The 103,864-nt window shown below is 55.7% G+C and carries 100 protein-coding genes and 1 pseudogene; 40 read left to right on the top strand and 61 right to left on the bottom strand.

The features are described from left to right. Positions 1-50 precede the first annotated feature (50 nt). From ABNS66_RS07710 to ABNS66_RS07700, 3 genes are read right to left on the bottom strand one after another with little or no spacing between them, the layout of a single operon-like run. Positions 51-500 (bottom strand): nuclear transport factor 2 family protein, encoded by a 450-nt coding sequence (locus ABNS66_RS07710; protein WP_286838142.1) that lies wholly within the window; start codon positions 498-500, stop codon positions 51-53. Beyond that, positions 501-1,088 carry a pyridoxamine 5'-phosphate oxidase family protein gene (locus ABNS66_RS07705; RefSeq protein WP_286695337.1) on the bottom strand — a complete coding sequence of 196 codons (588 nt, stop codon included), beginning with the start codon at positions 1,086-1,088 and terminating at the stop codon, positions 501-503. It lies immediately after the preceding gene. 60 nt (positions 1,089-1,148) lie between these two features. Continuing rightward, positions 1,149-1,703 (bottom strand): peroxidase-related enzyme, encoded by a 555-nt coding sequence (locus ABNS66_RS07700; RefSeq protein WP_286695336.1) that lies wholly within the window; start codon positions 1,701-1,703, stop codon positions 1,149-1,151. Positions 1,704-1,847: 144 nt separating this feature from the next. Between ABNS66_RS07700 and ABNS66_RS07695 the strand changes: the two genes are divergently transcribed. After that, the gene (locus tag ABNS66_RS07695; RefSeq protein ID WP_286695335.1) at positions 1,848-2,756 is read left to right on the top strand and encodes a LysR substrate-binding domain-containing protein; all 909 of its coding nucleotides are present in this window, start codon (positions 1,848-1,850) and stop codon (positions 2,754-2,756) included. Here the strand turns inward: ABNS66_RS07695 and ABNS66_RS07690 are convergent. The 24 genes from ABNS66_RS07690 to rpmH form a co-directional block, all read right to left on the bottom strand. Further along, positions 2,753-3,658, bottom strand: a complete 906-nt coding sequence (locus ABNS66_RS07690; protein ID WP_286695334.1) for a DMT family transporter — start codon at positions 3,656-3,658, stop codon at positions 2,753-2,755. The genes ABNS66_RS07695 and ABNS66_RS07690 overlap by 4 nt on opposite strands. Positions 3,659-3,674: 16 nt before the next feature. Further along, positions 3,675-4,400, bottom strand: a complete 726-nt coding sequence (locus ABNS66_RS07685) for a pseudouridine synthase (RefSeq protein ID WP_286838145.1) — start codon at positions 4,398-4,400, stop codon at positions 3,675-3,677. Between the two features lie 215 nt (positions 4,401-4,615). Then, positions 4,616-5,902: a hypothetical protein gene (locus ABNS66_RS07680; RefSeq protein WP_286695332.1), complete on the bottom strand. Its 1,287-nt coding sequence runs from the start codon at positions 5,900-5,902 to the stop codon at positions 4,616-4,618. 914 nt (positions 5,903-6,816) lie between these two features. Then, positions 6,817-7,242, bottom strand: coding sequence for a F0F1 ATP synthase subunit epsilon (locus ABNS66_RS07675; RefSeq protein ID WP_204994937.1), 426 nt, complete (start codon positions 7,240-7,242; stop codon positions 6,817-6,819). Between the two features lie 39 nt (positions 7,243-7,281). Continuing rightward, positions 7,282-8,679 (bottom strand): F0F1 ATP synthase subunit beta, encoded by a 1,398-nt coding sequence (atpD, locus tag ABNS66_RS07670; protein ID WP_027873457.1) that lies wholly within the window; start codon positions 8,677-8,679, stop codon positions 7,282-7,284. A gap of 54 nt (positions 8,680-8,733) precedes the next feature. Beyond that, the gene (gene atpG / locus ABNS66_RS07665; protein WP_027873456.1) at positions 8,734-9,600 is read right to left on the bottom strand and encodes a F0F1 ATP synthase subunit gamma; all 867 of its coding nucleotides are present in this window, start codon (positions 9,598-9,600) and stop codon (positions 8,734-8,736) included. Between the two features lie 52 nt (positions 9,601-9,652). Then, the gene (gene atpA / locus ABNS66_RS07660; RefSeq protein WP_286695331.1) at positions 9,653-11,197 is read right to left on the bottom strand and encodes a F0F1 ATP synthase subunit alpha; all 1,545 of its coding nucleotides are present in this window, start codon (positions 11,195-11,197) and stop codon (positions 9,653-9,655) included. 32 nt (positions 11,198-11,229) lie between these two features. Then, positions 11,230-11,766, bottom strand: coding sequence for a F0F1 ATP synthase subunit delta (locus ABNS66_RS07655; RefSeq protein ID WP_027873454.1), 537 nt, complete (start codon positions 11,764-11,766; stop codon positions 11,230-11,232). Positions 11,767-11,777: 11 nt separating this feature from the next. Continuing rightward, positions 11,778-12,248, bottom strand: a complete 471-nt coding sequence (locus ABNS66_RS07650) for a F0F1 ATP synthase subunit B (protein ID WP_286837332.1) — start codon at positions 12,246-12,248, stop codon at positions 11,778-11,780. Between the two features lie 56 nt (positions 12,249-12,304). Then, positions 12,305-12,544: a F0F1 ATP synthase subunit C gene (gene atpE, locus ABNS66_RS07645; protein WP_022958922.1), complete on the bottom strand. Its 240-nt coding sequence runs from the start codon at positions 12,542-12,544 to the stop codon at positions 12,305-12,307. A gap of 55 nt (positions 12,545-12,599) precedes the next feature. Further along, positions 12,600-13,538 carry a F0F1 ATP synthase subunit A gene (gene atpB / locus ABNS66_RS07640; RefSeq protein ID WP_204994933.1) on the bottom strand — a complete coding sequence of 313 codons (939 nt, stop codon included), beginning with the start codon at positions 13,536-13,538 and terminating at the stop codon, positions 12,600-12,602. Between the two features lie 35 nt (positions 13,539-13,573). Further along, on the bottom strand, positions 13,574-13,984 hold the full coding sequence (locus ABNS66_RS07635) for an ATP synthase subunit I (protein ID WP_204994932.1): 411 nt from the start codon (positions 13,982-13,984) through the stop codon (positions 13,574-13,576). Between the two features lie 233 nt (positions 13,985-14,217). After that, on the bottom strand, positions 14,218-15,138 hold the full coding sequence (locus tag ABNS66_RS07630; RefSeq protein ID WP_286837334.1) for a ParB/RepB/Spo0J family partition protein: 921 nt from the start codon (positions 15,136-15,138) through the stop codon (positions 14,218-14,220). After that, on the bottom strand, positions 15,131-15,955 hold the full coding sequence (locus ABNS66_RS07625; protein WP_204994930.1) for a ParA family protein: 825 nt from the start codon (positions 15,953-15,955) through the stop codon (positions 15,131-15,133). Before ABNS66_RS07625 ends, ABNS66_RS07630 begins: the two co-directional genes overlap by 8 nt. A gap of 10 nt (positions 15,956-15,965) precedes the next feature. After that, entirely contained in the window at positions 15,966-16,622 is a 657-nt protein-coding gene (rsmG, locus tag ABNS66_RS07620; protein WP_204994929.1) for a 16S rRNA (guanine(527)-N(7))-methyltransferase RsmG, read from the bottom strand. A gap of 1 nt (position 16,623) precedes the next feature. After that, a complete protein-coding gene (gene mnmG, locus ABNS66_RS07615; protein ID WP_286837337.1) occupies positions 16,624-18,513 on the bottom strand; it encodes a tRNA uridine-5-carboxymethylaminomethyl(34) synthesis enzyme MnmG in 1,890 nt (629 codons plus the stop codon). A gap of 416 nt (positions 18,514-18,929) precedes the next feature. Further along, positions 18,930-20,792 (bottom strand): ATP-binding protein, encoded by a 1,863-nt coding sequence (locus ABNS66_RS07610; RefSeq protein ID WP_286837339.1) that lies wholly within the window; start codon positions 20,790-20,792, stop codon positions 18,930-18,932. Continuing rightward, positions 20,793-21,677, bottom strand: coding sequence for a hypothetical protein (locus ABNS66_RS07605; RefSeq protein ID WP_286837340.1), 885 nt, complete (start codon positions 21,675-21,677; stop codon positions 20,793-20,795). 33 nt (positions 21,678-21,710) lie between these two features. Then, positions 21,711-23,678 carry a TonB-dependent receptor gene (locus tag ABNS66_RS07600; RefSeq protein WP_286837341.1) on the bottom strand — a complete coding sequence of 656 codons (1,968 nt, stop codon included), beginning with the start codon at positions 23,676-23,678 and terminating at the stop codon, positions 21,711-21,713. Between the two features lie 112 nt (positions 23,679-23,790). Then, complete coding sequence (gene mnmE, locus ABNS66_RS07595; protein ID WP_286695323.1) at positions 23,791-25,146, bottom strand: tRNA uridine-5-carboxymethylaminomethyl(34) synthesis GTPase MnmE; 1,356 nt, start codon at positions 25,144-25,146, stop codon at positions 23,791-23,793. A 3-nt stretch (positions 25,147-25,149) separates the two neighbouring features. Next, complete coding sequence (yidC, locus tag ABNS66_RS07590; protein WP_286695322.1) at positions 25,150-26,838, bottom strand: membrane protein insertase YidC; 1,689 nt, start codon at positions 26,836-26,838, stop codon at positions 25,150-25,152. Then, positions 26,835-27,095 (bottom strand): membrane protein insertion efficiency factor YidD, encoded by a 261-nt coding sequence (yidD, locus tag ABNS66_RS07585; RefSeq protein ID WP_286837344.1) that lies wholly within the window; start codon positions 27,093-27,095, stop codon positions 26,835-26,837. The genes yidC and yidD overlap by 4 nt, the downstream gene beginning before the upstream one ends. A 3-nt stretch (positions 27,096-27,098) precedes the next feature. After that, the gene (gene rnpA / locus ABNS66_RS07580) at positions 27,099-27,476 is read right to left on the bottom strand and encodes a ribonuclease P protein component (protein WP_027873444.1); all 378 of its coding nucleotides are present in this window, start codon (positions 27,474-27,476) and stop codon (positions 27,099-27,101) included. Between the two features lie 31 nt (positions 27,477-27,507). Continuing rightward, entirely contained in the window at positions 27,508-27,642 is a 135-nt protein-coding gene (gene rpmH, locus ABNS66_RS07575) for a 50S ribosomal protein L34 (protein ID WP_084497939.1), read from the bottom strand. Positions 27,643-28,124: 482 nt separating this feature from the next. Here rpmH and dnaA point away from each other — a divergent pair, with 482 nt between their 5' ends. From dnaA to gyrB, 4 genes are all read left to right on the top strand, one after another. Continuing rightward, entirely contained in the window at positions 28,125-29,603 is a 1,479-nt protein-coding gene (gene dnaA / locus ABNS66_RS07570; RefSeq protein WP_286837346.1) for a chromosomal replication initiator protein DnaA, read from the top strand. A gap of 92 nt (positions 29,604-29,695) precedes the next feature. Continuing rightward, positions 29,696-30,808 (top strand): DNA polymerase III subunit beta, encoded by a 1,113-nt coding sequence (dnaN, locus tag ABNS66_RS07565; protein ID WP_286695320.1) that lies wholly within the window; start codon positions 29,696-29,698, stop codon positions 30,806-30,808. Positions 30,809-30,915: 107 nt separating this feature from the next. Beyond that, positions 30,916-32,055 carry a DNA replication/repair protein RecF gene (gene recF, locus ABNS66_RS07560; RefSeq protein WP_286837348.1) on the top strand — a complete coding sequence of 380 codons (1,140 nt, stop codon included), beginning with the start codon at positions 30,916-30,918 and terminating at the stop codon, positions 32,053-32,055. Positions 32,056-32,137: 82 nt separating this feature from the next. Further along, a complete protein-coding gene (gene gyrB, locus ABNS66_RS07555; RefSeq protein WP_286837350.1) occupies positions 32,138-34,558 on the top strand; it encodes a DNA topoisomerase (ATP-hydrolyzing) subunit B in 2,421 nt (806 codons plus the stop codon). Between the two features lie 65 nt (positions 34,559-34,623). On the opposite strand, the gene ABNS66_RS07550 is transcribed toward gyrB, so the two are convergent. From ABNS66_RS07550 to glyQ, 3 genes are read right to left on the bottom strand one after another with little or no spacing between them, the layout of a single operon-like run. Next, entirely contained in the window at positions 34,624-35,349 is a 726-nt protein-coding gene (locus ABNS66_RS07550; RefSeq protein ID WP_286837352.1) for a lysophospholipid acyltransferase family protein, read from the bottom strand. 27 nt (positions 35,350-35,376) lie between these two features. Further along, positions 35,377-37,461 (bottom strand): glycine--tRNA ligase subunit beta, encoded by a 2,085-nt coding sequence (gene glyS, locus ABNS66_RS07545; RefSeq protein WP_286837354.1) that lies wholly within the window; start codon positions 37,459-37,461, stop codon positions 35,377-35,379. Next, entirely contained in the window at positions 37,461-38,411 is a 951-nt protein-coding gene (glyQ, locus tag ABNS66_RS07540; protein ID WP_286837356.1) for a glycine--tRNA ligase subunit alpha, read from the bottom strand. The genes glyS and glyQ overlap by 1 nt, the downstream gene beginning before the upstream one ends. A gap of 141 nt (positions 38,412-38,552) precedes the next feature. Here glyQ and djlA point away from each other — a divergent pair, with 141 nt between their 5' ends. Continuing rightward, entirely contained in the window at positions 38,553-39,353 is an 801-nt protein-coding gene (gene djlA, locus ABNS66_RS07535) for a co-chaperone DjlA (protein WP_286837358.1), read from the top strand. Between the two features lie 75 nt (positions 39,354-39,428). Continuing rightward, positions 39,429-42,200: a hypothetical protein gene (locus tag ABNS66_RS07530; RefSeq protein WP_286837361.1), complete on the top strand. Its 2,772-nt coding sequence runs from the start codon at positions 39,429-39,431 to the stop codon at positions 42,198-42,200. Between the two features lie 58 nt (positions 42,201-42,258). On the opposite strand, the gene ABNS66_RS07525 is transcribed toward ABNS66_RS07530, so the two are convergent. Next, on the bottom strand, positions 42,259-44,139 hold the full coding sequence (locus ABNS66_RS07525) for a bifunctional diguanylate cyclase/phosphodiesterase (RefSeq protein WP_286695313.1): 1,881 nt from the start codon (positions 44,137-44,139) through the stop codon (positions 42,259-42,261). 159 nt (positions 44,140-44,298) lie between these two features. Here ABNS66_RS07525 and ABNS66_RS07520 point away from each other — a divergent pair, with 159 nt between their 5' ends. Beyond that, positions 44,299-46,731 (top strand): penicillin acylase family protein, encoded by a 2,433-nt coding sequence (locus ABNS66_RS07520; RefSeq protein WP_286837363.1) that lies wholly within the window; start codon positions 44,299-44,301, stop codon positions 46,729-46,731. Here ABNS66_RS07520 and ABNS66_RS07515 read toward each other — a convergent pair. From ABNS66_RS07515 to def, 6 genes are all read right to left on the bottom strand, one after another. Beyond that, complete coding sequence (locus tag ABNS66_RS07515) at positions 46,721-47,296, bottom strand: class I SAM-dependent methyltransferase (protein ID WP_348655296.1); 576 nt, start codon at positions 47,294-47,296, stop codon at positions 46,721-46,723. The two genes, ABNS66_RS07520 and ABNS66_RS07515, sit on opposite strands and share 11 nt — an antisense overlap. Further along, positions 47,296-48,744: a TrkH family potassium uptake protein gene (locus ABNS66_RS07510; RefSeq protein WP_204994909.1), complete on the bottom strand. Its 1,449-nt coding sequence runs from the start codon at positions 48,742-48,744 to the stop codon at positions 47,296-47,298. Before ABNS66_RS07510 ends, ABNS66_RS07515 begins: the two co-directional genes overlap by 1 nt. Positions 48,745-48,756: 12 nt before the next feature. Then, on the bottom strand, positions 48,757-50,130 hold the full coding sequence (trkA, locus tag ABNS66_RS07505; protein WP_204994908.1) for a Trk system potassium transporter TrkA: 1,374 nt from the start codon (positions 50,128-50,130) through the stop codon (positions 48,757-48,759). 66 nt (positions 50,131-50,196) lie between these two features. Further along, positions 50,197-51,501 (bottom strand): 16S rRNA (cytosine(967)-C(5))-methyltransferase RsmB, encoded by a 1,305-nt coding sequence (gene rsmB, locus ABNS66_RS07500; RefSeq protein ID WP_348655295.1) that lies wholly within the window; start codon positions 51,499-51,501, stop codon positions 50,197-50,199. Then, complete coding sequence (fmt, locus tag ABNS66_RS07495; protein ID WP_286839948.1) at positions 51,498-52,451, bottom strand: methionyl-tRNA formyltransferase; 954 nt, start codon at positions 52,449-52,451, stop codon at positions 51,498-51,500. The genes rsmB and fmt overlap by 4 nt, the downstream gene beginning before the upstream one ends. A 9-nt stretch (positions 52,452-52,460) precedes the next feature. After that, a complete protein-coding gene (def, locus tag ABNS66_RS07490; RefSeq protein ID WP_286839950.1) occupies positions 52,461-52,967 on the bottom strand; it encodes a peptide deformylase in 507 nt (168 codons plus the stop codon). A gap of 237 nt (positions 52,968-53,204) precedes the next feature. Between def and ABNS66_RS07485 the strand changes: the two genes are divergently transcribed. The 6 genes from ABNS66_RS07485 (at position 53,205) to ABNS66_RS07460 (ending at position 58,804) form a co-directional block, all read left to right on the top strand. Further along, positions 53,205-54,230, top strand: a complete 1,026-nt coding sequence (locus ABNS66_RS07485) for a LysM domain-containing protein (RefSeq protein ID WP_286695308.1) — start codon at positions 53,205-53,207, stop codon at positions 54,228-54,230. A 56-nt stretch (positions 54,231-54,286) separates the two neighbouring features. Continuing rightward, positions 54,287-55,399, top strand: coding sequence for a DNA-processing protein DprA (gene dprA / locus ABNS66_RS07480; RefSeq protein WP_286839953.1), 1,113 nt, complete (start codon positions 54,287-54,289; stop codon positions 55,397-55,399). A 93-nt stretch (positions 55,400-55,492) separates the two neighbouring features. Further along, on the top strand, positions 55,493-56,059 hold the full coding sequence (locus tag ABNS66_RS07475; protein WP_286839954.1) for a Sua5/YciO/YrdC/YwlC family protein: 567 nt from the start codon (positions 55,493-55,495) through the stop codon (positions 56,057-56,059). A 9-nt stretch (positions 56,060-56,068) separates the two neighbouring features. Beyond that, positions 56,069-56,968: an oxygen-dependent coproporphyrinogen oxidase gene (hemF, locus tag ABNS66_RS07470; RefSeq protein WP_286839956.1), complete on the top strand. Its 900-nt coding sequence runs from the start codon at positions 56,069-56,071 to the stop codon at positions 56,966-56,968. A gap of 2 nt (positions 56,969-56,970) precedes the next feature. Continuing rightward, complete coding sequence (gene aroE / locus ABNS66_RS07465) at positions 56,971-57,804, top strand: shikimate dehydrogenase (RefSeq protein ID WP_204995031.1); 834 nt, start codon at positions 56,971-56,973, stop codon at positions 57,802-57,804. 25 nt (positions 57,805-57,829) lie between these two features. Further along, positions 57,830-58,804, top strand: a complete 975-nt coding sequence (locus ABNS66_RS07460; RefSeq protein WP_286839958.1) for a calcium/sodium antiporter — start codon at positions 57,830-57,832, stop codon at positions 58,802-58,804. Here the strand turns inward: ABNS66_RS07460 and ABNS66_RS07455 are convergent. Further along, entirely contained in the window at positions 58,772-59,350 is a 579-nt protein-coding gene (locus ABNS66_RS07455; protein ID WP_204994899.1) for a gamma carbonic anhydrase family protein, read from the bottom strand. The two genes, ABNS66_RS07460 and ABNS66_RS07455, sit on opposite strands and share 33 nt — an antisense overlap. A gap of 140 nt (positions 59,351-59,490) precedes the next feature. Here ABNS66_RS07455 and ABNS66_RS07450 point away from each other — a divergent pair, with 140 nt between their 5' ends. From ABNS66_RS07450 to ABNS66_RS07440, 3 genes are all read left to right on the top strand, one after another. Next, a complete protein-coding gene (locus ABNS66_RS07450; protein ID WP_286839961.1) occupies positions 59,491-61,545 on the top strand; it encodes a M3 family metallopeptidase in 2,055 nt (684 codons plus the stop codon). Next, positions 61,529-61,816 carry a YheV family putative zinc ribbon protein gene (locus ABNS66_RS07445; protein ID WP_027873422.1) on the top strand — a complete coding sequence of 96 codons (288 nt, stop codon included), beginning with the start codon at positions 61,529-61,531 and terminating at the stop codon, positions 61,814-61,816. Before ABNS66_RS07450 ends, ABNS66_RS07445 begins: the two co-directional genes overlap by 17 nt. A 100-nt stretch (positions 61,817-61,916) precedes the next feature. Continuing rightward, positions 61,917-62,303, top strand: coding sequence for an STAS/SEC14 domain-containing protein (locus ABNS66_RS07440; protein ID WP_161624243.1), 387 nt, complete (start codon positions 61,917-61,919; stop codon positions 62,301-62,303). A gap of 12 nt (positions 62,304-62,315) precedes the next feature. On the opposite strand, the gene ABNS66_RS07435 is transcribed toward ABNS66_RS07440, so the two are convergent. From ABNS66_RS07435 to ABNS66_RS07410, 6 genes are all read right to left on the bottom strand, one after another. Further along, on the bottom strand, positions 62,316-62,735 hold the full coding sequence (locus ABNS66_RS07435) for a CBS domain-containing protein (RefSeq protein WP_286695301.1): 420 nt from the start codon (positions 62,733-62,735) through the stop codon (positions 62,316-62,318). A gap of 26 nt (positions 62,736-62,761) precedes the next feature. Continuing rightward, positions 62,762-63,985, bottom strand: a complete 1,224-nt coding sequence (locus tag ABNS66_RS07430) for a saccharopine dehydrogenase NADP-binding domain-containing protein (RefSeq protein WP_286839964.1) — start codon at positions 63,983-63,985, stop codon at positions 62,762-62,764. A 182-nt stretch (positions 63,986-64,167) separates the two neighbouring features. Continuing rightward, positions 64,168-64,338: a hypothetical protein gene (locus ABNS66_RS07425; protein ID WP_154653844.1), complete on the bottom strand. Its 171-nt coding sequence runs from the start codon at positions 64,336-64,338 to the stop codon at positions 64,168-64,170. Beyond that, positions 64,335-64,748: a CBS domain-containing protein gene (locus ABNS66_RS07420; protein WP_286839967.1), complete on the bottom strand. Its 414-nt coding sequence runs from the start codon at positions 64,746-64,748 to the stop codon at positions 64,335-64,337. The genes ABNS66_RS07425 and ABNS66_RS07420 overlap by 4 nt, the downstream gene beginning before the upstream one ends. 91 nt (positions 64,749-64,839) lie before the next feature. Then, the gene (locus ABNS66_RS07415; RefSeq protein WP_286839970.1) at positions 64,840-65,697 is read right to left on the bottom strand and encodes a pirin family protein; all 858 of its coding nucleotides are present in this window, start codon (positions 65,695-65,697) and stop codon (positions 64,840-64,842) included. Positions 65,698-65,718: 21 nt separating this feature from the next. Further along, a complete protein-coding gene (locus tag ABNS66_RS07410) occupies positions 65,719-66,321 on the bottom strand; it encodes an NAD(P)H-dependent oxidoreductase (RefSeq protein ID WP_286839973.1) in 603 nt (200 codons plus the stop codon). A gap of 112 nt (positions 66,322-66,433) precedes the next feature. Here ABNS66_RS07410 and ABNS66_RS07405 point away from each other — a divergent pair, with 112 nt between their 5' ends. Next, complete coding sequence (locus ABNS66_RS07405; RefSeq protein ID WP_286839976.1) at positions 66,434-67,342, top strand: LysR family transcriptional regulator; 909 nt, start codon at positions 66,434-66,436, stop codon at positions 67,340-67,342. Positions 67,343-67,349: 7 nt separating this feature from the next. On the opposite strand, the gene ABNS66_RS07400 is transcribed toward ABNS66_RS07405, so the two are convergent. Together ABNS66_RS07400 and ABNS66_RS07395 are read right to left on the bottom strand one after the other, a co-directional pair. Beyond that, positions 67,350-67,664, bottom strand: a complete 315-nt coding sequence (locus ABNS66_RS07400) for a hypothetical protein (RefSeq protein WP_286695296.1) — start codon at positions 67,662-67,664, stop codon at positions 67,350-67,352. Between the two features lie 157 nt (positions 67,665-67,821). Next, complete coding sequence (locus ABNS66_RS07395; protein WP_286839981.1) at positions 67,822-69,168, bottom strand: MATE family efflux transporter; 1,347 nt, start codon at positions 69,166-69,168, stop codon at positions 67,822-67,824. A gap of 465 nt (positions 69,169-69,633) precedes the next feature. Here ABNS66_RS07395 and coxB point away from each other — a divergent pair, with 465 nt between their 5' ends. From coxB to ABNS66_RS07375, 4 genes are read left to right on the top strand one after another with little or no spacing between them, the layout of a single operon-like run. After that, positions 69,634-70,797 carry a cytochrome c oxidase subunit II gene (gene coxB, locus ABNS66_RS07390; RefSeq protein ID WP_204994890.1) on the top strand — a complete coding sequence of 388 codons (1,164 nt, stop codon included), beginning with the start codon at positions 69,634-69,636 and terminating at the stop codon, positions 70,795-70,797. A gap of 11 nt (positions 70,798-70,808) precedes the next feature. Further along, a complete protein-coding gene (gene ctaD / locus ABNS66_RS07385) occupies positions 70,809-72,365 on the top strand; it encodes a cytochrome c oxidase subunit I (protein ID WP_027873389.1) in 1,557 nt (518 codons plus the stop codon). A 14-nt stretch (positions 72,366-72,379) separates the two neighbouring features. Continuing rightward, positions 72,380-72,946: a cytochrome c oxidase assembly protein gene (locus ABNS66_RS07380; protein WP_027873388.1), complete on the top strand. Its 567-nt coding sequence runs from the start codon at positions 72,380-72,382 to the stop codon at positions 72,944-72,946. A gap of 39 nt (positions 72,947-72,985) precedes the next feature. Beyond that, positions 72,986-73,966, top strand: a complete 981-nt coding sequence (locus ABNS66_RS07375; RefSeq protein ID WP_204994889.1) for a cytochrome c oxidase subunit 3 — start codon at positions 72,986-72,988, stop codon at positions 73,964-73,966. Between the two features lie 84 nt (positions 73,967-74,050). On the opposite strand, the gene ABNS66_RS07370 is transcribed toward ABNS66_RS07375, so the two are convergent. Beyond that, entirely contained in the window at positions 74,051-74,293 is a 243-nt protein-coding gene (locus tag ABNS66_RS07370; protein WP_027873386.1) for a DUF2909 domain-containing protein, read from the bottom strand. A 50-nt stretch (positions 74,294-74,343) separates the two neighbouring features. On the opposite strand from ABNS66_RS07370, the gene ABNS66_RS07365 reads away from it, so the two are divergent. The 5 genes from ABNS66_RS07365 to ABNS66_RS07345 are packed head-to-tail and all read left to right on the top strand — an operon-like array spanning position 74,344 to position 78,382. Then, complete coding sequence (locus ABNS66_RS07365) at positions 74,344-75,087, top strand: SURF1 family protein (RefSeq protein ID WP_286839985.1); 744 nt, start codon at positions 74,344-74,346, stop codon at positions 75,085-75,087. Beyond that, positions 75,084-75,701, top strand: coding sequence for a hypothetical protein (locus ABNS66_RS07360; protein WP_204994887.1), 618 nt, complete (start codon positions 75,084-75,086; stop codon positions 75,699-75,701). The genes ABNS66_RS07365 and ABNS66_RS07360 overlap by 4 nt, the downstream gene beginning before the upstream one ends. A 41-nt stretch (positions 75,702-75,742) precedes the next feature. Then, a complete protein-coding gene (locus ABNS66_RS07355) occupies positions 75,743-76,792 on the top strand; it encodes a COX15/CtaA family protein (RefSeq protein ID WP_204994886.1) in 1,050 nt (349 codons plus the stop codon). Beyond that, entirely contained in the window at positions 76,789-77,727 is a 939-nt protein-coding gene (gene cyoE, locus ABNS66_RS07350; RefSeq protein WP_027873383.1) for a heme o synthase, read from the top strand. Before ABNS66_RS07355 ends, cyoE begins: the two co-directional genes overlap by 4 nt. After that, positions 77,720-78,382 (top strand): SCO family protein, encoded by a 663-nt coding sequence (locus tag ABNS66_RS07345; protein WP_204994885.1) that lies wholly within the window; start codon positions 77,720-77,722, stop codon positions 78,380-78,382. Before cyoE ends, ABNS66_RS07345 begins: the two co-directional genes overlap by 8 nt. Positions 78,383-78,425: 43 nt before the next feature. Here ABNS66_RS07345 and ABNS66_RS07340 read toward each other — a convergent pair whose 3' ends face one another. From ABNS66_RS07340 to ABNS66_RS07330, 3 genes are read right to left on the bottom strand one after another with little or no spacing between them, the layout of a single operon-like run. Then, positions 78,426-79,217 carry a metal ABC transporter permease gene (locus ABNS66_RS07340; RefSeq protein WP_027873381.1) on the bottom strand — a complete coding sequence of 264 codons (792 nt, stop codon included), beginning with the start codon at positions 79,215-79,217 and terminating at the stop codon, positions 78,426-78,428. Continuing rightward, positions 79,210-79,977, bottom strand: coding sequence for a zinc ABC transporter ATP-binding protein ZnuC (gene znuC, locus ABNS66_RS07335; protein ID WP_286839989.1), 768 nt, complete (start codon positions 79,975-79,977; stop codon positions 79,210-79,212). Before znuC ends, ABNS66_RS07340 begins: the two co-directional genes overlap by 8 nt. Beyond that, positions 79,970-80,461 carry a Fur family transcriptional regulator gene (locus tag ABNS66_RS07330; protein WP_204994883.1) on the bottom strand — a complete coding sequence of 164 codons (492 nt, stop codon included), beginning with the start codon at positions 80,459-80,461 and terminating at the stop codon, positions 79,970-79,972. Before ABNS66_RS07330 ends, znuC begins: the two co-directional genes overlap by 8 nt. A 152-nt stretch (positions 80,462-80,613) precedes the next feature. Here ABNS66_RS07330 and ABNS66_RS07325 point away from each other — a divergent pair, with 152 nt between their 5' ends. Continuing rightward, positions 80,614-81,384: a zinc ABC transporter substrate-binding protein gene (locus ABNS66_RS07325; protein ID WP_348655294.1), complete on the top strand. Its 771-nt coding sequence runs from the start codon at positions 80,614-80,616 to the stop codon at positions 81,382-81,384. A 3-nt stretch (positions 81,385-81,387) separates the two neighbouring features. Here ABNS66_RS07325 and ABNS66_RS07320 read toward each other — a convergent pair whose 3' ends face one another. Continuing rightward, complete coding sequence (locus ABNS66_RS07320; protein ID WP_204994881.1) at positions 81,388-81,657, bottom strand: hypothetical protein; 270 nt, start codon at positions 81,655-81,657, stop codon at positions 81,388-81,390. Positions 81,658-81,914: 257 nt separating this feature from the next. Here ABNS66_RS07320 and polA point away from each other — a divergent pair, with 257 nt between their 5' ends. Next, positions 81,915-84,650, top strand: a complete 2,736-nt coding sequence (gene polA / locus ABNS66_RS07315; protein ID WP_286839995.1) for a DNA polymerase I — start codon at positions 81,915-81,917, stop codon at positions 84,648-84,650. A 9-nt stretch (positions 84,651-84,659) separates the two neighbouring features. Here the strand turns inward: polA and yihA are convergent, their stop codons facing one another. Beyond that, on the bottom strand, positions 84,660-85,310 hold the full coding sequence (gene yihA, locus ABNS66_RS07310; RefSeq protein ID WP_286695287.1) for a ribosome biogenesis GTP-binding protein YihA/YsxC: 651 nt from the start codon (positions 85,308-85,310) through the stop codon (positions 84,660-84,662). A gap of 162 nt (positions 85,311-85,472) precedes the next feature. Here yihA and ABNS66_RS07305 point away from each other — a divergent pair, with 162 nt between their 5' ends. The 4 genes from ABNS66_RS07305 to ABNS66_RS07290 all read left to right on the top strand — a co-directional run bounded on the left by ABNS66_RS07305 (position 85,473) and on the right by ABNS66_RS07290 (position 88,338). Next, entirely contained in the window at positions 85,473-85,769 is a 297-nt protein-coding gene (locus ABNS66_RS07305) for a c-type cytochrome (protein ID WP_027873375.1), read from the top strand. A gap of 38 nt (positions 85,770-85,807) precedes the next feature. Then, complete coding sequence (locus ABNS66_RS07300) at positions 85,808-86,434, top strand: cytochrome c4 (RefSeq protein WP_286839998.1); 627 nt, start codon at positions 85,808-85,810, stop codon at positions 86,432-86,434. Positions 86,435-86,580: 146 nt separating this feature from the next. Continuing rightward, positions 86,581-87,288, top strand: coding sequence for a thiol:disulfide interchange protein DsbA/DsbL (locus ABNS66_RS07295; protein ID WP_286840000.1), 708 nt, complete (start codon positions 86,581-86,583; stop codon positions 87,286-87,288). A 144-nt stretch (positions 87,289-87,432) separates the two neighbouring features. Beyond that, a complete protein-coding gene (locus tag ABNS66_RS07290; protein ID WP_286840003.1) occupies positions 87,433-88,338 on the top strand; it encodes a DMT family transporter in 906 nt (301 codons plus the stop codon). Positions 88,339-88,347: 9 nt separating this feature from the next. Here ABNS66_RS07290 and ABNS66_RS07285 read toward each other — a convergent pair whose 3' ends face one another. After that, positions 88,348-89,235 carry an AraC family transcriptional regulator gene (locus tag ABNS66_RS07285; protein ID WP_286840006.1) on the bottom strand — a complete coding sequence of 296 codons (888 nt, stop codon included), beginning with the start codon at positions 89,233-89,235 and terminating at the stop codon, positions 88,348-88,350. Between the two features lie 156 nt (positions 89,236-89,391). On the opposite strand from ABNS66_RS07285, the gene ABNS66_RS07280 reads away from it, so the two are divergent. Beyond that, a complete protein-coding gene (locus ABNS66_RS07280; RefSeq protein ID WP_286695283.1) occupies positions 89,392-90,540 on the top strand; it encodes an iron-containing alcohol dehydrogenase in 1,149 nt (382 codons plus the stop codon). Between the two features lie 13 nt (positions 90,541-90,553). Here the strand turns inward: ABNS66_RS07280 and ABNS66_RS07275 are convergent, their stop codons facing one another. From ABNS66_RS07275 to ABNS66_RS07245, 7 genes are all read right to left on the bottom strand, one after another. After that, positions 90,554-91,693 carry an alpha-L-glutamate ligase-like protein gene (locus ABNS66_RS07275; RefSeq protein ID WP_286840009.1) on the bottom strand — a complete coding sequence of 380 codons (1,140 nt, stop codon included), beginning with the start codon at positions 91,691-91,693 and terminating at the stop codon, positions 90,554-90,556. Then, positions 91,690-93,225: an inactive transglutaminase family protein gene (locus tag ABNS66_RS07270; protein ID WP_204994873.1), complete on the bottom strand. Its 1,536-nt coding sequence runs from the start codon at positions 93,223-93,225 to the stop codon at positions 91,690-91,692. The genes ABNS66_RS07275 and ABNS66_RS07270 overlap by 4 nt, the downstream gene beginning before the upstream one ends. Then, positions 93,222-93,800, bottom strand: a complete 579-nt coding sequence (locus ABNS66_RS07265) for a RimK/LysX family protein (protein WP_204994872.1) — start codon at positions 93,798-93,800, stop codon at positions 93,222-93,224. Before ABNS66_RS07265 ends, ABNS66_RS07270 begins: the two co-directional genes overlap by 4 nt. 104 nt (positions 93,801-93,904) lie before the next feature. Beyond that, complete coding sequence (gene phrB / locus ABNS66_RS07260) at positions 93,905-95,275, bottom strand: deoxyribodipyrimidine photo-lyase (protein ID WP_286840012.1); 1,371 nt, start codon at positions 95,273-95,275, stop codon at positions 93,905-93,907. Next, positions 95,272-96,231 carry a DUF523 and DUF1722 domain-containing protein gene (locus ABNS66_RS07255; RefSeq protein ID WP_286695280.1) on the bottom strand — a complete coding sequence of 320 codons (960 nt, stop codon included), beginning with the start codon at positions 96,229-96,231 and terminating at the stop codon, positions 95,272-95,274. The genes phrB and ABNS66_RS07255 overlap by 4 nt, the downstream gene beginning before the upstream one ends. Positions 96,232-96,312: 81 nt before the next feature. Further along, complete coding sequence (locus ABNS66_RS07250) at positions 96,313-96,693, bottom strand: c-type cytochrome (RefSeq protein WP_348655297.1); 381 nt, start codon at positions 96,691-96,693, stop codon at positions 96,313-96,315. After that, complete coding sequence (locus ABNS66_RS07245) at positions 96,659-97,180, bottom strand: MarR family transcriptional regulator (protein ID WP_036255765.1); 522 nt, start codon at positions 97,178-97,180, stop codon at positions 96,659-96,661. The genes ABNS66_RS07250 and ABNS66_RS07245 overlap by 35 nt, the downstream gene beginning before the upstream one ends. A gap of 231 nt (positions 97,181-97,411) precedes the next feature. Between ABNS66_RS07245 and ectA the strand changes: the two genes are divergently transcribed. The 6 genes from ectA to ABNS66_RS07215 all read left to right on the top strand — a co-directional run bounded on the left by ectA (position 97,412) and on the right by ABNS66_RS07215 (position 103,565). Continuing rightward, positions 97,412-97,948, top strand: coding sequence for a diaminobutyrate acetyltransferase (gene ectA, locus ABNS66_RS07240; RefSeq protein WP_286695278.1), 537 nt, complete (start codon positions 97,412-97,414; stop codon positions 97,946-97,948). Between the two features lie 38 nt (positions 97,949-97,986). Continuing rightward, complete coding sequence (gene ectB / locus ABNS66_RS07235) at positions 97,987-99,258, top strand: diaminobutyrate--2-oxoglutarate transaminase (RefSeq protein ID WP_204994868.1); 1,272 nt, start codon at positions 97,987-97,989, stop codon at positions 99,256-99,258. A gap of 91 nt (positions 99,259-99,349) precedes the next feature. Then, positions 99,350-99,733 (top strand): ectoine synthase, encoded by a 384-nt coding sequence (locus ABNS66_RS07230; protein ID WP_204994867.1) that lies wholly within the window; start codon positions 99,350-99,352, stop codon positions 99,731-99,733. A gap of 53 nt (positions 99,734-99,786) precedes the next feature. Next, positions 99,787-101,226 (top strand): aspartate kinase, encoded by a 1,440-nt coding sequence (locus tag ABNS66_RS07225; RefSeq protein WP_204994866.1) that lies wholly within the window; start codon positions 99,787-99,789, stop codon positions 101,224-101,226. Further along, positions 101,214-102,104 carry a tetratricopeptide repeat protein gene (locus tag ABNS66_RS07220; RefSeq protein ID WP_204994865.1) on the top strand — a complete coding sequence of 297 codons (891 nt, stop codon included), beginning with the start codon at positions 101,214-101,216 and terminating at the stop codon, positions 102,102-102,104. Before ABNS66_RS07225 ends, ABNS66_RS07220 begins: the two co-directional genes overlap by 13 nt. 36 nt (positions 102,105-102,140) lie before the next feature. Further along, a complete protein-coding gene (locus tag ABNS66_RS07215) occupies positions 102,141-103,565 on the top strand; it encodes a sodium/proline symporter (protein ID WP_286840020.1) in 1,425 nt (474 codons plus the stop codon). Between the two features lie 20 nt (positions 103,566-103,585). On the opposite strand, the pseudogene ABNS66_RS07210 reads toward ABNS66_RS07215, so the two are convergent. Then, positions 103,586-103,864, bottom strand: a pseudogene (locus ABNS66_RS07210) (sulfite exporter TauE/SafE family protein); the annotation flags it as partial.

The following is a 103,864-nucleotide window of genomic DNA, read 5'->3' as shown; positions in this document are numbered from 1 at the left end:
TAACTTTTGGATAATCTCATCGGGGCTGTGGTACTAACTCTGGGGAAAGGTCAGCGGTCGGCCTCGCTAATCGCCATGTCGTTAATGCTGGCGTGGCGGTAGGCCATTAGGCCGCGCTCGTCGAATTGCCAGTTTTCATTGCCGTAGGATCGATACCACTGACCGCCGTCGTCGCGCCATTCGTAGGCAAAGCGCACGGCAATGCGGTTGCCGCTGTGGGCCCACACTTCTTTAATCAGACGATATTCCTGCTCGCGCTGCCACTTGTTGGCTAAGAACGCGATGATTTCTGCGCGGCCCACCGGAAAGTCAGCGCGGTTTCGCCATTGAGAATCTTCGGTGTAGGCCTGCGCGATGGCTTCGGGGTTACGGCTGTTCCAGGCATCTTCTGCCTTGCGGGTTTTCACTACCGCTTCTTCGTAGCTAAACGGGGGTAGCGGTGGGCGAGTATTGGGGTCGGTCATCATCATTTCCTTGTGCTTGGCTATTAGGATTGGCATTTACTGTTGGTTGGGGTCTACGCCGAGTTCGCGCAAGCGCTGCTCGACCATGCGATCAATATCCGCGTCGGTATAACGAGGGGTAATGTGCTGGGGGCAGTTCCAGTCGAAGGCGGCAATGTGTATCAGCACGCCGCGCTCAATGCGGGCGCGGTAGTTCGGGTCCAGCAAGGCCTGTAAGCGCGCATCATCTGGGTCGACAAACTCCAGCCGCCCCGCCACTTTCAGGCGGCGGCGGTTTGGGTAGTCCATCAAAAACAGCGACACGCGATTATTGCTCTGCACGTTGCCAGCACTAATGTATTGGCGATTGCCACGGTAGTCGGCAAAGCCCAGCGTCGCCGCGTCCAACACTTTGATAAACCCTTGTGGGCCGCCGCGATGCTGCACATAGGGCCAGCCCGACTCGCTAACGCTGGCCATATACAGGCTGTCGCGCTGACGAATAAATTGCGCCTCCTTGTCGCTGAGCAAATAGTTGTAGTCCTCGCCCTGCTCCATTCGCGCATAAGTGTCGCGGCTGCGGCCCTGGCTTTGCAGTGCTTTGGCGGCGGGGCTAAACATTAGCTTGGCGTAGCGGTGTCCCATGGCTCTGTCTCCGGTGGCCCCTTGCCCTCGACTGCCAAGGGGCCGTGGCTGGATAAACGCTTAGGCAGCGCCTCGGCTCAGGCTCAGTTCTACCGTGGGGAAGTCGATCTCCACCTCGCTGGCCTTGCCGATGAAGTTGGTCAGAATATTCATGCCAACGTGGGTGATAATCTCCACCACCTCCGCGTCGCTGTAGCCCGCACTGTGCAGCTCGGCGATCTCGGCGGCGGTGACACTGCCACTGTGTTCAACCAGCGTATTGGCAAACTTCACCGCCACCGCGGCTTTGGCATCCTGGCTGCCACCGGCGCGATTGGCGGCAATTTCGTCGCCGTTCAAACCGGCCTTGCGACCAATGGCCGTGTGCGCCGACACGCAGTACTGGCAGGCATTTTGTTGGGCCACCGCCAGAGCGATGCGCTCGCGAGTAGCCGGCGACAACTCACCCTCACCGGCAATACCGTGCAGGCCGAGAAAGGCGCGCAGCGCCGCTGGGGAATTGGCAAAGATTTTCAGAAAATTTGGCACCATGCCCAGCTTTTGTTGAATCGCATCGAGCAACTCCTGCTGCTCGGCACTGGCGTTGTCATGGTCGATAATAGGTAAACGGCTCATCGTGGCATCCTCAAGTAAGTGGTTTGGTGCAGCTACCGCCGTAACTGCCCGACACCGCTACCTTGCCGAATTTCACATAGAAGAAGAATACGCGTACATTGCAATTCATTATTACTTTAATCGGAATAATGGCGCGCAAGACTTATGGACAAATTTCACTTGCTTAAGGTGTATGTGGCCGTTGCCGAGGCCGAGGGTTTTGCCGCCGCCGCGCGGCGTTTGGAGCTGTCGCCCCCCGCCGTTACCCGCGCCATTGCCGCACTTGAAGATAACCTGGGCGTAAAGCTGTTGCAGCGCAGCACCCGCTACGTGCGCACGACCGATATCGGCAGGCGTTATCTGGACGATGCCAAACGGATTCTTGCCGAGCTGGAGGCCGCCGACCACACCGCAAGCGGGATCAACACCGAACCCCAGGGCCAGCTCACCGTCACCGCGCCCGTACTGTTTGGGCGGCGCTTTATTACGCCCAGTATTGTTCGTTACCTGGAGCGCTATCCCAAAACCACGGTAAATGCCGTGTTTCTCGACCGCGTGGTTAACCTGCTGGAAGAAGGGATTGATGTCGGTATACGCATTGGCGAGCTGCCGGATTCGTCGCTGCGCGGCCGCAAAGTCGGCAGCGTGCGCATGGTGGTCTGCGCCTCGCCGGACTACTTGCAGCACTGTGGTCGCCCACAACGCCCGGACGACTTGCGCAAGCACAGCTTGATCGCCTCACTGGCGGTTGGCGAAAACCAGCACTGGCACTTTCAATCGCCGGACAAAGCCCATGCGCAACAGCGCATTGCTATTGCACCGCGACTCACGGTCACAACGAATGATGCCGCCGTTGAAGCGGCCGTGAATGGTTTGGGGATTACCCGCGTGTTGTCCTACCAAGTGGCCGACGAGGTCGCGGCAGGCAAGCTGGAAATACTGATGGAAGACTATCAACCAGCCGCCAAACCGATCACCATTCTCCACCGGGAAGATCGCAATCCCGCGGTAAAGGTTCGCGCCTTTATTGATATGTTATCTGATAAACTTGCAGGCCATTCGGCACTGCATTAACGCGCCCGACCGTGTTTTCGTAGCGGCTGTAAGGCAATGATATTTCCGGCCAGCATTAATGTACCGCCCAATAGTATTGCCCAGTCGAACGCCTCGGCGTAGAGCACCACACCCAATAGCGCGATCAATGGCAAACGCAAAAAGTCCAGCGTGACCACCACACTTACCTCGGCATAGTGCATGGCCTTACTCATGCAAAAATGTGCCGACAAGGCCATAAGGCCTATCAGCAATAGCCACACCCACTGCTCGGAGTAAGGCCACTGCCAGTGGGCAATCGACAGTGCAAAACCAATGGGTAACTGCACCAAACACATATAAAAAACAATCGTGAACGGCGAGTCGGCACCGCCGAGTGCTTTCGTGCAGGTGTGAGAAACGGCGTAGCCAATGGCGGCTGCCAACACAATAAGCGATGCGCTATCGACAATGCTGTAGCCCGGCTGAACAATCGCCAACACACCCAGCAGGCCCATGACTATCGCTATTAATTTTCGGCGCGTTATCGCCTCGTTTAAGGCAACGGCGGCAATCAGCATCGTCCAAAACGGCACGGTAAATTCCAGCGCAAACACTTCGGCCAATGGCAGCAAGCCAATGCCGACAAACCAACCGTACTGGCCGCCAAAGTGAAAAACATTGCGCAGCACATGCAAGCCCGGGCGCTGACTGCGCAGCCGCAGCGCTGATGACTCTACTCGGTTTGAGCGGGACAACCTGGCCACCAGCATAATCAGTAACAAACACAGCAAACCGATAGCGCTGCGAAAGAACAGTTGCTGGTGTACGGCAATTTCGCCGCTCAGCTCACGCGCCGATATCGCCATTGTGCTGAACGACGCCAAGGCGCCAGCCATCCAAGCTGCCGCGCGAGGTGTTTGTTGATGATGAAGTGCGTCCACTGCCGTCTTAGCGTCCTTACGTTGGCGGGGCAGTATATCGCGCTATTGCCGCAAGCTCTTCCTTACTCAACAAGCGGCTTTCACCCAGGGCTAAGTCCGCCAAGGCTACCGGCCCCACCGACTCGCGATGCAGCGCTAACACCTCGTTATCAAAAGCGCCGAACATCCGCTTCACCTGGTGGTACTTACCCTCGGTAAGCGTTAGGCGCGCCGTGGTGGCCGACAAAATCTGCAACTGCGCGGGCTGGGTGGTAATGCCCTCATAGGAAAAATAAACACCGCGCTGAAAGGCATCGATATAATCCTGGGAGAGCGGCGTGGCCACCTCCACCCAATACACCTTGGCGAGCTTCGTTTCCGGCAAACTGATACGCCGCGACCATCCACCGTCATTGCTAAGCAACACCAAACCGGTGGTATTAAAATCCAAGCGACCGACAATATGCAGCTCCGTCTTGCGAGGATGATCCAGCACATCAATCACCGTGCGGTGAGCATCATCCTTCGTTGCGCTCACCACCCCCCTGGGCTTATTTAAGGCAATGTACAAAGGTGTGTCCGCTTGCAAACACAGCCCGTCCACCTCAATACGACTAAAGCGATCAATACGTTGGTTAATCGACTGAGCCAGCTCCCCATCCACCACAATGCGCCCCTGCGCCAATAACAGCCGAGTATCCGACATTGCGAACGCGGTATGCTGGCGGATGAAACGGTCAAGGCGAGTCGTGTTGGCAGTCATGCGCGTATTGTTGCGGGTAGATGGGATTGACTACACGCGACTATAAGAGTCGCGCGAATGTAGACTGTTAAACTTACTGGAATGAGATAGGCGGTGCTAAAAACTTCACCCTGTTTAAGCGTACAGAAACTGTTCGACATTAACGCCGCCATCATGCGCGACTTTGTAGTGGAGGCGAAGCCGCAATAAAAAGGGTGTCGCCGTGCCTGGCTTTGTTAGCCAACTGGCGGATACAGCCTAGGTCTAGCGAGAACATACGTAGCAAACAGAGAATCTTTAAATCGATAATACCGCTCACGAACTTTCTCAAGCTCTGAGCCATAGTCATCAGCCACTAAATGACCAACAAACTGACTCGCATTATCAACTTCATCCTCTAAGGCGATTTTGTAGGCATCAGTGGTCCAACACTCGCCATCCTCTCCTCTGACTTGTGCAAGAGCGCGGAGGACTGACTCCCTTTGGCGTGATGAGCCGACAGCCTTTTTGTAACGGCCTTCTAGAACTGGGTCAGCACCCCGCTCAGCTATCGATTTCAATGTCTCCTGAACCGCAGCACGATCAATGACTTTAACGCCCTTTTGGTAGGCTGAGCGAAACGCGTACTTACCTATCAGATGGACCATATAAGGATGGCCTTGTGCGAGGGAAACCAGTATATCAGTAGCCTCATCGTCGAAGGTAATAAAGCCGTCTATCTCATTCTCCGCAATCCGAATTATTTCTCGTAGTTCTTCAGGCTGCATTGGATGAACACGAATAATACTGCCAGAAAATAGCCTATCAACGGACTCATGCTCTTTCATCAGGTTTTGGATATCTTGAGCTACTCCGACCAAACAGAATTTGGCTTTTGGTACATTGGTAGCCAGTGATTTCATGAATCCGGCCATACCCGATGGATCGTTAATCTGATCAAATTCATCTACGATAATAAACAAGCCGTCTTTAGCTATTCCTTCTTCAACAATTGCATGGCAAACGTTTGTGAAAACGGTATCGATAGAGTGGTTGTTGACCGCTGGCCTAGACTCTTGCTCGGTAGCCTTTTCACCACCGAGTTTCGCCTCGATGCCAAATAACTTCGCACCTATTTCGGGCGCATAAGAAACAACTTCTTTTTTTGCTCCAGGAATATCGTATATCCAGTCGCCCAGACAATTAGACGTTGTTAAGAGACGTTCGAGCAAATCCCCAAAATCTGTTACGCGGTTGCCACATGCAAAATACACCGGCAAGAAGTCTAAAGGTCTATCATGGTTAATTCCTAAGTGATCTAGGAGGCCATCGTCACCAGAGGCTGCAATCTCTAACTGGCGAGATAAAGAAGTTTTACCTACGCCACGGTTCCCAACAATGGCAATGTTAACTCCGTCACCTAGGAGCCCATAATATCCATCTTCCACCTCCATTTTACGCCCAGCAAATCGAACGACGGCAGTTACTTCTTTAGCTGGCTGAAAAGCATTTTCAACTTCAGACAATGATGGCTTGTCTACCATTCTGATCTCCTTGGCTAACATTTGCATATCGCGCACCCTCGTTTAGCTAAAACATGAGTATCGCTTTAGCTCTCTAACTAATTAGGAAAAAGTCTTTTTTTTCGGCGCTTTTTCGCTGAAAAAGTGAGCATGCGCGTTGATTCAAATAACGAGGGGGTCTCATAATTTTGCCTGCATATCCTTATGTGGCTGTTTTATTTATTCTTTCTTTTTGCGCCCAAGATTAACGCACACTCCTTTGCTGACTTCAGCTTAATTTACTAGCCTAAGGATGTATAGCTTGTGTAATACACTGTCTTTGGCACGGGCTAAACCTCCCCTTCAGCACTGCCGAGCACGGCGCTGACTAAGCGGAATAGAGCGAGAACTGTTTGAGCCGATAGGCGAGTTCCGCAGCGACCGCTTGGGCAGGGCCGCGCGCAGGGGATCGGCGGCGGTCAGCCGACGACAGTGATGCGGGGCGCCCCTTTTTACTCGGCATTGCATGCCTCGCCCTTCGGGTCGCCGACGAGCGGCGCTCAATGCGGAAAACGCATTGTCTTTGCCCCCTTTCTCTTTGGGCAAGCAAAGAGAAAGGGGGTCGCCCAGCAGGGCGAAATCAAAGCCATCAGCGTCTGGGGGAATGAATGTTTCAACGGTCCATCAGACAACGTCTTCGCGGTTAACAGCGTGCCCCGCGACCGTAGGGAGTGCTTTGGGTAAACCGCTCCTACAAGTAACCCTGGTTCGTAGCTGGATTGGTCGCGCTCAGGCCCGCTCCTACAACCACTATGATGGTAGGCAGCGCTAAAGCACTCCTACATTGATGCGGACATGTTGTTTGAAAGGAAGGGAATTATTGAGTTGGTAGGGCTTTTTTCCAGGCATAAAAAAAGGCGGCCTAAGCCGCCTTTTTCTGCAATTCCCGGTGGGAATTACTTGCCCATCGCCTTGCGAATTTGCTGCAGGGTACGCAGCTGTGCAGTGGCTGCTGCCAGTTGAGCCGCGGCGCGCGAGTAGTCTACGTCGGCGCTTTGGTTCAGCATGGCTTGCTGAGCTTGCTTTTGTGCTTCCAGGGCTGCGGCTTCGTCGAGGTCGTCGGCACGCAATGCTGTGTCGGCAAGAATGCTCACAACATTGGGCTGGACTTCGAGGTAGCCACCGGAGACGTAGTAAACCTGCTCTTCGCCGTTGTCCAGTACGAGGCGTACGGGGCCGGGCTCGAGCGAGGTTAACAGCGGGGCGTGACCGTAGGTCACACCCAGGTCACCCTGAATGCCATTGGCAACGATCAGCTTGGCGCGGCCGGAGAAGATTTCTTCTTCGGCACTTACGATGTCGCAATGTATTGTCATAGCCATATCTTCAGCCTCTTAGGCGTGAAGCCCGCTTGCGCGGACTTACAGTTTCGACGCTTTCTCGATTGCTTCTTCGATGGTACCAACCATGTAGAAAGCCTGCTCTGGCAGGTGATCGTAGTCACCGTTCAGAATGCCTTTGAAGCTGGCGATGGTGTCTTTCAGAGACACGTACTTACCGGGGCTGCCGGTGAAGATTTCGGCAACGTGGAAAGGCTGTGACAGGAAGCGCTCGATTTTACGTGCGCGCTCTACGGTCATTTTGTCTTCTTCAGACAGCTCGTCCATACCCAGGATGGCGATGATGTCTTTCAGCTCTTTGTAGCGCTGAAGTACAGTCTGTACACCGCGGGCTACTTCGTAGTGCTCTTGACCAACCAGCAGTGGGTCGAGCTGACGTGAAGTAGAGTCCAGTGGGTCTACCGCTGGGTAGATACCTTTTGCTGCGATGTCACGGCTAAGTACTACCGTTGAATCCAAGTGAGCAAAGGTGGTTGCTGGCGAGGGGTCAGTCAAGTCATCCGCCGGTACGTATACCGCCTGGATAGAAGTGATAGAGCCGGTTTTGGTTGAGGTGATACGTTCCTGAAGAACACCCATCTCTTCCGCCAGTGTGGGCTGGTAACCTACCGCTGAAGGCATACGACCCAGCAGTGCTGATACTTCGGTACCGGCCAGTGTGTAACGATAGATGTTGTCGACGAACAACAGTACGTCACGACCTTCGTCACGGAATTTTTCAGCCATGGTCAGACCAGTCAGTGCTACACGCAGGCGGTTGCCCGGTGGCTCATTCATCTGGCCGTATACCATCGCTACTTTTGATTTCGCGAATTCTTCAACGTTTACAACGCCGGCTTCCTGCATTTCGTGGTAGAAGTCGTTACCCTCACGAGTACGCTCACCAACACCTGCGAATACAGACAGACCGCTGTGCTCGGTTGCGATGTTGTTGATCAGTTCCATCATGTTTACGGTTTTACCAACACCGGCACCACCGAACAGACCAACTTTACCACCCTTGGCAAACGGGCAAACCAGGTCGATAACCTTGATGCCGGTTTCCAGCAGGTCAGAAGACGCTGCAAGCTCTTCGTACTTCGGTGCAGCGCGGTGGATTTCCATGCGCTCTTTTTCACCGATGGGACCACATTCGTCGATGGGGTTACCCAGTACGTCCATGATGCGACCGAGTGTTTCGGTGCCCACGGGTACTTTGATTTTTTCTTTGGTGTTGTCGACATCCAGTCCGCGACGCAGGCCTTCAGAAGAACCCAACGCGATCGCGCGAACCACGCCATCACCCAATTGCTGTTGTACTTCCAGCGTCAGGCCGCTGTCAGTCACTTTCAGTGCATCATAAACCTGTGGCACAGAATCGCGCGGAAACTCCACGTCGATAACGGCGCCGATGACTTGTACGATACGTCCGCTACTCATGTTAGGTTCCTCTTAAAAACCTTAAAAATTTCAAAATCCGTTGCCGGTATCGTGTTATGACGATACCGCTGCAGCACCGCCAACAATCTCTGACAGCTCTTGCGTAATGGCTGCCTGACGGGCTTTGTTGTATACCAGTTGCAGACCGTCGATGATTTCGCCAGCGTTGTCGGTAGCGCTCTTCATCGCGATCATCCGGGCAGCTTGTTCACATGCTCCGTTTTCAACCACTGTTTGGTATACCTGTGACTCAACGTAGCGAGTCAGCAGACCTTCCAGCAGTTCTTCTGGAGTGGGCTCGTAAATGTAGTCCCAGTGATGTTTCAAGCTGTCGTCTTGTTCTGCTTCCAGTGGCAGCAGTTGGCGAACAAACGGCGTTTGAGTCATGGTGTTGATAAACTCATTGCCCACCAGGTAAAGACGATCAATCCGGCCTTCGCTATAGGCGTCCAGCATGGTTTTAACAGAGCCGATCAGGTCGCTAACGCTGGGCGCTTCGCCCATGTCGCGCACTGATGCAACAATGTTGCCGCCAAAGCTGTTGAAGAAGCCCGCTGCTTTGCCACCAATCAGGCAAAGATCAACGTCGACGTTTTTGTTGGACCAGCTTTGCATTTCTTTAATAGCTTGCTTGAACAGGTTGGTGTTCAGGCCGCCACACAGACCGCGGTCTGTAGAAACGATAACAAAGCCAACGCGCTTAACGTCGCGCTCTTCCATATATTGATGACGGTATTCCGGATTTGCATTGGCGATATGCCCAACCACTGCGCGCATACGCTGCGCGTAGGGCTTACCCACTTCCATGCGATCTTGAGCTTTACGCATTTTACTCGCCGCAACCATTTCCATGGCGCTAGTGATTTTTTGCGTGCTCTTGATGCTGGAGATCTGGGTGCGTATTTCTTTTGCACCTGCCATGATTAAAAATCCTCAAGCAGTAAAGCGCTCCCGGGAGAGCGCTTTATCCGTCTTACCAAGTCTGTGTTGACTTGAACTTTTCGACCAGTTCTTTGAACTTGCCTTCCAGCTCGTCATTCCAGCTGCCGGTGTCGTTGATCTGCTTCATCACGTCGCCGTATTCAGCGTGTGCGTAAGCCAGGATCGCCGCTTCGAAGTCCAGTACCTTGCTAACATCAACGTCTTTCAGGTGACCTTCGTTCGCGCAGTACAGTGACAGAGCCATGTCGGCAATGCTCATTGGGCTGTATTGCTTCTGCTTCATCAGCTCGGTTACGCGCTCACCTTGCTCAAGCTGAGCTTTGGTTGCGTCGTCGAGGTCAGAAGCAAACTGGGAGAAGGCCGCCAGTTCGCGGTACTGAGCCAGTGCGGTACGAATACCACCGGACAGTTTCTTGATTACTTTTGTCTGCGCTGCACCACCAACACGCGATACCGAGATACCGGCGTTCATTGACGGACGAATACCGGCGTTGAACATGTCGGTTTCGAGGAAGATCTGACCGTCGGTGATCGAGATTACGTTGGTCGGTACGAAGGCAGAAACGTCACCAGCCTGGGTTTCGATAACAGGCAGTGCGGTCAATGAACCTGTTTTGCCTTTTACTTCACCGTTGGTGAATTTTTCTACGTACTCTTCAGAAACTCGTGCAGCACGCTCCAACAGACGCGAGTGGAGGTAGAATACGTCACCGGGGTAGGCTTCACGGCCTGGCGGACGACGCAGCAGCAGCGAGATTTGGCGGTAAGCCCAGGCTTGCTTGGTCAGGTCATCGTAGATGATCAGCGCGTCTTCACCGCGGTCGCGGTAGTATTCGCCGATAGTACAGCCGGTGAACGGTGCGATGAACTGCATAGAAGCAGGATCAGACGCGGTCGCGGCTACAACAACGGTGTGGTCCATTGCGCCGTGTTCTTCCAGTTTGCGCACAACGGCGGCAATAGAAGAGGCCTTCTGGCCAACAGCGACGTAGACACACTTAATGCCTGAGTCTTTCTGGTTGATGATGGCGTCAACAGCGATGGCTGTTTTACCGATCTGGCGGTCACCGATGATCAGCTCACGCTGGCCACGGCCGATGGGTACCATGGAGTCAACGGCTTTCAGACCGATTTGCACGGGCTGGTCAACCGACTTACGCCAGATTACACCGGGAGCAACTTTTTCAACTGCGTCGGTGAGTTTGGCGTCGATGGGACCTTTACCGTCGATGGGGTTACCCAGTGCGTCGATAACGCGACCCTGAAGCTCGGGGCCTACGGGTACTTCCAGGATACGGCCGGTACATTTACAAGTTTGGCCTTCGGCGATGTCAAAGTAGTCACCCAGGACTACCGCGCCGACTGAATCGCGCTCGAGGTTAAGTGCCATACCGAAATGGCCACCTTCGAATTCGATCATTTCACCGTACATCACATCGGTCAGGCCGTGGATACGTACGATACCGTCTGATACCGAGACGATAGTGCCCTCGTTTTGGGCTTCAGCGGTCACATCTAATTTTTCGATGCGCTGCTTGATAATATCGCTAATCTCGGAGGGGTTCAGTTGCTGCATGCTCTGTTCCTCAATCCTATTCTCTTAAACGCTCAGGAATTTACTGCTTCAGCGAGTTTCGCTAAGCGACCGCGCACCGAGCCATCTATAACCAGGTCGCCGGTGCGAACCACAACGCCGCCCAACAGGCTGCGATCTTCGTGGCTGCTTACCTTCACCTGGCGTTGCAGTTTTTTGCTCAAAACGTCGGCAAGACGTTGCTCGGATTCTGAGTCCAGCGCGAAGGCTGTCGTCAGCTCGACGTCCACGGATTTCTCCTGGACGGCTTTGTGCGCGTCAAACAATTCGCTGATTAACGGCAGTAATGCCAAGCGCTTGTTTTCTGCGAGAATCCTGATGAAATTTTCACCGCCGGCATTGAGTGCATCGCCGCAGACGTCGATAAATTTCTGCGCTTGCTGCTCGCTGGTGATGGCCGGAGAAGACAGCAGCTTGGCTACCGCTTCCTGGCTGGCGACAGCGGCTGCCGTTGCCAGCATTTGTGACCACTCACCTAATGCCGAAGAAGCCAGGGCGTGCTCGAAAGCCGCCTTGGCGTAGGGTCTAGCCATTGTGCTCAATTCAGCCATGTCAACCTCGCTTACAGGCCTGCGGCCAGCTTGTCGACCATGTCTTTATGAACAGACTCATCGATAGACGCTTCCAGTACTTTTTCAGCACCTGCCAATGCCAGTTTCGCCACCTGTGAACGCAGTGCTTCTTTCGCACGGTTCATTTCCTGCTCTACTTCGGCTTGGGCTGCTGCTTTCAGGCGATCGCCTTCAGTACGTGCAGACTCTTTCGCTTCATCAATAATTTGATTGGCGCGCTTGTTGGCAGCATCAATGATGGAAGCCGCTTCCGCTTTGGCTTCGCGAAGCTGCTTGGCAGCTTTTTCCTGAGCAAGCTCAAGATCGCGACCCGCGCGGTCTGCGGCATCAAGACCGTCAGCAATCTGCTTTTCACGCTCTTCCATTGCCTTGCGGATAGCGCCCCACACAAATGCGTGGCAGAACCATACGAAGAACAGGAAGGTGATCGATTGTCCAATCAGTGTGAGATTAATATTCACGCCGATACCTCTGCTATATCAAGTTGCTGAACGTGTCGTATTCCGAATGCGTGCAATTAAGCGGGCAGGCCGGGAACAACAACGAACAGAACGTACATAGCGATACCAACACCGATCATGGGAACGGCGTCGAGCAGACCAGCGATCAGGAACATTTTACCTTGCAGCATTGGCGCCAGTTCAGGCTGACGAGCAGAGCCTTCCAGCAGTTTACCGCCCAGTAGTGCGAAACCAATCGCAGTACCCAGTGCGCCAAAACCGATCATCAGTGAAACAGCAATCAGAGCCAAACCCATGGTAGTTCTCCTACATTTTAAGTTAAGAAAAGTTTAGTTAGTTAAAGCAAATACCTTAGTGGAACTGGTCTTCTTCTTCGATCTGGTGCGCCGTTGCCATGTAGACAATGGTCAGTACCATGAAGACGAAGGCCTGCAGTGTAATAACAAGGATGTGGAAAACTGCCCACGCCCACTGCAACACACCTGCAAAGAGTCCCAGAATCAGTCCGGCGCCGAACATTGTGGCGATCAGAATGAAAATCATCTCACCGGCGTACATGTTACCGAACAGTCGCAGACCGAGTGAGATCGGCTTGGAGATCCACGAGATCGCCTCAAGCGCGAAGTTGATCGGCACCAGGAACACGTTCACGTACCACTTGGGGTGGTGGAACGGGTGCAGAGTGAGTTCTTTTACAAAGCCCATAAAGCCTTTTTTAGCGATGGTGAAGTAAACCATCAGGCCGAAAATGGTGAAGCCCATGCCCAAGGTGATGTTGGGGTCAGTCGTGGGAACCACTTTGAAGTAGAAGTGCGGGTCGCCGCTGATCAATGCAGCAAGCTGTGGAATCCAGTCGACGGGCACAAGGTCCATCGCGTTCATCAGGAAGATCCACATGAAAATAGTCAGTGCCATTGGCGCGATCATGGCATTTTTGTGGTGGAAACCGTCTTTAACTGTTTGGTCGATAAAGCCGATAACCATTTCGACGGCATTTTGTGCGCCGCGGGGAATGCCACTGTGAGCGCGCTTGGCGATGCGGGCAAAAAACAACAGGAACAAAAAGCCCAGACCAATTGACCACAACATGGAGTCAACGTGGATAGCCATGAAACCCATGTCCGCCGCTTCCTGGCCGCTGTGTGCCAGCGTCCAAGTATCTGCCGCCAGCACTTCGTGCACGTGGCCTTCGCTATCAAGGCGCTCGTAGCCAGCGGGAAGCTTGCCATAGGTGAGATTGGTTAAATGGTGCTGGATATATCCAACAGTCGACTGCGATTCAGCTGCCATATGTCACTCTCATTGCAAAACTTAGAAACTGTGTTTTACCTTGCGCCGGGGTTTCTCAACACGGCCACCAGCAAGGTGTTTAAAAGCATACCCACCAGGTATGCCGAAAATACGGCGACGGCAGAGAGGGGTCTGACCATTGCGAACGTGGCGGCAAACAGCCCAACCGTCGCAATAAATTTGCCCGCTTCTGCCCGGTAGAATGATTGATTTACCTCGCGCGCGTATGCCGCGCCGGCGTACTTAAAAACCTGGCGCGCAAAATAGGCATTGGGTAAAACGGAAATCAGCCCACCGATTAACAGGGATTTTGCTACCACCCCGTTAATTGAATATGTAAACCCGCTTGCGACAAGCAGCACGATGCATTGCAGGCCATAAATTTTTAGCAGTGGGGGTTTGACGGTGGCTAGCGCAGTTTTCTGCTGCCGCTGTGTTGCTGTCATTGCCCTGTTTACCTGCCGCTGCAACGCATTTTTCGCTTGTCCAAAAAGCGGGGCGAATTATAGGTGGTCATTGGCTAAGGATCAACCGATTTACCATTTATGCGACCAAAGTCTGCAATAAGCACAATTCGCAATTCGTTAACAATATCAGGAATTTAGCAGCACAATTCGCGGGGTTATTTTACCTGGCTACCAGATGGGGTAGCACCGCTACATTGTTGCCACCAAATAAGCTATTTCATATGGCTTAGAATTCCGTCCAATTCGTCCAGGCTGCTGTATTTTATTGTGAGTTTTCCGCGGCCTTTGGCGCCGTGCTGAATTTGCACAGGGGAGCCGAGTTTTTCGGACAGACTGTCTTGTAATTGTTTGATGTCGGGGTCGATGCGCGTGCTGGATTTGGCGGGGCTTTTGGCCTCGTCAACCAAGCGTCGCACCAGGGCTTCGGTCTGGCGCACCGATAAACCGCGGCTGACGACAGTAGCAGCGGCGCTGCTCTGCTGCTCGGCGGGCAGGCCCAGCAGGGCGCGACCGTGGCCCATTTCAATATCGCCATTTTCCAGCAGGGTTTGCACGTCGTCGCGCAGCCCGGTGAGGCGCAGCAGGTTGGTGATGGTGGTGCGCGATTTGCCCACTAAACCGGCAATTTCAGCGTGGGTGAGTTCAAATTCTTGTTGCAGGCGAACCAGCGCCAAGGCCTCTTCCATGGGGTTGAGGTCTTCACGCTGCAGGTTTTCGATCAGTGCCATCGCCGCCGCGGCTTCGTCGGGCACTTCGCGAATCAGCGCGGGTACGGATTCTAAACCGGCCAACTGGCTGGCGCGCCAGCGGCGCTCACCGGCGATAATTTCATAGCGGTTGTCGGCGATGGGGCGCACAACAATCGGTTGCATAATGCCCTGGGAGCGAATGGACTCGGCCAGTTCTTCCAGGCCTTCTGCAGGCATTTCGCGGCGCGGTTGGTATTTACCGCGCTGCAGGTATTCGATGGGCAGGTTTTTCAATTCGCCATCCACGGCGGCGTCGCTAACTGCCGCTGAGGTTGTCTCGCTGGCTGGCTCCACACTTGTCGCGGTATCGGCGATCGCTACCGGTTCTGCGGAGGCGCCCAGCAGGGCGTCCAGGCCTCGTCCTAAACCTCGTTTCTTAGCCATTGATGTGTTCAACCTGTTGTTCGTTCTGGCCGCCTTTGGCAGGCGCTTCAGTGGATGTTGCGCGACGCAAAATTTCCCCGGCCAAGGCCAGGTAGGCCAGAGCCCCTTTGGATTGTTTGTCGTAGTAGAGCACCGGCAGGCCGTGGCTGGGCGCCTCGGCCAGGCGCACATTGCGCGGGATGACGGTGCTGTAGAGTTTATCGCCAAAGTGGTGGCGCAGTTCGTCGGTGACCTGATTGGTCAGGCTGTTACGGCCGTCGAACATAGTGCGAAGTATTCCCTCAATCCGCAGCTGCGGGTTTATCAGCTGAGTCACGCGGCTGATGGTATTGAGCAGCGCACTCAAGCCCTCCAGGGCATAGTATTCACACTGCATGGGAATGATCACGCCATCGGCAGCCGCCAGTGCGTTAACGGTAAGCATATTGAGCGACGGCGGGCAGTCGATCAGCACGTAGTCGTAGTCGTCGGCGATATCGCCAAGCGCTTCACGCAAGCGGAATTCGCGACCGATCTCATTGATGAGCTCGACCTCTGCCGCGGTGAGATCCTGGTTGGCAGGCAGTACATCAAAGCCACTTTCAGGCGCCACAGTGCGGGTATCTGCAATGGCGCGCTGGGCGACCAATACGTCGTACACCGTGTGCTCGGCCGCGTTTTTATCCACCCCGCAACCCATGGTGGCATTGCCTTGCGGGTCGAGGTCGATAAGCAGCACGCGGCGTTTTGTCGCCGCCAGAGACGCAGCCAGGTTAACACTGGTGGTGGTTTTCCCCACGCCGCCTTTCTGGTTGGTGATCGCGAATATGGTGGCCACGGCCCGGTCCCTATTGATCGCTCGCAGAATGTTCACCGCTGTGCTGGGAGGCGATCACCATCAAGTGGCGGGCCTCGTCGACACCGGGAACGGAAAGAGTATGACAGGCTTCGACGATAAAGTGTTTTGGCAACTGACTCAACTCTTGCTCGGGGTATTGCCCCTTCATGGCATAGAGTTTTCCCTGCGGGGCGAGTAAGTGCTCACAACCGCCAGCCATGTCGGCGAGCGAGGCAAATGCCCGTGAGGTAATGCCGTCAAATCCCTGTTCGTCGCGCAGGGATTCTACGCGGCAACAGTGCACCTGCACATTGTCGAGGCCGAGTTGTAATTTGGCCTCGATCAAAAACCGCGTTTTCTTGCCGTTGCTGTCGAGCAGTTCAAACTGGCGCTCGGGGAACAGTATTGCCAGCGGAATGCCCGGCAGCCCGGGGCCGGTGCCCACATCGAGAATGCGCTGGCCATCGACCAGATTGGCAACACTCAGGCTATCCAGCAAGTGGCGGCTGACCATTTGCATGGGGTCGCGCACCGCCGTGAGGTTGTAGGCGCGGTTCCACTTCACCAGCAAGGCGAGGTAGTTGAGCAGTGCGTCGATATTGGCGTCGGTAATCGAGAGCCCAAGTTTTTGGACACCCCGCGTTAGGAATTGGCGTTCGTCATTCACCTCAGGCGGACTTCCTTTCCAGCAGACCGCGCTTTTTCAGCGTAATCAGTAACAGCGATACCGCGGCCGGGGTCACGCCGGGAATCCGCGAGGCTTGGGCGAGAGTTTGCGGTCGCGCGTCGCCCAGTTTTTGTTTGATCTCGTTGCTCAGACCTTCGATCACGCTGTAGTCAAAGTCCAGTGGCAACGGCGTTTCTTCATGGCGACGCAGGCGCTCGATTTCGTCTTTCTGGCGCTCGATGTAGCCCGCGTATTTCACGCCAATTTCAATCTGCTCGGCGACATCGTCCACCACTGCTTCGCCGTCTTGCACCATGTCCGCCAAATCGGCATAGCCAAGTTCCGGGCGTTTTAGCAGGTCGAGCAGGTTGTATTCGTGACTGATCGGTTTGCTGAACTTGGCCGCCAATTGCTCGGCTTGCGGGGTATTCGGTTGAATCCACGTGCTGGCCATACGCTGGCGCTGGCGCTCAATGGCTTCGCGCTTTTCGCAGAACGCGGCCCAGCGGGCATCGTCGACCAAGCCCAGTTCACGGCCCTTTTCGGTGAGCCGTTGGTCGGCGTTGTCTTCGCGCAGCAGCAGGCGATATTCCGCTCGCGAGGTAAACATGCGGTAGGGCTCTTTGGTGCCCATGGTAATCAGGTCGTCAACCAGCACACCGATGTAGGCTTCGTCGCGACGCGGACACCACGACTCTTTGCCCTGCGCCAGCAAGGCGGCGTTGGCACCAGCCAATAGGCCCTGGGCAGCGGCTTCTTCGTAACCGGTGGTGCCGTTGATCTGACCCGCAAAAAATAAACCGGCAATGAATTTGGTTTCCAGCGAGTTCTTCAGGTCACGCGGCTCGAAGAAGTCGTACTCAATGGCGTAGCCGGGGCGCGTCATATTGGCATTTTCAAAGCCCTTGATCGAGCGAACCAACGCCAACTGAATATCAAACGGCAGGCTGGTGGAAATGCCATTGGGGTATAGCTCGTGTGTTTTCAGGCCCTCGGGCTCGATGAACACCTGGTGAGAGTTTTTATCGGCAAAGCGATGGACTTTGTCTTCGATCGACGGGCAGTAGCGGGGGCCGATTCCCTCGATTACGCCGGTGTACATGGGCGAGCGGTCTAAACCACTGCGAATAATCTCATGGCTGCGCTCGTTGGTGTGGGTAATCCAGCAGCAGACTTGCTCGGGGTGCATGCTTCGGTCACCCAGATACGACATTACCGGACGGGGTTCATCGCCCCACTGTTGCTCCAGGCCAGCAAAGTTGACAGTTTTTGCGTCAATGCGCGGCGGCGTGCCGGTTTTCAGTCGATCTACCCGGAAAGGCAGTTCGCGAAGACGGTGCGCAAGTGCAATGGAGGGTTGGTCGCCGGCGCGGCCACCGCTGTGGTTATCCAGACCAATGTGGATTTTTCCGCCGAGGAAGGTGCCCGCCGTCAGAACAACGCTGCTGGCATAGAATTTCAGGCCGATATTTGTCACGACGCCGCGAACACAGTCGCCTTCGACGATCAGGTCGTCTACGGCCTGCTGAAAAATGGCGAGGTTTGCCTGGTTTTCCAGTATTTCTCGCACCGCGGCTTTGTAGAGCACGCGGTCAGCTTGTGCGCGGGTTGCCCGCACTGCGGGCCCTTTGCGGGCGTTAAGCACGCGAAATTGAATACCACCGCGATCTGTCGCCAACCCCATGGCGCCGCCGAGTGCATCCACTTCTTTGACAAGGTGGCTCTTACCAATGCCACCAATGGCGGGATTGCAGGACATTTGCCCCAGCGTCTCGATGTTGTGGGTAAGCAAAAGGGTTTGGCTACCCATACGGGCAGCGGCCAAGGCGGCTTCAGTACCGGCATGGCCACCACCGATAACAATGACATCGAATCGCTGCGGATAGTCCACAAAACACCTGAATGAGTAATTTTACTGGGGGCGAAATTATACGGGGTTCTGGATGCGCTGCAATGAATTGGTGAATTTTTAATCAATTCTTTTTTTGTGTTTAAAGAATAAGATTTTATGAATATATATGTTGATAGTTTTATGTTTTTTTATTCTTGATACTGATGTTATGGAACCGCTTTTCTGTGAGTAAGGTATCTAAGTCATTGTATTTAAATATTTTTCTTTATGTATAACTACCGTTTTTATCCACAGATATCCTGTCATCTTGGTGTGAGCCGTTTGGGGATGAAATGTGGATAAAACGGCGCGTGTCGGGGGCTTGTGAGTAAGTGCCGCCTTATCGACGGGTTTTTCACAGGCTCAGACGCGGCTATCCCGATCTTATCCTTGGGATAAATAGTAGAAAAATGGGCTTAGGGCAGCTGTTCAGCAATGCTATTGCGCAATTGCTCTAGCGATACCGGTTTGGAGAGGAAGGCGTTCATACCTGCATTTAAGCAGCGACGTTGGGTTTCTGGATCAGTGTTAGCCGTTAGGGCGATCACAGGGATGTGTTGGTGCAAGCGCCTGCGGAGCTGCAGAGTCGCTTCAAAACCGTCCATAATCGGCATTTGCAGATCCATTAAGATCACATCGGCGTGGTGTTGCTCCAGTTGACTAATCGCTTCGGCGCCATTGTTAGCCGTAATGACGTCTGCCCCCCAACCTTCTAGGCTGCGAGCAACCAACAACTGATTGACCGGGTTGTCTTCAACCACCATTGCGGTGAGCCCAGAGAAACACTGCTCGTCATCCACTGTGTTTTCCTGCGTTTGTGCAGCCAGCTTGCGATAGCGCGTACGCCACACCACGGTGAAACTGGAGCCCTCACCGGGCTGGCTGCTCAGCTGGATGTCGGCCTTCATCAGCTCGCTCAGTCGCTTGACGATGGCCAGACCCAGCCCTGAGCCACCATAGCGGCGAACCGTGGAGTTATCGGCCTGGTGGAAGCTCTCAAATATGTGGGCTTGTTGTTCTGGGGTAATGCCGATGCCGGTGTCGCTAACGCGCAATGTTAATTGCAGGGTTTCTGCATCGACAGGCTGTTGCTCCAGACTGACATCGACTTTGCCCTGATGGGTGAACTTGACCGCGTTGGCCGCGAGGTTGATAACGATCTGTCGCAGTCGGGTTTCATCGCCACGTATTTCGATACGGCGCAGAGCGGGGTCGATATGGGTATTGAAAACGATGCCTTTACTTTGCGCATCCAGCTTCATGGGTTGAAGGATTTCACCCAGCAGAGACTGGGGTGGGAAGAAGCGCTCTTCGAGCTCCATATCGCCTTTTTCGATGCGCGAGTAGTCGAGGATATCGTTTACGATGTGGAGTAAATGCTCGCTGGAGCTTTTGGCAATATCCAGGTAGTGGCGTTGGGATTCATTCAGTTCGCTCTTGGCCAACAGCTGTAGCATGCCCAGTGCGCCATTCATGGGCGTTCTGAGTTCGTGGGTCATGGTGGCCAGGAACAAGCTCTTGGCCATGCTGGCCTCTTCTGCCTTGCCTTTGGCGAGTTTTAGCTCTTCGACATAGTCGCTGAGTTCGCGCTGCTGGGCTTCGATGGCGTCGGCCATGTCGTTGATGTGGCGCTGCAGTTCGCCGAGTTCACCACGCTCTAAGTGTTGGATACGGCTGCCGTGCTTGCCGCTGGCGATCTCTTGCGTGACGTGCTGGATTTCGCTGAGCGGTTGCGACAAACGGCGGCTGACGCGAAGGGCAAAGGCGGCGCCAAGAAGAATTGCCAGCAATGCAATACTGATGGACACGGCGATTATGCTGCGCTGCAATGCGTTGAGCCCGGCATTGGAGATATCCAGCTCCAGTCGCCCGAGAATATTGTTGATGGGCGGCAGCTGTTCACCGGTGATGGCGTCGGTTAGCGCGATGCTGCGCTGCTCCAGCAGGATACTGATGGTGTTACCGGGCCCGTTAGCGGTGTTTCGGCTGACGCTAATGGGTTTGCTATCGCCAAAGCGATACACGCGTAAGGCGATGATATCGCCCTGCAGCGCCGACTTGAGAATGTCATTGAGTTGTTGGTCGTTACCGCTAATCAGCGGCAGCTCGATCAGGGCCGCGACGTTTTCCGCAATGCGTTCACCCAGATCGATCTGATAGCGTTGAGCGTCGCTGAGTCGGGCGGCAAGTGAGTAGGAAAACAGGGCAATAAACAACACCAGCATCGGAGCCAGGCTGGCAATTAAAATCTGTTGAAAGAGGCTTCTTCGCGCGCGCATTTACTGCCCCCTCAAGGTGTTGAGTAGGCTTTGCTCATCGTCGATAACCAGGCCCAGAGAATCGGCGACGTTGCGGTTGATGGTAATACTGTAGCGCTGTGGATAGCGCGCCATGGGCAGACGGCCGTGATCGCGGTAATGGTTGATCATTGCTTTTGCTTCAGCGGCGTAGTCGCTGGGCTTTGATACGACAGACGCCAGCGCTCCCGCGCTGACAAAACCGGCGTTGGGGCCAATAAGAAAGTTCTGGTGGCGATAGGTTGCCAGCAGTACGCCGCGGATGGTGGCGGCGTTGTAAAGATTTTGCTCGGGCGTTGCCAGCAGCACATCGCTGCGCTGGATTAAGCGGTTTAGCTTGCGCTGCGAGGCGGATCCGTCGGCCGGTATTTGTTCGCTATTAAATTGGTATTGAGGATATTGGTCGGTGAGCTGGTGGAGTTGTTGATGGTAACTGGGGCTTTCCCAGGCCATGGCAATGCGCGCCGGTTTGCCCTTGAGTATTGCGTCAATCAACTTTATTTGTCGTGCGATAGGTTGGTCTGAGTAGACGGCGCTGGCATTCTCGGCGCGATAGGGGCTAAAGCGCACACTGTTTGCATACAGCGCCAGTTTGGCCGGGTAGTGAGTGCTGTTGATCATTGGCAGCAGGCCGTCGGAGACAAGTAACAGCACATCTCCGGCCTGCGTTGGGTCTGGGAGCTCGTTGATGTAGACCTGTAATTGGTAGTCGCTCGGGCTGGCAATTTCGCTGGCAAGTTGCCGCAGGGAAGCGTTATCCACAGGGAGCACTAGGTCGACCTTTAAAGAGGGTTTATCACTGCCATACGCCGCCACTGCCAGGAGCAGTAATAGCGCGTATTGAAGTCCTTTAAGCAGTGTTTTCAAGGATTCCTTCCTCGAGGTTGATATGCATCACGGCTAATAGCGCAGGCTCAGCGTAAATAGCTGCCGCAGTTCTTCACGGTAAAAGTTATCCGATAACAGTTCGCTGTTATCGTCATGCTGATATCGTGCCACGTAGGCTAACTGCACTTCGATGCTGCGCAGATTCAGGGTGTGAGCCAGCCGTAAATCTGACCGTGAAAAGGTATTTTTCCCCCGGCGACGTGTGTTTTGACTGTAGTAGCGGCTGAGTGAAAGTTGAGTATTGCTTAAAAATTTATAACTGAGCAGCGCGCTGAAATTATTGCTGGGAGTGAAGCTCTCCTCATTTTGGGTTGTGGTGTCGGAATTAATATAGGCGTAGCTGGCGTGGAAAAGCCAGTTGGGCGATGGGCGATAATCCAGCTCGGTTTCTATGCCTTGTTGACGCAGGCGGTTGCTGTTCTCCGGGGAGAATTTATCCAGTGCGGTTGAGTCTGATACAAGGTTGCTTAGGTGGTCGCGGAACAGTTTTATATCCCACTGTAAGCCGATGTGTTGAAAGTTGGCGTAGTAGCCAATTTCGCGAGAGGAAATTTTCTCCGCGCGCAAATCTGGGTTCCCCGTAGCTTTAACAACGTACTCGCCGGTGGTTTGGCCATTGTGCGTGGGGGTGATGTTTTTAGCGCGATAGGTCCAATCGGCCGTGGTTTCCAATAAGTCGGGGCTGCGCACTGCTTCGGAGTAGACGGCGCGAAAACTGTGGTGATTGTTCAGGTGGTAGTGCAGTGAAACCCTGGGCGAGAGATGGTCTTTGTTGTCGTTGCTGTCTCGTTCCCACGAGGCACCAACATTGCCCGTAACACGGTCGCTGATTCGGTATTCGGCATTGGCGAACAGCTGGGTGCTGTCGCTACGGCGGTTACCATTGTAGTAGGTCTCGGAGCTAACGCGGTTGTGCTTGATGTGAATGCCAGCCACTGTTTTTAAGTCTGCTGACCACACCATGGTGTCCTGAAACTCAATGTCCTGGCGAGTTTGTCGGCTGTTTTCGTTGGCATCAACGCGCACCAGTGGTGAGGGATGGGTGGGCTGACCGATAAACGCTGGCGGCAGTACCGCCTGCCATTCTTTTTGCTGCTTTTGGCCGGAGTAGTCAATGCGCAAGTGTTGATGGTGGTCTTTGCTTAAGTCCCAACTCATTTTGGCGGAAACAAAATGGTTGCGGTGACGAGTATCGGGAGCGGTGATATCGATATCGGCAAAGTCGTCGCTTATCCACCCCTGTTTGTAGCCCATCGCCAAGCTGATATTGGCCTGGTCGAGGGCCTTTTCATAGCGCAGGTTGAGTGTGTCGCTATTATCGCTGTCGCGGCGGTCTTCACCGTCGCGGTTGACTTCAAAACCATCATCGCGACGGCTTTGTAAGCTCAATCGGTACTTGCCGCCCTCGAAGCTATCGGCGTGGCTGAGCAGGTAGTCTTCAACCTGGTTATCACCCTTGCGGGCTTGTAGGTAGAGTTTGTCGGCATCGTCGGGGTGACGGGTAATAATATTGATGACGCCCAAAAACGCATTGGCGCCGTAACTTGCTGTGGAGGGGCCCCGGACGACTTCGATACGTTCGATGTCTTCAATTGCCAGGGGAATATCGTTCCAGTTTACCGTTGCCAGGCCCGCTTGGTAGATGCTGCGTCCATCTACCAGCACCTGCATGCGCCGCGAGTCGCGATAATTTGTGCCGTGGTAGCTGACCACGTGGTTCCAGCCGTCGCGTGCGCCGACTGATGTGCCGGGTATCAGTCGGAATAATTCGGGGATACGGCGTATTCCCGATGCGATGATCATTTGACGGTCGATCACACTGACACTGGCGGGAACCTCGCTGCGGCTTTGTTTCAGGCGGGCTGGTGTAAGCACAACGGGAAGTGCCTCGTTATCCCACAACTGGGCATGGCTGGGCATGGTGGCGGCGCTGCTAGCGACCAGTAGTAATAATAGAGAGTGGCGGGTAGCGTCAGCCATAGAGACGTCCTTGTGGCGGAAAATTTTAACGGTAGTAACTTACGATAAGTGTAGCTGGGGTCTCACAACTATGTCGCAAATTGTACTGCGCATGAAGTGATAATAGGGATAGCTATTTTCCGATACAAAAACTGGAAAAGATGCGGCCTAACAGATCGTCGGATGTGAAGGCACCGGTGATTTCTGACAGGCTTTGCTGGGCGAGGCGGAGTTCTTCGGCGAGCAGTTCGCCGGCATTGTAGTGGTGGAGCTGGTGTTCGCCTTGCAGGAGGTGCTCGCGGGCAGTATTCAGTGCTTCAATATGCCGCCGTCTGGCAATAAACGGGCTGTCGCCGTCTTCAAAGCCCACGCAGCGCTTGAGGTGGTTGCGCAGCAGGTCGATACCCTGTTCTGCCTTGGCACTGAGGTAGAGCGTGGGTAGCTCGCCTTGCGTGTCCTCGCGCACCGTTTCGCCACTCAAATCACATTTATTGAATATCAGGCTGAGCTTGCCGGCATTGGCGTGCTCGGCGAAGGTATCGGGTATATCGGCGTGGCGCTGTTGGTGGCTATCGACGATTAGCAGTACGCGGTCCGCTTTGTCGATTTCCTGCCAGGCTCGGCGAATGCCCTCCTGTTCCACCGGGTCATCGCTGTCGCGCAGACCGGCGGTATCAATAATGTGCAGCGGCATGCCGTCAATCAGAATGTTTTCGCGCAGTATGTCCCGCGTGGTGCCGGCAATGTCAGTAACGATGGCAGACTCTCGCCCGGCCAGGGCGTTGAGCAAGCTGGATTTACCCGCATTGGGTTTCCCGGCAATAACAACGGTCATACCGTCGCGAAGCAAACTGCCTTGCTGGGCGGCGTTGCTGACGTGTTGAAGCTGTTGTTTGATGGCGCTCAAGTCGTCGGCGACGCGGCTGTCGCTAATGAAGTCGATTTCTTCTTCCGGAAAGTCTATCGCCGCTTCGACATAGATCCGCAATACGGTGACGGCTTCGACCAGTTGGTCGATCTCGCGACTAAAGGCGCCGTCAAGTGACCGCATCGCCTGGCGAGCGGCTTGTTCCGAGGCGCTATCGATCAAGTCGGCGATAGCTTCAGCTTGGGCGAGATCGATTTTGTTGTTCAGAAATGCGCGTTCGGAGAACTCGCCAGGACGCGCCATGCGAGCGCCGGCACGCAGACAGGCCTTGAGCAGGCGGTCCATGATTACCGGGCCGCCGTGACCCTGCAGCTCCAGAACATCTTCGCCGGTAAAGGAGTTGGGGCCGGGGAAAAACAACGCCAGCCCCTGGTCGATAACATCCGTTTCGTTGTCGATAATCTCGCGAAAATGGGCGAAGTGGGCACGCCGTGGTTGCGGGCTGCGATCCATCAGCGCAGCGGCAATGGCCAGGCTTTTACTGCCCGAAATGCGGATGATACCAACGCCGCCTTTGCCGGGCGGCGTGGCAATGGCGGCGATGGTGTCTTGCTGGCTCATCGCTTAACGAGACGGCAAGCCAGCTTTTTCGATGCGCTTGGTAATAATGTACTGCTGAATAATCGACAGGGTGTTGTTGACCACCCAGTACAGTACCAAGCCCGCGGGGAAGAACAGGAAGAAGAAGGTGAAGACGATGGGCATCCACTGCATGATTTTCGCCTGCATAGGATCTGCCGGTGGCGGGTTCAGCTTTTGCTGAATGAACATCGACGCACCCATAATCAGCGGCAAGACAAAATAAGGGTCCATCGCTGACAGGTCATTAATCCACAGCATAAAGGGTGCGTGGCGCAGCTCAACACTTTCCATCAGCACCCAGTAGAGGGCGATGAATACCGGCATTTGCACCAGCATGGGCAGGCAGCCGCCGACGGGGTTAATTTTTTCTTTCTTGTACAGCTCCATCATCGCCTGGGACTGCTTTTGACGGTCGTCGGCGTAGCGCTCGCGCAGCTCCATCAGTTTAGGCTGCACCTTGCGCATATTCGCCATGGAGGTGAAGGCCTTGGCATTGAGCTGGAAGAAGGCGGCTTTTACCAACACGGTAACGCCGATAATCGCCCAGCCCCAGTTGCCGAAGACGCTGTAGAGTTTGGTCAGCAGCCAGAACAAGGGTTGCGCTATCCACCACAGCCAGCCGTAATCGACGGTGAGTTCCAGACCAGGAGAGATTTCCTCTAAACGGTACTGGTCTTTAGGGCCGATATAAATCGCCGCGCTCAAGGTGCCCTGCTCACCGGCAGCAACCGTTTGCGACGGCGAGGTGAAGCGAACAATATTTAAGCCCTGGCGCGTAACAACGGTTTTAAAACTGTTGTTGGCAGATTGGTCGGGCACCCAGGCGCTAAGGAAGTAGTGTTGGATTATGGCGACCCAGCCACCTTCCATTTGCTCGTTGAGTGGCTTTTCTTTCAGCTTGTGGAAGGCCAGTTTGTTGTAGGGGTCTTCGCTGCTGGAATAGGCGACACCCATAAAGGGTTTCATGGCGAACAGGCCGTCGTCGCTGACACCGGGGTCGACACTGTTGTCGCGCTTCAGCTGGCCAAACAGTGAGGCACTAAACGCTTCACTAGAGCGGTTTTCAACAAGGTAGTCGAGTTTTACCAGATAATCGCCACGCTGCAGGGTGTAGCGTTTGGTGATAAGAATGTCGTCGCTGTATTGATAGCGCAGATTCGCGGAAACACTGTCCTGACCTTCTTCCAAGGAGAAGCTCTCAAGGTTGGCGCTAAACATGGGTCGGCCCTGCGCCGTGTCGGTGGCGTTTTTACCGATTAAGCCACTCTGGGCCACATAGCTGCGACGCTGGTTGTTTTCCAGCAGTACGAAGGCTTCTTCTTCCTCGATGCTGTCGCGGTGCTCCAAGGTTGCGGCATAGACAATGTCGCCGCCCTGTAGATCGATTTTCAGGTCCAGAACATCGTTACGAATATGGATGTAGCGGCTGTCTACGCCCTTATCGGCGAAGTCTTCAACGCTGTTGTCGACATTGTCGGCGGTGGGTAAATCGTCACTGCCAGCGTCGTTGGTGGGTAGAGAAACGTCGGCGTTGGCCGGTTGCTCAGCCAGTGCAGCGGCCGCGGCCAGCGGAGCAGTGTTGCCGCCATCAAAGTTTTTCCATTCAACCAGCAGCATAAATGAGAGCGCGGCGATGGCGGCGATAAGTAGGTAGCGCTGAATATCGATCATTGCTTAATAGCCTTGATTGAGTTGTTTTCGTTTTGGCAGTGATGGCAGGGTGGAACGGGGTCGTAGCCGCCGGGATTTAACGGGTGGCAGCGACCGATGCGGCGCAGGGCAAGCCAGCTGCCACGCAGGGCACCGTGCTCGCGGATCGCGTCGATAGCGTAATGGGAACAGCTGGGATAGAAACGGCAATGTGGTGCTATCAGCGGACTGATGCACAGGCGGTAAAACTTGATGCAGGCAATAAGTAGGCGCTGCAAGGTTTAACCCTCTTGCTTGCGCAGTTGCTTCTCGGCGCGCTTTTCTAACTGTCGCCACAACTGTTTGCAGGTTCTATGCAAAGTGGGATTGTCGAGCTTGTCGACGCCCTTTCGAGCCAGCACGATAACATCGATACCCGGCAATCGCGACTGCTGCATTCTGAAACTCTCTCGAACGATGCGTTTCAGGCGATTTCGCTGTGCGGCTAAGCGTACGTTCTTCTTGGCAACAACAAGGCCAAGCCGGGGATGGTCGAGGCCGTTGGCATTCGCTAGAAATAATAACTCGGCGGTAGAGACCTTCAGACGAGATTGGTCGAATACAGCCTGGTAGTCGCCGGCATTGAGTAGACGCAGTGATTTATCAAAGCCGAATTCCACTGCAATACCGGTACCTTAATCTAGCGCTTAATTATGCAGACAGAACAGCACGGCCTTTAGCGCGACGACGGTTCAATACTTTGCGGCCGTTCTTGGTTGCCATGCGAGCACGGAAACCGTGAGTGCGGGCGCGTTTCAGGTTGCTTGGTTGAAAAGTTCTTTTCATGATCTTGTCCGTTCACAGTGTCGTTATACGACGAGTTCTTTGTCTCCTGCCGGAATAAGTGGCTGGAGCACGAAAAATCGGATCGCGAATTTTAGTGGACAGCACCGCTAATAGCAATGCCTGTAAGGGGTTTATTTGCCAAGCCTCTCACCGGCTTCGTTATCGGAATTTCCGGCTGGTTGATGATAACACCCTATTGACAAGTTATTCACATCTTGATCCCGGGGTTATCCACATGTTGTTCTGTTTTATCCATAGAGTCTTATTGTTTATTGTTATATATCATTGAAATTTAGGTATTTTTTAACGGTTCGCGATTGTTGATAAAGTCGCGTAGGTGTGGATAAGTTTGGGTTGAAGGCGTAGAATGTCCAGCCTGTTTATAGGTTTAGCTGGGTTTTACCTCGTTTACGCGGCGCCTTTGTTGTGGTTGTAAGGCTGGCGTTCGCTGGGCGGGTATTTTTGGTTTTGGGAGTGTTATTTTGTCTGACGCCATATGGCAGCGGTGCTTAGCGGTTCTTCAAGAGGAGTTGCCCGCGCAGCAGTTCAATACCTGGATTCGGCCGCTGCGTTTAGAGGCTGGAGAAGGTTGGTTGCGTCTGCTGGCGCCTAATCGCTTTGTTAAAGATTGGGTCAACGATCGATTTTTTACTCGGATTGAAGAGCTGGTTGCAGAGTTCTCTGGCGGCCAAGGCTTCAATGTTGAGCTGGCCATTGCCGATCGCCAGCAATCGGCAATGGCGCGCCAACGCCCTACCCCTCCCGCCAGTTATGGGGAGGATCTGAGTCAAAGCCCTGCTGCCACAGAAAGTACACTCGCGGGGAATGAGGGCGTCGCCCCGGTTCCTGCTCCGGCAATTATCCAGTCCTCCACTGCGGCGTCGGCAGCGCCCACTACCCCCCCCCAGCGGCAAGTGGAAGTTGAAGGCGGTATTCGCCATCAAAGCTCCTTGATGGAGGGCTATACCTTCGAAACGTTTGTAGAGGGTAAGTCCAACCAGCTAGCCCGCGCGGCAGCAAGCCAGGTCGCAGAGAATCCGGGGCGCGCGTATAACCCGCTATTTTTATATGGTGGGGTTGGCTTGGGTAAAACGCACCTTATGCACGCGGTGGGTAACTCCCTGGTGCAACAAAACCCCAATGCTCGCGTGGTATATCTTCACTCTGAGCGCTTTGTTGCCGATATGGTTAAGGCCTTGCAGCTCAATGCGATCAATGAATTTAAGCGCTATTACCGCTCGGTGGATGCGCTGTTAATTGACGATATTCAGTTTTTCTCAGGAAAAGAGCGTTCCCAGGAGGAATTCTTCCATACCTTTAACGCCTTGCTGGAAGGCGGTCAGCAGATGATCCTTACCTGTGACCGCTACCCCAAAGAAATTAAGGGGCTGGAAGAGCGGTTGAAGTCGCGTTTCGGCTGGGGGCTTACCGTTGCGGTAGAGCCGCCAGAGTTGGAAACGCGGGTGGCTATTTTGCTGAAAAAGGCAGAGCAAGAGAATATCCCCCTGCCCTCTGACGCGGCGTTTTTTATTGCTCAGCGTGTTCGCTCGAATGTCCGCGAGCTTGAGGGTGTGTTGAAGCGGGTTATCGCGAGTTCACGGTTTATGGCCAAGCCCATCGATATTCCGCTTATTAAAGAATCGCTAAAAGACTTGCTGGCGCTGCAGGATAAGCAAGTGAGTTTGGATAATATCCAGCGCACCGTTGCAGAGTATTACAAGATTAAAATTGCCGATTTAATGTCCAAGCGTCGCAGTCGTTCGGTGGCGCGTCCAAGGCAGTTAGCGATGGCGCTTTCCAAAGAGTTAACCAACCACAGTTTGCCCGAAATCGGCGAGGGTTTTGGTGGTCGGGACCATACGACCGTGTTGCATGCCTGCCGTAAAATAAAAGAATTGCGCGACGCTGATGCCGATATCAGGGAAGACTATAAGAATTTGATAAGACTTCTGACAACCTAATGTTTTTAGGTCAGTTTTTATAATAAAGTGTAGTTTCTTATGGCCTGGGAAAGCGGCCCTGCGACCAGCAAAAACCAACGGGAAGACAACGAATGAAATTTTCTATTTCTAGGGACGCTTTGATCAAGCCCCTGAACCTTGTTGCCGGTGTTGTAGAACGCCGCCAAACGCTGCCTATTTTGGCGAATGTTCAGTTAGTGCTGGATGGTCAGCAACTTTCGCTGACGGGTACGGATCTCGAGGTGGAGTTGATCGGTCGTGTGGATTTGGCGGAAGAGGGCCAGGCAAGCGAGCCGGGAGAAATCACGGTACCCGCCAAGAAGTTGGTGGATATTTGTAAGGCCCTGCCCGAGGGCTCGGTGATCGATGTTAGCCAGGACGAGCAGAAGCTCATTATTAAGTCGGGACGCAGCCGCTTCCAGCTGTCCACCCTTCCCGCCAGTGATTTTCCCAGTGTTGAGCAGGGTCACGGCGGTCAGCGTTTCAGCCTGAAGCAAGGTGATTTAAAGCGCTTGATCGATCGCACCAGCTTTGCCATGGCCCAGCAGGATGTTCGCTACTATCTGAACGGGATGCTGTTTGAGGTGAACCCAGGTTTGTTGCGAGTGGTTGCGACAGATGGTCACCGGCTGGCGATGGCCAGCTTCAATGGCGACATCAATGTGTCTAACAGCGCCCAGGTGATCCTGCCACGTAAAGGGGTTATCGAGCTGGGTCGTCTGCTTATTAATGAAAATGATGATGCGGAGCTTTTTGTGGGCAGCAACCACATCCGCGTGGTCACTCGTGATTTCACATTCACGTCTAAGTTGATAGACGGAAAATTCCCCGACTATGAGCGTGTACTGCCCCGTGGCAGCACCAAAACGGTATTAGGTAGCCGCGCAGAGCTTAAGCAAGCCTTCGCACGTACTGCAATTTTGTCTAACGAAAAATACCGCGGCATTCGCCTGTTACTCAGCAGTGGCAACTTGCAGATAGTAGCTAACAACCCCGAGCAAGAAGAAGCGGAAGAAATCGTAGCGGTGGATTACGAGGGCGACAGCCTGGAGATAGGTTTTAACGTGAGCTATCTGTTGGACGTGATGTCTGCAATCAATGGCGAAACCGTGAAGTTCTCGCTGTCGGACGCCAACAGCTCAGCCTTGGTTGAAGAGTCTGAGAGCAGCGATAGCCAATACGTTGTTATGCCAATGCGCTTGTAAGCTGTCGGCAATTACGGATGTTTGCGATTTTGATAGCGGCCGCCAGCGATGGTGGCCGTTTTTGTATTCTTCCCCTTCCCTCCTGTTTGCGGAGTTTGTGACGCCCGATGCGGTTAAGTGAACTACATATCTCCAATTTTCGTAATTTGCGGCGCTGTGTGTTGAGTGATCTCTCTACCTTTAATTTCATCCATGGTGTGAATGGTAGTGGTAAAACCTCGGTGCTTGAGGCGATACATATGCTTTCCCTTACGCGGTCATTTCGTTCACGAAAAATTAATAGTGTGGTGAATTTTGACTCCCCTTCTCTATTGGTAAGGGGGGAGTTGGTTGATGGTGCCTTTGACGATAGTCGGATGCTTGGCATCCAGCGCGGGCGGGATAAGTCGCTGCTGGTTAAGTATGCGGGCGAACGACTCCGGTCCTTCTCGGATTTAGCGGGCTTGCTTCCCGTGCAGTTGATCAACCCCGATAGCTTTCAATTGTTTGAAGGCTCACCAACCGTGCGCCGGCAGTTTCTCGATTGGTCAGTGTTCCACGTGAAACATCTTGGTTTTTACGAGGAGTGGTCAAGGTATAGAAAAGCGGTAAAGCAGCGAAATACACTGCTCAGACGTGGTAAACTATCGGATGCAATGCTCTCCCCCTGGGAAGAGGAAATTGCGCTGACAGGGGCGAAAATCACGGCTATGCGCCGCGCTCAGTTTGCGGAGCTAGAGGAAGCGTTTGTAAGTCTGCTTAACGAGCTTCAGGGTGGGTCTGGGCAGGATGCAAGCCACCTTCTTGATGCCTCGCGTTTTACTATGCGCTTTATCAGTGGCTGGGATGACGACGAGGGTCGTTTAGGCGCAGAGGATTTGCGTAGGCTCTTAAATGAATCCAGAGAGCAAGATCTGCGGCAAGGGTTTACGCGAGTAGGTCCGCACCGCGCAGATATTCGCTTTAGTTACGGTGGTACTAATGCGGCCGAGGTATTGTCGCGTGGGCAGATTAAAACGCTGGTATGTGCGCTGAAATTAGCACAATGCGGGTTGATGCGGCGACAAAACCTAGATGTGCTGTTGTTAGTCGATGACTTGCCCGCAGAGTTGGATAGAGAGCGCCGCGCTGCCCTGTTTGGTGTGATCGCGAGCATGGATATGCAGGTTTTCGCGACATCCATAGAAGCATCAGATCTTGATGACGCTTGGCTGGGTGACGCAAAAGAGATAAGAAGGTTTCACGTGGAACATTTTACCAACGCCTGATTTCAGCCAATGGCGTGTGGGCGACAGGTAAATAAAAAGGACTTGCTGCTGGGCAAGGCTCTTGTGTGTAGAGGTTCAAAGAATGACAGAAGAAAACAAAAATTACGATTCCTCCAGTATCAAGGTGCTAAAAGGCCTCGACGCCGTGCGTAAGCGTCCCGGCATGTACATCGGAGACACCGATGATGGTTCAGGCCTTCACCATATGGTATTCGAAATCGTCGATAACTCGATTGATGAGGCTCTGGCAGGCCACTGCAACAAGATACAAATTATTATTCACCCCGATGAGTCCGTTACCGTCTGTGACGATGGGCGCGGTATTCCCACCGAGATCCATGATGAGGGTGTATCGGCGGCCGAAGTAATCATGACCGTCCTGCACGCAGGCGGGAAATTTGACGACAATACTTACAAGGTTTCTGGTGGTCTCCACGGTGTTGGTGTATCCGTGGTAAATGCCCTCTCTGAAGAGCTGCGCCTCACCATTCGTCGGGGCGGTAAAGTTCACGAGCAAGTCTATCGCCATGGCGTCCCCGACGCGCCACTAGCGGTTATTGGCGATACTGAACGCAGTGGGACGGAAGTCCGTTTTAAACCCAGTAAAGAAACCTTCAGCAATATTGAGTTCCACTTCGATTATCTCGCGAAGCGTATTCGTGAACTGGCATTTCTGAACTCCGGTATAAACATCGAGCTGATCGATGAGCGCAGTGGTGAAAAAGAAGTTTTCTGTTACGAAGGTGGTCTTAGCGCCTTTGTTGAGTATCTCAACAACAATAAAAGCGCGGTTAACGATGTTTTCCACTTCACTACCGAAGCAGATGGCATAGGTGTTGAGGTCGCCCTTCAGTGGAATGACGGCTTCCAGGAAAATATATTCTGTTACACCAACAATATTCCCCAGCGCGACGGTGGCACCCATTTGGCCGGATTCCGGGCCGGTCTGACGCGTAACCTGAATAGCTACATTGAAAGTGAAGGCCTGGCGAAGAAAGCTAAGGTCTCCACTACAGGCGATGATGCGAGAGAGGGTCTAACCGCCGTTATTTCAGTTAAAGTCCCCGACCCCAAATTCTCCTCGCAGACCAAAGACAAGCTGGTTTCCAGCGAAGTGAAAACGGTTGTCGAGCAAGCAATGACGGCCAAGTTTGGTGACTTCCTATTGGAGAGCCCCAACGAAGCCAAGCAGATTGTCCAGAAAATGCTGGATGCGGCCCGTGCTCGTGAAGCTGCTCGAAAAGCCAGAGAAATGACCCGCCGCAAAGGCGCTCTGGATATTGCAGGCCTGCCAGGCAAGCTTGCAGACTGCCAGGAAAAAGACCCCGGTCTTTCTGAATTGTACTTGGTGGAGGGTGACTCGGCGGGTGGATCGGCTAAGCAGGGCCGCGACCGTCGCACCCAGGCTATTCTGCCCCTCAAAGGTAAAATATTGAATGTTGAGAAGGCGCGCTTCGACAAGATGCTTTCCTCTGCTGAAGTTGGCACCATTGTCACGGCCCTTGGCTGCGGCATTGGCAAAGAGGAATTCAACTTAGAAAAGCTGCGCTATCACCACATCATCATCATGACCGACGCCGACGTAGACGGCTCGCACATTCGTACCCTTCTGCTGACCTTCTTCTTCCGTCAAATGCCGGAGCTGATTGAAAACGGTTATGTCTATATTGCCCAACCGCCCCTATATAAAATTGGGCGCGGAAAGCAGCATCAGTATTTGAAAGATGAGGCTGCACTGGCCAGCTACTTAACCCAGAACGCGCTAGATGGTGCAGCGTTATACGTAAACCCGGACGCGGCCCCGATCACTGGTGCAGGCCTGGAAAAGTTGGTGACCAACTTCAGGAAAGTTGAAGATATCACCCAGCGGCTGTCGCGTATTTATCCTGCGCGATTGTTGCGTGAAGTTGTTCACCTACCCACCGTTAAGGCCGATCAACTCGGCGACCGGGCCGTGATGGATAAATGGTGCACCGCACTGGCTGAGGTCACCGTAGAGCTAGAAGCCCGCGATCCGCAACACCGCTACGATGTGCGAGTGGTGGAAGACAATGAACTGAATATCTTTGTCCCTGAAGTGGAAATAACCTCTCACGGAGTAAGTACCCACTATCGCTTTGGTCGCGATTTCTTCAAGTCTTCAGATTATCAAAGCATTGCAGAACTCGGTGAAAGCCTGCAGGGGCTGCTCGAAGACGGCGCCTATATCAAACGCGGTGAGCGCACCCAAGAGGTGGAAAGCTTCGACGAGGTGATGAACTGGCTAATGGCCCAGGCAGAGCGCGGTATCAACGTGCAGCGCTATAAAGGGCTGGGTGAAATGAACCCAGATCAGCTGTGGGAAACCACCATGGATCCAGATGCCCGACGCATGCTGCGGGTCACGATTGAAGACGCGATTGCCGCCGACCAGATCTTTACCTGCTTGATGGGTGATCAAGTCGAGCCTCGCCGCGACTTCATCGAAAGTAATGCCCTGAAAGTGGCTAACTTGGATGTCTGATCCCAGGCACTAAAAAAGCCCGCGAGTCGCATCGATTCGCGGGCTTTTTTTTGTGCTGATTCCGGCTAAGGCATTTTATCGCAGTGTTGCTCGATCCATTCTGCGGCCTGTTCGGCCAGGGCCTTTGGGTCACCGTCGCGAGTGTCAATCAGCTCCCCTATCCACAGCGTGACGGTGCCTGGCCGAATAAGCAGGCTCTTGGGTGGCCACAGCCTTCCGGCGTTGTGAGCGATGGGTAAAATGGGTACACCGGCTTTGACGGCAATGCCTGCCCCTCCCCTGGCGTATTTACCGCGCACGCCATGGGGCACACGGGTTCCCTCTGGGAAGATAAGCAGGTTGCAGTTATTCGCCAGGTGCCGAGTGCCCTGCTCCATGGTTTGGCGCATGGCCGCCCGGGGGTTGCTGCGATCGATGCCGATCGCATTCATCATGCGCAGCGCCCAACCGAAGAACGGCACGGACAGCAGCTCCTTTTTAACCACGGTGGTAACGGGAAAAAGAAACCACTGCAAATAAAAGGTTTCCCACTGGCTTTGGTGTTTTGCCAGGGCGGCATAGGGCTGTTGCGCAGGCAATTCGCCGACGACGCGCGTGCGTACGCCACAAAATAGCCGCAGACAGAAAATGATCAGCGCATTGCCGATGACAAAGTAGCGGCCGCGAATATGGAAGGGTAGGAACCACGTGAACACAATACCTGTAACGCTAAAAAACAGCGTAATCAGCGCATAGCTTACAAAAAACAGCCCCGAGCGTAGCCCGAGCCACACTTTGTACGGTAACGTCATCCCTGCTCCCTTCGCATCGCTTGCCCGCTATTTTTTAGCAGGCACCAGCAGTGATATATCGGCCACTTCCAAGAACAAGGCTTGTAGCTGTTTGAGTAAGCTGAGGCGGTTATTCTTGAGAGCCGGGTCGTCGGCGTTCACCATCACATCGTCAAAGAAGCGATCAACAGGGCCCTGCAAGACCGCCAGTGACTTCAAGCCTGCGGTATAGTCGCCGGATTCAAATAGCGCCAGGGCTTCTGACGAGCACGCCCCCAAGGCTGAGTGCAGCGCTTGCTCGGCGTCTTCTTGCAATAAGCTCGCATCGACTGTCGGCGCTACATCCCCTTCCGCTTTGGCGAGAATATTCGATACGCGCTTGTTGGCGGCGGCCAATGCACTGGCTTCCTTCAACTGGGTAAAGGCTTGAACAGCATTAACGCGGCGATCAAAGTCGAGGGCATGAGTGATGCCTTTGGCATTGACGGCGAGGAAGATTTCGCTGGCCACGCCTTTGTCGTCATACCAGGCGCGCAGTCGCTCGAACATGTAGCCGAGGATGCTCTCTACCAGCTCGTCGCTGCCCTTCACCGCGCTGTGTTGGGCAATGGCTTTGACGACCAGCGGGCGCAGATCCAGGTCCAAGGCTTTTTCGATCAGAATGCGCATGACCGCCAGTGACGCGCGGCGCAGGGCAAAGGGGTCTTTCGACCCGGTGGGCAGTTGGCCGATACCGAAAATACCGCTTATGGTGTCCAGGCGGTCTGCCAGGGCGATGACCGTGCCGACATCACCAGCCGGTAATTCATCGCCGGCAAAGCGAGGCAGATACTGCTCCTGCATGGCCTGGGCAACCGCGGCGGGCTCGCCGTCATTCTTGGCGTAGTAGGTACCGGCAATGCCCTGCATATCGTCGAATTCCAGCACCATCTCTGACACCAGATCGCTTTTGCTAAGCTCGGCGGCCCGGCGCGCCTGCGCGGCGTCGACATTCAATTGCGAGGCAATAAGCGCAGAGAGTTCGGCAACGCGTTCGGTTTTGTCGAAAATGCTGCCAAGCTTTTCCTGGAAAACGACTTTCTTCAGCAGCTCGCGGCGCTCTGCCAATGTCGTTTTACAGTCGGTTTCGAAAAAGAAAGCGGCGTCGCTCAGGCGCGGGCGAATAACCCGCTCATTGCCATCGATGACTTTTTCCGGCTCGCGGCTTTCGATGTTAGACACCGTGATAAAGTGAGGGAGCAACTCCCCCTTGGCATCTACCACGTGAAAATACTTCTGGTGTTCCTTCATCGAGGACACCAAGGCCTCGGCGGGAACCTGCAAGAAACGCTGCTCAAAATTACCCGCTAAGGCCACCGGCCATTCAACCAGTGCGGTGACTTCGTCCAGCAGTGCCGGGTCGATCACCGCCTCACCGCCGAGGCGCTGCCCCTGCGCGGCGACTTGTTGGCGAATTAACTCACGGCGACGGCTAAAGTCGGCGATAACACGGCCTTCTTCTTCCAGCTGGCGCGCGTAATCTGCGGGCTTGCCCAGTTGCAGCTCGCCTTCGCTGTGAAAGCGGTGGCCGCGACTGCTGCGGCCGATGCGATGACCCATCACCTCACCACTAACAACCTCGTCGCCAAAAATAACGCTCACCCAGTGTACGGGGCGCACAAACTGCTCACGCTTTGCACCCCAACGCATACGCTTGGGGATGGGCAGAGACGCCAGGGCCTGATCGATAAAGCCTGGCAGTTTTTCGCTGGCTTGGCTGCCTTCAGCGGTAGAGCGGAAGCACAGCTTGTCTTGCTTGCCGTCATTGGCGATGTAATTACTCAGCTCATCCAGTGCCAAACCATTGCTCTTTGCAAAGGCCTCGGCAGCTTTGGTGGCCTGGCCGTCCTTAAAGGCGACTTTGACAGGTGGCCCCCACTTTTCTATGTCTTTGCTGGGCGCCTGTTCGTCGAGTTGACGAACGACCACAGCAAGGCGACGTGGCGACGCGAAGCCTTCTACGCCATCGAAGCTCAGTTCCTCAGCGGCCAATTGCTGGGTAATGCTGTTGGTGAAGGCCTCGGACAGGCTGCTGAGTGCCTTCGGGGGGAGTTCTTCTGTGCCGATCTCTATCAGCAGATCACGCTTGCTCATCAGGCTGTTCCTTTGTCTGCGCGAAATTGTTCGCGCCATACGGCTTTTCGCTCGTCGCTGGCTAGCGGGTAGTCAAGTTGGTTTCGCGCTTCGTCGTAGGCATGGGCCACTGCGCGTGCCAGGCCACGAACACGCAAGATAAAGCGCTGGCGCTCGGTGACCGAAATGGCGTGGCGAGCGTCGAGTAAGTTAAAGGCGTGTGAGGCCTTCATAACCATCTCATAGGCGGGAAGAGGCAGACCTTTCTCTACCAGGCGCTGGCTTTCTGCCTCGTAGTGGTCGAAGTTGCTGAACAGTTGTTCAACGTCGGCCTCTTCAAAGTTAAAGGTCGACATTTCCACCTCATTTTGGTGGAACACATCGCCGTAGGTCACTTTGCCTTCGGGCCCGTCGGTCCACACAAGGTCATAGATGCTGTCCACGCCCTGCAGGTACATGGCGATACGTTCCAGACCGTAGGTGATCTCGCCGGTAACCGGGAAACACTCAATACCGCCCACTTGCTGGAAGTAGGTAAACTGGGTGACTTCCATGCCATTCAGCCACACTTCCCAGCCGAGTCCCCAGGCGCCCAGTGTCGGCGACTCCCAGTTGTCCTCAACAAAGCGTATGTCGTGAACCCTTGGATCGATACCTAGCATGCGCAGGGAGTCGAGATAGAGCTCTTGAATATTATCGGGGGAAGGCTTCATGACTACCTGAAACTGGTAGTAGTGCTGAAGGCGGTTAGGGTTCTCGCCATAGCGGCCATCGGTGGGGCGTCGGCATGGCTGCACATAGGCGGCATTCCAGCTCTCGGGGCCGATGGCCCGCAAGAATGTGGCTGGGTGAAAGGTGCCTGCGCCGACTTCCATATCGAGGGGCTGCAAAACAACGCAGCCCTGCTTGGCCCAAAACTGTTGCAGGCTCAGGATGAGTCCCTGGAAGCTGCTTACATCTGCCTGGTTCACTGTGATCCCCGTCTACCGCTGTGCGTGGAATAAAAGAAGCGAGGATTATACAGCGTTGCGTGGCTCGCGGCGACGCGTGTGGCCGAGGAATAGACTTGTTATGATCTAGGACCTGTTCACAGTGGTGTGGAGCAACACAGCATGGGAAAACTCATCGGCGCAGTACTCGGCTATTTTACCGGCGGAGTGCTATTGGCAGTGGTCGGATTGGCCATTGGGCATTTTTTCGACCGAGGCCTGAAGCAGGCGATGGGCTTCAACTACGCCGCGCGCCGGGAGCAGCTTCAGCAGGCGTTTTTTGACAGCACCTTTCGCATTATGGGGCATCTCGCTAAAGCCGATGGCCGCGTGTGCGAGCGAGAAATTCATCAGGCAGAAGCCATTTTTACTCAGCTGGGCTTGAGCAGCGAGCGGCGGCGCAGCGCTATTGAGCGGTTTAAGGAAGGTAGCGGCGACGCCTTTGTGCTCGAGGAAGAGGTGTCCCGCTTTTTGGAACACTGCGCGGCTCAGCCGCTGTTAAAGCAAATGCTGATAGAGGCGTTGCTGGCAATGGCGATCGCCGACGGCGAAATAGATGCCGCCGAAGAGGCTGTTTTATCCCGCGTGGCGCAGTTCCTCGGTTTTGCCACGCGAGACTTTGAGCAACTGCTAAAAATGAGTCGCGCTCAGCAGCACTTTAATTACCATCAACATTCATCCCGAGAACAGGCCCACCGCCAGCAACACAGTGACCTCGAGGATGCCTACACCGCCCTTGGAGTTAGCGCTGATGTCAGCAATGCTGAATTGAAGAAGGCCTATCGCCGGCTGATGAGTGAGCATCACCCAGACAAGCTCATTGCGCGCGGTGTACCTGAGGATATGCTGAAGATAGCGACCGAAAAGTCTCAGGAAATCAGAGCGGCTTACGATCTGATTCGCCGTCATCGAGGTGTGAAGTAACCCTCCTGTCACATTTAACGTCGATGTCACATAGCGGCGCTACACTCCCCGTTTTCACTGATTGGTCTTGTCGACGTGTTTGCCATTCGAAGCGGTTTTATCGCCTGTTGTATCATTCTCAGCGCCTGCGGTGGCGGGAGTTCATCGGACAGTGACAACAGTAGTGCGCCCGCTGATAACAGCGAGCTGACGATTATTGGCGAAACGGAAGTCGCCGCGCAAAGTACGCAAATTCTGTTAGCGCAGGATAACAGCGATAGCGCGACGACTGCGCCGTGGCAGTGGACGGTCGTCTCCGGCCAGTCCCTGCTGGAAACCGCCGAGGTTGATGAAGAGCGTTTTCAATATCGCAGCGTGGCGCTGAACGGCCCTGCCAGTATTCGTGTGCGTGTGCAGCGTCAGGCTGCCGACGGGGAGCCCCGATCTGCCGAAACCTCGATTCAGTTAAGGCCGGCTAACGATACAGCAATGGCGCCACGGGTGGATGCCGGTTCAGATAAAGTGGCTGATGAAGGGGAAGAAATTACGCTCTATTCCTCGGTAACGGCGCGCAACGGCCGCAGTATCAGGGCCCTTTCCTGGCAGCAAACGGCGGGGCCGAGTGCCACGATTATTGGCGCCAGTGACCAAGACAGCTTGCACCTCCGCCTGCCCCAGGTTGAGCAAGATGACACCCTGCGCTTTCGTCTGAGTGCCCGGGATAGCGGCGGCTTTATCGGTAGTGACAACACCTCGGTGCAGTTGCGCAATGTGTTTCAAAACCGTCTACCCATTGTCGATGTGGGCGATAGTTTCGACGCGCGTGGCCGTGAGCGGGTGAGCCTTAATGCATCGGCGATTGATCCCGATGGCGACATTGTCAGTGTGCGTTGGCAGGGCTTGGGTGAAGATAGCGACCTTGTGATAGATGGGGCCGACACCCTGCAGGCAAGTTTTGTTGCACCCAACCCCAGCGAGGCACGAGACCTGGTACTGAGGTTGACGGCAACCGACAACAGCGGCGGTAGTGCCAGCGCCGACCTGCGTATCCATCTGTTGCCGGTCGCAAATCGGGCGCCACAAATCGAGCGTGTTGAGGTCGACCCCGGGGTTGCCTACAGCGGCGAAACCGTTTTCTTGCGCGGCATCGCCAGCGACGCTGACGCCGATGCCCTGCAAACAATTTGGCAGCAGGGCGAAACGAGCGGCGATGTGCGTTTGGGCCTGCGCGATGCCGACAAGCCCAATGCCAGCTTTATTGTTCCAGCGCTCAGTGAGCCCGTGCTTGTTGAAATAGCGTGGCAGGTGAGCGATGGTCGCGCGCAGACCGAGGAGCGTCGCAGCTTGCAGTTGGTGCCGCGGGAAGCGCAAAGCCCGGATCCTCTGTCGTGCTTAATGGACCCACTGCAACCCGGTTGTCCCCTCTACCCGCTTTCTTCGATACTTGATCCGCAAGCCTTTCTGGCCTGTTCAGACCCGTTAAGCAGCGACTGCATACTTGGCGACCTCATCGGCCCGTCGCTGCGCCAATGCTTGCGCCAACCTTCTGCCGAGGGCTGCGCGGAGGCCCTGCTGGATGTTACCGAGCCAAGCTATGTGCTTGAGCAAATTGGCCCGGAGGCACCCGCCGATGCCTGCACCCCCGCGTATGATCCGGATAGCTTCGAGGATTACATCGGTGCGATGCACGAGCACACCGCCTACTCTGACGGCACGCCGCTAACCAAGCCTGCGGATGTGTATCGTCGGGTGAAGGAACTTGGCTACGACTTCGTTGCCTCCTCTGACCATTCCGATAACCTGGGCATTCCCCTCTCCACGGGTATAGGCCGGGCAGAATGCCCACCTGAAAACTTCCTCTATTGCCTGTTTTTGGTTGACGAGCAACGCCCGCAGGATGCACTGGCCAAGTGGGCAGCGACGCTGAGTCAAAGCAATGCCGCCACTACCGATAATTTCACGGCTATACGCGGCTTTGAATGGACCTCGGACCGATTCGGCCATGCGAATGTCTACTTCTCGCGCAATATCATCAATGCCAAAACCGGCCCCGGATACGCGGTGAGTATGGCCTTGTTTTGGCAGTGGTTTACCTATCCTGCGCAGTTTGGCGGCGGCAGTGATGGACTGCTTAGCTTTAATCACCCCGGCCGTGAAGATGCGTTGGAATCCGCCTTTGAATTTGCCGGCGGTGACCCGGCTTTTACATTCAATGATTTTCGCTATGTCGATACCGCTGACTACCGCGTTGTCGGTATTGAAGTCTTTGGCAAGGGCAGTGAATACGATAGCGATGGGCCTGGCGGGAGCTGGTTGAGTTATGCCCTGGATAAGGGCTGGCACCTCGCGCCGATCAGTTCAGAAGACCACCACGGCATTCACTGGGGTGACCCCGACTTGCCTAAAACCGTGATCCGGGCGCGCTCTCGCAGCCTTGATGATTTGCGAGAGGCGCTGTTGGCAAGGCGGATATATGCCGTGGCGCAACACTACAGTGACTTGCGTTTGGACTACCGCGTGGCTGATGCCACCCTGGGAGCAAGAATCCGTCAACCGGCGGGCAGCGTGTTACCTTATCGAGTGTCGGTGAGCCTGCATGGCCAAGTTATGTCGAGCGCGGTGGTGCAGTTGGTTGGGCCGGGGAACACCGTGTTAGCACAGGCGACAGGCGGCGAGCTACAGGGTGAGATCTCCGTTGGCAGCAACAAAAAATACGCCTTTGTCAGGGTGTTAGATTCGGCGAATAATAACCGTCCGGTGGCGTTTTCAGCGCCGATTTGGCTGCTGCCAGGCGACGCGCCGCTGCCATTGTGCCGCCCGCCTTCGGTCTGGGAAGGGGATAGTTTGCTCTATCCCGCGCTGCCTTAGCCTAGCCAGTGCACGCGAGAGGCTCCGCTGAGCCATTACCGAATTAATCAGAGCTGTCTTAAATATGCTGAGCTTCGTGGACGTCGGCGTAGCGTTTAGCCCAGTCTGAGAAGGCTTCGGCATTTAGCGCGGGGGTGTAGAGGAAGCCCTGTACCATGTCGCAGTGATGATCTTTTAGCAGGCGTCGCTGTTGCAGGTTTTCGACACCCTCGGCAATAACCGACATGCCGAAGCTGTGCGCCATCGCAATAATGGCGTTTACCAGCGTGACGCTATCTTGGCTTTGGTCGATATCGTGAACAAAGCTGCGATCGATTTTTAGAATATCGAAGGGGTAGCGCTTCAAGTAGCTGAGCGAAGCGTAGCCGGTGCCGAAATCATCCAGCGACAGGCGAACGCCGAGCGCCTTCAATTCCTGGAAGCACTGGCGGAGATTGGGTGTATCGTTGATCAACAGGCCTTCGGTGATCTCGAGTTCCAACTGCCGTGCCGGCAGACCCGATTGCTGCAGGGCGCGCCGCACCGTATCGACAATCTCGGACTCTTCAAACTGCCGCGCAGAGATATTCACAGCAATGTTAATCTCGGGCAGCCCGGCGCGCCGCCACCGCATTGCCTGTTGGCAGGCGTTGATCATCACCCACTCGCCGATCATGCCAATCATGCCGCACTCTTCTGCAACGGAGATAAACTGATCCGGGCCGGGGTTGCGCAGTTCGTTATTGTGCCAGCGCAGCAGCACCTCCGCGGCAACCAGGCGGTTGCTGCCAAGCTCGATAACAGGTTGAAAGTGCAGCTTAAATTCATCGCGCTCTATTGCGCGGCGCAGTTGCGACTCTGTTTCCAGCCGGTATTCGGCCTGGCTGCTCATACCCGCTTGATAGAAAGAGAATTGGTTGCCGCCTTTGCCCTTCGCCGCAAACATTGCCGCCTCGGCTCTGCGTAACAGGGTTTCGGCGTCGCGGCCGTGGTCGGGATACTGGCTGATACCAATACTGGCTGAGACGTTAATCTCATTGGTGTCTATCAGGTAGCGCTCACTCACCTTGCTCAGCACGGTTTCGGCGAAAATACTGGCTTCATCACTGCAGCTGCCCTCGCCGAGAATGATCAAGAATTCGTCGGCGCCCAAGTGAGCGAGTAGCTGTTCGTCGTTGATACAGCGTCGCAGGCGCTCGGCTGTCTCGCGAAATAGGCGATCCACCACGTGGTGGCCCAGCGAGTCGTTTATAAAGCGGATTCGGTCGAGGTCGAGGTGCAAAATGGCAAACCCGCTGGCGTCCTCGCCCTGCTGTTCAATGGTGCGCTGCAGATTTTTTAATGCCAGCTGGCGATTGGGCAAGCCGGTTAACACGCTGTAGTGTTCGCGAACAAAAAGCCGGTTGGCGATCGCCTTGTTCTCAGAAATATCCTCACAGCTGAATATATAGTGTTCTATATTGCCCTGTTCGTCTTTGGTCGCCGAGGCCACCGCGGCAACATATTCCTCGCGGTCGGCGAGCTGAATATGTAGCTCGCCCTCCCAGCTTCGGCCTTGCTCAATTGTGCTGCGAATGCGTTGGCGCGTTTCCTCGGAAATCAGCGATAGCAGTCGCTCTATGTCGGCGGTGTCCGGAACGCTGTCATCACTGATGCCGCTGAGGCTGTGAAACTTCTGGTTGGTGTAGATGGGCCGAAAGTGCTTGTTGAGCAAAATCAATGCGGCGGGGCTGTGATCCAACAGGGCCTGCAATTGCTGCTCTTTCTCCTGGCTGCGGCCGAGTCGTGCGCGCAGTGCGTCCAGCTTGCCGCTAAAGGCGATCAGGAAACACAGCATACTCATCGTGAAGATGGCCAGGGCTAATACCGCCGAATCGTAGCGATTTTCAGGCAGTAACAGGCTTGCGGCTGCTAAGGAGGCCGAGCTGGCGAGTGCTAGGGCGAGTTGCGCGTAAGCCATAGTCCATCTTTTGTGTCAGATTACGGCGCTATGATGGCAGGCAAGGGCCATTTTCGCCAGCATTGTTGCTGACTGTCCTTCCTTGCAATGGCGCATTTATTGATAATAGGGTATTAGTGTCGCCCAATAACGATAAATCTGCTGTAAACGAGGCTAAGGATGATTCACTCCCATCAAATTATGAAAGGCGCCGTACTGAGCGCCGTGGTTCTGCTCACTGCCTGCGGCGGCGGAAGTAGCGGCAGTAGCTCCGGGGGTGGCCAGGGCGAGGCGAAGCAATACGATGTTGAAGTGAGGCGCAGCGAGAACGGCATTCCCCACATTAAGGCCGACAATTACGCCAGCATGGGTTATGGCTACGGCTATGTGCATGCGCAGGACAATATTTGCGTGCTGGCCGAGGACTTGATGACCATTCGCGGTGAGCGCGCCCAATACCTCGGTCGCGACGGCAGCTATACCATTATTCCTAACGGCTCGACGGCGTCGAATGTCGACTCGGACTTCTTTTGGCGGGCGGTGGCGACTGATGACGCGATTGCGCCGATCAAAGCAAACAGCGATCCAGAGGTCGTCGAGGCAACCCGCGGCTTTGTTGCCGGTTACAACCGCTACCTGCGGGAGCTGAAGTCGGGCGAACACAGTGGCCGCCACCTCGCCTGTCGCGATGCCGCGTGGCTGACGGAAATCAGCGTTGATGACCTCTACCGCCGCTATTTCCGCTTGTCTATTTTGGCGTCGTCGTCGGTATTTGTGAGCGAGGTGGCCAATGCCGCGCCACCCTCCCCCGATAACCTGCCACTACCGGTCAGCATTCCTGCAATCTCTGCGCTAGACCCCTCTGAGATGCCGCTGGCAGGTGAGCAGCCTTTTGCCAGCAATATGTATGCCTTGGGCGCCGAGGCCAGCACCGATGAATCCATGCTGTTAGTGAATCCTCACTTTCCCTGGGAGGGCACTGAACGCTTGTATCTGGCGCATATGCAACTGCCCGATGCCGAGATTATGGGGGCGTCGCTTTACGGTGTTCCGGCAGCGTTAATTGGCTTCAACCAACATGTTGCCTGGAGCCACACGGTGTCTACCGCATACCGCTTTACTTTTTACGAGCTTACCCTGAATCCCGCTGATCCCACTCAGTACTTCTATGAGGGGGAGCTTCGCGATATGGAAGCCAGCGAAATAACCGTCCCTATTCTCGAGGGTGACGGTACCTTGGGAAGTGAAACGCGAACCTTGTACCGCTCGCACTTCGGTCCCATGCTTGAGCTGGCCGTTTCCGGCGTGCCGGTGTTGGAGTGGTCACCTGCTAAGGCTTATACCCTGCGCGATGCCAACGCTGAGAACAACCGCCTAATCAACCAGTTCTTCCGCTGGAATCGCGCGCAAAGTTACGAGGAATTTGTCGATTTACACGGCAGTGTGCTGGGTGTGCCGTGGGTGAATACAACGGCGACAGGGCCGGGCAAGCCCGCCTACTATGGCGATATTACGGTGGTGCCTAATGTGCCCGACAGCAAGGTGCAGAGTTGTGGTGCCCAGCCGCTGCAAACGGCGCTGGGGGCGCTGCTGCCGGGTTTGCCCATACTCGATGGGTCGCGGGCAGCCTGTGAATGGGATACCGACCCGGATGCGCCCGCGCCGGGTATTTTCGGGCCCGCTAATTTGCCGTCGCTGGAGCGCAATGACTGGGTTCATAACTGCAACGACAGTTACTGGCTGAGCAACCCGGCGCAGCCACTGACCGGCTTTGCTGCCATCATTGGTGATGAAGGTGCCGAGCGAACGCTGCGCACGCGACTGTGCATGCTGCAGGTTCAGCGTCGTTTAGATGGCAGTGACGCGCTGCCGGGCAACCGTTTTACGCCAGACTTGCTGCAAACCGTGGCGCTCGATAGCGCTGTGTATTCGGCGGAGCTGGGTCGGCAGGCGGTGTTGGATAGCTACTGCCAGTTGCCGACCTTGCTTGGCAGCAGCGGACCCGTTGATATCAGCCAGGCCTGTGCGGTGCTGTCGGCCTGGGATGGTAAAAATAATCTTGATTCGGTCGGCGGTCATATTTGGCGCGAGTTCTGGCGCGGTGTTAACGCCAGCTCGATTCCCGCTGCGCTGCGCTGGACCACGCCCTTCTCGGCCGACGATCCGGTGAATACCCCTCGGGGTCTCAATGTGCTGAACCCGGATATTGCCCGGGCCTTTGCCGATGCTGTGCAGGCGCTGCAAAGTGCGGGGGTGAGCGAGACTGCCGCCATTCGGGATATACAGCGATCAGGTGTCCACGAGCAGGACATTCCCATTGTTGGTGGTGAGAGTTTTGCAGGCTCATTCACGATTGCCGGCAGTGAAGGGGACTTGCAAGATGGTGCGTATGACGTCACCTATGGCAACAGCTATGTGCAGACCGTGACCTGGGACGCAGAGGGCACGCCCAAGGCCGAAGGCTTTATCACCTATTCGCAATCGACCGATCCGGCGTCGCCCTACTACCAAAATATGACGGAAGCTTACTCGGCCAAAAACTGGATTAAATTCCCGTGGACGGAGGCCGAGATTGCCGAAAAGACCGTTGAGGTATTGCGCCTTAGCGAATAGTGGCGGGTTTGCGGCCGATATAGCCGGTCTGCAGCGCGTGCTCGGGGCCTCGCAAGTCGAGGTCTTCGCGGTGCAGCAGTGTTTCGAGGCCGGCGTAGGCGCGGCTCAGTTCGCCCTCGCCGAGCAAAAAATCCGGGTTGCTTGGGCCGCGGAGCGCCGGGCGGCGCGAATTAAAGGTTTGGTAGAACAATAGTCCGCCGGGAGCGAGGGCGTCAGCCAATTGAGCCAATAGCGGCCGGTGCAAATAGTAACTCACCACAATAACATCGTAGCGCTGCTCAGCGTTGAGGCCCTGCGATTCCAGGTCTCCCCATTTGGCGCTAATCGACAGCTGCTCACGGCGTGCATAGTCGTTGAGCTTGTCTACGGCGTTGTCTGCGTAGTCGAGGGCGTCGACCGTCAGCCCAGCCCTGGCGAGTGCCATCGCATTGCCACCCAGGCCGCAGGCGACATCCAGGCCATAGCCTCTGTCGGGCAGCCAGTGGCTGTAGGTATTGAGCAGCCAGCACGGCGGTTGAGGCAGCCTGGCGTCGGCATAGCGTTGTTGCCACTTTTGCCGGGACATTAGCGGCGCCAAAAAGCCGGTAACAACAATACCAGCAGCGTGAATATTTCCAGTCGTCCCAGCAACATGGCATAGCAGAGAATCCATTTGCCGGTGTTGCTGACAGTGCTGTAATTCGCGGCCACTTCGCCGAGGCCAGGGCCCATATTATTGATCGACGCGGCCGTTGCCGAGAACGCCGATAAGAAGTCGAGGCCGCAGGCCATCATTGCCAGCGTGATGCCCATAAAAGAGATCAAATACACGCCGACAAAACTCCACACGGCGCTGACGACCTTGGCCTCTACGCGCTGTGAACCGATCTTCAATGGAATCACGGCGCTGGGGTGAATCAGCTGCTTGAGCTCTCGAATCCCCTGTTTGGCGACCAGCATGATCCTGACCGCCTTCATACCACCGCCAGTTGAACCGGCGCAGCCACCAATAAACGACAGCATCAACAGGCCGATTGGTAAGAAGCTGGGCCACACCGAGAAGTCGTCGGCGCCAAACCCTGTCGTCGTCGCTATAGAAACGGTGTGGAAAATGCCGTTCACCACGCTATCGGGCAAGTCTTGGGTGCCGCTCAATAATAGATAGCCGCACACAGAAACCGTGGCGGTCGCCATTACACCAAGGTAGAACTTGGTTTCGGAGTCCATTAAATAGGTGCGGGGGCTGCGCGCGCGCCAGGCGTGGAAGTGGATGGCAAAGCTCATGCCGGACAACAGCATGAACACGCTGCAAATCATCAAAATTAACGGGCTGTCGAAAAAGCCCATGCTGGCATCGTGGGTTGAAAAGCCGCCGATGGCCACCGTGGAGAAAGCGTGGCAGATCGCATCAAAGGGTGTCATCCCCGCCAGCCAGTAGGCCAGCCCGCAGCTTGCCGTTAGCGCCACATACATCAGGAACAGCACTTTCGCGGTGCCGGTAATACGTGGCGTTAGCTTGTTATCTTTTACCGGCCCGGGTGTTTCTGCGCGGTAGAGCTGCATGCCCCCGATGCCGAGTATCGGCAGGATCGCCACGGCGATAACGATGATACCGATGCCCCCCAGCCACTGGAGAAATTGTCGATAGAACAATACCGACACCGGCAGTTCATCGATCCCAACAATCACGGTAGCCCCGGTGGTGGTTAACCCGGAGATCGACTCAAATACCGCCGCGCTGAAGGACAGGCCCGGATTGTCGGCCAGAAAGAACGGCAGCGAACCGAAAACGCCCAGTACCGTCCAGAATAGCGACACCACCAAAAAACCATCGCGAATGCCGAGGTCGGGCTGCTTGCCCTGGCTGATCAGCCACAGCACCAGCCCGACGCTAAAGGTGAGTGCAAAGGCGTAACCGAAGGCGTGCAGTGCACCGTCTTGATAGATCGCCGCCAGCGCCGCGGGCAACGCCATGGTCAGGCTAAATACCATGAGCAACATGCCGATAATGCGACTTATCGTGATCAGGTGCATGCGCGGTCTCGTTTAGAAGAAGGTGAAGCCGACGGAGAATAGCTTTTCCACCGCCTTAATTTTGCTTTTATCCACCAGGAACAGGATCAGGTGGTCTTCACTGGCTACCGTCAGGTGGCTGTGGGCAATAAGCACCTCGTCGCCGCGAACGATGGCGCCAATCGTTACGCCTTCGGGCAGGTCTATTTCGTCTAGCCGACGGCCCACTACTTTGGAGGAGCGGCTGTCACCGTGGGCAATAATTTCCAACGCCTCCGCCGCGCCGCGCCGCAGTGAGTGAACGTTGTAAATATCCCCGCGACGAACGTGGGTAAGCAGGCTGCCGATGGTGATTTGCTGCGGGGAAATCGCAATATCGATCTCGCCGCCCTGCACCAGCTCCACATAGGCGGGATTGGTGATCAGGGTGACGACTTTTTTTGCGCCCATGCGTTTGGCCAGCAGCGACGACATAATGTTGGCCTCGTCGTCATTGGTCAGCGCGAGAAAAACATCGGTTTCTTCGATATTTTCCTGGGCCAGTAACTCGTGGTCCGAGGCGCTGCCGTGCAGCACAATGGCCTTGCGCAACTGCTCTGACAGGGTGCGGCAGCGATCGTAGCTGCGCTCGATAATTTTAACGTTGTAGCGGCTCTCTACGGCGCTGGCCAGCCGCTCACCAATATTGCCGCCGCCGGCAATAATCAGGCGCTTGTAGCGTGTATCTACCCGCCGCAGCTCGCTCATTACCGGCATAACGTTCTTCTTGGCGGCGATAAAAAATACTTCATCGCCGGCTTCAACAACGGTTGTACCGCTGGGGACAATGGCATTCCCGCGGCGGAAGATTGCCGCCACACGCGTGTCGATCTGTGGCATGTGCTCGCGGATTGTCGCCAACTCGTTGCCAACCAGCGGGCCGCCGTAATAGGCCTTAACGGCGACCAATTGCACCTTGCCGTCGGCGAAGTCCAGCACCTGCAGGGCACCGGGGTACTGCAGCAGACGTTTTATATAGCGGCAAACCAGCTCTTCCGGGCTGATAAAAACATCGATGGGAATGGCGTCGCTGCCGAACAATTTCGACTGGCTGGTATAGGAGCTAGAGCGTATGCGCGAGATCTTCGTCGGTGTGCGGTAAAGCGTTGCGGCAACTTGGCAGGCGACCATATTGATTTCGTCGCTGCTGGTCACGGCGATCAGCAGATCCGCGTCTTCGGCCCCGGCGCGGTCGAGTATGTCCGGGTGGGAGGCTGAGCCACACACCGTGCCGATATCCAGCCGGTCTTGCAGCTCTCGCAAACGATCCTGATCTTGGTCGACAACGGTAATATCGTTGTGCTCACTGGCCAGGTTGGCAGCCAGTGTGCCGCCGACCTGGCCGGCACCGAGAATAATGATTTTCATGTCTGTTTTGTCGCCGCCGCAGAATATGCGCCAATTGTGCGTTGTTTAGCCGCTCGGGCTCAAGGGTTAATGCCCTGTTGCCGCTGCTTTTACTAGCTTAGCGTAGAAGAAGCCATCGGCACCCTCATTTGAAGGGAGTAGCTGGCGACCGACTTTTCTATCTATGCCCCACGCCACATCCAATGCTGCACTGTGGGCGTCGTCGTGGCGCTGCAAAAAGTCCGCGATCTGTTGCTCGTTTTCTTCTGGCAGTACCGAGCAGGTGGCGTAAACCAATATGCCACCCGGTGCCAGGCACTGCCACATGGCATCCAGAATGCGGCGCTGCAAGCTAACCAACTCGGGAATATCACTGGCGCGACGGTGCAAGCGAATGTCGGGGTTGCGGCGCAACACACCGGTGGCGCTGCAGGGGGCATCAAGCAAAATGCGATCGAAGGCTTGGCTATCCCACCAGGCTTGGGGGTCGGCGGCATCCGCCACTTGGTAGTGGGCGCGAAGGTCCAGGCGCTGCAGATTGTCGGCCACGCGCTCTAAGCGCCCCTCATCAATATCCAGGGCTACCAGTTCCTGTAGCGCCGGTTCCGTTTCCAAAATGGCGCCGCTTTTACCGCCGGGGGCGGCGCAGGCATCGAGTACCCGTTGGCCCGGTTGCAGCTCGAGTAAGCGGGTACACAGCTGGGCGGCCTCATCTTGTACCGACACCGCGCCTGCAAAAAATTCGGGTAGGGCTTCCACACCACAGGGGCTGCTGAGGCGCAGGCCCATAGGCGCGTATTGGCAGGTGGTGGCGTCAATATCGGCGGCGCTTAGTTTCGCCAAATAGGCGTCACGGCTATGTTGCTGTTGGTTGACACGCAGGCACATTGGCGGGTGGGTGTTATTAGCCTCGAACACGGCGTTGGCCTGCTCGGGCCAGGCGCGCGTTATCGCCTTATACAACCAGGCGGGGTGAGCGCTCGCCGCGTCGGCGGGGAGGTCTTTAAACAGTGCTTCGCCGTCGCGTTGGCAGCGGCGCAAAATGGCATTACACAGCCCGGCCGCCCATTTCTTTTTCAGTGTTTTACAGGCTTCCACGGCGCTGCTGATGGCGGCGTGTGGGGGAATGCGAGTAAAAAATAACTGATAGGCGCCGATGTAAATCAGCATTCGTATATCGCTGTCTTTGCGCTTCAAGCCCTTGCTAAAGCAGGGCTTCAGTGCGGCATCGAGCTGCCAGTAGCGCCGCAGCGTCCCGTAGCAAAGCTCGCGATAAAGTGGTCGCTGCTTTTCCGGCAGCGACTTTTCCTGCAGGGGAATTTGGCGGCTCAGTGACTGGCCATCGACAACGGCGACGAGGCAGCGCGCCGCGGCAACGCGAGGGCAGCTCATGCCGCACCCAAGACGGTGCCTACCGAGAAGCGTGCCGCGTGACCATTGAGCACATCGGCGACAGCCATTTGGCGCGCATTGGGCAGTTGCAGTGAGAGAAGTCGCAGGGCGCCCTCGCCACAGGCGACGACGATGCCATGCTTGTCACAGCTGAGTATTTCCCCCGGCGAACCTTCGCCACGGGTAGGCTCCGCCTGCCATACACGCAAACGGTCTTCACCGACGCTGGTGTAGCAAACGGGAAAGGGAATAAATGCGCGAATCTGACGATCTATTTCAGCGGCACTGCGCTGCCAGTTGATCTCGCCCTCTTGCTTGTCGATCTTGGCGGCGTAATTACTCAGTGCGTCATCCTGCACTTCAGGCTGAGCGGTGCCGCTGGCCAGCTGGTTAATGGCGTCTATCAGGGCCGGACCACCCATCTCAGCCAAGCGGTTGTGGAGGCTGGCGCTGGTGTCGTGGGGGCCAATATCGCAGTGCACTTTGCGCAGCATGTCGCCGGTATCCAAGCCAGCTGCCATTTGCATAATGGTAACGCCGGTCTCGCTGTCGCCTGCTTCAATGGCCCGCTGGATGGGGGCGGCACCGCGCCAGCGTGGCAGCAGGGAGGCGTGAACATTTACGCAGCCCAGTCGCGGTATATCCAATACCGCTTGCGGTAGGATCAGGCCATAGGCGACCACTATCATTAGGTCGGCGCCGAGGGCGGCCAGTGCGTCGCGGTCGGCCTGGTCTTTAAAGTTGAGCGGCTGGTAAACGCTGATTCCGGCTTGCTCGGCAAGTTGTTTAACGGGGCTGGGGCGGGGCTTTTTACCGCGGCCCGCTGGGCGGTCAGGTTGGGTGTATACCGCAACGATGTCGTGGTGGCCGTCGTCCAGCAGTGCCTTTAAATGTTGCGCTGCAAATTCCGGGGTGCCGGCAAATACCAGCTTTTGTGAAGTGGCGGCCACTGCCGTCTCCTATGCCTTGCGTTTGTGTTGTTTTTCCAGTTTTCCGCGAATGCGGTTGCGCTTAAGCGGCGACAGGTAGTCGACAAATAACTTGCCCAACAGGTGGTCGTTCTCATGCTGAATACATACCGCCAACAGTCCCTCGGGCTCAATTTCGAAAAGGTCGCCGATGCGATCCAGGGCCTTCACGCGAACGTGGCGGGGGCGCTCGACGGTCTCATAGAAGCCGGGTACAGACAGGCAGCCCTCGTCGTACTGGAAGATTTCTTCATCGAGAACGGTAATTTCGGGGTTGATGAACACCAGCGGTTCGCTGCGGTCTTCGCTCACGTCAATGACGACGATCTGCTCGTGTATGTCCACCTGGCTGGCAGCCAGACCGATGCCCGGCGCCTCGTACATGGTGTCGAACATATCGTCGATAATCTTGCGAATGCGGTCGTCGACGTTTTCCACGGGTTTGGCGACGGTGCGCAGGCGCGGATCGGGAAATTCGAGAATCTCTAGTACAGCCATAAATGATTGTGACCAAGTTGTCGTGTATGTTGCCCAACTATTGCTACTATAAAGAGTATTCGCAATTGCAGAGCCGTGTATCGGATAGGGTGGCAACGCCTTCTGCTTTTTACAACGATAACAATATGCAGTCGCCGCGACGGCCGACTATTATACCGTGAGAACGGCGGAAATGCCTGATTGTCGCGAACGACCGGGGTGCTACCCCCTTGCTGAGGTCGCTTGAAGGAAAGTGTTATGAGAAAAACTGTGCTGGGCTTGCTGTTTTGTGCGCTACTGAGCGCTGCCCATGCGGGTGATGTTTTGTCACTGAAAGCCGGTCACCCTCAAACCTACGTGGTGAAACGAGGGGATACCCTGTGGGATATCTCGGCGATGTTCCTCGATGACCCCTGGCTGTGGCCCGAGCTGTGGTACTACAACCCCCAGGTTGAAAACCCTCATCTTATTTACCCCGGCGACCTGCTTAAGTTGATGTGGGTGGACGGCAAGCCGGTACTGGTTCGCAACCCTGAGCCGCGCGACGCGGTGGTGAAATTGACGCCGCAGATGCGGATTTCCGATGTCAGCGATGCGATTCCCGCGATCCCCCTGGACGTGATTGCCCCCTTCTTAACGCGCAGCCGCGTTGTCGACGAGGGCGAGCTTGAGTCAGCGCCCTATGTGCTGGCGGGCAAGCGCGGCAATATCGTCGCGGGTGCCGGCGATGAAATTTTGGGTCGCGGCGACTTTGAGGATGCCAAAAATTTCGGCATTTACCGTCGGGGTAAAGTGTATGTGGATCCGCGCAGCCGCGAGCTGTTGGGGGTTGAGGCGATCGACATCGGCACCGCCCACCTACTGCATACCGAGGGCGATATCTCCACCCTGGCACTGAATCGCAGCACGCAAGAAATTCGCCGAGCCGACCGCTTTTTACCGCTGGAGTCGCGCCAGCTCACCGCGCGCTTTGAACCGCAGGCCCCAGACCAAGACACCCGCGGGTCAATCATTGCTGTCGAGGGTGGTTTAACTCAAATTGGCAGTATGGATGTCGTGACCTTGAACCTCGGTGAGCGAAATGCGATCGAGGCAGGCGATGTTATGGCGATTTACACCACGGGTGTGATGGTTCGCGATCCCCTGACGGGCGAGCGCCTGCAGGCACCAGACGTGCGCGCGGGAATCCTGATGGTGTTCCGCGTGTTCGATAAAGTTAGCTATGCGCTGGTCCTGAAGGCCGAGCAAACCTTAAAGGTTGGCGACAAAGTTCGTAACCCCTAACTACTCCCCCGCGTAGCCTTGCGCTGCGCGGGCCATTGTCGGCAAGGATGCAGACCATGGACGCAGATGCCCTTCTTTGGCTGCTGATTCAGCAGCAGTTGACCATCCCCCCTGCGCAACTGCGCGCCTTAATGAGCCTGGCAGGACAACCCCGTCGCTTGGCGGAAATTTCTGCGGACGAGGTTCAGCAGTTTGTCGTGCAGCGCTACGGCGAAGAGGCTCGCAGTGAACAGCTGCTCAGCGCGCCGATGCGTGACCGTATTGCCGGGGTATTAAGCGATAGTAATGCCCTCGCCGCACTGGCGGAGCAGCACGCTCATTGCGAGTTGGTTTGTCTGACCGATGAAGACTACCCTTTGCTTCTAAGCGAGATTGTCGACCCACCACCAATCGTGTTTATGAGGGGGCGGCGAGAGTTGCTGCAGAGCATTATGATTGCGGTGGTGGGGAGTCGTCGCCCCAGTCGCCGTGGCGAGCAAGATGCGCATGCCTTTGCCCAGGCCTTGTCTGCGCACGGCATTACGGTGGTTAGCGGTATGGCAATGGGGGTCGATGGCGCGGCCCATACCGGCGCCATGCAGGAAGCGGCAGCGTCTGTCGCGGTGTTGGGTTGCGGAGTGGACATCTGCTATCCGCGACGCAACAAGGCGCTCTATGACGCGATGGTTGAGGGCGGGCTTGTGCTTTCCGAGTACCCTCTGGGCAGTCCGCCTCTGCCCCATCAATTCCCCCGTCGAAATCGTATTATCAGTGGGATGAGCCTGGGGGTATTGGTGATTGAAGCGGCAATCAAAAGCGGTTCGCTAATCACTGCGCGCCAGGCCTTAGAGCAGAACCGCGAGGTATTTGCCCTGCCTGGCTCGATACACAGTCCGGCCAGTCGCGGCTGCAATGCCTTGATTCGCCAAGGGGCGAAGTTGGTCGAGACCTTAGAGGACATCGTCGAAGAACTCCCCTGCTTGCCACCGGGGCTCGTGGGTGCCGTACTGGAGAGTCCTGAGGCTGAGCCGCCTGCGCTGCTGGCGCTGTTAGAATTTGCGCCGCTTACTTTGGACCAGCTGGCCGCGCGCAGCACCCTGCCGGTAACGGAGTTGCTCAGCGCGCTGGGCGAATTAGAGCTGGCGGGCTGGGTTGAGCAGTGTAGCGGTGGTTGGCAACGCTGCCGCTAAGTTGCAAAGCCGTTCGCCTTTGGGTACTTTTGCCGCGTCTTCCGCTGCCGGCGCCCCACTGCTGGCCTTTGCCTGTGCAGGGTCTTGCTTATCATGACAGAACTATCCCGTTATCGATTGCGCTATGCTGCCGACCTACTGCGTGCTGGTGGTGTCGTTTGTCACCCCACCGAAGCTGTCTGGGGGCTGGCATGTGTGCCAGAGAATGCCGCCGCGGTGGCGCGGATTTGCACCTTAAAGCGGCGCGACCCCGAAAAAGGTCTATTGCTGGTTACCGATAGCGTCGATCGCCTTCAGACATTGTTGGCGCCGCTGCCTGCCTCGCGGCGCGAAGCGGTATTAGAGAGCTGGCCCGGCCCCTATACCTGGGTGATTCCCGATGAAGGCTTTGCTCCCAGTTGGGTGAGGGGGCGCTTTAGCAGCGTCGCGGTAAGAGTGACTGACCATCCCCTCACCGCTGCCCTATGCAAGGCCGTGGGTGGATGTTTGGTGTCTACCTCCGCTAACCCGGCATCACTGGAGCCCGCTCGCAGCCAACAACAGGCCGAGCGGTATTTTGCCGGCGCCGTAAACTACTATTTGCCCGGTCGCCTCGGTGGCCGCCGTCAACCCAGCTGTATTCGCGATGCGCTTAGCGGCGACACGCTGCGTTCAGCCTAGGAGCATCACATGAGCACTATCGATATCGCCGCCGTTAAGCAGTATCTCCTGGACCTACAAGACCAAATTTGCACCGCCATTGAGCAATGCGATGGCGGTGCCCGCTTTGTCGAAGACAAGTGGGAGCGGGGTCGCAGCCGAGTGATGACCGACGGCGCCCTGATCGAAAAAGGCGGGGTAAACTTCTCGCACGTGCATGGCGACTCGATGCCCGCCAGTGCAACGGCGCACCGGCCTGAACTGGCCGGCCGCAGCTATCAGGCGATGGGGGTGTCGCTGGTTATTCACCCCCTCAATCCCTATTTGCCTACCAGCCATGCCAATGTGCGATTTTTTGTGGCAGAAAAAGCCGGAGAAGAGCCGGTTTGGTGGTTTGGTGGCGGCTATGACTTAACACCCTACTACGGTTTTGAAGAGGACTGCGTACATTGGCACCAAGTGGCCTTTGACGCTTGCAAGCCGTTTGGCGACGACGTTTATCCCCGCTATAAACAGTGGTGTGATGACTATTTTTACCTGAAGCACCGCGACGAGGCGCGCGGCGTCGGTGGCTTATTTTTCGACGACCTTAACGAGGGCGGCTTTGATCGCTGCTTCGCTTTTATGCAGGCCGTGGGAAATTCGTACACGGATGCCTACCTCCCCATCCTGGAGCGCCGCCGTGACACGCCCTGGGGCGAGCGCGAACGAGCGTTCCAGCTCTATCGTCGAGGCCGCTATGTAGAGTTCAATCTGGTTTTTGATCGCGGCACCTTATTTGGTTTGCAAAGTGGCGGCCGCACCGAGTCCATTCTCATGTCACTGCCACCGCTGGTGCGATGGGAGTACAATTGGCAGCCAGACGAAGGCAGCGCCGAGCAAGCGCTGTACACGCAGTTTTTGCCCCCTCGGGATTGGTTGGCCCAGTAATGATGGATGCAGTGGATCAATACGCCGTATTTGGTAACCCCATAAAACACAGTCGCTCCCCGCAAATTCACGCGGCGTTTGCCGAGCAAACCGGGCAGGCACTGCATTATCGGGCGCATAAGGTTGAGCTGGGGCGTTTCGCTGAAGTGGCGTCGGAGTTCTTTCGCAATGGTGGTCGCGGGCTAAATATCACCGTGCCCTTCAAGCTGGATGCCTTCGAATTTGCCGACGAACTCAGTGGTCGTGCGCGCCGCGCAGGGGCAGTGAATACGCTGGCGCGTGGCGAGGACGGCCGTATCTATGGTGACAATACCGACGGCGTGGGTATGGTGCGCGATATCAACGACAACCTCGGCTGGCCAGTGGCGGGTAAGCGAATTTTGGTGCTCGGCGCCGGCGGTGCTGTGCGGGGAATACTCGGCCCGCTGTTAAAGCAGCGTCCCGAGGAATTGGTGGTTGCGAACCGCACCCTGGAAAAAGCCGAGGCCCTGGCCGAGTTGTTTGCTGAACTGGGGCCTGTGAGTGGGCAGCCTTTCGAAGCCTTGCCGGGCCGTCAGTTCGATTTAATTATCAATGGTACCAGCGCCAGTTTGAGTGGCGATTTGCCGCCGCTGCCCTCCCACATACTCAGCAACGAAGGCAGTGCCTACGATATGATGTACGGCGCTGAGCCCACCCCGTTTATGCGCTGGGCGGCGGCTGAAGCTGCCTGGGCAGTATCAGACGGTCTGGGCATGCTGGTCGAGCAGGCCGCGGAGTCGTTCTGCATTTGGCGAGGCGTTCGCCCTGATACACGGCCAGTCATTGAGTTGATTCGCCAATCCCTTTCTCACTGAAAATTGCTTTGCGGGCCCTTGTTGTATGCTGTTGATCCTGACAACCCTCATTCTTGGTTTGGTTATTCTGGTGTGGAGTGCCGACAGGTTTGTTATCGGCGCGTCGGCGACGGCGTCGATTTTGGGTGTGTCGACCCTGGTGGTAGGTATTTTGGTGGTGGGGATTGGTACCTCTGCACCGGAAATGCTGGTCTCGGCAATGGCCGCCGCCGACGGTCAGTCGGGGCTGTCGGTGGGGAACGCGCTGGGATCGAATATCACAAATATTGCGCTGATTCTCGGCCTGACGGCGCTGTACATCCCGCTGCGCGTGCAAAGCAAGTTGATAACCCGAGAAATTCCCCTGCTGCTGCTGGTGATGCTGGGCGGCTATTTTTTGCTGCGCGATGGCGAGCTTGGTTTTACTGATGGCTGCATATTACTGGGCGGGTTTTTAGCGGTAGTGTTGCGGCAACTGTGGGAAGCCAAGCACAGCCGCGGCGATGCCTTGGAGGCCGAGTACGCCGAAGAAATTCCCAAGGATATGTCGCTGCCCGTTGCCCTGGGCTGGCTGTTAGTCGGCCTGATTTTACTGATGGCATCGGCGCGCATGCTGGTGTGGTCAGCGGTGGAGTTGGCGCAAATATTCGGTGTTAGCGATTTGGTGATCGGCCTAACGGTGGTGGCCATTGGTACTAGTTTGCCCGAGTTGGCGGCGTCGGTCGCCGCGGCGCGCAAGGGCGAGCACGACATTGCCATTGGCAATGTGATCGGTTCAAACCTATTTAACTTGCTGGGGGTGATGGCGCTGCCCGGTGTGATTGCGCCCGGCGCCATTGATATGGCGATCGTCGACCGCGATTACCCGCTGATGTTGATGCTAACAGCGGGCTTCTACCTCGTTGCCTTCGGTCCGCGTCGGGCCCCGGAAATCCGCCGCTACGAGGGCGGGCTGCTGTTGTCGGTATACCTTGCTTATCTGGCTTATCTACTCGTCGACACCGGCGCTATCAGTTTCTAATTCAGCGATGTGGCGATCTTTTAGCTTGCTGTAGTTTGCCGAGCTGTAGCAGAAATAGCGCATTTCCTTTTCGCTCAGCGGCCGGGCAGCTTTAGCGGGGCTGCCGACATAGAGATGGCCACTGGCAAGCCGCTTACCGGGTGGTACCAGGCTGTTGGCCGCTACCACGACATCGTCTTCGATAATTGCGCCGTCCATGACGATGCTTCCCATACCGATCAATACTCGACTGCCAATTTCGCACCCGTGCAGCGTCACGCTGTGGGCAACGGTCACGTCGTCGCCAATGCGCAGCGGATATCCGTCGGGGTTGTAGGGGCCAGCATGGGTGATGTGTAACACGCTGTTGTCCTGAATGCTGCAGCGCTCGCCGATATGAATGCTGTGCATATCGCCGCGAACGGTGCTTTGCGGCCAAATGGAACTGTCGCGACCAATGTGGACATCGCCGATGACAACGGCACTGGGGTCGATAAATACCCCCTCTTCCAACTGAGGTTGATGACCCTCAAAGCGGCGGGTGTAGTTCTCGGCGCGGTAGCCCATTGCAATGATCCTCGAAGCACTGACGAAAGATCTATTGTAGCGAGCCGGGTGGTCGGCGAACATGCTTTCTGGCCCAGCCTGGGCCTGCGATCTGTTAAGCTAGGGCTTGTTCATTTTTTTGATCATGTGAGTGCTTATTCATGTATGCAGAGCAATCTCTTCCGGAATTTTCTCAATTGCGACCGGCCGATTATCCCGCCCAGTGCGAGGAACTGCTTAATCGCAGCCGCGCCGATGTTGCAGGCCTGTTAGCCAGCGATACGCCGCTCAGCTGGCAATCGCTCATGCAGCCGCTGGAAGAGATCAACGATCGCATTGAGCAATTCTGGGCACCCTTGAGCCACCTTCATGCGGTGATCAGCGGTGATGCCTGGCGCGATGCCTACAATAAGTGCTTGCCTCTGTTGACGGCTTACAGCAGTGAGATGGGTCAGAATCGTCCCCTTTATGAGCGCGTGAAGGCGCTGTCAGAGAGTGACCAGTTTCAGCAGCTATCATTTGCTCGCCAGAAGGCGGTGGAAAACATGCTGCGCGATTTCACGCTGTCCGGGGTTGCTCTGGATGGTGACGAAGCCACTCGCTTTAGTGAAATACAGCAGCGACTCAGTGAGCTGTCGACCGCCTACTCCAACCATGTACTGGATGCCACAGACGGTTGGGAAAAGTTTGTCGCTGATGCGGAGTCGCTCGCCGGTGTGCCGGAGTCGGTGCTGGATAACCTCGCCGCTGCCGCAACGGCGGCGGGCCAAAAAGGTTATCGCTTGAGTTTGGACATACCGAGTTATTTGCCGGTAATACAGTACTGCGACAACCGGGAGATCCGCCGTGAGCTCTACGAGGCCTACGTGACCCGCGCTTCTGCGCAGTCACCAAGCGGCGTCCAGTGGGACAACGGCCCGCTGATGGTGGAGATATTGCAATTGCGTGCCGAGCAAGCGCGCCTGTTGGGTTTTGGCAGTTACGCTGAAAAGTCATTGGCGAGCAAAATGGCGCCGTCCTGTGATGCGGTGCTGGGTTTTCTGTCGGAGTTGGCGACTGCCAGTAAACCCGTGGCCGAGCAGGAGCTGAAAGCATTGCAGGCCTTTGCCGCCGAACAGGGTCAGCACGAGCTCGAGGCGTGGGATGTACCCTACTTTAGCGAAAAGCTGCGGGAGGCCCGCTACGCCGTGTCTCAGGAAGAGCTGCGTCCCTACTTCCCGGTGGAGCGTGTGCTCGAAGGCTTATTTAAGGTAACGGGCGAGTTGTTCGATCTGGATATTGTCGAGCAAGAGGCGCCACTCTGGCACGACGATGCGCGGTGTTTCGCGCTGCGTCGTGGCGGCGATACCATTGCGGAGTTCTACCTCGACTTATACGCCCGCGCCAATAAGCGTGGCGGCGCGTGGATGGCAGATTGCCGGGGGCGCCGGATGCTTGGCGATGGCAACATGCAGCGCCCCGTCGCCTTTTTGGTGTGCAACTTTACGCCGCCGAGTGCCGACCGCCCGTCGTTATTGACCCACAATGAGGTGACGACGCTTTTCCACGAGTTTGGTCACGGCCTTCACCACATGTTAAGCCAGATAGACTGCCTCGCCGTATCCGGAATAAACGGAGTGGCTTGGGATGCCGTAGAACTACCCAGTCAGTTCTTGGAAAACTGGTGCTGGGAAAAATCCGTGATTCCCGATATCTCCGGTCACTATCAAACCGGTGAGCCGCTGCCCGAGGCCTTGTTGGAAAAGCTACTGGCGGCGAAAAACTTTCAATCGGGTATGCAGATGCTGCGCCAGATAGAGTTTGCACTGTTTGATTTCCGTCTGCATATGCAGGCGGATATTGCCAGTGAGTCGCAAATCGATGCCCTGATGGCTGAGGTGCGCGACCAGGTTGCCGTGTTGCGGCCGCCAGCGTTTAACCGTTTTCAAAACAGTTTTTCGCATATCTTTGCCGGTGGATACGCCGCGGGTTATTACAGCTACAAGTGGGCCGAGGTGTTGTCTGCGGACGCCTTTTCGCTGTTTGAAGAGCGCGGCGTGATGGACAGAGATACCGGCTTACGGTTCCGCAAGGTGATATTGGAACAAGGCGGTGCGCGTGATGCGGCGCTGCTATTTACTGAGTTTCGTGGGCGAGAGCCTGCCAATGACGCGTTACTGCGGCACAGCGGCATCGCGGTAAATACAGGAGGGGCCACGCATGGCAACGGAGTTTAAACCCAGGCGTTTTATTGCGGGGGCGGTGTGCCCCAAGTGCGCTGAGATGGATAAAACCGTGATGTACCGCGTCTCAGAGGTCGAGCAAGTGCGCGAGTGTATTCGCTGTGGTTTTAAAGAGTCGATCCGCGACGATGATGTTGCGGTCAACGAGCCGCCGACCCGTGTTAATCAACCCCGGGCTGGCGAAGCGCCGCTCGCTCATGAAGATGAAGTAAGAGTCGTTTCTATCCTCGACCCCAAGGCCAAGCCTGAGCGCCGCGATCACTGAGATTGGTAATATCCACGCTTCGCGGAACGCATTTCAGTAATGCTTATCTATACTGTTATGTAAGCGGTCTAGGCCGCCTGAAATGGTTCGCGGAGGTAACATGATGTTGGAGCTGCTGCCAATACCTTCTTCCCATGTAATTGGGGTAAAGGTGTCTGGCAAGGTAAATCACGACGACATGGCGGAAATCTATGACGCCGTTGAACACAAGCTGGAAAACGAGGAATACCTCGGTATTTATATCGAGTTAGAGCATTTCAAAGGCTTCACCTTGCGTGGCCTGCTAAAAGAAATGCGATTGCTCGCGCGCTTTTTCAAACATATTACCCGCACAGCATTGGTCGGTGAACCGCGCTGGTACAGCCGTGGCGCGCAGCTGATTACCCACTGGATGCCCAATGCAGAGATTGAACACTTCACGGAAATTCAGCGTGATGAAGCGTTGATCTGGGTAAGTGAGCGCGATGCCGGTGCGTTCTCTGGCTGATGCGGCGACGCATTAGTCGCCGTTAAAGCCGCATTCCTCAGCGCGACGTAATATGTCTCTCCAGCTGACAATGCCGACGGTTTGCTGCGCGCTATCCACAATGGGGATGCAGGCAATATCGTTGCGGTTAAAGGCGGCAATGGCGGCGTGAACATCGTCGTCAGGTGCCAGGCATAGCAGCTGCCTGCGCATGATCTGGTGGGCGTGCTTATTGAGGGTTGCCTGGTCTTTAGGCAGTTCCGCCATGGTGCCGATGTTTGGACTGATGGCGGCGGCAAGATCCCGTTGAGAAATACTCCCCCTAAGCTTTCCGCCCTCCACCACCAGCAGGTGGTGGAACCGGGTCTTCATAAACAACTCTCGCACGGTGCTCAAACGGTCGTCACTTTCAACGGTAACGACCGGTGAGGCCATAATATCGCGCAGTTTCATATTCGCCCTCCCTGTATGGAATGGCGTTAGCCATCCACAACATCAAAGCGTAATCCAGCGTAGCTTTCTAAGCGACCCTGCAGTGTGGTGCCCATGCTGCTCGCCGGTGTCCAGATGCCGCCACCGCATTGCTTGGCATCGATGTCGCGCGCCAAACACAGTGCAGCTTGAGAGATCATTTTGGCGGTTGAGCCATAGCCGGGGTCGCGGTCACCGGTCACCTTGCACTGCAGTTTGCTGCTGCCGTCTTCAAGGGCGTAGAAGCGCATATCAAAGAAGCCATTCAGTTGGTCTTCAGGGCTGGGGCCTTCGCCCGGCGCGGGAAGAAGCTTTTCCAGCAGCCAGCGGCTGGGTTTTATCGCTGCGCCAACCATGAATGCGGCCAGGCCGCTACCAATACCGTAGGCGCTGAGGCGGCCGGACAGCCCCTTGCCCGTGAGCATGGTTTCTTCATAGCGAAAATTTTCGCCGTATTTGGAGGCCAGTAAGGCATTGCTGCGGTGAACCACGCGGGTGTTGATTGCCGCCATGATGAAGGGTGACATCCATCGCCCGGTAACGGGGTCGTGTTCGGCCAGGCCTGGGTTGCGTTGACGAGCGCTGTAGGACGCGTCGGTAGCAATTAGATAGGGGTCGGCCATTTGCTTGCGCAGCGCTGGGTCCTTGGAGGCTTCTTTCATTACGTTGAGTAAGCTGGCGAAGGTGCCGCCAGACAAGCCACCCTTGGCAGCTTTTACGCGCATACGAATATCGCTGCTCGGTTTGCCGTGGCGTTGCTCAAATTGCTGCTGCGTGAAGAGGACGCCGAGGTCGGAGGGTATGGAGTCAAAGCCGCAGCAATGTACGATACGCGCGCCGGATTGTTGGGCGGTGGTTTGGTAGCGATCCACCATTTGACGAATCCAGTGCACCTCGCCGGTCAGGTCGCAGTAGTCGGTGCCAGTCTCGGCGCAGACCTTTACCAGAGGCTCGCCGTAAAGCGCGTAGGGGCCAACGGTGCTGAGAACAACACGGGTTTTTTCAACGAGCTGGCGCAGTGATGCCTCGTCGTTTGAGTCTGCCAATATAATGTCCGGCTTCTCGCCGCTTAGCGCATCGCGGGTTGCCTGCAGTTTACTCTCGCTCCGCCCCGCCATTGCCCAGCGTAAGGGCGTGTCTTCGCTTTGGTAGGTGCTCAGGTATTCGCAGATAATCTGACCAACGAAACTGCTGGCGCCAAAGACGATGATTTCATATTGGGTTTCGCTCACGTAGCACTCCTTATCAAGATGCATGTGTCCACCGCGGAACGGCGGTGTTGTTATATAGCTTGTGTTTGACTCGGTGCAGAGCTGCTGCCGAGGGCTGTAACTATCAAACGGTAATGAATAGGCACTAGTGTAGCTGGGGCGATGCGACTTACCATGATCTCCGATGTCCGGTTGCGAAGTCGTTAGCGCAGGTAGTGAGGGGTGTCTTGCCGGCAGTGGTGGCGATCATCGGGGTCGAGTATTTTGTCGCACTCTTGCAGGGCCCACTCTCGTTGTTGATCGTACTGACCGCTGCCACAGGCGCCGAGCATGGCGCACAGGGCGGCGGTGGTGAGCGCTTGAGCGGCGGTCATTGAGAGTCGCAGTGTGCGCGGTTTTCCCAAAGCGCACTCAAGATGGCACTGCGGGTAATCAAGCCGAGAAGTTTGCCGTCTTCAATCACTGGGTAGAGTTTGGGTTTGTTCTTACCCATATTTTGCGCGAGGTCGACAATATTCTGTTCGGCTTCGACGGCAAGCACCTCGTTGTGCATGACATCGTCAACGTTCGGCACGCCTTCACAGTGGTAGCTGCTGACCAGCATAGAATGGATGCAATCCTGTTCAGAGACGAAGCCGACAACGCGGTCGTTATCGTCTAATACGGGCAGGCCCATAACCTGGCTGCGCAATAGGGTGTCGACGACTTCCCCCAGTGGTGTGTGCATGCGCACAAAGGGTGCGGGGCTGGTCATGATGTCACGGACGCGAATACTGTTGCTCATTGTACTTCCTCCATTTGTGAATACTATACGCCCCTAGCTAAGCTGCTGTCAGTGTTTAGATGGGGACAAAGAGCGACGATTCAACGCCGCCCTAGTCAGTGAGGGTGCCGTCGCGATAGTCGCGCAGCGCTTGCTCAATTTCCGTGTTGCTGTTCATCACAAAGGGGCCGTATTGCACCACCGGTTCGCCAATGGGTTTACCGGCTATCAATAGCGCGCCGCTATCTGGCTCGCCATCAAGTATTACGCTGTCGCCTGGGCTGAGTAGCGCTGCGGTTCCAGCACAAATACGCTCCCCGCCGATTTCCAGGCTGCCGTCATAGCAGTACACCGCGGCGTTGTGACCAGCAGGCAGGCCAAGCTTAAGTGCGCGCGCCGACGTAAAGCGGATGTCGGCGTAGACCGGTTGGGTACTGTATTGCTGCCCATCTACGCCGTTAACGTAGCCCAAGCTGTGCCCGCTGGGCAGCGCAAGTTCTCCGGCGATATGATGGAGAGAGAAACCTTCACCGCGATACACCGGAATGCTCGCTGAGTTGATATCTTGATACACAGCCGGTCGCATTTTCTCATCAGCCGGTAAGTTCACCCATAGCTGAAAGCCGCGCAGCAAACCCTCGCGCTGCTGAGGCATTTCCGAGTGGATCACTCCCCGCCCGGCCGTCATCCACTGCACATCTCCCGGCCCGACGTTGCCCTCATTTCCCATATGGTCGCGGTGTTGCATGTTTCCGGCGAGCATGTAGGTCACGGTTTCAAAGCCGCGATGAGGGTGGGCGGGAAACCCCGCAATGTAGTCCTCTGCGCGGTCGGAGTAGAACTCATCGAGCATTAGAAAGGGGTCGATGCGATCTCCGGGGGTGCTGCCCAGGCTACGCTTGAGGCTGACCCCCGCGCCATCGCGGGTGTTGCGAGCGGTAATGCGGCGAGTAACGGTTCGCTGTGTCATACCTGACTCCTCACTCTAAATTTAAGAGGCGTGTTTAAACATCGCCTCGCGGGCGTGCTGCCTGGCTTGGTCGGCGGTTTCTGGCCCCATGTTTAGCCCTTCGGCGTAAATGAAGTGGATAGACTCAATGCCCATAAGGCCGAAAATATGACGCAGGTAGGGGCTCTGGGTGTCCATCGCGGTGCCGACATACTGGCCGCCACGGGCCGCAAAAATGTGCACGGGGCGGTCATGGAGCAAGCCCTGCGGGCCATTTTCTGTATAGCGGAAGGTCTCCCCTGCCCGGGCAATATGGTCGATCCACGCCTTAAATGTTGACGGTACACCCAAGTTGTACAGGGGCATTGCAATGACAATTTCGTCGGCGCTGCGGACTTCTGCAATGAGCGCGTCGGACTGTTCCGCGATGGCAGACTGCTCTGCTGAGCGGTTTTCTGGCGCAGTGGTCAGTGCGGCGAAGCGCTGTGCGTCCAGGTGAGGCAATGCCTGTGCGTGCAGGTCGCGGTGGATCACGTTGATTGACTCGCCTTGGGCGCGCCGGCCCGCGATGAACTCTTGTGCCATTTGGCTGGAATGTCCCTGTTCGCCTGACAGGCTGCTGCTGATGTAGAGAATATTAGGCATGGTGCCTCCCGTTGCTACGTGTGGTGAGTTGCGATGGGAGTAGTTAACTATTGATTTAATTGTTTAAAAAGCGCAATTTTAGCGGCTAAACAATCGAATAAGTTGATGTATTATGCGCGGACCTCGAACGAATCTCGACCAGTGGCACTGTTTTATGGCGGTAGTGGATGAGGGGAGCTACTCCAGAGCGGCGGAAAAATTACACAAGAGCCAGTCGGCCGTTACCTATGCAATTCAAAAGCTTGAAGAGCAACTGGCGGTCGCCCTGTTTGAGATAAAGGGCCGTAAAGCCGAGTTGACCGACGCCGGACAGCTTTTTTACCGCCGCGGCCGCGCCCTGCTCGATGAGGCGTTGCGGGTGGAGGCGTCTGCCGTAACCCTCGCTCAGGGTTGGGAGCCGCAGCTGCGGATTGTCAGCGACGCGTTGTTCCCGCAAGCCGCTATGTTGGATTGCCTCGAGCAGCTGGCCATAGAGTGCCCCGAAACGCGCCTGGAGTGCGTGGAGACGGTGCTCAGTGGCGCCGAGGAAGCGCTGCTTGAACAGCGGTGTGACCTCGCGATCACGGGCATTGTACCGCCGGGCTTTTTGGGCGACCCGCTGCTGAGAGTCCGGTTCATTGCTGTCGCACACCGCGACCATGCCCTGCACCAGCTTGACCGAGCGCTGAGTTACCAGGACCTGCGTGCCCATCGTCAGGTTGTGGTGCGCGACTCCGGGGCGCGACGTCGCAGGGACTCCGGGTGGCTCGAGGCCGCGCAGCGCTTGACGGTGAGTCGAATCGATTTTTCAGTGCAAGCCGTGTGCCGGGGGGTGGGCTTTGCTTGGTTGCCTGAAGTTGTGATTCAAGAACCGCTCAACAGCGGGTTACTCAAGCCGCTGCCGCTGAACGAGGGTCGCGAACGTTTCGCCGAACTCTTCATTGTATTGCCAGAGCGGGAGCTGGCAGGCCCCGCAGCGCGGCGGGCCGAGGCGTTGATAAAAAACGCCGCGGCCGCGTTGACCTGCGATCGCCAACGCTGATGCGCAATTAGTTCGATGCGATGATCTGGGTGTTGTGGCGTTGGGCTAACGCATTGAAGGCGCTTGCGTAATCTTCAAGGCGATCAACGGCGTAGTTATACACGAACGGATCAGAGCCTGTGCAAGACTCCAAACGTGCACTGGCGCTAGTCAAATAACTATCAACGCTGTCGCGCAAGTCTGCCAGGCGCTCCAGATTGTTGGTATCGCTAGCGGGCAGCGCTGGCGCACCCATTATCGCGGCCAGGGCGCAGGCCGCTTGGCTTCCCGCTGAAAAAGTCGCCAAGCTAGTGAAAAGAGCAACGAGAGGGAAAACTTTCATTTTTAAAAACCTCAGAGTACGGGCATGTCTGTTGGATCGCATGCTACCAAACGAAACAAATTTTGTAACAGTGGTTACGCCCGGTTTTTCTGTTTGGATGAGGTTTTGTTGATTTATCACAAAAAGTTAATGAAATTCAGCAAATGTGCTTGCATCTTTATTGGAATGAAGTGTTACCGCTAGGTGTGCTGTACTTCCAGCGTTTTTCTGAGAATAACCAGAAGAAACACGCGGCCAACGTCAGGCCGCGTGTGGCATTGAAGGCTGCAAAGGCCAGCCAGAGGCCGTGGTTGCCCCAGGACGTGCATGCCCACCACAGTGGCAGGTACACAACAAATACGCTGAACAGCATGCAGTACTGCATGGCGCCGGTGCGCAGCGCCCCGATAAAAATGCCGTCGTAACAATAACTGGCCACGCTTAGCAGTGGCAGCGCGATCAGCCAGGGGTAGTAGTGGTTGGCGGTGGCCTGAACATCAGCGATGCTGGTCATCAGTGACAGGATGAGTGGTTTGCCGGTGGCGAGGATCAGGCTCGCCGCCAAGGCGGAATACAATGACCAGCGGCCACAGGTTTTACAAACTTCCAGAAAGGCGCCCCTGTCGGCCTGTTTGTAAGCGCGGCCGGCTAGCGCTTCTGCCGCATGGGCGAAGCCGTCCATACCGTAGGCGGCGGCCAGTGCGAGCTGCATTAAAATTGTGTTGGCCGCCAAAATCACTTCGCCGTGTTTGGCTCCCTGGGCGGTAAAGAAGCTGAAGCTGAATAATAGTGCGGCGGTGCGAACAAGAATTTGTGCATTGGCGCTCAGCAGGCGCCGCATCGGCATGCCTCTTTTCAGACTATTGAGCAGGCCCCGTCGTATGGCGCTACCAAGGGGCTGTCGAACGGCATAGAGGCCGAGGGTGAAACCAGCGTATTCGCTGATAGCGCTGGCGATTGCGGCGCCCTCACTGGCCATGTTCAGGCCGACAATCAGCAACAAATCCAAAAAGATGTTCAGGATGTTGGTAAACAGGGCAATTGCCAGTGGCCAGCGTGCTTGCTGTTGCCCGAGTAGCCAGCCGGTGATTGCGTAACTGGCAAGCACGGCCGGCGCGCTGATTAGGCGGATCTGCAAATAGCTGTCGGCCAGTGGCCGTAAATGGCCCTCTGCATTCATTAAGGTCAGGCCGGGCGACCGCAATGCTGGCGATATCAGCCAAACTACGCTGCCGAGCGCCAGGCCGAGTAGTACGGCTTTGATTAGTAGGCTGTCGCTATGCTCAAGGCTTTGGGCGCTGGCGCCGGTGGTGCCCATGCGCAGGAAGCCGAAGGTCCAGTAGCACAGTGACAGAATGCTTGCGCCGATCGCCACGGCACTGAGGTGACGGCTGTCAGCAAGGTGGCCGAGCACGGCGGTGTCGACCAAGCCGAGTAGTGGCACTGATAAGTTGGCGAGAATCATTGGCCAGGCTAGCGACCAAATTTTCGCATTCAAGGGTGTGGCTGTGGGGGTGTTGGGCATGTTTCTGGCATCTCGGCGTTGCCGCAAGTGTAATCGGCTGGCGCGGATGTGCACAGCTGCGGTGCATCTCACCGTCTATTTTTTAAACGGTGCGGCTTTTCTCATTGCCTATATCTAGTGGTGTGCGCTGGGTAATAATGCTCTAACTGGTATATTTTCACGGACTGCGCGTTAATTTGGCGCCCCGGTGAGCGCGCCTTCGGTGTTTCGGAGTAGCCTTGCTGGTTTCTTCAGGTTTATAATTGCGGCGTTTTGTCGCACCCAAAGCTATTTCGGTGTGGGCAAGCGCGCAATTTCGGGGGGAGTGACGTTGCTTGGCGGTGGGCCAGGGCAGCGTTTTTGCGTCCGTATAGCTGTTCTGACCGTGAGTTCGCAACTGCGTTCCATATATAAGAAAGCGTCTAGCGTGTCTGCCTGTCGTCGATCGGCGAAGGGATTCTTATAACTTATACGGAGACACGGGAGATGTATCAACAAGCGAAACGGCTGTATAAGCTGGCGCTTTGTCCTGTGCTGATGCTGCTTAGCCTGCTTAGTACTGGCGCATGGGCGACGGAGGGTAACCCCCAGCGTTGGCAAACAAATATGACGCCGGGCGTAACGGAAGTTGGTGCCAAAATCTACGACCTGCACATGTTTGTGTTTTGGGTGTGTGTGGTAGTAGGCATTATCGTCTTTGGCGTGATGTTCTACTCGGTTTTTGCCTATCGCAAAGAGCGTCACGAAGAACCAGCCACTTTCCACGAAAACACTAAGTTGGAAATCGCATGGACCGTCGTGCCATTCCTGCTGTTGATCGTTATGGCTGTGCCGGCGACCAGCACCCTGATTGAAATTTATGACACCGATGATGCAGAGCTCGACGTTCTGATCACCGGCTATCAGTGGAAGTGGAAGTACGAGTACATTAATCCCGAAGGCGACAATGTCAGCTTCTTCTCTAACCTGCTGACTGACAAAGCTGAAATCGGTAACACCGAAGCCAAGGGTTCGAACTACTTGATCGAAGTAGATGAGCCGCTGGTGATTCCGGTTGATACCAAAGTTCGCTTCCTCGTCACTGCAAACGACGTGCTGCATGCGTGGTGGGTACCTGCACTGGCCGTTAAGCGTGATGCGATTCCGGGCTTCATCAACGAGGCGTGGACCAAGCCGACTGAAACCGGTGTATACCGCGGCCAGTGTGCCGAGCTGTGTGGTCGCGATCACGGCTTTATGCCGATCGTTGTCAACGTTGTTGAAGAGCCTGAATACAAAGCGTGGATGGCGACTAAGCAAGCTGAGGCCGCTGAGATCAAAAAGCTGATGGCGCAAACCTTCTCTATGGATGAGCTGGTTGAGCGCGGCAAGGGCATTTACAACCGCTCTTGTATGGCTTGTCACGGTGCCAACGGTGAAGGCGGTGTGGGTAAACCCATTGCCAATAGCCCTATTGCTACCGGCGAAGTTACTGCGCACATCGATGTGCTGGTTAACGGCGTCCCAGGTTCTGCGATGCAGGCCTTTGGTGGTCAGCTGAACGACGTCGACTTGGCGGCAGTCGTTACCTATACCCGTAATGCCTTTGGCAACAATATGGGTGACAAGGTACAGCCGATCGATGTGTATAACTTCAAGAAAGGTCAGTAGGAGGATTCACCATGGGTGCTCACGGACCTGCTAAAGGTTTGACCCGGTGGTTAACCACCACCAACCACAAAGACATCGGCTCGATGTACTTGTGGTTCAGTTTCGCTATGTTCCTGCTTGGCGGCTCGTTCGCCATGATTATTCGAGCAGAGCTGTTCCAACCCGGTTTGCAAATTGTTGAGCCGGAGTTCTTCAACCAGATGACCACCATGCACGGCCTGGTCATGGTATTCGGCGCCATTATGCCGGCCTTCGTCGGTTTGGCGAACTGGATGATTCCAATGATGATCGGCGCGCCAGATATGGCACTGCCGCGTATGAACAACTGGTCCTTCTGGATCCTGCCGCCCACATTCCTGTTGTTGGCGTCTACCTTGTTCATGGAAGGTGGCGGTCCTAACTTCGGTTGGACATTCTACGCGCCGCTGTCGACGACCTATGCGCCACCGAGCGTGACCTTCTTCATTTTCGCCGTACACGCGATGGGTATCTCGTCCATTATGGGCTCGATCAACATTATCGCTACGGTTGTGAACATGCGCGCGCCTGGCATGACCTACATGAAAATGCCGATGTTCGTGTGGACGTGGTTGATCACTGCTTTCTTGCTGGTTGCGGTAATGCCCGTACTGGCTGGCGCAGTTACCATGATGTTGATGGATATTCACTTCGGTACCAGCTTCTTCTCAGCAGCGGGTGGCGGTGACCCGGTTCTGTTCCAGCACGTGTTCTGGTTCTTTGGTCACCCCGAGGTATACATCATCATTCTGCCTGCCTTTGGTGTGGTGTCTGAGGTTATCCCAACCTTCTCGCGCAAGCCTCTGTTCGGCTATGCATCGATGGTTTACGCGACGGCTTCTATCGCTTTCCTATCGTTCATCGTGTGGGCTCACCACATGTACACCGTAGGTCTGCCAATCGCTGGTGAGCTGTTCTTTATGTACGCCACTATGCTGATCGCAGTACCAACGGCGGCGAAAGTGTTCAACTGGATTACCACGATGTTCAAGGGGTCTATTACCCTTGAAACGCCGATGCTGTTTGCTATCGCCAAGGTATTCCTGTTCACCGTGGGTGGTTTCTCTGGTCTGATGTTGGCGATTGCGCCGGCTGACTTCCAATACCACGACAGCTACTTCGTTGTTGCTCACTTCCACTACACCATGGTGGCGGGTGCGATCTTTGCTCTGTCTTCTGCCGTGTACTACTGGCTGCCTAAGTGGACAGGTAAAATGTACAACGAGACCATGGGCAAAGTGCACTTCTGGGTATCATTCATCGGTTTCAACCTGACCTTCTTCCCGCAGCATTTCGTGGGCTTGGCAGGTATGCCGCGTCGTATCCCTGACTACAACCTGATGTTTGCTGACTTCAACATGATGTCGTCTATCGGTGCATTCATCTATGGCTCTAGCCAGCTGTTGTTCCTGTTCAACATTGTTCGGACCATCACGCACGGCAAGCCGGTCAACGACGACAAAGTTTGGGATGGTGCAACCACTCTGGAGTGGACCGTACCTAGCCCGGCGCCTTACCATACTTTCAGCACACCACCGGAAGTTAAGTAAGAGGAGTCGGAAACATGGCAAATGCAACGCAGCGTAACGTTATTCAAACCACTGGTAAGTTACTGGTGCTTGTTGTCGCAATGTTTGCCTTTGCCATGTGGGTGATGCCACCACTTTACAATGCACTTTGTGAGGTGTTGGGTATCAACGGTAAGACAGGTGGCCGCTATGAAGTGGTTGACAGTGCGGTTGACGAAAGCCGCACGGTAAAAGTGCAGTTTGTCGCGCAAAATAACGAGCTGATGCCCTGGGAGTTTGGCCCGAATACCAGTCAGGTAGAGGTTCATCCCGGGGAGCCTGCGATGGTGACGTTCTACGCCAAGAACACCCAGAGCCACTATATGGTATCGCAGACCATTCCCAGCATCGTTCCCTCGCGTGCGGCAGAGTACTTTCACAAGACCGAGTGCTTCTGTTTTAACCAGCAACCGCTGGATGCCGGCAAAGAAGCCGATATGCCGTTGCGTTTTATTGTCGACCGGGATCTACCCAAAGACATACACGTAATCACCCTTTCCTACACGATTTTTGACGTAACCGAGATGGCCGCAAAGCAGGATTCTGTTGCGGCGTCTAAATAGAAAGAGATTTTTCTCAAGCGAGAAAACGGAGAATTAATCATGGCGGGTCAAAGCAATGCCGGGCACGAAACCTATTACGTGCCGGAGAAAAGTAGCCTTGCTATCAACGCAACTATCGGTTTGGTAGCTTCGGTTTATGGCGCGGCCAGCGTAATTAACGACGCCAGCTATCGCCCCGGTGAAGAAACCAACTCTAGTTTTATCCTGTTTGCAGGTTTGGCGTATTTCGCCGCCACTCTGTGGGTATGGTTCGCAACCACTATTCGTGAAAACCGCCAGGGCATGAACAGTGCTCAGCTCAAGCACTCTTACGTGATTGGCATGCAGTGGTTTATCTTCTCGGAAGTGATGTTCTTTGCAGCCTTCTTTGGCGCACTGTTCTACATTCGTAACCTGGCTGGCCCATGGCTGGCGGGCGAAGGCGATGGCGCGATGAACACGCTGCTATGGCCGGGCTTTGAGTACAGCTGGCCGTTGATGGAAACGCCTCAGGACGCCATTGGTGGTGTTTCTGGTCAGGCGGCTGCGGGGCATCTGGCGAACAATGGTGAATTTACCGGTGCAGAGAAGCACTTGTCTTTCCCTGGTTTTGCTAACATCGGCCACTGGCTGCCGCTGTACAACACCATCATCCTGCTGACCTCCAGCTTCACTTGCCACATTGCTCACATGGGCATCAAAGAAAACAACCGCAAGAAGTTTAACCTGTGGTTGTTCATTACTGTGGCGCTGGGTGCGATCTTCCTGTACCTGCAGTACATGGAATACCACGAAGCCTTGTTTGAATATGGCATCAAGCTGAACAGCGGTGTTTACGGCACAACGTTCTTCATGTTGACCGGCTTCCACGGCTTCCACGTGGCGATGGGTACCGTCATGCTGCTGATCCAGTGGCTGCGTTCAACAAGCAAGGGGCATTTCACCGCCGATGATCAGTTTGGCTTTGAAGCGTCGTCTTGGTACTGGCACTTTGTAGACGTGGTATGGGTATTCCTGTTCCTGTTTGTCTATATCTTGTAAGTAGCGTTTAGTGACGCCGAAAACGGCCGGATACGTGAGTTTGCATGGCAAATAGGCGTTTCCGGCCGTTTTTTTATGTGGTGCTTAGCGTGTGGCGCGGCCGTCATCCAGGTAGCGCTGATCCCAGGGAGCCTTTGAGCCAAGCTGGCCGGTATAGACCCCATAAAACAGAAAGCCCATCAGCAGCGTCGCAATCGCTAGGCGCACGCTCAGTGACTGCCAGGTGCGCATCGTTGTGCCGCGATCTTTAAATAGAAAAAACAGGCCGCTGAACAGGCTGAAACACAGTGCAATAAATAGCACTACAATGACGACTTTTAACCACATTAGAACTCTCCCATAGCGTTTGCCGCAGTATACACAATCGGAATTTCGACATGCCTTACACGCGCACGCCTTTGCAATGGTCGCTCGACTGGAAGTCTTTGATCGTTATCTTGTTGGCCCTGCCCCTGACGATACGGTTGGGCTTTTGGCAGCTGCAGCGTGCTGACGAGAAGCAGCGGCTATTAACGGCCGCACAGGAGCGTCGGCAACAAGCCGCCGTGGATATCGCCGCGCTTAACGACTACCCGAATTACCGCCCGGTTTTCGCCCTGGGACAATTTGACACCCAACGATACTGGTTATTGGACAATCGGATCAGGCAGGGGCAATTCGGTTATGAGATAATCGCGCTCCTGAATTTGGCTGATGGACGTAAAGTTCTTGTCGAACGCGGCTGGATTGCTGCTGATCCGAGCCGCCAAACCTTGCCGCAGATTACGTGGCCTGAGGGCAAGCTTCGTCTACAGGGTGAGCTATATAAATCGCTGGAAGAGCCGTTCAGCTTAGGAGAAGAGCCGCCGACAAACTGGCCACGGCGCCAGCAGTGGTTCGATGCCGACGAGGTCGCGCAGGAAATAGATGGGGTATTACCGACGGTAATGCGCCTGAGTGAACGCAGCCCGGCTGCGCTACGTACAGATCGTGTGCTGATAAACGTTTCGCCACAAAAGCACCACGGCTATGCCGTTCAGTGGTTTGCGATGGCGGCGATGTTGGCGGTGATATTTTTAATTCGCAACAGCAATGTGCTGGCGGTAATTAAACAGCGTTTAAAACAAGAGGGAAAATCATGACGTCGGAGCTGCCTTCAGGTAGTAAAAAGCAGGTTGCGCTAATTCTTGCCATTCCGGTGCTGGTTATTGCCGTGTCCAGCGTAATGTTTTTGTTGGCGCAAAAGCGAGTATTGGATTTTGGCACGGTCAATCGCGGTAGCTTAATTCAACCGCCGGTGCAGCTTAGTGAATTATCGCCGACCCGTGTTGATGGCAGCGAATACCTGTTTGACACCGCCGAGTCGCGTTGGGTGTTTATGGTTGTCGGTGGTCGCGAGTGCCAGGGCGCTTGCGAGCGCATGCTGTATTTAACGCGGCAGACACATGTGGCCTTGGGCAAGAAAACGGACCGGGTCGAGCGCGTCTACCTTGCTACTGAGGGGCCTTTGTCGCCACAGCTTCGCGATTTTATCGAGCAAGAGCACAGTGACATTACTGTAGTAAATGTTGATGGCAGTCGCTTCCTCAGGGCCTTTTCGGCATTGCCGACTTCGCCGCTGGACAAGCACAGCTTCTACGTTGTCGATCCGCTGGGGTGGGTGATGATGGTCTACCGTGCAGAGGATACCACCACGGAAACGTTAACAACCCTGGGCAAGGACGTGCTCAAAGACATGCGCCGCTTGCTTAAGTAGTGCGGTGCTGGCGAATACAAAACAGATTGGTAGAGAGATAGATGACGCTGTTTAATAGTCCCGATTTGCGTAAGCCCGGATTTCGTCTGGCATTCAGTGCCTGCTTGGTTGCCATTATTGTGTTGGGCATGGGGGTGTTTACCCGTTTGGCTGACGCCGGCTTGGGTTGCCCCGATTGGCCGGGTTGCTATGGTCACGTGTTATGGCCGACCGAAGACCACGAAGTTGCTCGCGCGAATGAAGCCTACCCGGAAATGCCAGTGGAGCACGACAAGACCTGGCCGGAGATGGTGCACCGTTATTTAGCGACGAGCCTGGGATTGTTCACCATTGGCATCCTGGTGTTTGCGCTGCGCAACCGCGGCCCAGAGCAGCCCCTGAAACTGCCGGTTTTTCTGCTGGCCTTCATCATTTTGCAGGGCATGTTCGGCATGTGGACGGTGACGCTGAAACTGTGGCCGCAAGTGGTCACTGCCCACCTGTTGGGCGGCTTCACAACCATCAGTTTATTGTGGCTGCTTACCCTGCGATTAAATAATCAGCGCTGGCAATTGCCTGCTATTGTTGAGCCAAAGCTGACCGCACTGCGGCCTTTGGTTGTTGTCGGGCTGCTGATTGTTGTTGGCCAAATCGCGCTCGGTGGCTGGACCACGTCCAATTACGCCGACATTGCCTGCCCCGACTTTCCGCGCTGCCAGGGCGCGTGGTTGCCGCCGATGGACTTTGCCAACGGCTTTAATATCGCTCAGCAGGTTGGGCCGAACTACCTTGGTGGCGTGCTGGACAACGACGCGCGGGTGGCCATCCATGTCAGCCATCGCATCGGCGCGATCATAACGAGCCTGTACTTGCTGTTTTTGTTTGTGAAACTGCGCGGCTTGGCGACGGCGCCTGCGAAACGTCTGTCGGTGGTCATGCTTGCCGTGCTCGTTGCCCAGGTGCTTTTGGGTATTAGCAATATAGTATTTAACTTCCCCATTGCTGTGGCGGTGACGCATAACCTAGTTGGCGCGCTACTGCTATTGGTAATGGTGACAATGAATTATTGCGTGTTTACCGCAACGGTAAACCGTGGGGGTGTACGAGTATGAGTCGGGAAAATGTCGCCGAGGCCGAGCCGCAATCGTCGGCGGTGAGTTGGCGCGATTACTACGAGCTGTGTAAGCCGAATGTCGTCTTTCTCATGCTGCTGACATCGATCATCGGTATGTTTATGGCGGTCCCTGGCATGGTGCCATGGCGGGTGTTGGTGTTTGGCAACCTGGGTATTGGCTTGTGCGCGGCGGCCGCGGCGGCGGTCAATCACTTGGTGGATCGCCGTATCGATCTCATAATGGCGCGTACCCACAACCGGCCGATTGCGCAGGGGCGTTTGAAAACGGTTAATGCGGCAATCTTTGCTGCGGTTCTTGGGGTTGCAGGAATGGCGATCCTGTTAGTTGAAATCAATGCCCTGACGGCTTGGTTGACCCTCGCCTCGCTGCTCGGTTACGCCGTGGTGTATACCCTGTATTTAAAGCGCGCGACACCACAGAATATCGTCATCGGTGGTATTGCTGGTGCGGCGCCGCCGCTACTAGGCTGGACGGCGGTTACCGGTGAGATTCACGGCCATGCTCTGCTGCTGGTGCTGATTATCTTTGTGTGGACGCCGCCACACTTCTGGGCGCTAGCGATCCACCGGCGCGATGATTACGCCAAGGTAGATATCCCCATGCTGCCGGTGACCCACGGCATTGGTTACACCAAATTGCATACCCTGCTCTACACCCTGTTGTTGTTCGTGGTCACGCTGCTACCTTTCGCCACTGGAATGAGCGGCATGTTGTACCTGTTGGGGGCGATCTGTTTGGGGGCGGGCTTTATTTACTGGGCTATCGTGCTGCTGCGCGGCAATGACCCGAAAGCGCCGATGGCGACCTTCAAGTACTCCATTATTTACTTGATGGCCCTGTTTATTGTTATGTTGTTGGACCATTATATGCTGCCCGCAACGATCATTTACGAGGTGTCTGGCTATGAGTGAGGCCACGGAAGCGACAAATAAGCAGCGGCGCGGCATACGTCTAACAGTTTTAGTTATTCTGCTGATTGCCGGCAGCTTGGTTGCGGGTTTCTTTTACGCCTTCACCAAAGCACGGGTGATGACCAAGGACGAATTGCGTGATCAGGGGGCCTACCTCTATGAGAACCCGCGCATGATCCCCGGGTTTAGTTTGCTTGATGAACAAGGGAAAACGCTGACCCCGGAGGCCCTCAAAGGCCAGTGGAATCTGATTTTCTTCGGTTTTACTTACTGCCCTGATATCTGCCCCACCACCCTGGCTCAGCTCAAGCTGCTGTATCAGGAGCTGGAACCGGACGTTCAGGCGAACACTCAAATTTGGCTGGCCAGTGTTGATCCGGCCCGGGATACGCCCGAGCAAATGCGCAGCTACTTAGCGTTTTTTCATCCGTCATTTCGCGGGATCACGGGGGATTTTCTCGAGATCCACCGTTTTGCCACGGCGTTGAATATCCCCTTCGCCAAAGTGCCGGGCGGCGGTGACGATTACATGGTGGATCACAGCGCCAACGTTGCCTTAGTCAATCCTCAGGGGCATTCCCTTGGCTTTTTCAGGGCGCCGCTAGACATCAGTAAGATGAAGCGCAGCTTCCTGACGATCCGCGAGCATTATTAGGGTAGAAGCAACAGCGCTAAAAACGCCGCGAGTCGGCGTTTTTTTATGCCTGACGAAAGCCGCGGCTAAACTGCGCCGCAACGAAGATCAGTGCTGCGCACAAGACAACGCTTGGCCCGCCTGGGCTGTCCCACGTCCAGGCGGCTGCCAGCCCTGAGGCCACCGCTGCGACGCCGCATAAAATCGCAATTACCGCACACTGCTCAGGGCTGCGGGATAATCTGCCTGCCGCCGACGCGGGAATAATGAGCATCGCGGTGATCAGCAGCACACCGACAACCTTCATGGCGACCGCGACGGTTGCGGCAATCAGCAGCATCAACAAAAGGCGCAGAGCGTTCACATTGCGGCCCTCTACAGCCGCTAACTCGGCGTGAGCGATTACCGCTACCAGGCCGCGCCAGTAGCAGCCCAGTAATAGCAATACAACGGTGGCGATGCCCGCCAGTAAGCGCAAATCTTCTGGCATTACCGCCAGCAAGTCGCCGAATAAAAAGCTATTGAGATCAAATGCCGGGCCATCCATAAATGACAGCGCTACCAAGCCCAGTGCCAGACTGGTGTGGGAGAGAATGCCCAGTAAGCTGTCCAGGGCGGTGTCGCGCCATAACTGCAGGGCGAACAGCAGCACGGCGATGCCGGTGCAGGCGAGTAACACCGCCCACTCCAAGCGTATTTGCCAGCTTAAACCGAGCGCGAGCCCCAATAGTGCCGAGTGCGCAAGAGTGTCGCCAAAGTAGGCCATGCGCTGCCAGGTGACCAGCGTGCCAAGGGGGCCGCACACCAGCGCCAATATCAGTCCGGCCGCCAGTGCGTTGAGTAAAATATCAGTCATGATGGCAGGGGCCGTCGCCCTTCTCCCTTACAACTTCGCCATGCATGTCGTGGCGGTGATCGTGGTCGTGTTGATAAAGGGCAATCGCTTCGGCATGCCGACGGCCGAAAAGTGATAAATAAGCCGGATCATTGCTAACCGTCTCTGGGTGTCCGTGGCAGCAAACGTGCTGATTGAGGCAAATAACGGTGTCGGTCTGGGCCATTACCCAGTGAAGGTCGTGAGAAACCATCAACACTGCGCAGCCCAGCTGATCCCGCAGCTCGCCAATCAACTCGTAGAGTTCGGTTTGGCCGGTGATGTCCACCCCTTGAGCCGGCTCGTCGAGTACCAATAGCTCGGGCTCGGCGAGCAGTGCGCGGCTAAGTAGCACCCGCTGAGTTTCACCGCCGGAGATATCGTGGAGTGGCCGGTCAGCCAGGTGGGCAATGCCCGTGCGGGACAGCGCCTGCTTGATGCTGCAGCGCCGCTGCTGCGACATGCGTAAAAAGCGACTAACGCTGATCGGCATCAGTGGATTGATGCTCAGGCGCTGCGGCATATAGCCAATGCGCAGGCCTGGGGCGCGCGTCACGGTGCCACTATCGGGGCGCTGCAGGCCCAGGGCGATACGCAGCAGGGTGCTTTTACCGGCGCCATTCGGGCCGATAATTGTCATGATTTCTCGCCTCGCCAGGTTCAGGTCGATCTCTGACAGCAGGGTTTGCTGGCGGAGGCTAAGCGACACCTTTTCAAGCTGCAGAAGTTGGCCGTCACGCACTCTCGGGTTGCTCCTGGCAGCGCTGGCAGCTGCCGACAACCTCTACGCACTGCTCTTCTGCGTGGAAGCCGCGCCCCTCGGCGGCTTGGCGGATGGCGCTATCGATCGCCTCGGCGTCGAGTTCAATGGCGGTATTGCAGTGCCGGCAAATGAGGAAGTGCCCGGAGTGTCGATGGCTTGGGTCCGCGCAGCCGACAAAGGCGTTGAGCGACGCAATGCGGTGAACCAGCCCCTGCTCCAGTAAAAAATCCAGGGCGCGATAGACGGTGGGGGGTGTGCTGCGACGCTCGCTTTGCGCATCAAGCGACTCCAGCAAGCTATAGGCGCCCACCGGTTTGTGGCTCTCCCAGATCAGGCTGAGAACATGCTCGCGAATCGGCGTGAGTCGTGCACCGCGGGCGGCACATATCTGGCGCGCACGCTGCAGGGCTTCATCAATGCAATGTTGATGGTTGTGATGTTGCTCGGGTGCCTCGGTAGGCATTGGTCAGCACCTAGTAGAAATAATAATGTTATAATATTTCAATTTTCTTTCTGTTACACCACCTGACGTTGAGGTTACTGTCGATCATGCGCCGCTGCTGGCTGATATTGCTGTGTTTTTGCTGTATTTCTGTGCCGGCTTACGCGTCGTCCTTGCAACTGATTACTACCGTTAAGCCGCTGCAGTTATTGGTGGTCGACATTGCCGGCGATGCCGCCGAGGTTGCGTTGCTGCAGTCTGCCGCGACGTCACCTCACGATTTTCAGTTGCGCAGCTCTGACCTCGGCCGTTTGGCTAAAGCGGATATGGTGCTGTGGTTTGGGCCCGCGTTGGAGCACTACCTAAGCAAGCCCATCCGCCGCTTTGACCATGCGGTTGCTCTGTATCCGGATGACCAGCCCGGCGATGTTGATGCCCACTACTGGCTGGATGTTGAGCAAATTCACTATATGGTGCGGCGCATCGCTAAGCTGCTGTCAGATCGGGTGCCCAGTCGCAGTGCATACTTCCATGCCAACGCGGCGCGCCTCACTTCTGCCCTGCGCCTGTATGACAAATCATTAGCGTCCCGCTTGCAGCGAGCAGGTGATCAGCGCTATCTGTTTTTGCATGACGGCTTTTCCCGTTTTGAGGCTCGCTATGATTTGCGTGGCGGGCTGGTGCTGTCGGGTGGTGAGGGCCGTATGGCGGGAGCGCGACACCTGGCCGAGTTGCGCGAGCAATTGCAGGCGGGTGAGATACAGTGTGTATTTCGCGAGCCGCAATATCCTGCCGCGATGTTGAGGGTGTTGACGCAGGGACTGGACGTGCCGGTTGTCGAGCTGGACCCGATGGCGGGTGAGACCACGACAGCTGGCGGCTTTATGGGCTTTTACCGCCAGCTTGGTGAGGCATTTGCGAGCTGTTTGGTCGCAAGTCCTTAGCGTTTACTGGTCGAGGTTTTTGGCGCCAGGCAGTGACGGCGCTTCGAAGTTGTCCAGTGCTACGCTCAGTGAGGCTGAGACCACGTCCAGTGTGTTTGCCAGTACGCGTTCGGCATTAACGGTGTTGTTAACAGCCGTATTCTCCGGTGCATAACTTGCGGTGGCTTCACTGTAGGCTAATACCAGCGGCGCGCCCGACGCCGTGTCCTCGTCAGCGGCAAACGCTGCGGTGCTGGCAATCAAAAGTAGTACTGCGCTGCTTAGCTTTTTCATCTCTCTTTCTCCTCTGTGGGGCGCTGTTGCCCCGGAACAAGATGCTGTTGTCACCTTGTGTTACGTAAGGTAACACATTGCCGACAGCTCAATATGCTTAAACTTTGTTCATGTTGGTGTAATGCACTGTTCATAAGGGTATTTGGGTGTTACCTGGGGAGATTTTCGGTAACACTTGGTCTTGCTATGTGGGTCACTCGATTTCTGGCTTCGTGATACACTCGCGGCTTCTTCGGCTGGCAATGAATATTTCGACAATGACTGCGACAACCCCTCTTGTACTGGTAGACGGTTCTTCTTATTTATACCGGGCCTTCCATGCCTTGCCTCCGCTGACCAATTCCAAAGGGCAGCCCACCGGTGCGGTGAAAGGGGTTATCAGCATGTTGCGCCGCCTGCAGAAGGATTACCCCGATAGCCCCATTGCCGTGGTATTTGACGCCAAGGGCAAAACCTTTCGCGACGACATGTACAGCGACTACAAGGCCAACCGCCCACCGATGCCGGACGACCTGCGGGCGCAAATTCAACCTATTCACGACATTGTCGACGCCATGGGTTTGCCAAGACTGGTGATCGATGGTGTGGAAGCCGACGATGTGATTGGCACCCTGGCGGCCCAGGCGGGCGCAGAGCGGCCGGTGGTGGTGTCGACCGGAGATAAGGATATGGCGCAGCTAGTGAATGCCCATGTCACGTTGGTGAATACCATGACCGATACCAAAATGGATGAGGCTGCCGTCGCCGAAAAATTTGGTATCCCACCCTCGCTGATTATCGACTACCTCGCGTTAATGGGGGACAAGGTCGACAATATTCCGGGCGTGGCTGGCGTTGGCGAAAAAACCGCCCTGGCCCTGCTGCAGGCCCTGGGTGGCATAAAAGATATCTATGCCCGGCTAGATGAGGTTGCGGACCTATCCATTCGCGGCGCCAAGAGCCTGGCGAAAAAGTTAGAGGCCTCGCGCGAGGCGGCAGAGTTGTCCTACGAGTTGGCCACGATTAAGTGCGATGTGGCGCTCGATGTTGCGGTGGCGGATCTTCAGCCGGGTAGCGTCGACAATGAGCAGTTATTGGCGCTGTTTCGCGACATGGAGTTTAAAGGTTGGGTCGACGAGCTGCAGCGCAATGAGGGGGCAGTTGCAGCCGAGGTGGGCGACGATCAGCCTGGTAACCCCTCCTCGGAGAAGCAGTACAGCGTTATTCTCGACGAGGAGAGTTTTCAGCAGTGGCTGGATCGACTGAGCGCAGCGGCATTGTTCGCCTTCGATACCGAGACAACCAGTCTGAATTATATGCAGGCCCGGGTTGTTGGGGTGTCTTTTGCCATTGAGCCCGGCGAGGCGGCCTATGTGCCCTTTGGCCACGACTATATCGACGCGCCAACGCAGCTCAGTGAGGAGCGCGTGCTCGGCGCGTTAAAGCCTTTGTTGGAAGATGCCAAGGCCGCCAAGCTGGGGCAAAACCTTAAGTACGATGCGAATGTCTTGGCGAACCACGGCATTACCCTGCGGGGTATCGCCGAAGACACCATGCTTGAGTCGTATGTGCTGGATTCCACGGGCAGCCGTCACGATATGGATAGCCTGGCGTTGAAATACCTGGGCCAATCAACCATCCACTTTGAAGACATTGCTGGCAAAGGCGCTAAGCAGCTTAGTTTTAATCAAATCGCACTTGAGCAAGCCGGCCCCTACGCCGCTGAGGATGCCGACATCACCCTATGCTTACATCAGGCCCTGGCGCCCAAGCTCAGCGAGGCGCCATCCCTTGTTTCCGTGTACCGGGATATTGAATTGCCCTTGGTGGGAGTGCTGTCACGGATCGAGCGCAACGGCGCCCTGATCAGCCGAGACATGTTGGCGGTGCAGAGCATGGAGATTGCCGATAAGCTCAAGCAGCTGGAGCAGCAGGCCTACGACATTGCCGGTGGCGAGTTTAATTTGTCCTCGCCCAAGCAGCTGGGTGAAATTCTGTTTGAACGACTGGAAATCCCCGTCATCCGCAAAACGCCCAAAGGCGCGCCGTCTACGGCCGAAGAAGTGCTCGTTGAGTTGGCTCACGACTACCCCCTGCCCCAGGTTATTCTCGATTACCGCGGGTTGGCGAAACTGAAGTCGACGTATACCGACAAATTGCCGCAGTTGATCGACCCCCAAACCGGGCGCGTGCATACCTCCTACCATCAGGCTGTTGCCGCAACCGGGCGTTTGTCGTCGTCTGACCCTAACCTGCAGAACATTCCCATTCGCAGTGCCGAAGGCCGCCGCATACGAAAGGCCTTCGTTGCGCCGCAGGGTTACAAAATACTGGCGGCGGACTATTCGCAAATCGAGCTTCGCATAATGGCCCACCTCTCTGGTGACGAGGGCCTGATCAACGCCTTTAAAAATGGTGAGGACATTCATCGCGCCACCGCTGCCGAGGTATTCGGGGTGGAGTTAGGCGCTGTGAGCGATGAGCAGCGCCGCAACGCCAAAGCCATTAACTTTGGGCTGATCTACGGAATGTCGGCCTTTGGCCTGGGGCGCCAGCTCCATATTGGGCGCAACGAGGCCCAGCAATATATCGACCGCTACTTTGAGCGCTACCCGGGGGTCAGAGAGTATATGGACAACACCCGCGCGCTCGCGGCGGAAAAAGGTTATGTGGAAACCCTGTTCGGCCGCCGCCTGCACCTGCCGGAAATTAACGCGCGCAATGGCCAGCGGCGTCAGGCTGCCGAGCGCACGGCAATCAATGCCCCCATGCAAGGCACTGCTGCTGATATTATCAAGCGGGCAATGATCGCCGTGGATGACTATCTGAGCGAGCAGCAGCCCGACGCGAAAATGATTATGCAGGTTCACGACGAACTGATTCTTGAGGTTGCCGAGGATCAGCTCGATAGCGTTCAAGAGCGTGTTGTCGCGTTGATGGAGAGCGCTGCCGAGCTGGCTATACCGTTAGAGGTAGGAGTGGGCAGTGGCGATAACTGGGACGAGGCGCACTAGCGCGGGGTCTCAGTCGAGGTCGTCGAGCTCCTCGTCTTCTTCAAAGCGAGCGGTTAGCCACACGTCGAGCTGTTCGCGAAGGTCATCCAGACCGTCGCCACGCGGAGCTGAAAACAGCTGCGCGTTTACCAGCCCGCCGTAGGGCTGAAGGGCTTTTCGCACTTGTAGTAGGGTCGACATCGCCGGCCCGCGCTTGAGTTTGTCGGCCTTTGTCAGCAGGATGCGAACCGGCATCCCCGCCTGGTGGGCCCAATTCAGCATGGTGGTGTCGAAGTCGGTGAGCGGGTGGCGAATATCCATCATTAGCACCAGGCCGCGCAGTGATTGGCGGTGCTGCAGGTAATACTCCAGATTGCGTTCCCATTCTTGCTTCACCTTCAGCGGCACTTTGGCGAAACCGTAGCCGGGTAGGTCAACAAGTCGCATGCTGTCTTGTTCGTTCACAGAGAAAAAGTTGATAAGCTGGGTACGACCTGGTGTTTTACTGGTCTTGGCCATCTTGCTGTTTTCCGTCAAGCGATTAATGGCACTCGACTTGCCTGCGTTCGAACGGCCGGCAAATGCGACCTCCGCGCCGCTGTCTTCGGGGCATTGGGCAAGTTTGGGTGCACTTTTCATGTAGACGGCACGGCGGTAATTAACAGAATTGGCCTTGGGCATAAAATATCCGGGGGAGTATTGCGGTGCATAGCAAGTCTGGGGGAGCCAAAAAATGGCCCAGACTCGGGCTTGTTGTGTATAATGCCGCAGTTTTTACTGGGGGTCATCACCCAGCGTGTCGCAGCTTTCATCGCGGGCGCCGGTCAGAAGAGAGGGTAAACCATGAAAAAATGCTTATTCGCAGTACTTCTTGCCATTACCAGCGTAGCCGCTAGTGCCAACGCCGATGTCGAGGCGCGTTACAAGAAGTCGTGTTACGCCTGTCACGGTTTTGGTGCCAATGGCGCGCCGAAAACTGGTGATGTTGCCGCCTGGACTCCGCGTTTGGAAAAGGGAATGGAAACGCTCGTAAAACACGCTCGTGAAGGCTTTAACACTATGCCGCCAATGGGTTTGTGCTTTGATTGCAGCGATGCCGACTTCCAAGCGCTGATTGAGTATATGGCGACGGCCAAGTAAGGCGCGCTAGAACTTCTGTTTTTAAAGAGTAAGTGATCATGAACAAACCTTTGCTAGTTTTTCTTACTTCCCTGCTGCTGAGTAATGTTGCGGTGGCTGTGGAAGGTAACGCTGCTGCCGGCAAGTCAAAATCTGCCTCATGCGCCGCCTGTCACGGTCAAGACGGCAACAGCCCGGCACCCACCTTTCCGAAATTGGCTGGCCAGGGTGAGCGCTACCTGATCAAGCAAATTCATGACATCAAGTCGGGTGCGCGTCCTGTGCCAATGATGGCCGGCCAGACCGACAACCTGAGCGATCAGGACATTGCCGATATCGCCGCTTACTACGCGAGCCAGACTGGCTCTGTTGGCCAAGCGGATCCGGCGCTGGTTAAGAAAGGCGAAGCGATTTACCGTGGCGGCATTGCCGAGCGCGGTATTCCAGCGTGCTCTGCTTGTCACTCACCTACGGGTGCAGGGATGGCAGCAGCTGGCTTCCCCAAATTGAGCGGCCAATACGCTGACTACACCGCAGCGCAGCTTAAGGCTTTCCGTGCAGCAATGGATGGACGCGAAGGTCGCGACAATGACGGCGAAGCGAAGACCATGCGCATGATCGCTTTCAAAATGAGCGATGCCGAGATTGAAGCGGTTTCAAACTTCATTCAAGGTCTGCATAACTAAGGCGTGCAGAGTTTGTGAGAGGCGGCAATAGCCGCCTTTTTTTTCGCCGTTGAATTGTTGAGCTGTAGGAACCGCACAGCCGTCGGCGTGTCTGATACACTCTATCGGCATCGCGCACTCGACTCGCATAAGTAACTAGGATGGGAATGATGAAGAAACACATCTCAATGTATCTGTTTGGCCTGATGGCGCTGTTGGTATCGGCCTGTAGCAATGGTGATGCGACAGGCGGGCAGACCGCCCAGGTTGCTACTAAAACGACCGCTGAAACGCGCACCGCGCCACCAGCCACAGCGGTTAACGGCGAAGGCTTTGTTCGTATTGCCCAGCCGGTGCGCACATCCGATGCGAATAAAATCGAAGTCGTGGAAGTTTTTTGGTACGGCTGTAGCCACTGTTTTGACTTCGAGCCTATGGTGAGCGCGTGGGCGAAACAGTTGCCCGAGGATGTGGCGTTTGTGCAGTCACCGGCTATGTGGAACGACTTAATGGTGCTGCACGCTCAGGCCTTTTACACCGCCAAAGCGCTGAACATTCTCGACCAGGTGCACGAGCCACTGTTTGACGAGATCAACCTCAAGAAAAACCCGCTGCGAAATCGCGATGCCATTGAAAAACTGTTTCTTGAGCACAGCAATATTGATGCCGAGACCTTTCGTAAAACCTTTGACTCCTTTGGTGTGAAGAGCCAGGTACGGCAAGCCGATTCCCGTGCGCGTAGTTACGGTATCGCGGGTACCCCGGAGTTGATCGTCAATGGCAAATACCGGGTTACTGGCCGCGCAGCAGGCAGCAAAGCCAATATGTTGAAGGTGGCTGAGCAGCTTATTGAGCAAGAGCGCGCCGCCCGCTAAGCGCTTCCGCCAGTTAGTTTGACCCCGCCAGCGCGGCCCAGTCGCGCTGGCTTAGCGACGCGGCTATGTGGCGACTAAAGTCGCCTATGCATCAGCGAAAAGCCCCTTCATACTCTCTCTTTCCCGCGCTTTGTGGACCGTTTTATGTCGCCACTTCGTATCGCTGTTTTCACCGCCCTGTCGATGTTGGCCTTCACCGGCAATGCGCTTATTTGTCGTGCAGCGCTGTTGGGCGGCACGATAGATGCGGCCAGTTTTACAGCGCTGCGCCTGCTGTCGGGAGCCGCTATGTTGTGGGCGATTATTGCGGTACGCAACATTCCCCATCGCGACGTCTCTCCCCCGGTATCCGCGCGCGTTATCTCCGGTTTTGTATTGTTTGCGTATGCCGCGGCGTTTTCCTATGCCTACGCTCGAGTATCCGCTGGCGCGGGGGCACTGATTCTATTTGCCGCGGTGCAAACGGTGATGATCGGCTACGGCTTCTACCGCGGGGAGCGCTTTAACGGCTTGCAATGGCTGGGTCTGCTCCTCGCCTACGGTGGCCTGTTGGCACTCATGCTGCCCAGTGCCACGGGCGCATTAGAGGGCGCCCCCTCGCTGTTGGCTTACCTCATTATGTTGATCTCGGGCGCGGCGTGGGGAGTCTACTCTTTGCTGGGGCGAAGGGTGGGCGATCCGCGCGTGATCTCTGCGCACAACTTCCTCTACTCCCTGCCTTTTGCCGCGCTTCTTAGCCTGGTGATGTGGGCCGTTGAGCCGCCCCGGTTAGGCGCAGAGGGTGTTGTATACGCCCTGCTATCCGGCGCGGGCGCTTCGGCGCTGGGCTATATCGTATGGTATTCCGCACTGCCGGCGCTCCGGGCGACAACGGCGGCAAGTGTGCAGCTGAGCGTGCCACTAATGACGGCACTTGGCGGTATTTTGCTACTTGCCGAGCCTTTCACCCTGCACTTTTTGCTGGTGTCGGCGGCAATTATTGGTGGCTTAGCGCTGGTGATATTCAGTAAATCACAGCGCGTCGAAAAAACCGGGCTGCGCCCTCAATAGCGGGTATCGCTAAGCCGAACGTTGGCTGAGCATACGCGCCGGAGCCTGCTGAAAGTGGCGTTTGAATTCGCGGCTGAATTGCGAGGGGCTGCGGTAGCCGACCAGTATTGCGGCTTCATTTGCGCGCCGTCCCTCGTTGGCCATTAGTTCTTTCGCCTTGCTCAGGCGCAGTTTCTTTAAGTATTGCAGGGGTGTTTCTCGGGTCACCTGGCGAAAGGCGCGATGAAAACTCGAGGGACTCATTCCCGCATAGTCAGACAGGGCATCGACATTCAGGTCTTCGGCATAATGCCGGTGCATATGCACCAATACCCGCGCTACGCGTGCGTAGTGGCCATCGTGTTGAGCAAGCTCGGTGAGTACATGCCCCTTCGGGCCAATCAGTATTCGGTAGATAAACTCTCGAACAATTGCCGGCCCCAGAACCTGTGCGTCCTGAGGGCTAAGCAGGGCCTCGAGCAAGCGTTTGAGCGTGTCGCTCATATTCGGGCTTAAACGGTCGGAGCTTAGGCCGCAGTCGCCACTATCGCCGCGCTTTTGGCCGAGGCTGGGTGTGGCGTCAATGAGCTCCTGAAGCAATGCGGGATTAATGCTGATGGATATGCCCAGCAAGGGTAAGTTGCCGTCGCTATGTGCTTCGCACTCGAGTGGCAGCGGTACACCTTGCACTAGGTAGCGGCCGGGGCCGTAGTCTACTTGCTGGCCGTTGAGATAAATGCGTTTGCGGCCCTGGGCCATCACGATAATGCCAGACTGATACACAAAGGGCTGGCGGGCGCTGCCGCGGCTTGCCCGGTAGATGTGAACACCGGGAATGATCGTGCTTCGGCTGCCTTCCAATGTATCCAGCGATTGGCTGCTGATATAGCGCTGAAGCAGCTCACTAATCGTATTCATAGAATTATTGCTTGTGGGGTGTTTTTTGTATTTTGGCAGGAATAGGCAAATAAAATCCAGTAATTGCGGTTTTTATTCCCATTAATAGCTCGTATTGTACATCACATGGTGGCGCTGCTGTTGGCGCGACTCCCTGTGTTAGCAATGAGGTTTAGTATGAAATTTTCGTTTGTGAACCCAACTCAAATTCATTTTGGTCAGGGCCAGATTGCCCGTATCGCCGACGCTATTCCCGCTGATCGCAAGGTTTTGCTGCTCTATGGTGGTGGCTCGATAAAGACCAACGGTGTGTATGAGCAGGTGGTTAGCGCCTTAGCCGAGCATCAGTGGCAGGAGTTCGCCGGGGTCGAACCCAACCCGACGGTTGAGACCCTGGACAAAGCGGTTGCTCAAGTAAAAGACAGTGGTCTGGATTATATTCTGGCGGTCGGTGGAGGCTCGGTTATTGACGGCGCTAAATATGTTGCCGCCGCCGCGCTGTATGACGGCGAGGGCTGGGATATCTTGCTGGGCAAACACCGGGTAAAACAAGCGCTGCCGATTGGCGCCGTGCTGACCCTGCCCGCGACGGGCTCAGAGTCTAACGGTGGCTCGGTGATTACGAAAAAGGCGACCCGCGATAAGTTGAATTTTATGTCGCCAGCGGTTCAACCCGGTTTTGCCGTGCTCGACCCCGACGTGATGAAGACACTCCCCGAGCGCCAGCTTGCCAATGGCCTGGTCGATGCCTGGGTGCATACGTGTGAACAATATTTGACCTTACCCACCGAGGCAATGGTTCAGGAAGGCTATGCGGAAGCACTGCTCAGAACGCTTAAAAGCCTGGGCGAGCGTTACGCTGAGCGCGATGATGACAGCTGGCGGGCCAACTTGATGCTGGCTGCCAACCAGGCGTTGAACGGTTTTATTGGCAGCGGTGTGCCGCAGGACTGGGCTACCCATATGATCGGCCACGAACTTACCGCCCTCTATGGGGTGGATCACGGTCGTTCACTGGCCATTGTGCAACCCTCATTGTTGCGCCATCAAATTGCCGTCAAGCGCGACAAACTGGAGCAAATGGCGCGCAATGTCTTTGGCTTGGCAGATTCTGAAGATCTCGCTGAACGCTGTATCGACGCGATTGAGCACTTTTATCACAGTCTGGGGGTTGCCACGCAGCTCACTGAGCACGGCGCTGACAAAGCGGCAGCGATCGATGCAATTGTTGCGCAGCTGGAAGCGCACGGCATGGTCAAGCTGGGTGAAAATCGCGCGATAACGCCAAAGGAAAGCCGCGAGATTCTGGAGCAGGCGGTTGCATAGGGGCCGATGGCCGCTACTGTCGGGCCGGCGGTGGATTGCCCGACTGGGGCACCCGAATGCCGGCATCGACTGAGGGATCGTCTGCGCCCGGCTTGCTTGCCGCGCGTATCGCCGCTTCTTCATCGGCCGCCTCTTGTGCGGCGCGTTGCTCAGCGAGTTCTTTCGCTAAGGCAGCGCACTGCGCGTTGGCAAAGGTGCTCTGGCAGAACGCAAGGCGCTGTTCTGGTGGCGGGTTGTGAAGCCCTTGTTTAGCCAGGCGCTCTATCTCGGCCTCGACGGCTTGGCAGCGCGCCGACAGGCCGGTGTCGTTGGCGATTTGAATGTTGAGCCCCGGCCGCGCATTGAGCTCTAACATCATAGGGCCCAGATCCTTGTCCAGCACCATATCAACTCCGATATAACCCAGGCCAGTCAGCTCATAGCAGCGCGTTGCCAGGGAAATAAAGCCCTCCCAAAACGGCAGTTCAACACCGCGAACGGGGTTGGTGGTGTCGGGGTGGGTTTGAATCTTTTTGTTCAGCCAGGTGCCGTCGAGGGTGATGCCGGTGGCCAGGTCAACGCCGACGCCAATGGCGCCTTGGTGGAGGTTGGCCTTGCCGCCAGACTGGCGGGTGGGCAGGCGCAGCATTGCCAGAACGGGATAGCCTTTGAGCACGATGATGCGAATATCGGGCACGCCCTCGTAGCTGATGGCACTGAAGATAGGGTCGGGGATCACGCGGTACTCGATTAGCGCGCGATCGCGATGACCCCCGAGGGAATAGATTCCCGAGAGTATGCCCGACAGGTGGAATTCAATATCCTCAAGGCTGAGTAAGCGGCCCCCGGCGCTGCGGTAATAACCCTCGAATTGATCGGCGATTACCATAATGCCATCGCCGCCAGCACCCTGAGACGGCTTGATGACGAAGTCACGGTGGCTGCCGATAATGTCGCGAATCTGACTAATTTGTTTCTCGGAATCAATGATGCCGTACATGGGCGGCACATGAATGCCGTTGTCTATCGCCTTTTGCTTGGTGAGAATTTTGTCGTCAACCAAGGGGTAAAGGTGGCGAGCGTTATAGCGCAACACATAGTCTGAGTTGCGCTCGTTGATGCCCATAATCCCCTTCTCGCGAAGGGTCTTCCAGGTTTTGAATAGCGAAGTCATTGGCCGTCCTTAAGCATTGCTTTAAAGCGGAATAACTCGCTGATGCGATAGCCGCGGTAGTGGCCCATGGCCAGCATAATCGCCATTAGCATCAATAACACGCCGGGGAAGGTAAACACGAAATAAATCCACGGTGCGTAGCTCATCATCAAGTGGGCCAGCGTAGCCGCTATCAGGGTGCCGATGCCCACTTTTAGACTGTGCAGCCCGCCCCGCTCTTCCCAGACGATCGACAGTCGCTCTATCGACATGGTCAGGATCACCATTGGGAACAGCGCAATCGACAGGCCGCGGTCGAGCCCCAGCTGGTGGCCGAGCACACTGATCAGCGCCATTACAATGACGACGAAGGTCAGCACGACCGAGAGCCGCGAAAGTAACTGCAGGTGGAGGTGTTCTAAGTAGGAGCGCAGCCCCAGGCCGAGGGCCGAAATGGTGGTGAAGAGGATGATGCCCCACACCACCTGCGTTTCCCTGAAGGCCAAGCCGATTAACACGGGGGTGAAGGTGCCCAGTGTTTCAATGCCGACAATGTTGCGCAGGAACAGGATCAGCATTACTCCAATGGGAATCATCAGAATAATTTCAAAGGTCTGCTGAGACTGCAGTGGCAGGCTGTACATCGACAGCGCCCAACTGTTTTCCTGGCGGCTTTCATTAATGCTCTGCGCCAGCATGATGGAGTTCATGGTTTGTCGGGTTGAATTGATTTCCACCTTAACCTGTCGGCCGCCATCCACTTTCACCAGCGGGTCGCGTCCCGTCCACCACACAATGCGGTCATCGGGCAGGCCAAAGACGCCGGTTTCGGTATTGAAGTACAGCCAGCGCTGGCCATTGTAGCTGCGCATCCACAGCTCGGGCTGTTGGGTACCGCTGCTCAACAGGCGCAGGGTGTGCACCTGCTCAACGGGAATGTGGGCCGAAGACAGCAACAGCTCAAGTACGCGGGACTTGCTCAGCTGAGAATAGTCGTTGCGCAGCAACAGCCGCGCATTGTCGTTGCTGCTGTCATTAATCAGCTTAATGGCTTCGCGAATAAAGGTTTCAATATCGGCGGAATGTTCGCGAATGGGTTTTAGCAGGGCCTCAACGGCCACTTTTTCAACACCTTTGAGATTGGGGCTCTCGCGAAACTGGGGGCCGGGTTCTTCATTCGACAGGCGCGTATTGCTGCGCTGGGTCAGCATCAGCCGGTAGAACAGTTGCTGCTGGCCTTCGGCGCGGCGTGCCGACCACACCGCACGCCGGTTCTGTTCTAGTTCATCGATGTTCACCCCGTAGTTGCGAGCGATGAAGCTTTCATCAAGGGTGATGAATTTACTCCAGCTTGGTGGCAGATACATCTGCACCTTCACTGGCGTTTTTTCCCGCGCGTTAAAGCTGATTTTGGTGTCGATAACCCAGACCGGCTCGGTGGTCTCCGCGCTGACCGGAATGTTCAACGCAAAAATCTGCCAGGCCGTGGCCGCCGCACCGAGTAACAGCAAGGCTGCGGCAAGCACTTTAACGTGCAGTTTGACGCCTTTCATTCGGCGCTCTCCTTATCGAGTTTTTTTGCCTTTTTTGCGCAGGCGTTTTTGTCTTGAAGGTATTTTTCGCTGGGGTCGACAATCGCGTTGAAGGCTATCAATGGGTCAGAGCCGACCAGCATGGCCTTTGAAAATTGTCGGCGATCGGCCAGGTTCACTTCAACTTTACGAGAGGTGCCGCCGATACACAGGGTCAATTCAAGCACTGGGCGGCGGTGGTAGTATTTGTCGTCTTCATCCATGTCGCCAGCCCGACGAATAATACGGATGTGTTTCTCCAATGGCTGCGAAACGGATTTGAGCTCGCCACTTGGCAGTACCAAGTCGAAGTGCACCATGTCGGGCTCGTCGCCGCGCCCCTTCTTCACTTTTGGGTTAATGGCGTTGATGGAGGCGCTCTCTGCACCAGTGTCAATTTTGGCTTTGTAGCGGACTCCCAGTTCTTCGATATAGACATACTCACTGATGCCGAAGACGGTCTTCGCCTCGCTCACGGTTTGCGCATTGGACATGGCGGCTGCCGACAGGCTCATGGCGGCGCTAACGATCAATAGACTGTGTCGAAGTAGTTTCACATCTTCTCCCGGTAATCGATGGTGGCGTCGTCGTTGGTTCTCTAGCATAGAACACCGCGCTGTGACGGCGCCAGCGTTAAAGTCTCAACAGGGCTTGCCGGGCTTTAGTCTCTAATTTCCTGAAAAAGTGCTAAACAGGTTTCGCGACTTTCTTTGTGGTCGACAATCGCCTGGGGGTAGCCGGCGACATTTTCGGGTTGGTGCAGCGCCTTGCCGGAGAGCTCGCGCAGTTCGGGAATAAACTGCTTGATGAACTCGCCATCGGCGTCGAAGCGCTGACTCTGCGTGGTGGGATTAAAAATGCGGAAGTAAGGCACGGCATCGGTGCCGGTGGAGGCCGCCCACTGCCAGCCGCCATTATTTGATGCGAAATCGGCGTCGATAAGCTGCTCGAGAAAATGCCGCTCACCCCAGCGCCAGTCAATGTGGAGGTGTTTGCACAGGAACGACGCGGTGACCATGCGCAAGCGGTTGTGCATCCAGCCGGTCTGGGCGAGCTGACGCATGCCGGCATCGACGATCGGGTAGCCGGTCTCCCCGGCTTGCCAGGCGGCAAAGTGTTCGCGCTTGTTGCGCCAGCGTAGTCTTTCGGTATCGGCTTGAAAGGCGCGGCCCTTAACCACTTGGGGAAAGTGGAAGGCCACCTGCCGGTAAAACTCGCGCCACAGTAATTCATTAAACCAGTTTCCGGCACTGGACTTGGCGTCCCACACGGCCTCGCCGCACTCCAGTTGCAGGCGCGCCAAACATTGCCTGGGGCTGATAACGCCCAGCGCTAAGGCCGCCGATAAGCGCGAGGTGCCGTCGACAGCGGGGAAATTGCGCTGGTCGCTGTATTTGACGGCGCGCTGGGCACAGAATTCGCGAAGTTGATCAAGCACCGCGTTTTCTGTCACCGGCCAGGGGTCGGAGTCGCGCTCTTCGCCAAAGGCCTCAATGCGGGTGGTCGCCGTAGCGGCCGCTTGCGCTTGGGGGCGCGGCAATACGCGTGGGAAGTGCTCGCGCAAGCGCTGGCGGGCACGGCGCGAATACGGCGTAAACACTTTATAGGCGCTGCCGTCGTCTTTGGTACCAAGGCTGGGATGAATCAGGCAATCATCAAGCAGCGTCAAAGGAATTGAAAGCGCCTGCTTGCAGGCGGCATCGCGCTGCATTTCATCAACCAGGAGCTCTTCATGCGCGAATACTTGTGCAATGCCGTATTGCTGGCAGTAGTCCGCCAGCATCTTTGGAACATGGCGAAAATGCGCCGCATCGATAATGTCGAAGGGTATTCCCAATTCGGCGAGCTGTTCCGCCAAGGCCTGCAATGCGCGGCGCAAATAGTGGCGACGTATCGGTGCAATGCCGTGTTCGTCGAGCTGCGCCTGGCACAGGAAGTAGATGGCCCGGCAGGGGCCGGCTGCCACTGCGGCGCTGAGAGCGGCGTGGTCGAGGCTGCGAAGGTCGTTGCGAAACCAGACCAGTGCTGTCACAGACCCACCCGCAATTTAAGGTCGCGCGGATACGGATCGAAATAGTATTGATCCAATAAGTAGTCGACTTGGTACTTTTTCAAAAACATGGCCAGCATCTCCAGTGGCACCAGCAGTGGCAGCAGGCCGTTGGAGTAGTCCTCAATCACCTTGCTTAATTGTGCGCGGTCCTCTTTTTCCAAGTGGTCTTTGAAAAAGCCCTGAATATGCATCAGCGTGTTGCGATGGTTTTTGGGGTTGGCGGGTTTCTTCAGAGCGTCCATAAAGCGGCGGATGTACTCGTCGGCACTTTTCTCTAGGTTGTCACTAAGGGTGTCGGCTACCAGTGGCCCCAACTGCCGATAGATCGACTGGTTGTGTGCGAGCAATAAAAACTTATGTCGGCGATGGAATTCCTGCAGTGCGGCCACCGTCAGCCCCTCTGCCTGTATGGCCTGCCAGCGCGAGTAAGCGATAACGCGCAGTACAAAGTTCTCTCGCAGGGGCAGGTCGTTCAAGCGGCCATTTTCCTCTACGGGAAGTAGCGGCAAGGCTTCCATCAGCTTGCGAGCATAAATGCCCACGCCGACCTTGCCTAAGCCCTGACCCGTTTCAGAGACAACGGGAACGCGCTCCATGCCGCAGCTGGGCGACTTGGCGCAAAAAATATAGCCACTGATATGTCCGAGCTTGGCGGCCGTGTCGCTGGCGAAAACCTGCATTTTCTCGGTGACATCCAGATCCGGGCCTTCCTTGCTACCCTGTAAGCGCGGATTCTCCGGGTCGCCGACCAGGCGGATGGTTGGGCGCGGTACGCCCATACCGATGGCCTGCTCGGGGCAGACTTTTACAAAGTCGAAGTGTCGGCTGAGCTCATCGGTAGCAAAAGGGAGGCGCTTGTGGCCGCCATCATAACGAACTTGGTCGCCGAGCAGGCAAGCACTGATACCAATTTGAATCGGGTGGGGGAGTTCCATAGCAGCTTCCTCTGCGCACGTTCTTATGGGATTGGGATACGTGTTTGCATTGGCGCTAGATCAGCGCCACGAGGTTCTAGCTTAGTCGTTTTCAGCTGCCTTAGGCGAGGTTTGATGTGGCGTGGCCATAAATGTGATCAGCGCGCGATAGTCCTCGCGGCTGCAGCTGCCACACATTCCTTTTGCTGGCATTGCTTTAAAGCCACCTGTGGTGTGCTGCAGGAGGGTATCCATGCCCTTTTCGAGACGCGGCCGCCAGTCATCGGCATTGCCGCTGCGAGGGGCTCCTTTAGTGCCGCGACTATGGCAGCTATAGCAACTCTGAATATAGAGCGTCTTTAAGTCAGGGGATGATGGCATCACCGCCTTGTTGCCGGGCTTGCCGCAAGCGGCCAGCAGCACGGCTAAAAGAACAACGGCCGTGCGACTATTTTTCATTGAAGCCAAAGCTCGGTTGCTCATGTTCACTCTGGCGGTCGATGGCGCCCACATCCAGCAGCGGTGCAGCATCAATATGTTGCGCGTCCATCATCTGTGCAACGCGCTGTAGCGAGCTGATGATCTGCATTTGTTCCCAGTCCTGCAGGTCGCGGAACTGCCGCTTGAAGTATTCCTGGAGCGGTGTTGGCGCGTTGCGAATAATCTCTGCGCCCTGCTCCGTCAGGCAGGCAAACACCTTGCGCTTATCTTGGCTGGAGCGCTCCCGTACCACCAGCTGGCGCTTTTCCAGCCGGTCTATGATGCTGGTAACGGTCGCCTGGCTCAGGCTCACCTGCTTGGCGATATCGGAAATGATGGCGTCGCCCTGGTCGCGCAGAGTTTGCAGAATCAGCATCTGTGGCGCTGTCAGGCCGGAGGTCTTCATCAGGTGCTTGGAGTGCAAATCAACGGCGCGGGTAACGCGCCGCAAAGCAATCAAAACCTCTTCGATATTGTCGTCATCTTTCATGTTGGATGTCCTCGCAATCGGCCCATTTTAGTGCGCTTGCGGCAAAAATGCATCGCTATAATGCATCGCTCTCTAAGCCTTTGTTTGAAAAATGTTCAGCGCCGAGGTTATAATGCTTCGTGTACTAAGTAATTATTTGGGAGGTTGAGTTCATAAACAGGCCGAAAACGGCAAATATTGCCTAATTTTTGCCCATTATTGCGCCCTGTTTACAATGAACACAAATAAATTGTGTTGAAATCAAATGAAGCGACGTCAGCGGACGCTTTTGAGCTAAACTTTCGCCAACCAACGGCGGAAGATGGCTATCCACTCAATCAATTGGTGGCGAACAGCCCCCCCCTTGATCCGAATTCGGTCTACTGCAATTTACTGCAGTGCACCCACTTTGCAGAAACCTCGGTTGCCGTCGAAGAAAACGGCCAACTGGTTGGCTTTATTTCCGCTTACATTCCACCGGCAAAGCCCGACACGGTATTCGTGTGGCAGGTTGTGGTTGATAAGAGTCAACGTGGCCGGGGATTGGCGAAGAAAATGATGCAGGAAATTGTGCAGCGGCCAGCCTGCGCCAATGTGCGATTTTTAGAAACGACGATCACGCCAGACAACGAGGCGTCATGGGCACTGTTCCGCAGCTTTGCTCGGGATATGAACACCGAGCTGAACCACGATATCTGGTTCGAGCGCGAGGCCCACTTCCACGGAAAACACGACAGCGAGGCGTTGCTTCGCATCGGACCCTTCCCTCGACCCCCTTTAGAACAATAGCGGTCGACAACATTAAAGGATGCTAAGAGGACATTATTATGACTATTTTTGATCAGCTTGAATCAGAAGTGCAGTGTTATGCACGTTCATTCCCGGTAACGTTTAATAAGGCGCAGGGTGAATACCTGTACGACGTTGACGGCAACAAATACCTGGATTTTCTCGCCGGGGCGGGCACGCTGAACTATGGCCACAACCACCCAGTGCTTAAAGAAGCGCTGGTTGAGTACATCATGCGCGACGGCATTACCCATGGTCTGGATATGCACACCGACGCCAAGGCCGACTTCCTCGACGCGTTTAACGAGAACATCCTCAAGCCGCGCGATATGGAGTACACCTTCCAGTTTACTGGCCCCACTGGCACCAACGCCGTTGAAGCGGCGATGAAGCTGGCGCGCAAAGTGACTGGTCGCAATACCATTGTATCGTTCACCAACGGCTTTCACGGTGTGACTCTGGGCAGTGTTGCGGCAACGGGTAACAGCCATCACCGCGGCGGTGCGGGTGTGGCGCTGGGCGACATCTCGCGTATGCCGTTCTGCGGTTACCACGGTCGCGATGCCGACACCATCAAGATGATGGACAAGCTGCTTAGCGATCCGTCGTCGGGTATCGATCTGCCGGCGGCGATGCTGGTGGAGTGTGTGCAAGGTGAAGGCGGTTTGAATGTCGCCAATAGCGATTGGTTGCGCGGCCTGGAAAAACTGTGCCGCAAGCACGATATCCTGTTGATTGTGGATGATATCCAGGCCGGCTGTGGCCGCACGGGCACCTTCTTCAGCTTTGAGCCCAGCGGTATTAAGCCCGACATTGTGACCATGTCGAAGTCGCTGAGTGGCTACGGCCTGCCCTGCGCAATTGTATTGCTGCGCCCCGACCTGGACGTGTGGGCACCGGGTGAGCACAACGGTACTTTCCGTGGTAATAACCACGCTTTTGTTACCGCAGCGGCTGCCATCCGCCATTTCTGGAAAGATGAAAGCTTCTCTAACGAGATCATCGAAAAGTCGGCGATTGTGCGCGACCGCTTTAAGAAAATTTCTGACCGCTACGGCGTTACGCGCGCGGCGGTTAAAGGTCGCGGCATGATGCAGGGCATTGCCCTTGCCGATGGCGATACTGCCGATGCAGTCGCCCGCGCCTGTTTTGAGCGAGGCCTGGTAATTGAAACCTGTGGTAACCGTGGGCATATCGTAAAATGTTTCTGCCCGCTGACCATCGACAAAGACGAGCTGATTCGCGGCATGGATATCGTCGCCGATGCCGTTTCGGAAGTGTTGTTGAAAGACGTTAAGAAAGCGTCTTAATCCCGCCTTGTGTTCGGGCCCGCCCGGGCTCGATTTGGGTCCGCCGTAATGGCGGACCGTTGTATCGACTAAAGAAATTGGAAACCGAGTAATGATCGTAAGAACATTAGAAGAGTGTGAAAATTCAGAACGCAAAGTTGACGGTGGCAATTGGCAAAGTGTGCGCATGCTGCTGAAAGACGACAATATGGGTTTTTCTTTCCATATCACCACCATTCTTGCAGGTACCGAAACGCCGATTCACTACCAGAATCACCTTGAGTCCGTGTACTGCATGTCGGGCAATGGCGAGATTGAAACGGTTGAAGACGGCAAAATCTACAAAATTGAACCCGGTACGCTGTATATCCTCGACAAGCACGACAAGCACCTGCTTCGCGGCGGCAGCGAAGACATGAAAATGGCCTGTGTATTTAATCCGCCACTGAGTGGCAAGGAAGTTCACGATGAAAATGGCGTTTACCCCATTGACTGATTATTAAAAAGCGCGCGGAAAACGTCCTTTTTAATGATCGAATGGAGAATACGATGTCACACAGTGTAGAAAAAATTGGCGGCACGTCGATGAGCGATTACGCCGCGGTGCGCGACAATATCATCCTGGCGGGAGCCGAGGGCGACCACCTGTACGGCAGAATTTTTGTTGTGTCTGCCTACGGTGGTGTGACCGACATGCTGCTGGAGAACAAGCGCAACGGTAACCCCGGTGTGTACGGTTTATTTGCCGACGACGAAGGCAGCGAAGCATTGTGGCGGGAAGCGCTGCGCAATGTGGCCAAAGCCCTGCACCAAATTAATGAGGAGTTGTTCGACGACGCCGAGCAGCTCAATGAGGCCAATGCATTTATTGATGGCCGCTTATTCGAGGCCGAGCGCTGCATGGACAACTTGCACCGCCTGTGCCAGCACGGCCACTTTGGTTTGGAAGACCACCTGCTAACAGTGCGTGAAATGCTGGCCAGCATTGGCGAAGTTCACAGTGCCTGGAATACCGCCAAGCTGCTGCAGCGCGACGGTATTAACGCGCGCTTTGTTGACCTTTCCGGTTGGAGAATGGAGTCGGCAATCCCCTTGGATGCACACATTCTGCGCGAGCTGGATAAAATTGATGTGCAAAAAGAGCTGCCCATCGTCACCGGTTACGCTTACTGCAGCGAAGGCTTGATGGCGACTTTTGACCGCGGCTACAGCGAGATGACCTTTAGTCGTTTGGCGGTGATGAGCAAGGCCGACGAAGCGATTATTCACAAGGAGTATCACCTCAGTAGTGCTGATCCGCGTTTAGTGGGTGCCGAGAAGGTCGTGCCGATCGGCCGCACTAACTACGATGTTGCCGATCAGCTGGCCAACCTTGGCATGGAGGCGATTCACCCGCGTGCAGCCAAGGGCCTGCGCCAGGACAATATTCCGTTGCGGGTGAAAAACACCTTTGAACCCGAGCACAGCGGCACCTTAATCGATGGTGAATACACCAGTGAGCGACCCTGTGTAGAAATTATTGCGGGCCGCAAGCAAGTGTACGCGCTGGAAGTTTTCGACCAAGACATGGTCGGCTCGCTGTGGGATTACGAGCAGAAAATACTCAGTGCGATCTCTCGCTTTAAAGCGACGGTGATCACCAAAGATATTAACGCCAACACCATCACCCACTACTTGGGCACCAACCTGAAAACGGTTAAGCGCATTGTTAAAGCGGTCAGTGATGAGTTTACGACGGCAGAGGTCAGTACGCGTAAGGTGGCTATTGTGTCCGCCATCGGCAGCGATATGAAAGTGCCTGGCATGCTGGCAAAAACGGTCTCGGCATTGGCGTCGGCAGATATCAGTGTGCTGGCTATGCACCAGTCTATGCGTCAAGTGGACATGCAGTTCGTGATCAATGAAGATGACTACGAGGCAGCGGTCGCCAACCTGCACCGTTGTTTAGTAGAAGTCCATGATCACGGAGAGGCAATATGCGTGGCTTGACCCTGTGCTGGATAGTGGCAGCGCTACTTCCCTTAATGGCGTTTGCCGACTCAGAGCAAGAGGTCAGCGACACACAAGTTGATCAGCATATTGATCAACTGCAAGAGCCGCTCTACTCGCCCTTCATCGAGCGCTATATCCTCGATGAAGTGCGTTCGCTGCGGGTGGATATGGAGCGCAAGCACCGCGAACTCACTCAGGAAGTGGTGGATCGCGAGCTTGGCGCTGCAGATAAAGCGGTGTCTTACGCCACCAATACCGTTACCTATTTCTTCTATCTGATCGCCGGTGTCAGTTCGGCGTTGGTGTTGATCGGCTGGAATTCCCTGCGTGATATTCGCGACAAGGTTCACAGCGTTGCCAATGAGCAGGTTGCGGACATCGTTGAAGAATACGAAAAGCGCCTGCGCGTGATAGAGCGACAACTCAAACAAGAAACTGAGCACATCGAGTCCAACCGCGAGGAAATCAACCGTACGCAGGAGATCCATTCGCTGTGGTTGCGCGCCAGTCAGGAGGCCAGTCCGGCGGGTAAAATTGGCATCTACGATCAAATACTTGCCATTCGCCCCAGCGATATTGAAGCCATTACCTATAAGGCCGATGCCGCGCTGGATCAGGGTGAGCCCCAGTGGGCGGTTAACCTGTGTAATCAGGCGCTGAGTCTCGACGAAACCAACGGTCACGCGTTTTACCAGTTGGCCTGTGCACACTCGGCAATGGGTAATCTCGACGATGCCGCTCGCTACTTTGCCAAAGCGGTTGCTCAGGCTGAGGCCTATCGCGAAGAGCTGGAGCGGGACCCCGCACTGGAATCACTGCGTGAGCACCCGCTGGTACACGAGCTGCTAGAGCCAACGGTTAACGATAATATTTAACGCTGCTCGGCACTGGGCAGTAACAATAGGAAGCCTATGCTTACTGCCTGGAGTTTTATTGCTTTTTTAAGCCTATTCGTCCTTATTGGCCTCTCTTCCCTTTTTTTTAGTAGTCACCAGAGCAAGGATTACTACCTTGCCAGCAATAGCGTTAAGCCCTGGCTCGTCGGCCTTTCTGCCGTGGCCACGAATAACAGTGGCTATATGTTTATTGGCGTTATCGGCTATACCTACACCGTCGGTTTATCCGCTTTTTGGGTTATGTTGGGCTGGATTAGTGGCGACTTTATCGCGTCCCACTTTGTGCACCGTCGCCTGCGGACGATGACGGAAAAACGCGGCGAGGTCAGTTATATCGGCGTGTTGTCGTCCTGGTCCGGTGGCACAAAACCCGCCTACCAACGGCTGGCTGCAAGCATTTGTTTGTTGCTGTTAGTCGCTTACGCCGCCGCGCAACTGCTTGCCGGTAGTAAGGCCTTGCACGTCTTGTTTGATTGGCCAATTTGGGCGGGGGCGGTCAGTGGTGCCGTACTGGTGTTGATGTACTGCCTGGCGGGCGGCATCCGCGCATCAATCTGGACCGATGCCGCACAGTCGATGGTGATGATCTCTGCGATGGGGCTGCTGTTGTGGGTGGCGGTCGACGGCCTCGGTGGGGCGCAGGCGACTCTCTCTCAGTTGCGCGACGTGCCCGATTATATGAATTGGTTTCCCCAGGATCTCGCCTTTCCCGGCGTAATGGGGGCGGTGTTATTCGCATTGGGTTGGTTGTTTGCCGGCCTGTCCGTGGTTGGTCAGCCCCATGTGATGGTGCGGTTTATGACCCTGCGAGAAGGTGGGGATATGAACCGCGCACGCCAGTGGTATTACCTGTGGTTTACCGCTTTTTACTTAATGGCCACGTCGGTTGGCTTGCTGTCGCGGCTCTACCTGCCCGAGGCCGGCAGCTTCGACGCTGAACTCGCTCTGCCAACCATGGCGCAACAGCTTTTACCACCGGTGCTGGTCGGCTTAATTCTCGCCGGGGTGTTTGCCGCGACGCTCTCCACCGCCGATTCATTAATTTTGAGTTCATCGGCGGCACTGACCCACGATTTGTTGCCACACAATATTGAAAAACCCTGGCTGCTAAAGCTGTCGACGTTTGGTATTACCGCCACGGCTCTGGCCTGGGCGCTACTCAGTGCGCAAAGCGTTTTCGCCATGGTAGTTATGGCGTGGTCCGGATTAGCCAGTGCGTTTGTGCCGCTGTTGCTGGTGCTTATTTTTGGCGGCCGCCCAGGCCAGGGCGTGAGTATTGCGATGAGTGTGGTTGGGATCAGCACGGCGCTACTGTGGCGTTATTTCGACCTTCACAACATGGTCTATGAAGGCCTGCCCGGTATTCTCGCCGGGGTGGCGGTGTATGGGGTCAGTCGTATTTGCCGGCGCGGGCAGCCAGTGGCGGAAGCAATCTCCTGAATGGAAGGTAGCGCGTCGCCCTAGCGAAACGCTGAAAATAAACCAACCACACTAATGGCCAACAGCACGCTACCAACTACCCGGAAAAATATCGGCGTTTCGGCCTGTAGCAAGCGGTCGTGCACCCGCAGGCCGATAACATGGCCAACGGCAGCACAGGGGAGCAACCAGAGGTGGTGAATGAGCTGCAGGTCGACACCGGCCCAGACGAAGGCAGCCATTTTAATCGTCACCAGAATAAACCATAGCGCAAACAGTGTGTCGCGCAGGCGCTCCTTGGCGACGTGTTGGGCGACCAC

Origin of the sequence: uncultured Spongiibacter sp., from assembly GCF_964011655.1 — a bacterium.
Taxonomy (GTDB): Bacteria; Pseudomonadota; Gammaproteobacteria; order Pseudomonadales; family Spongiibacteraceae; genus Spongiibacter; species Spongiibacter marinus.
The sequence above is the reverse complement of the archived record's forward strand: the minus strand, read 5'-3'. Positions and strand labels throughout refer to the sequence as shown.

Coding starts and splice junctions, on each gene's coding strand:
- aroE (WP_204995031.1), top strand. CDS start 56,971: ATGGATGCAGTGGATCAATACGCCGTATTTGGTAACCCCATAAAACAC.
- ABNS66_RS07600 (WP_286837341.1), bottom strand. CDS start 23,678: ATGGCTGACGCTACCCGCCACTCTCTATTATTACTACTGGTCGCTAGC.
- ABNS66_RS07345 (WP_204994885.1), top strand. CDS start 77,720: ATGAGTGAGGCCACGGAAGCGACAAATAAGCAGCGGCGCGGCATACGT.
- atpA (WP_286695331.1), bottom strand. CDS start 11,197: ATGCAGCAACTGAACCCCTCCGAGATTAGCGATATTATCAAGCAGCGC.
- ABNS66_RS07300 (WP_286839998.1), top strand. CDS start 85,808: ATGAACAAACCTTTGCTAGTTTTTCTTACTTCCCTGCTGCTGAGTAAT.
- glyS (WP_286837354.1), bottom strand. CDS start 37,461: ATGAGCAAGCGTGATCTGCTGATAGAGATCGGCACAGAAGAACTCCCC.
- hemF (WP_286839956.1), top strand. CDS start 56,069: ATGAGCACTATCGATATCGCCGCCGTTAAGCAGTATCTCCTGGACCTA.
- ABNS66_RS07355 (WP_204994886.1), top strand. CDS start 75,743: ATGACGCTGTTTAATAGTCCCGATTTGCGTAAGCCCGGATTTCGTCTG.
- atpB (WP_204994933.1), bottom strand. CDS start 13,538: ATGGCAGCTGAATCGCAGTCGACTGTTGGATATATCCAGCACCATTTA.
- ABNS66_RS07635 (WP_204994932.1), bottom strand. CDS start 13,984: ATGACAGCAACACAGCGGCAGCAGAAAACTGCGCTAGCCACCGTCAAA.
- ABNS66_RS07685 (WP_286838145.1), bottom strand. CDS start 4,400: ATGACTGCCAACACGACTCGCCTTGACCGTTTCATCCGCCAGCATACC.
- atpE (WP_022958922.1), bottom strand. CDS start 12,544: ATGGGTTTGGCTCTGATTGCTGTTTCACTGATGATCGGTTTTGGCGCA.
- ABNS66_RS07510 (WP_204994909.1), bottom strand. CDS start 48,744: ATGCACCTGATCACGATAAGTCGCATTATCGGCATGTTGCTCATGGTA.
- ABNS66_RS07515 (WP_348655296.1), bottom strand. CDS start 47,296: ATGTCCCGGCAAAAGTGGCAACAACGCTATGCCGACGCCAGGCTGCCT.
- ABNS66_RS07675 (WP_204994937.1), bottom strand. CDS start 7,242: ATGGCTATGACAATACATTGCGACATCGTAAGTGCCGAAGAAGAAATC.
- ABNS66_RS07695 (WP_286695335.1), top strand. CDS start 1,848: ATGGACAAATTTCACTTGCTTAAGGTGTATGTGGCCGTTGCCGAGGCC.
- ABNS66_RS07475 (WP_286839954.1), top strand. CDS start 55,493: ATGACAGAACTATCCCGTTATCGATTGCGCTATGCTGCCGACCTACTG.
- ectB (WP_204994868.1), top strand. CDS start 97,987: ATGACTATTTTTGATCAGCTTGAATCAGAAGTGCAGTGTTATGCACGT.
- polA (WP_286839995.1), top strand. CDS start 81,915: ATGACTGCGACAACCCCTCTTGTACTGGTAGACGGTTCTTCTTATTTA.
- ABNS66_RS07400 (WP_286695296.1), bottom strand. CDS start 67,664: ATGAAAGTTTTCCCTCTCGTTGCTCTTTTCACTAGCTTGGCGACTTTT.
- mnmE (WP_286695323.1), bottom strand. CDS start 25,146: ATGAGCCAGCAAGACACCATCGCCGCCATTGCCACGCCGCCCGGCAAA.
- ABNS66_RS07435 (WP_286695301.1), bottom strand. CDS start 62,735: ATGAAACTGCGCGATATTATGGCCTCACCGGTCGTTACCGTTGAAAGT.
- recF (WP_286837348.1), top strand. CDS start 30,916: ATGCGGTTAAGTGAACTACATATCTCCAATTTTCGTAATTTGCGGCGC.
- ABNS66_RS07405 (WP_286839976.1), top strand. CDS start 66,434: ATGCGCGGACCTCGAACGAATCTCGACCAGTGGCACTGTTTTATGGCG.
- ABNS66_RS07445 (WP_027873422.1), top strand. CDS start 61,529: ATGGCAACGGAGTTTAAACCCAGGCGTTTTATTGCGGGGGCGGTGTGC.
- ABNS66_RS07230 (WP_204994867.1), top strand. CDS start 99,350: ATGATCGTAAGAACATTAGAAGAGTGTGAAAATTCAGAACGCAAAGTT.
- ABNS66_RS07425 (WP_154653844.1), bottom strand. CDS start 64,338: ATGACCGCCGCTCAAGCGCTCACCACCGCCGCCCTGTGCGCCATGCTC.
- yidC (WP_286695322.1), bottom strand. CDS start 26,838: ATGATCGATATTCAGCGCTACCTACTTATCGCCGCCATCGCCGCGCTC.
- djlA (WP_286837358.1), top strand. CDS start 38,553: ATGGGAAAACTCATCGGCGCAGTACTCGGCTATTTTACCGGCGGAGTG.
- ABNS66_RS07375 (WP_204994889.1), top strand. CDS start 72,986: ATGGCGGGTCAAAGCAATGCCGGGCACGAAACCTATTACGTGCCGGAG.
- coxB (WP_204994890.1), top strand. CDS start 69,634: ATGTATCAACAAGCGAAACGGCTGTATAAGCTGGCGCTTTGTCCTGTG.
- ABNS66_RS07550 (WP_286837352.1), bottom strand. CDS start 35,349: ATGACGTTACCGTACAAAGTGTGGCTCGGGCTACGCTCGGGGCTGTTT.
- ABNS66_RS07320 (WP_204994881.1), bottom strand. CDS start 81,657: ATGAAAAAGCTAAGCAGCGCAGTACTACTTTTGATTGCCAGCACCGCA.
- ABNS66_RS07340 (WP_027873381.1), bottom strand. CDS start 79,217: ATGACTGATATTTTACTCAACGCACTGGCGGCCGGACTGATATTGGCG.
- ABNS66_RS07440 (WP_161624243.1), top strand. CDS start 61,917: ATGATGTTGGAGCTGCTGCCAATACCTTCTTCCCATGTAATTGGGGTA.
- rsmB (WP_348655295.1), bottom strand. CDS start 51,501: ATGAGCTGCCCTCGCGTTGCCGCGGCGCGCTGCCTCGTCGCCGTTGTC.
- ABNS66_RS07610 (WP_286837339.1), bottom strand. CDS start 20,792: ATGCGCGCGCGAAGAAGCCTCTTTCAACAGATTTTAATTGCCAGCCTG.
- ABNS66_RS07410 (WP_286839973.1), bottom strand. CDS start 66,321: ATGCCTAATATTCTCTACATCAGCAGCAGCCTGTCAGGCGAACAGGGA.
- ABNS66_RS07460 (WP_286839958.1), top strand. CDS start 57,830: ATGCTGTTGATCCTGACAACCCTCATTCTTGGTTTGGTTATTCTGGTG.
- cyoE (WP_027873383.1), top strand. CDS start 76,789: ATGAGTCGGGAAAATGTCGCCGAGGCCGAGCCGCAATCGTCGGCGGTG.
- ABNS66_RS07305 (WP_027873375.1), top strand. CDS start 85,473: ATGAAAAAATGCTTATTCGCAGTACTTCTTGCCATTACCAGCGTAGCC.
- ABNS66_RS07700 (WP_286695336.1), bottom strand. CDS start 1,703: ATGAGCCGTTTACCTATTATCGACCATGACAACGCCAGTGCCGAGCAG.
- ABNS66_RS07450 (WP_286839961.1), top strand. CDS start 59,491: ATGTATGCAGAGCAATCTCTTCCGGAATTTTCTCAATTGCGACCGGCC.
- ABNS66_RS07245 (WP_036255765.1), bottom strand. CDS start 97,180: ATGAAAGATGACGACAATATCGAAGAGGTTTTGATTGCTTTGCGGCGC.
- ABNS66_RS07485 (WP_286695308.1), top strand. CDS start 53,205: ATGAGAAAAACTGTGCTGGGCTTGCTGTTTTGTGCGCTACTGAGCGCT.
- gyrB (WP_286837350.1), top strand. CDS start 32,138: ATGACAGAAGAAAACAAAAATTACGATTCCTCCAGTATCAAGGTGCTA.
- ABNS66_RS07455 (WP_204994899.1), bottom strand. CDS start 59,350: ATGGGCTACCGCGCCGAGAACTACACCCGCCGCTTTGAGGGTCATCAA.
- rpmH (WP_084497939.1), bottom strand. CDS start 27,642: ATGAAAAGAACTTTTCAACCAAGCAACCTGAAACGCGCCCGCACTCAC.
- ABNS66_RS07290 (WP_286840003.1), top strand. CDS start 87,433: ATGTCGCCACTTCGTATCGCTGTTTTCACCGCCCTGTCGATGTTGGCC.
- dprA (WP_286839953.1), top strand. CDS start 54,287: ATGGACGCAGATGCCCTTCTTTGGCTGCTGATTCAGCAGCAGTTGACC.
- ABNS66_RS07520 (WP_286837363.1), top strand. CDS start 44,299: ATGATTCACTCCCATCAAATTATGAAAGGCGCCGTACTGAGCGCCGTG.
- ABNS66_RS07420 (WP_286839967.1), bottom strand. CDS start 64,748: ATGAGCAACAGTATTCGCGTCCGTGACATCATGACCAGCCCCGCACCC.
- ABNS66_RS07395 (WP_286839981.1), bottom strand. CDS start 69,168: ATGCCCAACACCCCCACAGCCACACCCTTGAATGCGAAAATTTGGTCG.
- ABNS66_RS07215 (WP_286840020.1), top strand. CDS start 102,141: ATGCTTACTGCCTGGAGTTTTATTGCTTTTTTAAGCCTATTCGTCCTT.
- ABNS66_RS07250 (WP_348655297.1), bottom strand. CDS start 96,693: ATGAGCAACCGAGCTTTGGCTTCAATGAAAAATAGTCGCACGGCCGTT.
- ctaD (WP_027873389.1), top strand. CDS start 70,809: ATGGGTGCTCACGGACCTGCTAAAGGTTTGACCCGGTGGTTAACCACC.
- atpG (WP_027873456.1), bottom strand. CDS start 9,600: ATGGCAGGTGCAAAAGAAATACGCACCCAGATCTCCAGCATCAAGAGC.
- trkA (WP_204994908.1), bottom strand. CDS start 50,130: ATGAAAATCATTATTCTCGGTGCCGGCCAGGTCGGCGGCACACTGGCT.
- ABNS66_RS07655 (WP_027873454.1), bottom strand. CDS start 11,766: ATGGCTGAATTGAGCACAATGGCTAGACCCTACGCCAAGGCGGCTTTC.
- ABNS66_RS07680 (WP_286695332.1), bottom strand. CDS start 5,902: ATGGTAGACAAGCCATCATTGTCTGAAGTTGAAAATGCTTTTCAGCCA.
- ABNS66_RS07225 (WP_204994866.1), top strand. CDS start 99,787: ATGTCACACAGTGTAGAAAAAATTGGCGGCACGTCGATGAGCGATTAC.
- ABNS66_RS07330 (WP_204994883.1), bottom strand. CDS start 80,461: ATGCCTACCGAGGCACCCGAGCAACATCACAACCATCAACATTGCATT.
- ABNS66_RS07360 (WP_204994887.1), top strand. CDS start 75,084: ATGACGTCGGAGCTGCCTTCAGGTAGTAAAAAGCAGGTTGCGCTAATT.
- ABNS66_RS07380 (WP_027873388.1), top strand. CDS start 72,380: ATGGCAAATGCAACGCAGCGTAACGTTATTCAAACCACTGGTAAGTTA.
- ABNS66_RS07270 (WP_204994873.1), bottom strand. CDS start 93,225: ATGAAAGGCGTCAAACTGCACGTTAAAGTGCTTGCCGCAGCCTTGCTG.
- ABNS66_RS07630 (WP_286837334.1), bottom strand. CDS start 15,138: ATGGCTAAGAAACGAGGTTTAGGACGAGGCCTGGACGCCCTGCTGGGC.
- ABNS66_RS07365 (WP_286839985.1), top strand. CDS start 74,344: ATGCCTTACACGCGCACGCCTTTGCAATGGTCGCTCGACTGGAAGTCT.
- dnaN (WP_286695320.1), top strand. CDS start 29,696: ATGAAATTTTCTATTTCTAGGGACGCTTTGATCAAGCCCCTGAACCTT.
- def (WP_286839950.1), bottom strand. CDS start 52,967: ATGGCTGTACTAGAGATTCTCGAATTTCCCGATCCGCGCCTGCGCACC.
- ABNS66_RS07285 (WP_286840006.1), bottom strand. CDS start 89,235: ATGAATACGATTAGTGAGCTGCTTCAGCGCTATATCAGCAGCCAATCG.
- ABNS66_RS07295 (WP_286840000.1), top strand. CDS start 86,581: ATGATGAAGAAACACATCTCAATGTATCTGTTTGGCCTGATGGCGCTG.
- ABNS66_RS07525 (WP_286695313.1), bottom strand. CDS start 44,139: ATGGCTTACGCGCAACTCGCCCTAGCACTCGCCAGCTCGGCCTCCTTA.
- ABNS66_RS07370 (WP_027873386.1), bottom strand. CDS start 74,293: ATGTGGTTAAAAGTCGTCATTGTAGTGCTATTTATTGCACTGTGTTTC.
- ABNS66_RS07275 (WP_286840009.1), bottom strand. CDS start 91,693: ATGACTTCGCTATTCAAAACCTGGAAGACCCTTCGCGAGAAGGGGATT.
- ABNS66_RS07705 (WP_286695337.1), bottom strand. CDS start 1,088: ATGGGACACCGCTACGCCAAGCTAATGTTTAGCCCCGCCGCCAAAGCA.
- ABNS66_RS07220 (WP_204994865.1), top strand. CDS start 101,214: ATGCGTGGCTTGACCCTGTGCTGGATAGTGGCAGCGCTACTTCCCTTA.
- ABNS66_RS07415 (WP_286839970.1), bottom strand. CDS start 65,697: ATGACACAGCGAACCGTTACTCGCCGCATTACCGCTCGCAACACCCGC.
- ABNS66_RS07710 (WP_286838142.1), bottom strand. CDS start 500: ATGCCAATCCTAATAGCCAAGCACAAGGAAATGATGATGACCGACCCC.
- atpD (WP_027873457.1), bottom strand. CDS start 8,679: ATGAGTAGCGGACGTATCGTACAAGTCATCGGCGCCGTTATCGACGTG.
- ABNS66_RS07280 (WP_286695283.1), top strand. CDS start 89,392: ATGAAATTTTCGTTTGTGAACCCAACTCAAATTCATTTTGGTCAGGGC.
- ABNS66_RS07255 (WP_286695280.1), bottom strand. CDS start 96,231: ATGGAACTCCCCCACCCGATTCAAATTGGTATCAGTGCTTGCCTGCTC.
- yihA (WP_286695287.1), bottom strand. CDS start 85,310: ATGCCCAAGGCCAATTCTGTTAATTACCGCCGTGCCGTCTACATGAAA.